This window comes from Flavobacterium sp. ZE23DGlu08, from assembly GCF_030505335.1.
Taxonomy (GTDB): Bacteria; Bacteroidota; Bacteroidia; order Flavobacteriales; family Flavobacteriaceae; genus Flavobacterium; species Flavobacterium algoritolerans.
In genome coordinates, this window is the sequence record NZ_CP130045.1 from 2,076,174 (window position 1) to 2,191,516 (window position 115,343).

103 protein-coding genes, 1 tRNA gene and 1 pseudogene (2 of these 105 cut by a window edge) are annotated in these 115,343 nt (G+C 35.1%); 57 read left to right on the forward strand and 48 right to left on the reverse strand.

Going from position 1 to position 115,343, the window contains the following annotated elements:
• The 4 genes in view from Q1W72_RS09010 to Q1W72_RS09025 are tightly spaced (at most 11 nt apart) and all read right to left on the reverse strand, a layout consistent with a single transcriptional unit that may run on beyond the window.
• Positions 1-518, reverse strand: partial view of a hypothetical protein gene (locus Q1W72_RS09010; protein ID WP_302134815.1) — the 5' portion only. 178 nt of this gene lie to the left of the window's left edge; only the first 518 of its 696 coding nucleotides appear in the window; it begins with the start codon at positions 516-518; its stop codon lies off the left edge, out of view.
• 11 nt (positions 519-529) lie between these two features.
• Entirely contained in the window at positions 530-1,393 is an 864-nt protein-coding gene (locus Q1W72_RS09015) for an alpha/beta fold hydrolase (protein ID WP_302134817.1), read from the reverse strand.
• 4 nt (positions 1,394-1,397) lie between these two features.
• Complete coding sequence (locus tag Q1W72_RS09020) at positions 1,398-2,504, reverse strand: hypothetical protein (RefSeq protein ID WP_302134818.1); 1,107 nt, start codon at positions 2,502-2,504, stop codon at positions 1,398-1,400.
• 9 nt (positions 2,505-2,513) lie between these two features.
• Complete coding sequence (locus Q1W72_RS09025; RefSeq protein ID WP_302134819.1) at positions 2,514-3,035, reverse strand: DinB family protein; 522 nt, start codon at positions 3,033-3,035, stop codon at positions 2,514-2,516.
• 99 nt (positions 3,036-3,134) lie between these two features.
• On the opposite strand from Q1W72_RS09025, the gene Q1W72_RS09030 reads away from it, so the two are divergent.
• Positions 3,135-3,479: a helix-turn-helix domain-containing protein gene (locus tag Q1W72_RS09030; RefSeq protein WP_302134821.1), complete on the forward strand. Its 345-nt coding sequence runs from the start codon at positions 3,135-3,137 to the stop codon at positions 3,477-3,479.
• 116 nt (positions 3,480-3,595) lie between these two features.
• Here Q1W72_RS09030 and Q1W72_RS09035 read toward each other — a convergent pair.
• Positions 3,596-3,669, reverse strand: a tRNA-Asn gene (locus Q1W72_RS09035).
• Between the two features lie 139 nt (positions 3,670-3,808).
• Complete coding sequence (gene rseP / locus Q1W72_RS09040) at positions 3,809-5,152, reverse strand: RIP metalloprotease RseP (RefSeq protein WP_302134823.1); 1,344 nt, start codon at positions 5,150-5,152, stop codon at positions 3,809-3,811.
• Positions 5,153-5,350: 198 nt separating this feature from the next.
• On the opposite strand from rseP, the gene Q1W72_RS09045 reads away from it, so the two are divergent.
• The 6 genes from Q1W72_RS09045 (at position 5,351) to Q1W72_RS09070 (ending at position 14,142) form a co-directional block, all read left to right on the forward strand.
• Complete coding sequence (locus Q1W72_RS09045; RefSeq protein WP_302134824.1) at positions 5,351-6,421, forward strand: NADH:flavin oxidoreductase/NADH oxidase; 1,071 nt, start codon at positions 5,351-5,353, stop codon at positions 6,419-6,421.
• A gap of 103 nt (positions 6,422-6,524) precedes the next feature.
• Positions 6,525-7,565, forward strand: coding sequence for a Gfo/Idh/MocA family oxidoreductase (locus Q1W72_RS09050; RefSeq protein WP_302134825.1), 1,041 nt, complete (start codon positions 6,525-6,527; stop codon positions 7,563-7,565).
• A 181-nt stretch (positions 7,566-7,746) separates the two neighbouring features.
• On the forward strand, positions 7,747-8,958 hold the full coding sequence (locus Q1W72_RS09055) for an MFS transporter (protein ID WP_099714034.1): 1,212 nt from the start codon (positions 7,747-7,749) through the stop codon (positions 8,956-8,958).
• A gap of 494 nt (positions 8,959-9,452) precedes the next feature.
• A complete protein-coding gene (locus Q1W72_RS09060; RefSeq protein WP_302137933.1) occupies positions 9,453-12,260 on the forward strand; it encodes a carboxypeptidase-like regulatory domain-containing protein in 2,808 nt (935 codons plus the stop codon).
• Positions 12,261-12,270: 10 nt separating this feature from the next.
• Positions 12,271-13,620 (forward strand): DUF5689 domain-containing protein, encoded by a 1,350-nt coding sequence (locus Q1W72_RS09065; RefSeq protein WP_302134828.1) that lies wholly within the window; start codon positions 12,271-12,273, stop codon positions 13,618-13,620.
• Between the two features lie 60 nt (positions 13,621-13,680).
• Entirely contained in the window at positions 13,681-14,142 is a 462-nt protein-coding gene (locus tag Q1W72_RS09070; protein WP_099714037.1) for an FKBP-type peptidyl-prolyl cis-trans isomerase, read from the forward strand.
• Positions 14,143-14,162: 20 nt separating this feature from the next.
• Here Q1W72_RS09070 and Q1W72_RS09075 read toward each other — a convergent pair whose 3' ends face one another.
• The 3 genes from Q1W72_RS09075 to Q1W72_RS09085 all read right to left on the reverse strand — a co-directional run bounded on the left by Q1W72_RS09075 (position 14,163) and on the right by Q1W72_RS09085 (position 20,365).
• On the reverse strand, positions 14,163-16,049 hold the full coding sequence (locus Q1W72_RS09075) for an IS1634 family transposase (protein ID WP_302134830.1): 1,887 nt from the start codon (positions 16,047-16,049) through the stop codon (positions 14,163-14,165).
• Positions 16,050-16,298: 249 nt separating this feature from the next.
• Entirely contained in the window at positions 16,299-18,416 is a 2,118-nt protein-coding gene (locus tag Q1W72_RS09080; protein ID WP_302134831.1) for a glycoside hydrolase family 97 protein, read from the reverse strand.
• Between the two features lie 314 nt (positions 18,417-18,730).
• Entirely contained in the window at positions 18,731-20,365 is a 1,635-nt protein-coding gene (locus Q1W72_RS09085; protein ID WP_302134832.1) for a DUF6377 domain-containing protein, read from the reverse strand.
• A gap of 325 nt (positions 20,366-20,690) precedes the next feature.
• On the opposite strand from Q1W72_RS09085, the gene hflX reads away from it, so the two are divergent.
• The gene (gene hflX, locus Q1W72_RS09090) at positions 20,691-21,941 is read left to right on the forward strand and encodes a GTPase HflX (protein ID WP_302134833.1); all 1,251 of its coding nucleotides are present in this window, start codon (positions 20,691-20,693) and stop codon (positions 21,939-21,941) included.
• Positions 21,942-22,331: 390 nt separating this feature from the next.
• Positions 22,332-23,273 (forward strand): NADP-dependent oxidoreductase, encoded by a 942-nt coding sequence (locus tag Q1W72_RS09095; RefSeq protein ID WP_121343077.1) that lies wholly within the window; start codon positions 22,332-22,334, stop codon positions 23,271-23,273.
• A 190-nt stretch (positions 23,274-23,463) separates the two neighbouring features.
• Here the strand turns inward: Q1W72_RS09095 and Q1W72_RS09100 are convergent, their stop codons facing one another.
• Entirely contained in the window at positions 23,464-24,465 is a 1,002-nt protein-coding gene (locus Q1W72_RS09100; protein WP_099714043.1) for a transposase, read from the reverse strand.
• Positions 24,466-24,796: 331 nt separating this feature from the next.
• On the opposite strand from Q1W72_RS09100, the gene Q1W72_RS09105 reads away from it, so the two are divergent.
• The 3 genes from Q1W72_RS09105 to Q1W72_RS09115 all read left to right on the forward strand — a co-directional run bounded on the left by Q1W72_RS09105 (position 24,797) and on the right by Q1W72_RS09115 (position 27,752).
• Entirely contained in the window at positions 24,797-25,696 is a 900-nt protein-coding gene (locus tag Q1W72_RS09105) for a S9 family peptidase (protein WP_302134837.1), read from the forward strand.
• 324 nt (positions 25,697-26,020) lie between these two features.
• Positions 26,021-26,644, forward strand: coding sequence for a hypothetical protein (locus Q1W72_RS09110; protein ID WP_302134838.1), 624 nt, complete (start codon positions 26,021-26,023; stop codon positions 26,642-26,644).
• Positions 26,645-26,732: 88 nt separating this feature from the next.
• Positions 26,733-27,752 carry a hypothetical protein gene (locus tag Q1W72_RS09115; protein WP_302134839.1) on the forward strand — a complete coding sequence of 340 codons (1,020 nt, stop codon included), beginning with the start codon at positions 26,733-26,735 and terminating at the stop codon, positions 27,750-27,752.
• A 149-nt stretch (positions 27,753-27,901) separates the two neighbouring features.
• On the opposite strand, the gene Q1W72_RS09120 is transcribed toward Q1W72_RS09115, so the two are convergent.
• The 8 genes from Q1W72_RS09120 to Q1W72_RS09155 all read right to left on the reverse strand — a co-directional run bounded on the left by Q1W72_RS09120 (position 27,902) and on the right by Q1W72_RS09155 (position 33,136).
• The gene (locus Q1W72_RS09120) at positions 27,902-28,447 is read right to left on the reverse strand and encodes a nuclear transport factor 2 family protein (RefSeq protein ID WP_302134840.1); all 546 of its coding nucleotides are present in this window, start codon (positions 28,445-28,447) and stop codon (positions 27,902-27,904) included.
• A 172-nt stretch (positions 28,448-28,619) separates the two neighbouring features.
• Positions 28,620-29,468: a DUF3078 domain-containing protein gene (locus tag Q1W72_RS09125; protein WP_099714047.1), complete on the reverse strand. Its 849-nt coding sequence runs from the start codon at positions 29,466-29,468 to the stop codon at positions 28,620-28,622.
• A gap of 50 nt (positions 29,469-29,518) precedes the next feature.
• Positions 29,519-30,031, reverse strand: a complete 513-nt coding sequence (locus Q1W72_RS09130; protein ID WP_099714048.1) for a DUF2480 family protein — start codon at positions 30,029-30,031, stop codon at positions 29,519-29,521.
• A gap of 67 nt (positions 30,032-30,098) precedes the next feature.
• On the reverse strand, positions 30,099-30,422 hold the full coding sequence (locus tag Q1W72_RS09135; RefSeq protein ID WP_099714049.1) for an SUF system Fe-S cluster assembly protein: 324 nt from the start codon (positions 30,420-30,422) through the stop codon (positions 30,099-30,101).
• A gap of 70 nt (positions 30,423-30,492) precedes the next feature.
• Positions 30,493-30,900, reverse strand: coding sequence for a GxxExxY protein (locus tag Q1W72_RS09140; RefSeq protein ID WP_099714050.1), 408 nt, complete (start codon positions 30,898-30,900; stop codon positions 30,493-30,495).
• A gap of 70 nt (positions 30,901-30,970) precedes the next feature.
• Entirely contained in the window at positions 30,971-31,390 is a 420-nt protein-coding gene (locus Q1W72_RS09145) for a SufE family protein (RefSeq protein WP_302134843.1), read from the reverse strand.
• Complete coding sequence (locus tag Q1W72_RS09150; protein ID WP_302134845.1) at positions 31,391-31,825, reverse strand: hypothetical protein; 435 nt, start codon at positions 31,823-31,825, stop codon at positions 31,391-31,393. It lies immediately after the preceding gene.
• 96 nt (positions 31,826-31,921) lie between these two features.
• Positions 31,922-33,136: an aminotransferase class V-fold PLP-dependent enzyme gene (locus Q1W72_RS09155; RefSeq protein WP_302134847.1), complete on the reverse strand. Its 1,215-nt coding sequence runs from the start codon at positions 33,134-33,136 to the stop codon at positions 31,922-31,924.
• A gap of 232 nt (positions 33,137-33,368) precedes the next feature.
• Here Q1W72_RS09155 and Q1W72_RS09160 point away from each other — a divergent pair, with 232 nt between their 5' ends.
• Positions 33,369-34,715: a serine hydrolase gene (locus Q1W72_RS09160; protein WP_302134850.1), complete on the forward strand. Its 1,347-nt coding sequence runs from the start codon at positions 33,369-33,371 to the stop codon at positions 34,713-34,715.
• A gap of 92 nt (positions 34,716-34,807) precedes the next feature.
• On the opposite strand, the gene sufD is transcribed toward Q1W72_RS09160, so the two are convergent.
• The 4 genes from sufD to Q1W72_RS09180 form a co-directional block, all read right to left on the reverse strand.
• Positions 34,808-36,124, reverse strand: a complete 1,317-nt coding sequence (gene sufD, locus Q1W72_RS09165; protein WP_121343065.1) for a Fe-S cluster assembly protein SufD — start codon at positions 36,122-36,124, stop codon at positions 34,808-34,810.
• An 81-nt stretch (positions 36,125-36,205) separates the two neighbouring features.
• Positions 36,206-36,958 carry a Fe-S cluster assembly ATPase SufC gene (gene sufC / locus Q1W72_RS09170; protein ID WP_099714056.1) on the reverse strand — a complete coding sequence of 251 codons (753 nt, stop codon included), beginning with the start codon at positions 36,956-36,958 and terminating at the stop codon, positions 36,206-36,208.
• Positions 36,959-36,990: 32 nt separating this feature from the next.
• Positions 36,991-38,439, reverse strand: a complete 1,449-nt coding sequence (sufB, locus tag Q1W72_RS09175) for a Fe-S cluster assembly protein SufB (RefSeq protein WP_099716236.1) — start codon at positions 38,437-38,439, stop codon at positions 36,991-36,993.
• Between the two features lie 79 nt (positions 38,440-38,518).
• On the reverse strand, positions 38,519-38,848 hold the full coding sequence (locus tag Q1W72_RS09180; protein WP_099714058.1) for an iron-sulfur cluster assembly accessory protein: 330 nt from the start codon (positions 38,846-38,848) through the stop codon (positions 38,519-38,521).
• Positions 38,849-39,016: 168 nt separating this feature from the next.
• Between Q1W72_RS09180 and Q1W72_RS09185 the strand changes: the two genes are divergently transcribed.
• From Q1W72_RS09185 to Q1W72_RS09195, 3 genes are all read left to right on the forward strand, one after another.
• Positions 39,017-39,877, forward strand: a complete 861-nt coding sequence (locus Q1W72_RS09185; protein ID WP_099714059.1) for an MBL fold metallo-hydrolase — start codon at positions 39,017-39,019, stop codon at positions 39,875-39,877.
• Between the two features lie 75 nt (positions 39,878-39,952).
• The gene (locus tag Q1W72_RS09190; RefSeq protein WP_302134859.1) at positions 39,953-41,581 is read left to right on the forward strand and encodes a S8 family peptidase; all 1,629 of its coding nucleotides are present in this window, start codon (positions 39,953-39,955) and stop codon (positions 41,579-41,581) included.
• 62 nt (positions 41,582-41,643) lie between these two features.
• Complete coding sequence (locus tag Q1W72_RS09195) at positions 41,644-43,518, forward strand: M1 family metallopeptidase (protein WP_302134861.1); 1,875 nt, start codon at positions 41,644-41,646, stop codon at positions 43,516-43,518.
• Between the two features lie 72 nt (positions 43,519-43,590).
• Here Q1W72_RS09195 and Q1W72_RS09200 read toward each other — a convergent pair whose 3' ends face one another.
• On the reverse strand, positions 43,591-44,529 hold the full coding sequence (locus Q1W72_RS09200; RefSeq protein WP_302134863.1) for an L-threonine 3-dehydrogenase: 939 nt from the start codon (positions 44,527-44,529) through the stop codon (positions 43,591-43,593).
• Positions 44,530-44,842: 313 nt separating this feature from the next.
• Here Q1W72_RS09200 and Q1W72_RS09205 point away from each other — a divergent pair, with 313 nt between their 5' ends.
• The 5 genes and pseudogenes from Q1W72_RS09205 (at position 44,843) to Q1W72_RS09225 (ending at position 51,140) form a co-directional block, all read left to right on the forward strand.
• Entirely contained in the window at positions 44,843-45,448 is a 606-nt protein-coding gene (locus tag Q1W72_RS09205) for a hypothetical protein (RefSeq protein ID WP_099714063.1), read from the forward strand.
• The gene (gene mfd / locus Q1W72_RS09210) at positions 45,441-48,806 is read left to right on the forward strand and encodes a transcription-repair coupling factor (protein ID WP_099714064.1); all 3,366 of its coding nucleotides are present in this window, start codon (positions 45,441-45,443) and stop codon (positions 48,804-48,806) included. The genes Q1W72_RS09205 and mfd overlap by 8 nt, the downstream gene beginning before the upstream one ends.
• Positions 48,807-48,896: 90 nt before the next feature.
• The gene (locus Q1W72_RS09215) at positions 48,897-49,256 is read left to right on the forward strand and encodes a VOC family protein (RefSeq protein WP_099716237.1); all 360 of its coding nucleotides are present in this window, start codon (positions 48,897-48,899) and stop codon (positions 49,254-49,256) included.
• 86 nt (positions 49,257-49,342) lie between these two features.
• On the forward strand, positions 49,343-50,272 hold the full coding sequence (locus Q1W72_RS09220) for an AraC family transcriptional regulator (RefSeq protein ID WP_099714065.1): 930 nt from the start codon (positions 49,343-49,345) through the stop codon (positions 50,270-50,272).
• Positions 50,273-50,373: 101 nt separating this feature from the next.
• Positions 50,374-51,140: pseudogene (locus Q1W72_RS09225) on the forward strand (SDR family NAD(P)-dependent oxidoreductase).
• A 102-nt stretch (positions 51,141-51,242) separates the two neighbouring features.
• Here Q1W72_RS09225 and Q1W72_RS09230 read toward each other — a convergent pair.
• The 3 genes from Q1W72_RS09230 to Q1W72_RS09240 form a co-directional block, all read right to left on the reverse strand.
• Positions 51,243-51,899 carry an aspartate kinase gene (locus Q1W72_RS09230; RefSeq protein ID WP_099714067.1) on the reverse strand — a complete coding sequence of 219 codons (657 nt, stop codon included), beginning with the start codon at positions 51,897-51,899 and terminating at the stop codon, positions 51,243-51,245.
• A gap of 116 nt (positions 51,900-52,015) precedes the next feature.
• Positions 52,016-52,375: a YraN family protein gene (locus Q1W72_RS09235; protein WP_099714068.1), complete on the reverse strand. Its 360-nt coding sequence runs from the start codon at positions 52,373-52,375 to the stop codon at positions 52,016-52,018.
• A gap of 69 nt (positions 52,376-52,444) precedes the next feature.
• Positions 52,445-53,341 carry an LD-carboxypeptidase gene (locus Q1W72_RS09240; RefSeq protein WP_199074826.1) on the reverse strand — a complete coding sequence of 299 codons (897 nt, stop codon included), beginning with the start codon at positions 53,339-53,341 and terminating at the stop codon, positions 52,445-52,447.
• 267 nt (positions 53,342-53,608) lie between these two features.
• Here Q1W72_RS09240 and Q1W72_RS09245 point away from each other — a divergent pair, with 267 nt between their 5' ends.
• The 3 genes from Q1W72_RS09245 to Q1W72_RS09255 all read left to right on the forward strand — a co-directional run bounded on the left by Q1W72_RS09245 (position 53,609) and on the right by Q1W72_RS09255 (position 57,075).
• Entirely contained in the window at positions 53,609-54,715 is a 1,107-nt protein-coding gene (locus Q1W72_RS09245; protein WP_302134869.1) for an endonuclease/exonuclease/phosphatase family protein, read from the forward strand.
• 40 nt (positions 54,716-54,755) lie between these two features.
• Positions 54,756-55,295, forward strand: a complete 540-nt coding sequence (locus Q1W72_RS09250) for a 3-hydroxyanthranilate 3,4-dioxygenase (RefSeq protein ID WP_099714070.1) — start codon at positions 54,756-54,758, stop codon at positions 55,293-55,295.
• 232 nt (positions 55,296-55,527) lie between these two features.
• A complete protein-coding gene (locus tag Q1W72_RS09255; protein WP_099714071.1) occupies positions 55,528-57,075 on the forward strand; it encodes an aldehyde dehydrogenase family protein in 1,548 nt (515 codons plus the stop codon).
• Between the two features lie 93 nt (positions 57,076-57,168).
• On the opposite strand, the gene Q1W72_RS09260 is transcribed toward Q1W72_RS09255, so the two are convergent.
• Both Q1W72_RS09260 and Q1W72_RS09265 read right to left on the reverse strand, forming a co-directional pair.
• Positions 57,169-57,666 carry a DUF6646 family protein gene (locus Q1W72_RS09260; protein ID WP_302134871.1) on the reverse strand — a complete coding sequence of 166 codons (498 nt, stop codon included), beginning with the start codon at positions 57,664-57,666 and terminating at the stop codon, positions 57,169-57,171.
• Between the two features lie 43 nt (positions 57,667-57,709).
• Positions 57,710-58,435, reverse strand: coding sequence for a metallophosphoesterase family protein (locus Q1W72_RS09265; protein ID WP_099716239.1), 726 nt, complete (start codon positions 58,433-58,435; stop codon positions 57,710-57,712).
• 418 nt (positions 58,436-58,853) lie between these two features.
• Between Q1W72_RS09265 and Q1W72_RS09270 the strand changes: the two genes are divergently transcribed.
• Positions 58,854-59,630 carry an alpha/beta hydrolase gene (locus Q1W72_RS09270; protein ID WP_099714073.1) on the forward strand — a complete coding sequence of 259 codons (777 nt, stop codon included), beginning with the start codon at positions 58,854-58,856 and terminating at the stop codon, positions 59,628-59,630.
• A gap of 20 nt (positions 59,631-59,650) precedes the next feature.
• On the opposite strand, the gene Q1W72_RS09275 is transcribed toward Q1W72_RS09270, so the two are convergent.
• The 3 genes from Q1W72_RS09275 to Q1W72_RS09285 all read right to left on the reverse strand — a co-directional run bounded on the left by Q1W72_RS09275 (position 59,651) and on the right by Q1W72_RS09285 (position 62,552).
• Positions 59,651-60,790, reverse strand: a complete 1,140-nt coding sequence (locus Q1W72_RS09275; RefSeq protein ID WP_099714074.1) for an ATP-binding protein — start codon at positions 60,788-60,790, stop codon at positions 59,651-59,653.
• A gap of 84 nt (positions 60,791-60,874) precedes the next feature.
• Entirely contained in the window at positions 60,875-61,630 is a 756-nt protein-coding gene (locus Q1W72_RS09280) for an SDR family NAD(P)-dependent oxidoreductase (protein ID WP_099714075.1), read from the reverse strand.
• A gap of 49 nt (positions 61,631-61,679) precedes the next feature.
• Entirely contained in the window at positions 61,680-62,552 is an 873-nt protein-coding gene (locus tag Q1W72_RS09285; protein WP_099714076.1) for an aldo/keto reductase family oxidoreductase, read from the reverse strand.
• A 212-nt stretch (positions 62,553-62,764) separates the two neighbouring features.
• Here Q1W72_RS09285 and Q1W72_RS09290 point away from each other — a divergent pair, with 212 nt between their 5' ends.
• The 9 genes from Q1W72_RS09290 to Q1W72_RS09330 all read left to right on the forward strand — a co-directional run bounded on the left by Q1W72_RS09290 (position 62,765) and on the right by Q1W72_RS09330 (position 72,452).
• A complete protein-coding gene (locus tag Q1W72_RS09290) occupies positions 62,765-63,769 on the forward strand; it encodes a MoxR family ATPase (protein WP_099714077.1) in 1,005 nt (334 codons plus the stop codon).
• An 80-nt stretch (positions 63,770-63,849) separates the two neighbouring features.
• A complete protein-coding gene (locus tag Q1W72_RS09295; RefSeq protein WP_099714078.1) occupies positions 63,850-64,713 on the forward strand; it encodes a DUF58 domain-containing protein in 864 nt (287 codons plus the stop codon).
• 96 nt (positions 64,714-64,809) lie between these two features.
• Complete coding sequence (locus tag Q1W72_RS09300) at positions 64,810-65,169, forward strand: four helix bundle protein (RefSeq protein ID WP_099714079.1); 360 nt, start codon at positions 64,810-64,812, stop codon at positions 65,167-65,169.
• Positions 65,170-65,272: 103 nt separating this feature from the next.
• Positions 65,273-66,904: a hypothetical protein gene (locus Q1W72_RS09305; protein ID WP_099714080.1), complete on the forward strand. Its 1,632-nt coding sequence runs from the start codon at positions 65,273-65,275 to the stop codon at positions 66,902-66,904.
• Complete coding sequence (locus Q1W72_RS09310; RefSeq protein ID WP_099714081.1) at positions 66,904-67,905, forward strand: VWA domain-containing protein; 1,002 nt, start codon at positions 66,904-66,906, stop codon at positions 67,903-67,905. Before Q1W72_RS09305 ends, Q1W72_RS09310 begins: the two co-directional genes overlap by 1 nt.
• Before the next feature lie 99 nt (positions 67,906-68,004).
• Positions 68,005-69,042, forward strand: coding sequence for a VWA domain-containing protein (locus tag Q1W72_RS09315; protein WP_302134883.1), 1,038 nt, complete (start codon positions 68,005-68,007; stop codon positions 69,040-69,042).
• 71 nt (positions 69,043-69,113) lie between these two features.
• On the forward strand, positions 69,114-69,854 hold the full coding sequence (locus Q1W72_RS09320) for a tetratricopeptide repeat protein (RefSeq protein WP_099714083.1): 741 nt from the start codon (positions 69,114-69,116) through the stop codon (positions 69,852-69,854).
• A gap of 20 nt (positions 69,855-69,874) precedes the next feature.
• Positions 69,875-71,629 (forward strand): BatD family protein, encoded by a 1,755-nt coding sequence (locus Q1W72_RS09325; protein WP_302134886.1) that lies wholly within the window; start codon positions 69,875-69,877, stop codon positions 71,627-71,629.
• 79 nt (positions 71,630-71,708) lie between these two features.
• Positions 71,709-72,452, forward strand: a complete 744-nt coding sequence (locus tag Q1W72_RS09330) for a tetratricopeptide repeat protein (RefSeq protein WP_099714085.1) — start codon at positions 71,709-71,711, stop codon at positions 72,450-72,452.
• 21 nt (positions 72,453-72,473) lie between these two features.
• Here the strand turns inward: Q1W72_RS09330 and Q1W72_RS09335 are convergent, their stop codons facing one another.
• Positions 72,474-72,977, reverse strand: coding sequence for a CvpA family protein (locus Q1W72_RS09335; protein WP_099714086.1), 504 nt, complete (start codon positions 72,975-72,977; stop codon positions 72,474-72,476).
• 143 nt (positions 72,978-73,120) lie between these two features.
• On the opposite strand from Q1W72_RS09335, the gene Q1W72_RS09340 reads away from it, so the two are divergent.
• From Q1W72_RS09340 to Q1W72_RS09350, 3 genes are all read left to right on the forward strand, one after another.
• On the forward strand, positions 73,121-73,477 hold the full coding sequence (locus tag Q1W72_RS09340; RefSeq protein WP_099714087.1) for a hypothetical protein: 357 nt from the start codon (positions 73,121-73,123) through the stop codon (positions 73,475-73,477).
• A gap of 160 nt (positions 73,478-73,637) precedes the next feature.
• Positions 73,638-74,657 carry a phenylalanine--tRNA ligase subunit alpha gene (gene pheS / locus Q1W72_RS09345; protein WP_302134889.1) on the forward strand — a complete coding sequence of 340 codons (1,020 nt, stop codon included), beginning with the start codon at positions 73,638-73,640 and terminating at the stop codon, positions 74,655-74,657.
• 108 nt (positions 74,658-74,765) lie between these two features.
• Positions 74,766-75,173: a hypothetical protein gene (locus tag Q1W72_RS09350; RefSeq protein ID WP_302134891.1), complete on the forward strand. Its 408-nt coding sequence runs from the start codon at positions 74,766-74,768 to the stop codon at positions 75,171-75,173.
• Here Q1W72_RS09350 and Q1W72_RS09355 read toward each other — a convergent pair.
• The 5 genes from Q1W72_RS09355 to Q1W72_RS09375 form a co-directional block, all read right to left on the reverse strand.
• Positions 75,144-75,392, reverse strand: a complete 249-nt coding sequence (locus Q1W72_RS09355; protein WP_099714089.1) for a hypothetical protein — start codon at positions 75,390-75,392, stop codon at positions 75,144-75,146. The two genes, Q1W72_RS09350 and Q1W72_RS09355, sit on opposite strands and share 30 nt — an antisense overlap.
• A gap of 4 nt (positions 75,393-75,396) precedes the next feature.
• A complete protein-coding gene (locus tag Q1W72_RS09360) occupies positions 75,397-75,615 on the reverse strand; it encodes a hypothetical protein (protein ID WP_121343036.1) in 219 nt (72 codons plus the stop codon).
• 36 nt (positions 75,616-75,651) lie between these two features.
• Positions 75,652-76,647, reverse strand: coding sequence for an NAD(P)H-dependent glycerol-3-phosphate dehydrogenase (locus Q1W72_RS09365; protein ID WP_099716241.1), 996 nt, complete (start codon positions 76,645-76,647; stop codon positions 75,652-75,654).
• A gap of 313 nt (positions 76,648-76,960) precedes the next feature.
• Positions 76,961-78,124: an iron-containing alcohol dehydrogenase gene (locus Q1W72_RS09370; protein ID WP_099714091.1), complete on the reverse strand. Its 1,164-nt coding sequence runs from the start codon at positions 78,122-78,124 to the stop codon at positions 76,961-76,963.
• 4 nt (positions 78,125-78,128) lie between these two features.
• Complete coding sequence (locus Q1W72_RS09375) at positions 78,129-78,893, reverse strand: type 1 glutamine amidotransferase domain-containing protein (protein WP_199074760.1); 765 nt, start codon at positions 78,891-78,893, stop codon at positions 78,129-78,131.
• An 86-nt stretch (positions 78,894-78,979) separates the two neighbouring features.
• Between Q1W72_RS09375 and Q1W72_RS09380 the strand changes: the two genes are divergently transcribed.
• Positions 78,980-79,876: a LysR family transcriptional regulator gene (locus tag Q1W72_RS09380; protein ID WP_099714092.1), complete on the forward strand. Its 897-nt coding sequence runs from the start codon at positions 78,980-78,982 to the stop codon at positions 79,874-79,876.
• Here Q1W72_RS09380 and nadD read toward each other — a convergent pair whose 3' ends face one another.
• The 6 genes from nadD to Q1W72_RS09410 all read right to left on the reverse strand — a co-directional run bounded on the left by nadD (position 79,877) and on the right by Q1W72_RS09410 (position 83,884).
• Positions 79,877-80,488 carry a nicotinate (nicotinamide) nucleotide adenylyltransferase gene (gene nadD, locus Q1W72_RS09385; RefSeq protein WP_099714093.1) on the reverse strand — a complete coding sequence of 204 codons (612 nt, stop codon included), beginning with the start codon at positions 80,486-80,488 and terminating at the stop codon, positions 79,877-79,879.
• 32 nt (positions 80,489-80,520) lie between these two features.
• A complete protein-coding gene (locus tag Q1W72_RS09390; protein WP_099714094.1) occupies positions 80,521-80,886 on the reverse strand; it encodes a four helix bundle protein in 366 nt (121 codons plus the stop codon).
• A gap of 35 nt (positions 80,887-80,921) precedes the next feature.
• The gene (gmk, locus tag Q1W72_RS09395; RefSeq protein WP_099714095.1) at positions 80,922-81,497 is read right to left on the reverse strand and encodes a guanylate kinase; all 576 of its coding nucleotides are present in this window, start codon (positions 81,495-81,497) and stop codon (positions 80,922-80,924) included.
• Positions 81,498-81,611: 114 nt separating this feature from the next.
• Complete coding sequence (locus Q1W72_RS09400) at positions 81,612-82,472, reverse strand: YicC/YloC family endoribonuclease (RefSeq protein ID WP_099714096.1); 861 nt, start codon at positions 82,470-82,472, stop codon at positions 81,612-81,614.
• A 175-nt stretch (positions 82,473-82,647) separates the two neighbouring features.
• On the reverse strand, positions 82,648-83,535 hold the full coding sequence (locus Q1W72_RS09405; protein ID WP_099714097.1) for a DMT family transporter: 888 nt from the start codon (positions 83,533-83,535) through the stop codon (positions 82,648-82,650).
• Positions 83,528-83,884: an arsenate reductase family protein gene (locus tag Q1W72_RS09410; protein ID WP_099714098.1), complete on the reverse strand. Its 357-nt coding sequence runs from the start codon at positions 83,882-83,884 to the stop codon at positions 83,528-83,530. The genes Q1W72_RS09405 and Q1W72_RS09410 overlap by 8 nt, the downstream gene beginning before the upstream one ends.
• Positions 83,885-83,961: 77 nt before the next feature.
• On the opposite strand from Q1W72_RS09410, the gene Q1W72_RS09415 reads away from it, so the two are divergent.
• Positions 83,962-84,417: a DinB family protein gene (locus Q1W72_RS09415; protein WP_233206857.1), complete on the forward strand. Its 456-nt coding sequence runs from the start codon at positions 83,962-83,964 to the stop codon at positions 84,415-84,417.
• Positions 84,418-84,529: 112 nt separating this feature from the next.
• Positions 84,530-85,072, forward strand: coding sequence for a hypothetical protein (locus Q1W72_RS09420; RefSeq protein ID WP_099714100.1), 543 nt, complete (start codon positions 84,530-84,532; stop codon positions 85,070-85,072).
• 50 nt (positions 85,073-85,122) lie between these two features.
• On the opposite strand, the gene Q1W72_RS09425 is transcribed toward Q1W72_RS09420, so the two are convergent.
• A complete protein-coding gene (locus Q1W72_RS09425; RefSeq protein WP_099714101.1) occupies positions 85,123-85,866 on the reverse strand; it encodes a DUF3298 and DUF4163 domain-containing protein in 744 nt (247 codons plus the stop codon).
• 103 nt (positions 85,867-85,969) lie between these two features.
• On the opposite strand from Q1W72_RS09425, the gene Q1W72_RS09430 reads away from it, so the two are divergent.
• Complete coding sequence (locus tag Q1W72_RS09430; protein WP_099714102.1) at positions 85,970-87,115, forward strand: cystathionine gamma-synthase; 1,146 nt, start codon at positions 85,970-85,972, stop codon at positions 87,113-87,115.
• An 89-nt stretch (positions 87,116-87,204) separates the two neighbouring features.
• Here the strand turns inward: Q1W72_RS09430 and Q1W72_RS09435 are convergent, their stop codons facing one another.
• On the reverse strand, positions 87,205-88,008 hold the full coding sequence (locus tag Q1W72_RS09435) for a glutamate dehydrogenase (RefSeq protein ID WP_099714103.1): 804 nt from the start codon (positions 88,006-88,008) through the stop codon (positions 87,205-87,207).
• 276 nt (positions 88,009-88,284) lie between these two features.
• Here Q1W72_RS09435 and gdhA point away from each other — a divergent pair, with 276 nt between their 5' ends.
• The 6 genes from gdhA to Q1W72_RS09465 all read left to right on the forward strand — a co-directional run bounded on the left by gdhA (position 88,285) and on the right by Q1W72_RS09465 (position 97,641).
• Positions 88,285-89,628: an NADP-specific glutamate dehydrogenase gene (gene gdhA / locus Q1W72_RS09440; RefSeq protein WP_099714104.1), complete on the forward strand. Its 1,344-nt coding sequence runs from the start codon at positions 88,285-88,287 to the stop codon at positions 89,626-89,628.
• 295 nt (positions 89,629-89,923) lie between these two features.
• A complete protein-coding gene (locus Q1W72_RS09445; protein ID WP_302134905.1) occupies positions 89,924-92,212 on the forward strand; it encodes a T9SS type A sorting domain-containing protein in 2,289 nt (762 codons plus the stop codon).
• 57 nt (positions 92,213-92,269) lie between these two features.
• The gene (recO, locus tag Q1W72_RS09450; protein ID WP_099714106.1) at positions 92,270-92,983 is read left to right on the forward strand and encodes a DNA repair protein RecO; all 714 of its coding nucleotides are present in this window, start codon (positions 92,270-92,272) and stop codon (positions 92,981-92,983) included.
• A gap of 129 nt (positions 92,984-93,112) precedes the next feature.
• Positions 93,113-96,571: an isoleucine--tRNA ligase gene (ileS, locus tag Q1W72_RS09455; RefSeq protein ID WP_302134908.1), complete on the forward strand. Its 3,459-nt coding sequence runs from the start codon at positions 93,113-93,115 to the stop codon at positions 96,569-96,571.
• Between the two features lie 7 nt (positions 96,572-96,578).
• Positions 96,579-96,959, forward strand: a complete 381-nt coding sequence (locus tag Q1W72_RS09460) for a TraR/DksA C4-type zinc finger protein (protein ID WP_099714108.1) — start codon at positions 96,579-96,581, stop codon at positions 96,957-96,959.
• Positions 96,960-97,044: 85 nt separating this feature from the next.
• Positions 97,045-97,641, forward strand: coding sequence for a lipoprotein signal peptidase (locus tag Q1W72_RS09465; RefSeq protein ID WP_099714109.1), 597 nt, complete (start codon positions 97,045-97,047; stop codon positions 97,639-97,641).
• A gap of 71 nt (positions 97,642-97,712) precedes the next feature.
• Here the strand turns inward: Q1W72_RS09465 and Q1W72_RS09470 are convergent, their stop codons facing one another.
• From Q1W72_RS09470 to Q1W72_RS09480, 3 genes are read right to left on the reverse strand one after another with little or no spacing between them, the layout of a single operon-like run.
• Complete coding sequence (locus tag Q1W72_RS09470; protein WP_302134911.1) at positions 97,713-97,907, reverse strand: hypothetical protein; 195 nt, start codon at positions 97,905-97,907, stop codon at positions 97,713-97,715.
• A 43-nt stretch (positions 97,908-97,950) separates the two neighbouring features.
• The gene (locus Q1W72_RS09475) at positions 97,951-98,517 is read right to left on the reverse strand and encodes a 5-formyltetrahydrofolate cyclo-ligase (protein WP_302134913.1); all 567 of its coding nucleotides are present in this window, start codon (positions 98,515-98,517) and stop codon (positions 97,951-97,953) included.
• The gene (locus Q1W72_RS09480) at positions 98,507-99,490 is read right to left on the reverse strand and encodes a succinylglutamate desuccinylase/aspartoacylase family protein (RefSeq protein WP_099714112.1); all 984 of its coding nucleotides are present in this window, start codon (positions 99,488-99,490) and stop codon (positions 98,507-98,509) included. Before Q1W72_RS09480 ends, Q1W72_RS09475 begins: the two co-directional genes overlap by 11 nt.
• A gap of 127 nt (positions 99,491-99,617) precedes the next feature.
• Between Q1W72_RS09480 and uvrC the strand changes: the two genes are divergently transcribed.
• The 10 genes from uvrC to Q1W72_RS09530 all read left to right on the forward strand — a co-directional run.
• Positions 99,618-101,417: an excinuclease ABC subunit UvrC gene (gene uvrC, locus Q1W72_RS09485; RefSeq protein ID WP_099714113.1), complete on the forward strand. Its 1,800-nt coding sequence runs from the start codon at positions 99,618-99,620 to the stop codon at positions 101,415-101,417.
• Between the two features lie 74 nt (positions 101,418-101,491).
• Positions 101,492-103,690 (forward strand): patatin-like phospholipase family protein, encoded by a 2,199-nt coding sequence (locus tag Q1W72_RS09490; protein ID WP_099714114.1) that lies wholly within the window; start codon positions 101,492-101,494, stop codon positions 103,688-103,690.
• 188 nt (positions 103,691-103,878) lie between these two features.
• Complete coding sequence (locus tag Q1W72_RS09495) at positions 103,879-105,036, forward strand: homogentisate 1,2-dioxygenase (protein ID WP_099714115.1); 1,158 nt, start codon at positions 103,879-103,881, stop codon at positions 105,034-105,036.
• 205 nt (positions 105,037-105,241) lie between these two features.
• On the forward strand, positions 105,242-106,402 hold the full coding sequence (gene hppD, locus Q1W72_RS09500; protein ID WP_302134917.1) for a 4-hydroxyphenylpyruvate dioxygenase: 1,161 nt from the start codon (positions 105,242-105,244) through the stop codon (positions 106,400-106,402).
• 295 nt (positions 106,403-106,697) lie between these two features.
• Positions 106,698-107,468 carry a DUF3108 domain-containing protein gene (locus Q1W72_RS09505; protein ID WP_302137935.1) on the forward strand — a complete coding sequence of 257 codons (771 nt, stop codon included), beginning with the start codon at positions 106,698-106,700 and terminating at the stop codon, positions 107,466-107,468.
• Positions 107,468-108,403: a tryptophan 2,3-dioxygenase family protein gene (locus Q1W72_RS09510; RefSeq protein WP_099714117.1), complete on the forward strand. Its 936-nt coding sequence runs from the start codon at positions 107,468-107,470 to the stop codon at positions 108,401-108,403. The genes Q1W72_RS09505 and Q1W72_RS09510 overlap by 1 nt, the downstream gene beginning before the upstream one ends.
• A 20-nt stretch (positions 108,404-108,423) precedes the next feature.
• A complete protein-coding gene (locus tag Q1W72_RS09515) occupies positions 108,424-109,644 on the forward strand; it encodes a peptidoglycan DD-metalloendopeptidase family protein (RefSeq protein WP_099714118.1) in 1,221 nt (406 codons plus the stop codon).
• A 187-nt stretch (positions 109,645-109,831) separates the two neighbouring features.
• Positions 109,832-111,481, forward strand: coding sequence for a glucose-6-phosphate isomerase (gene pgi / locus Q1W72_RS09520; protein WP_302134920.1), 1,650 nt, complete (start codon positions 109,832-109,834; stop codon positions 111,479-111,481).
• A gap of 378 nt (positions 111,482-111,859) precedes the next feature.
• Positions 111,860-115,156: a TonB-dependent receptor gene (locus Q1W72_RS09525; RefSeq protein ID WP_302134922.1), complete on the forward strand. Its 3,297-nt coding sequence runs from the start codon at positions 111,860-111,862 to the stop codon at positions 115,154-115,156.
• A gap of 93 nt (positions 115,157-115,249) precedes the next feature.
• Positions 115,250-115,343, forward strand: partial view of a hypothetical protein gene (locus tag Q1W72_RS09530; protein ID WP_302134924.1) — the 5' portion only. 341 nt of this gene lie beyond the right edge of the window; the window shows 94 of its 435 coding nt (coding positions 1-94); the start codon lies at positions 115,250-115,252; the stop codon falls past the right edge of the window.

Here is a 115,343-nt window from a genome sequence, read left to right on the forward strand (position 1 = left end):
CATTCGTTTAAACCAATATCAGCATAGGTTTCATATAAACCGTTCGCTTCTTTTCTCAAGCGGCTAAAGGTATTTTCTGGATAGGAAAAATACTGAACGGTGTGGTTGCGCCTCAATTGATCATCGGCTCTCCCATTACTTGGACGAAGATAAATGGCATCAAAATTTTTATTTTCTTGTTCAACACGGTAAGCCACGCCAATAAATCCTCGCGCAGCAGGAAAAGGGGAATTTTCCATGATTCGGCTTAACATTTTAACTTCAATCGTTCCGCTATCGATGTCAACATTCGTTAATTTAACGTAAGTAGGACCGTCAGTTGAGGCGTCAATGTTTTTTTCGTAAAAAGGGGAGGCAACTAAGTCGCGCTCTACTTTTAAGACTTGGACACCGTCCATATTCACGATTGCTACTTTGGTATTCACCGCTTCAAATTCCTTATTCTCCCAAGTAAATTTTTGAGCAAAAGCCATCGTCATATTTAAAAGAAGGACGCAGGATAAAATTACTTTTTTCATGTTCAACGGATTTAGTTTTCTTTTATAAACGGAGCGATACTTGCCCAAGTGGCGTTAAAATTAACAATAAAAGCAGGATGACCAGCATTTGGAATAATCGCTAACTGATGATTCGGAATTAGCAATACGGCATTGAGTACATTTTGAACCGAGTTACCCTCATCTCGGTCGCCCGCCATCACTAAAACGGGACATTGGATAGCGCCCAATAATTCGGTGCCTACGGTAAGTTGGCTATAACAAGTCGCAATTTGCTGAAACACCTCTTTCAATCGATTCGGTTCTGGCATTAAGGCACGTTGTTGTGCCCAAAATCCCGAATCCATTTCCATCGCTTGATTGAAGTTAAAACTAAAATCCCTTAATCCGGGATATAAAATCCCTGCACCTATCACAATCATTTTTTTAACTTTATCAGGATACATTGAGCCAAATTTATAAGCGGTAAATCCGCCATCACTAAATCCAAGAATCATTACTTTTTCTGTGGTTACTTTTCGGATTACTGCCAGTACATCATTCGCTCTTTGTTCTAATGTCAATGGTTCGGTTCCGATTTCCGATTTCCCATGGCCACGGGTAGAAACAGCGATTACCTGAAAATCAACTGAAAGACTATCTATGATTTTTGCCATTTCTACGGTTGACCCAAACAATCCACCATGTAATAGTACAATGGGTTGCCCTTTGCCGTATACTTCATAGTAAATTTTGGCATCTTTAGATTGTACATAATGCCCTGCCTGTTGATTATTACCATAGGGAATGGTATTAATTACATTTGATGGCTGCATAAAATGTCGTAACGGTTTTTGTGCAAACGCGCCACAACAAAAAACTACATTTACTAAAAATACCAGTATTAATTTTTTCATATATCTAATTTACTTTATAAAATAATCCTGCTCCATAAGAAGTTCCTACTGTTCCTGGCTTCAATTGCAAATAATAACGGCTGGTTTGATCTTCTTCAATAGCTAAACTCCCAGCTTTTTTAATCTTAAAATCTGAATTATACTTTAATTTTTTTGGATCGGCTGGGATTCCAAAATCTTGTGGACCACCGCCTTTATTCACTAATTCATTATATCCAACCAACATAGAATTTTCAATCGTGTATGAGTTTTTGGCTTCTTTTTCCAGAACCCAAAATACATTGGCACCACTGATTACATTGTTATAAAATTTAAAATCCTCCATTGTCGACCAAGTCCATACAACGGCTCCATAACTATTTAAAATTAAATTATGATGCATTGTACATTGATCTGCGGGTGTATTCCACATAACAACAGCATCTTTAACGCCATAAAAAACACAATGGTCAACCTCTAATTCTTTACCACTTGCTAAAACTCCTAAGTGATTTGGAAGAGCAAATTTATTTCCTAAAAACAAACATTGTGTTATTCTCAAATCGCTTAAATTCTTACCGTCCCAAACGATAGGATAATTTCGAACTAAAACCCCTTCAGAAGGTTTTTCATGTACGGGTTCGCCCAAAATTCGTAAGCCTTGAATGGTTACGTGGCTTGTTTCAATCAAAATACCATAGTTAGAACCACCTGTTACTTCCTTCTTGTCATTTGTTTCGATGTTAAAAGGCATCGTTGAAACAATTATAGGCATCTTACTTGGATTCCAAACCGTGGTATCAGGTAAAATTTCAGCACGAATAATCAAACGATCCTTTTTTGAAAATTTCCAATTAGTTGGATTAAAAGAAGCTGTTTCAGATAAGCCATACGTTCCCGCTGAAAGATACACTTCAATAGACCCTTCGCCAACCATTTTGTTGACCCGCTTCGCTGCTTCGGGTAATGATTTAATCGGCTTGTCCTTTGTACCATCGGAATCATCTTTCCCTAGATCTGGATTCACATATAAATGTATACCAATTTTTTTTTCACTAGTATTTTCTTGAGCAAATATATTTATGGAAGCCAGCAAAACAATTGCCAGCCAAATCCTTTTATTGATTTTCATATGTAGGTTTTAAAATAATTTTTCAGATGGAGGAGTAGCGCCTACCAATCGTAAATAAACAGTAGTTTGCGCTCTATGATGAGTTTGGTGTTCAAAACACTTGTTTACTACTTGTGCTCTGTTCATATCAAATTGTCCAAACAATTTAATAGGCTCTGAAAGTTTTGCATTAGGATATTTTTTAATGGCATTAATAGCAAAATCATAGGCAGCCATTACTTTGCTAGTAACACTTGCTTTGTTCTCATCACCTGATTTTTCTATATCTCCAAAACCTACTGGCGGCTTTTCATCGGTAGCAGTACCTATGAAACCATATATCGCATCGCTCAAGTGTAAAACCTGACCAGAGAAAGAACGCATTTCTTTTGTTGGTTTAAAGGAATAGCCACTTTCAGGCATGGCATCCAGATATTCTTTAGTATAGGCTTTGGCTCTTTCCCAATCTTTAAGGATATCAGTTGTTGCAGTTTGTGCATTCAAATTAGCCATAGATAATATGAATGTCAGAAGTAATACAATCTTTTTCATGTTTCTTGTTTTTCTTGTTTTTTACAAATTTACAACCATTAGTGTATATTTGTAACCAACAAATTAAATACCGGTAACCTGTAGGTTACTACAAATTATATGAGATATATAGAAAACCCTTATGATTGCCCTGTGACAAGAGCCATGTCCATTTTTGGAGGTAAATGGAAACCTATAATTTTAAATTGTATTGGCGAAAGTTCATTGCGGTTCGGGAAATTAAACCAATTAATGCCTGCTATTTCAAACAAGGTGCTCTCTAATGAATTAAAAGAATTAGAAACATTAGGATTAATCGAAAGAAAAGAATTTCAAGAAAGTCCTCAAAGGGTAGAATATACTTTGTCTAATTCAGGGAAAAGTTTGATGCCTGTTTTGCATGAAATTGCAAGCTGGGGTAATTCAAATGAAGCAAAAAAGATTGTTACGGAAATGATAAAGTAGAAAATCCCATCTATAATTGCGTTAAACAAATTCTTTAAGATTTCAATGCGGAAAAATCAGGAATCGCTAATTTTTAGACATAAAAAAAGCCCGACATTGCTGTCAGGCTTTTAAAGCTCCCTCTCTTGGGCTCGAACCAAGGACCCTCTGATTAACAGTCAGATGCTCTAACCAACTGAGCTAAGAAGGAAACTGTATATTTTTATTCTAATAATGAATGAACGTTTTTTTGTTACTTATTAGTGAGGTGTGTTTCACTTGTAAAGCGGTGCAAAGATAGGGCTTAATTTGATTTTCGCAAGCAAAAATTAAAAAAAAATTAATTTTTTTTACTTCCCTACAATTGACTTGTAAATGTCGTTTCCGTTAGCGAATAACAACAGTGTTATAAGTAATACGAAACCAACCATTTGCGCATTCTCTAGGAATTTATCACTTGGTTTTTTACCGCTGATGATTTCATATAATAAAAACATTACATGCCCACCATCAAGTGCAGGAATAGGCAATAAGTTCATTACACCAAGCATAATGGATAACAAAGCAGTGATGTTCCAAAAAACTTCCCAGCTCCATGTATTAGGAAAAATGTCAAATATCGCTTTAAAACCACCTACCTGTTTGTATGCTCCTGTACTTGGACTAAAAATCATTTTCAATTGTTTTCCGTAACCCAGTAATTGATCTTTTCCTTTCTCCAGTCCTACAGGGATTGATTCCATCAAACTAAATTCCTGTTTGCTGATTTTATAGTATCCTAGTTTTTCTAATGATTCCATTCCTAAGCTTCCGATACCAATTCCTAATTTTGCATCTTTAGAAACAATAACTTGCAACGGAACTTCTTTTTCATCTCTTAAAACAACAGCCGAAATAGTTTTGTTTTTATTCTTTTCTAAAACTGAAGTTACTTGATCATAATACTTGGTTGGTACTCCATTTAAAGACAAAATGATATCTTTTGGCTGTAAATTAGTATTCAAAGATCCTTCAGAGATTGAAGTTATGGCAAATGGTTTTCTAATCGAAACTAAAGATCCTTTTTCTAATTTAGACAATTGATCCACAAAATCAACCGGGATTTTTATAGTTTGCTCTATTCCATTTCTCTCAATCAAGACTTGTTTAGCCATGATGATTTTTATATTCATTTCATTGTCATACTTGATGATTTTTTCACCATCAATGGCAATGATTTTATCTCCAGTTTGAAAACCTGCTTTGTTCATCACGGGATTCTCAATCAAAAGTCCATCTTTCAAATCTTCATTCGCAATGTAAGTATCGCCATAAGCAAATGCCATTCCGATATAAATGATAAAAGCCAAAATAAAATTAACCGTAACACCACCCAACATAATAATCAAACGTTGCCAAGCCGGTTTAGAACGAAATTCCCATGGTTGCGGTGGCAAAGCCATTTGTTCCTTGTCCATACTTTCGTCAATCATTCCGGAAATTTTCACATAACCACCCAAAGGCAACCAACCGATACCGTATTCAGTTTCGCCAATTTTCTTTTTTATCAGGGAATATTTAACGTCAAAAAACAAGTAGAATTTTTCAACTCTGGTTTTAAACAGTTTAGCAGGAATAAAATGTCCTAATTCGTGAAGTATAATAAGTAATGATAAGCTCAATAAAAATTGAGAAAGCTTGATAATTATGTCCATTTTTTAATTTTAGTTCTTTTACAACTCACAAAAGTAAGGTTTTCTATTTGTATATTTTACAATAATTGTTCCATACCATTTTAAATGTTTGTTAATTAATAGAAATTCAATTCTTAGTTTCGTCGTTGTCGCTTAACTTTACTTTTCTAAAAAGGAAATTTCCTTTATCTTCACTTAAATTATATTAAAATTAAAGGTATGTCATCTCAATTGTTTTCACCACTCCAAATAAAGAGCATTACGCTCAAAAATAGAATTACAATTTCTCCCATGTGTCAATATTCTGCTCAAGATGGCTTTGCCAATGATTGGCATCTTGTACATCTGGGAAGTCGTGCTACCGGTGGAGCAGGATTAATTATTCAGGAAGCGACTGCAGTTTCTCCCGAAGGTCGAATTTCTCCCGGAGATTTAGGACTTTGGAAAGACGAACAAATCGAAAAAATGCAGCAGATTAATCAATTTATTATCAGTCAGAAATCCGTTCCCGGAATCCAATTGGCGCATGCCGGAAGAAAAGCAAGCGCAGCGGCTCCTTGGGAAGGCGGAAGAAAACTAGATGATTCACAAGGTGGTTGGAATACTGTTGCGCCAAGTGCTGTTGCTTATCATGATAACGAAAAAACACCTATAGCATTAGATAAAACGGGAATTGAAAAAGTAATTTCCGACTTTAAATCATCTACTAAAAGAGCGGTTCAAGCCGGTTTTCAAGTGCTGGAAATTCATGCAGCTCACGGCTATTTGTTGCATCAGTTTCTTTCGCCTTTGTCCAATTTTAGAACGGATACTTACGGTGGAAGTTTTGAAAACCGAATCCGTTTGACACTCGAAGTTGTGGATGCAGTTCAATCGGAATGGCCGGAGAACTTACCTTTATTTGTTAGAATTTCGGCAACAGACTGGGCAGAAGGCGGATGGAATGCTGAAGAATCAGTGCAACTTTCGAAAATATTAAAAGAAAAAGGAGTGGATTTAATCGATGTTTCTTCGGGAGGATTAGTCTCACACCAGCAAATTCCGTTGGGCCCAAACTACCAAGTTCCTTTTGCGGAAAGCATAAAAAAAGAAACTGCAATCCTTACTGGCGCAGTTGGTTTAATCACCGAAGCCGCTCAAGCCGAGGAAATTATTGCTTCAGGAAAAGCAGATTTGGTCTTGTTCGCCAGAGAATCCCTTAGAAACCCAAATTTAGGATTGAAATTTGCCGAGGAACTTCAGGCGGATATTCAATGGCCTAAACAATACGAAAGAGCTAAAATTAAATAACAAAACCCATCTCTTCAATGAAGTTATATTCCTTTTGTGGTTAAAATTTGAATATAAGTCTTAAGATTAAAAAGTATAAATTCGTATTTTATAAAATAATACCATGCAAAAAATAAAAACTGCTTTGCTTTCCTACGGAATGTCCGGAAAAGTATTTCATGCTCCTTTTTTAAATTTTCATCCCGGATTTGAACTACTTGGTTCTTGGGAGCGAAGTAAAAAATTAATTCATCAGGATTATCCTTCGGTGAAAAGTTACGCCACGATAGAAGAGTTATTGCAAGATGATGTCGATTTGGTGGTCGTAAATACGCCCGTAGATACACATTATGAATATGCCAAAAAAGTTTTACTTGCAGGAAAACATGCTTTAGTCGAAAAAGCATTTACCACAACTGTTGCCCAAGCGCAGGAATTAGCGGCTTTGGCCAAAGAAAAAGGATTGAAACTGTCCGTTTTCCAAAATAGAAGATGGGACAGCGATTTCAAAACGGTACAAAAAATCATTTCAGATAATGTCCTTGGCGAAATTGTGGAAGCCGAATTCCATTTTGATCGCTACAATCCGATTTTAAGTCCAAAACAACACAAAGAAACGGCGAATTCTGGTGCTGGAATTCTGAAGGATTTAGGACCACATTTAATTGATCAGGCGTTGTGTTTGTTTGGTTTGCCTCAATCGGTTTTTGCGGATATTCGCATCACACGGGAACATTCTTTGGTAGATGATTATATTGATATTTTATTGTATTATTCCCATTTCCGTGTCCGATTAAAAGCTGGTTTTTTTGTGCGTGAAGCCGTTCCGTCTTTTGTGGTTCATGGCAAGAAAGGTTCTTTTCTAAAAGCGCGTGGCGATGTACAGGAAGACGAATTAAAATTAGGAATGAAACCGAACTTGGATACTTGGGGAACGGAATCTTCAGATAAAAAAGGACTTTTACACACAGAAATAAATGGTGCAATTGTAAAAGAATATATCCCAACTCTTCAGGGGAATTATTATGACTTTTTTGACGGCGTTTACAATTCAATTACACAGGATGCTATGGAACCGGTAACGGCACAAGATGGCGTTCATGTGATGCAAATTATTGAAGCAGCCATTCAAAGCAGTGCCCAGAAAAAAGGGATTGATTTGTAAAATCAACTATCAATTACCAAGTATAAAAGGAATTCGCGAATTCGCGGCCATCACTTTTTATAGCAGTAATCTGTATTTTTATAAACAATAACGATGTATTTTTTTTCTTATGTGTTGTTTTGACACAACCAATGATTGGATTTTGTAATTTTGATAAATCAAATTTCAAAATCCAATTATCTTGATAGACTTAAATTTTATATCCCGATTTAGAACCAAAGCAAAATTTAAAAAAACATATAAAGACGCTAAGATTTCCTATTTGAAAAGAACGCGTTGGGCAGTTTCCATGTTTTATTTTGCAATGGGTTTGTGTTTTGCCACTTGGGCAAGCCGCATTCCGGATATTAAAACAGCATTGCAGTTAAGCGAAGGAGATTTAGGAAGTATTTTATTTGCATTACCATTAGGACAACTGGTTGCTATGCCTTTTTCCGGTAAATTGGTCACTCGTTTTGGGAGCCACCGTATTCTTATAGCATCCCTGCTTTTTTATGTTTTATGTTTGACTAATTTAGGCTTGGCTGCTCAGGCTTGGCAACTGTCATTGGGTTTGTTTTTATTTGGGATTTTTGGTAATTTATCGAATATCGCTGTCAATACACAAGGTGTTTATACCGAAGTCCTTTTCAAAAAAACCATCATGTCCTCTTTTCATGGAATGTGGAGTTTTGCCGGATTCACGGGAGCTTTAGTAGGTTTAGGAATGCTGGCTTTGGAACTTAATCCATACCAACATTTTTTAATCGTTGCGGGAATCGTGCTTTTGATGATTGCTTTCAATTATAAATTTTTAATAAAAGCGAAAGAAACCGTCAAAACCGAAAAGAAAAAACTCTTTTCAAAACCGGATAGTGCCTTAATTTGGCTTGGTATCATTGGTTTTTGTTGCATGGCAAGTGAAGGAGTTATGTTTGACTGGAGCGGTGTATATTTCAAAGATGTCATCAAAGCACCCGGACCATTAGTGATTTTGGGATACACTTCTTTTATGATTATGATGGCGGGCGGACGATTTTTAGGAGATGGTCTTATTCATAAATTTGGTAGAAAAACTGTCTTGCAAATCAGCGGAATCATGATTTCGGCAGGACTTTTTACAGCGGTATTTTTCCCGTTCGTCATCCCCGCAACCATTGCATTTATGTTTGTTGGTTTGGGAGTTTCCACGATTGTGCCTACCGTTTACAGCGTTGCCGGAAAAAATCCAAACGTTTCTCCCAGTGTAGCGTTAACGACAGTTTCAAGTGTCAGTTTCTTGGGTTTTCTTATGGGACCGCCTATTATCGGTTACATCGCTGAGTTGTCGAGTCTACGATTTTCATTTGCTTTTATTGGTATTTTTGGGATTCTCATCGCAATTATGGTATCGAGAATCAAAGCAATCGAATAAATAGAAGTATTAGGAGCACTATATTTCGGTTCCATAACAACACATCCTCCCGCTGTGCGCAGTATCTTTCCAGTCCTGAAAAAAGTTCAGGACTGGAAAGGATACTTGCTACCATCGGGGCTAAAGACTACTTTTATATTTTATAAGAAATTTTTTATTTAAAAATCAATTGTATATTATTTTTTTGTATATTTAACATTATAATTCTTTCAATAAGGAATTAATAAAACATACAAAATTTCAAATACCACTCTTTTATAAGTATTCCCATTGGGATTTATATCCCATTTTTCCAAAATTCATTTTTAATTATTTTCAAGTTGTTGTCCTAATTCGGATGACGTTTTCTATGCTTTTTGTTCAACCGTCGAAATTCCTGTCGACGGTTGAACTTTTTGCTAGGAATAAAAATTCTCTCAACCGCAATTTTTAGTGAATGTAAACCATCATCATAATTTGAATATATGAATAAATTTTACCTGGGTTTTTTCTTTATGTTTCAAATAGGATGCGTTATAGCACAAAATAATACGGGATTTTTCGGTAAAGTTATCGACTCAAAAACACAAAACCCGCTAGGGTTTGTAGTCGTCAGTATTCAAAATACTACTTTAATGCAACTCACCAAAGCCGATGGTAATTTTAGTTTTGATACGGTTCCTACAGGAAATATATTACTGCTTATTCACAGTCAAGGTTTCAAAGATGCCTTATATCCTATAGAAATTACGCAAGGAAAAATGTTGGATTTAGGAACCATAACTTTAGAAGAAGATCAATCCACAGAACAACAAAATAGCATCATCACACTTATCGAAAGCGATTTTGGCGAGGACAACAGCAGTTCCGAAAGTACTTCCGGACTCTTGCAATTGTCCCGAGATGCTTTCTTGCAAGCCGCCGCTTTCAACTGGGGGCAAGCCCGTTTTAGAGTTCGCGGATTTGACAGCGAACATTCCACTATGATGATTAATGGTGTTTCCATGAATAAAATCTATGATGGAAGACCGCAATGGGGAGAATGGGGCGGATTGAATGATGCGCTCCGCAATCAGGAATTCACACTCGGAACCACACCTTCGGATTATACTTTTGGCGGTATTTTAGGAACACAGGAAATTAACACACGAGCTTCTATTTACAGACCGGGTTCCCGAATTTCATTTTCATCAACCAATACTAATTACAGTTGGCGTACCATGGCAACGCATGCTTCCGGAATGAATTCCAGTGGTTGGGCTTTTGTAGTTTCGGCAGGAAAGCGCTGGGCACAGGAAGGCTATTTTGAAGGGACCAATTATGATGCGAATTCCTTTTTTATAAGTCTCGAAAAAAAATTAAGCGAGAAACATTCGTTAAATTTGACGGCACTGTATACCCCGAATTCCAGAGCCAAAAACTCTCCAAACACTGCCGAAGTTACACAATTGACAAACGTAAAATACAATTCCTATTGGGGTTTTCAAGATGGTGAAAAGAGAAATGCTCGTATAAAAACCATTGAAGAACCTACGATAATGCTGAATCATTATTTTAAAATCAATGATAAAACCAACTTGAATTCGAGTGTAATGTATCAATTTGGTAAAATTGCCAACAGCAACATCGATTATCAAAATGCCAATAGTCCAGACCCAACGTATTACAGAAAAATGCCTAGTTATTACAGCTCGCTTTATGCACCGGATAACGGAGAATTTTCGGGAGCATTTACTCCGGATTATGAAAATGCAGCCAAAAGCAAATCAGAATTTTTAGCGAATCCTCAAATTGATTGGACGGCTTTGTACCAAGCCAATCAAAATCCAGTTTTGGATTCCAACGGTACAATTTCAGGTTATGAACCCACAAAAAGCAAGTACGTTTTGTATGAAGATCAAGTGGAAGACCAAATGGCGGTTGCCACAACAAATTTGAGTGCGCAACTGTCAGAAAACATTTTTTTAAATGTTGGAGCGTCTTTCAAAAAACTAAAATCGCATAACTCACAAAAATTGTTGGACTTGCTTGGCGGTTCCTATTTTGAAGATATCGACGCTTTTTACAGCGGAAATCAATCCCAATCGGATTTGAATAATCCAGACCGCCAAGTCGTAGTTGGGGATACGTATGGGTACAATTATAATTATTTTGCCAATACTTTAGAGGCTTTCACGCAATTTAAATTCACGTACAATAAAGTAGATTTTTATCTGGCTCAAAATTTCTCCACTGTCAATTATCAGAGGGAAGGTTTGTACAAAAACGGAATCTACGAAACGAATTCCTTCGGGAAAAGTGAGAAAGTAGCGTTTGAAAACTTTGGCTTCAAAGCCGGATTCAATTTAAAAATTTCCGGAAAACAGTTGGTGACTTTCAATGCGGCACATTTGACCAAAGCACCTTCTCTGAGAAATACTTTTGCAAATTCCCGATTGAATAATTCAATTGTTGACGGACTCGAAAGTGAGAACATCAGCAGTTTGGATGCCAGTTATGTCTATCGCTCTCCAAAACTGAAAGCCCGACTAACGGCTTATTATTCCCTAATTAAAAATGCGACTCAAATTTCCTTTTTTTATGCCGAAGGGATTTTTGATGATGGCGCGGGTTATTTAAATACCGATGCTTTTGTGAGTCAGACGTTAACGCAATTGAACAAGAAGAATATGGGTGCAGAATTCAGTTTGGAATATCAATTAAGCCAAACGTTTAAAACTACTTTTTCGGCGGCTTTTGGGGAATATACATATGACAGTAATCCACATGTGACGTTGACAAACGATGCCGAAGCGTCATTGGAAAACACCAGTCCGGTTTTTGATTTTGGAACTGCCTCACTCAAAAATTACAAACAAGCAGGAATGCCACAGCGAGCGTATTCAATGGGAATTGAATATCGAGATCCAAAATATTGGTGGATTAGTGCCAATATGAATTACCTCACCAATAGTTACATTGATATTTCGCCTATTTCCAGAACTGAAATATTTTATAAAAATCCTGCAAGCGGTTTTAATTTCCCGGAGGCAACCGAGGAACGTGCAGCAACACTATTAAAACAAGAAGAATTTGACCCAACGATGTTGTTCAATCTCGTGGGTGGAAAATCATGGCGCATTTATGGAAAGAATGTTGGAATTTTTGCCAGCATCAATAATGTGCTGGATGTTACCTATAAAACAGGCGGTTATGAACAAGCCCGAAATGCTAATTTCAGACAAATCAATCAGGATGTTTCCAGTGGTACGCCTTCTTTTGGACCAAAATATTTCTACGGATACGGAAGAACGTATTTCGTGAATCTTTATATCAATCTTTAAATTAAAGCATATGAAATCAACATTCTGCAAATTATTTTTACTGTTGACAATTACTTTCAGCAGTTGCGTAACGGATGAGGTTGCCGCTCCAAAACTCATTTGTACGCAACCGGATTTAATTACTAATACAACGGTAAGCGAAGTTCATGCGGTTGCAAATGCGATTGTAGCCCAGTATAAATACGATGACATTATCGAGGCGTATGTGGTTTCCAGTGATGAATCGGGGAATTTTTTCAAGTCGATTTCCTTTCAGACTTTGGCAACAGCCACAACACCTGCCATAGGATTTAGTGTTCCCGTGGATGCTACAAATTTGTACATTGATTACCGACTGGGCAATAAAGTATACATAAAGTTGAAAGACCAATACACGGATATTTCGTTTGGAGGGATGCGCATAGGAAGTATTTTTGTGAATTCCTATAATGAAGGCGGAGTGGGGCGACTTTCTCAAAATGAGTATAAAAAAGTGCTGAATGCGTCTTGCACGAATGTAAAGGAAGAGGTTTTGGTTCGGTCTCTGACCATGTCAGAACTGCTGAATGATTCTAATTTGAATACGTTGGTTGAGTTGTCTGATGTTCAGTTTTCAGCTGCCGCAATAGGACGCCATTATTTTGAAGAAACGAATAATGTTGGCGGTGCGACGAATTGGAGTTTGATGGATAAACTAGGGAATCAAGTGTATTTTAGAACAAGCAGTTTTTCTGATTTTGCGACTAAATTAGTCCCTAATGGAAGTGGAAAAGTAAGAGGAATTTTAACGAAATACGGAAGTGATTACCAATTATTACCGCGTTCCGAAAAGGATGTGGTGATGTCCGGAAGCAGAGCGACTCCTTTTTTCTCCCAAGATTTTGAAACGGTTGAAAACAATGTTAAACTAAATCTTCCCGGCTGGGCTAATATTGTCCAAAAGGGAACGCTTTTCTGGAAAGGCACTGTTTATTCCGGAAACGGTTATGCCGAATTTAATATTACAGGAACCAAAGTCGTTTCGAATGTGGCTTGGTTGATTTCGCCAAAAATAGATATGGAGGTTCATACAAAAGAAGTCTTGACTTTTAGAACGGCTCAGCATCACTTAGATGTTGATTCCCAGTTAAATTCTTTGGAAGTTTATGTTTCCAGTAATTTTGACGGGTTGAATATTACTACCGCAACTTGGACTCCGTTAGTTGTTAATTTGCCTAAACAAGCTACGCCTTGGTATCAATTTGTAGGAAGCGGCGCTGTAGATTTATCTTCGTACAAAGGTAAAATCAACATTGCTTTTAAATATACGGGTTCCGGTAAAAACCTGGCTTTGGATGGTGCTTTTCAAGTAGATGATGTTCAGGTTTTTGGAGACAAATAATTTTTATTAAAGGCTTTACTTGAATTACTATATTTGCAGCCTTAACATTTAAATTAAATTATGAAATCTACTTTATTAGCCCTAATTTCTTTATTATTTGTTTCTTGTTTATCAGATAATGAAGCATCTAAACCTGTTGATTACACCGTTCAAAACGAAAAAGAAATCGTGGATTACGTTGCCAAAAATAAATTGACTGCCACAAAAACCGATTCAGGATTGTACTATGTGATTAATGAAGCTGGTGATGGAGAACAACCTACCGCAACCTCTAATGTGACAGTTGCTTACAAAGGGTATTTTACTAATGGAAATGTTTTTGATCAAAGTAATGCTTCAGGAATTTCATTTGGTTTGAACCAAGTGATAAAAGGATGGACGGAAGGAATCCCTTATTTTAAAGAAGGCGGAAGCGGAATCCTTTTGGTACCTTCTCATCTTGGTTATGGGAGTAATGATTACAGTAGTATTCCCGGAGGTTCTGTACTTATTTTTGAGGTAAAACTTATTTCAGTGAATTAGTTTAACCCAACTTGCAGACTTTAGCTTGTAAACCTTTGTTTAAAAAGGAAATCTTGTTTTAGGATTTCAGATTTGGGGACTACAAATTTTTTCCTGGTAAAGGGACATTTTTTATAGTTTAGGGCTAAGTAAATTTCCTTTAGTTTAGGGCTTGGCTCTGAACATTTCTTAATTTCGATTGTGTTTTCAAGTACATCTTTTATCTCTGTTGTAACTAACTTTTGAGTATTTGCAATTCTCATAATTTCTTGCCAATCGTGATTTATTTTTTTTACTTTTAGTTGATATCTAATCGTATTTACGATCCAATAGGCTAACAATCCAAGGTTTAAATGTGCCATAGTTGACTCATCGTTCTGATGATAAATAGGTCGTAAATCCAAGTCTGTTTTTAACGTTCTAAAAGTACTTTCAATTTCTCGTATGCAATTGTATATTCTCCAAATTGTTTGCTCATCCCTTTCTTTTAGAGACGTTTTTATAAAATAAACGCCATGTTCTTTTTTCTGATTTATTTGACTTTCTTTGACCTCCCATTTCATAGAAGTTACCTTGCTCGTTTTTTGGTCAACCAATAAATCAATTTGGTAATGCTTGGCTATTGAGGGATATTTTTGTTGCAATCGCCCTATTTTTTGATTTATAATTTCTTGCTTTTTTATCCCCGATTTTTTGGCTAATCCATTGGCAAGTTTGGTTAATGTGTCTTCATAAAGGGTTTTAAATTTGCGATTCATTGAACGTTCTTTCATTGCTTTCATGTCGCTTTTCACCTTGAAAACACACTGATTTTGTTCTTCACCTTCAATTTCATTCAGCTCTATTTTCTGATTTTTTTTGTCATAAACTATTGTAGGGATTTCATTTTTTAAGGCATATTTTTTGGGTTTAGTACGGCTTACACATAAATAATCATATCCTTTTTCTGTCACCAATTTCAAGTTTTCGTCAGTGGCAATACCAGCATCCATAATCACCAAAGCCTTTTTTGTGGACTCACTCGTAGCCTCACGAAGGCTATCAATCATATCGGACAAGGTCTTGCAATCGGCCATATTCCCTTGGTAGATATTGGAATATTTCAAAAAGCCTTCTACATTTACAACAGCTGCCAAAACAACTAGTTTGGCATCGGTTCGCTTTTCCTTGCTACGTCCGTACTGAGCTAAATCACTGTTCTTTTTCTGACCTTCAAAATAGGTATTGGTTAGGTCATACAAATAAAATTTATCTTCAATATCAAATAATTCATTGGTCTTTTGAGACAAATATTTTTCCATCTCATCTTTAACTTGATACAAATTTAAGGCAGATTGATATAATTTATCCTTTGTTATTTTTTTGATAGGATAAGCGGTTAATTCACAAATAGCCGAATTTTCTTTTATCCATTTACTGGTTCTGTTTTCGCTCGCGGGATAAACGGCTCTGCTTATAATTTGAGTGAGTGCCAATTGAACTTGTTCTTCCGGCCAATTTTTATCCAATAAAAACTGGTCTATTTTTAGTTGCTTCAATGTTTGCAAACTCATCCATTCACCTCCTAGTTCACGTGCTTCAGTGTGTTTTAGTGTGTTCAAATCTACACTGTGAATGTCTTTTTGGGAAGAATGAGAATTATCTATTTTGTTTGATTTTAGTATTTTGGAATACAATTCATCAATATACTCCCAAAGATGTTCTTGAAAATCATCTTCAAACAAGCTGTTTTTTCCATTGAGTTTTTCAGTCAATTTTTTCTGGATATAATTCAATTCCTCAGCCGTTAAATGGTCTATAAATCCAGCAGTTACAATAGTTCTGTTTCTAACAATATCGTTTTGATCACGAAAACTCTCTACCAATCGGTAGTAGGATTCCATTTTGCCTGTTTCAGGATTTCGACGAAAAGTAGATTTGAAATACATTTAGTAAAAATCGGAAATATCCCCATTAAAGACAAGATTTGCTGGGGACTACAAAACGGAATTTACCTAAAAAACACCTGTTTTGAATACAAAAAATACCAATTTTTAAATAAAAACTTACAGAAATGATTGTTAAAATGATGTAATTAACAATTAATTAACTTTTATCGTCATTCAACCCTGCAAGTTGGGTTAAGGCTATGATAAAATCAAGAAAGGCTGTCTATTTGGACAGCCTTTCTTAGTTATTTACTTTTTGATTTCAACTATGCTAATGGCATAACCTCCTCCCGGAACACTCAGCTGTGCCAGTTTGGATTTGTTAGTCACTGTCATTTTGCGAATTGTATAGGCTTGTGGATTGGTTTTATAATGTGCATCCTTGGCATCAGCATAAATCGTGGCTACATATTTTTTCCCTTTTTCCAAGAAATCAAATTTGATTGTTGAGGTACGAGAATTGTCTCCGTTTACATTACCGATAAACCAGTTATTCGTCACTTTTGCTTTACGCGCAACGGTAACATATTGACCAGGTTCTGCCTCAAGGTATTTGCTGTCAGACCAATCTACTGCTACATCTTTGATGAACTTAAAAGCATCCGGAAAGCGATCATAGTTCTCCGTTAAATCAGCTGCCATTTGTAACGGGCTGTACATCGTTACATACAATGCCAATTGATTTGCAATTGTACTGTTGACATGCGAATTATTATCCGGATTCAATTTACTTAAATCCATTTCAAAAATACCCGGCGTGTAATCCATCGGTCCACCTACTAAACGTGTAAAAGGCAATACCGTTACGTGATTTGGTTTAGAACCTCCAAAAGCTTGATATTCTGTTCCTCTTGCTGCTTCGTTACCAATTAAATTCGGATATGTTCTGGAAATTCCCGTTGGACGAACCGCCTCGTGCGCATTCAGCATAATTTTATAATCAGCTGCTTTTTCTAAAGCATATTGATAATGATTGACAATCCATTGGCTGTAGTGGTTTTCGCCTCTTGGCATAATATCTCCTACATAACCACTTTTCACGGCATCATAACCATTGTCTTTCATAAACTGATACGCTTTGTCCATGTGACGCTCGTAGTTACGCACAGAACCCGAAGTTTCATGGTGCATAATCATTTTTACGCCTTTTGATTTAGCATATTCATGCAATCCTTTGACATCAAAATCTGGATAAGGAGTCAGAAAATCAAAAACATAATCTTTGGAATGACCAAACCAGTCTTCCCAACCTTCATTCCATCCTTCGACCAAAACGGCATCAAAACCGTGTTTAGCTGCAAAATCAATGTATTTTTTCACATTAGTGTTGTTTGCACCATGTTTTCCATTAGGCTTCGCTTTTGCAAAATCAGTAACGCCAAGTTGTACCGTTGGAAATTCATCCGTGTACGCCCATGAGCTTTTTCCAGTAATCATTTCCCACCAAACACCTACATATTTAACGGGTTTTATCCATGAAGTATCTTGAATTTTACACGGATCATTCAAGTTTAAGGTCATTTTTGAAGCCAAAATTTCTCTTGCATCATCACTGACAATTATGGTACGCCAAGGCGAATGATTTGGAGCCTGCATATATCCTTTGTCTCCTTTGGCATCTGGTGTCAACCAAGATTCGAATACCATGGTTGCATCATCCAGATTCAAATGCATGCAGGAATAATTAATTAATGCCGCTTCATGCAAATTGATATACAATCCATCCGCTGTTTTTAGCATTAGCGAAGTCTGAACTCCTGTTGTAGAAAAAGACTTTTGAGAAACATTTGCAGTAGTTGCTTTCTCTGATAACCCTCTAATTTCTGATAATTTTGAGGTAGTATAATCGTATTCTTGGGTATCATAATCCCCCGGAATCCAAAACGCAGTGTGATCACCAGTCATTGCAAACTGGGTTCTTTCTTCTTTGATTACAAAATAAGTAAGGTTTTTTTGCGAAGGGAATTCATAGCGAAATCCTAAACCATCGTCAAACAAACGAAAGCGAATAAGAATTTTTCTGTCAGTTTCTTTCTGATTTAAGGTTACTGCGAGTTCGTTATAATGATTGCGGATTGAGGCTACTTCTCCCCAAACGGGTTGCCAGTTTTCATCAAAAGTTGTCGCTTTCGAGTCAACAACCGTAAAGTCATTTAACAGTGATTTTTTATCATTTTTTAACTCAAGACCCAATTTACTTGGTTTTACAACTGCTTTATTTTTGTAATTTAAACTGTAACTTGGAGTTCCGTCATCTTGTAATGTAAACTCCATTACAAATTTTCCATTTGGTGATTTTAACTGCTGCGATTTTGCAGGGCTAAAAAACGTTAGCCACATTAGGGCTGTGAAAAGAAATTGCTTCATTTTTTAAATAGAATTTGATAAATTAATTTTTCAGGTTTGGTAATAGATTGTGATAAACATGATTTTCACGAAATCGATTTATTGAAAAAACCAAAGTTTTTCAGATTTCGAGGAAGTAAAAGTAAACGCTTTACACACTACATATTTTTATCATTCTAAAAAAGTAGATTGTGTTTCTCTTTTTTACATGCAAGATACTGAATAACTGTGTATTGTGTAAATTTATCGTTTAAAAAAAGTGGTGAATTTATAATGAAAAAGAGGTGTTCGAGATTGTTTTAATCCCGAACACCTCCTTTAAAAACAGAATTTTTCTATTTTAAATGGGTTCCAATCCGCATTACTTTAGCTTCAAAATCTTCTCGTGGACCTGCTGCTTTATTTTTGAGTTGTGAGCGGTAATTGTAAATTGTGGATACCGAATACCGAAGAAAAGTCGAAATTTTTGCGCTGTCCTTGATGCCCAAACGGATGAGTGCAAAGATTCTTAGTTCCGTATTCAAGAGTTCGCCTTCCTTCAATTGTGTTGCTTCGTCATCAAGCAACAAAGCCCTGAATTCCGGTATGAAGTTAGGAAAGAGTTGCAAGAATGTTTTGTCGAAATTAGTATAGAATTCCTTAAGCTCATTTTCGACAAATTGTTTCGATTTTACGGCACTGATGAGGTCGTTCATTTTTCCTGTCGTTGCCATGACATTCAGTTTTCGGCGGTATTCGTCTAACTTGCCTAAATAATCGGAACACTGATCCATGTAACGACCAATGTATATTTCCTTCAGAAGATTGGCTTCGGTCAGCGTATAATTGGTCTCATTCAATTTTTCATTGAAAGTATTTAATTCGGTATTCAGTTCCGAAAGCTTGCCGTTAGCCAAACTTAAATCCTGCTTTGCTTTAGACAATTTTTTCATTTGCTTAAAAAGTAAAAAAAGCACCGTCAATAAGAACACGGATAATATACTGGCACTTATCAAAAACAGAATCAACTGAAATCGATTGGTTTCATTTTGTTTTTGATACGCTTCGTTGATAATGGGCAGCATCTTCGATATTTCATAGGTTCGTAAGCGCGCATTACAAAAAAGGGCGTCTTCCAGCGAGCGTTTTATGTAGGTATAAGCGCGGTTAATAGCTCCGCTTTCGTACATTAGAAAAGCCAACGAACGCAACGAAATATATTCTTTTTTGGCCAATTGCAAATCAGAAATAGCAGAAATAGTCAGCCATTTTTTCTCCTGTTCAAGGTCTTTTTTTTGGCGATATGCTTGCGAAATAATATAGGCAATCACCGCTCGATCATCACTGTTCTGAGCAATATTCGGAAAATAGTTCAGCAACAAAGCCAGTGTTTCATCGTGTTTTCCGGCATCAAGAAGCGTGCTGGACTTCGCCATAATATAAGCACTGGATTGCGGTTTGTAGCAGTTTAAGGAGGAATCACGGTACTTTTTGGTCAGTACAATATACTTTTCTTTTTCCTGAAGCGAAGCCGCATAATCTGACATATACCCATAAACGACACTGTTTACCGTAAAATAATAACCTTTTAGTTCGGGCGAAGTAGTGATGTTGATTTGATTAAGAATATCAGTTGCTTCCTTGTACATCCCTAATGTTCCCATGATGGAAGCCAAATTTAATCGGGCGTGATTTAGTTTTCGGACATCATTTAGTTTTTCGGCGATTTGAAAACTCTTTCGAGCGTAAATCAATGCTGAATCCGACTGGTACGATTTATATTCCGCATACAACTTTCCATAGATGTCGTATTTTTGAATATCGGCAGAAGTGTAGGAAAGCTGTTCCTTGAGTTTGTTTATTTCGCCTTCTTTTTTATTGGAATAAACAGCATAATCAGCTACCGCTTGATCCAATTCATCCAATAATTCCTCAGAATTATTTTGGGCAAAAAGAAAAACGGGAAGCAAGAATACAATAAGGAATGTCAAAAAGCGATTCATTCAAATGGGATTATATTGGTGTAAAAATAATTAAAAATCCAGTGGAACTCCTAAAGTCGTTCGTGCAAAAGCAACAGTTTTCAAAATAACCGCAAATTCGCTGATTTCTGTTGGATAAATTTTTTAGCCATGAATTACCCGAATTTTAACTAATTTTTTTAAAAAGTAAAGATTAACCCGTGGCAAAAGTTTTCTTTAGTCTTATTTCCGTCTCGACCCAAAAACTATCATTATTCACGGCTTCTAATTTTTTATAAACCCATAACTAGATAAGTCCCTGACAAATCATTAAATTTGTAGCTTATTCAAAGACATGTTAGAAAAAGAAGTAATAAATTTCGAAAAAACGGCTATTGTTGGTATTGTAACTCAAAACCAAAGTGAAGAGAAACTTAACGAATATCTTGACGAATTGGAGTTTTTGACTTTTACCGCAGGTGGAGAAGTGGTGAAACGTTTTTCGCAAAAAATGGAACGCCCAAATCCCAAGACTTTTGTTGGAACGGGAAAAATCGAAGAGATTCATCTTTTTGTAAAAGAGAATGATATCTCAACTTTGGTATTTGATGATGAATTATCGCCTTCACAGCAAAAAAATATATCTAAAATCATTACGGAATGTAAAATCCTGGACAGAACGCACCTTATCCTGGATATTTTTGCGCAACGCGCCGAAACTTCGTATGCAAGAACGCAAGTAGAATTAGCACAATGCCAATATTTACTACCAAGACTTTCCGGAATGTGGACACACTTGGAGCGTCAAAAAGGGGGAATTGGAATGCGTGGACCTGGGGAAACGGAGATTGAAACTGACAGACGTATTGTTCGTGACCGAATTGCCTTATTGAAGGAAAAAATAAAAACCATCGACAAGCAAATGGGCGTGCAACGCGGTAATCGTGGCGCAATGGTTCGTGTGGCTTTGGTGGGATATACAAATGTGGGGAAATCGACTTTGATGAATGCTGTTGGGAAAAGTGATGTTTTTGTAGAGAACAAACTTTTTGCAACTTTGGATACGACCGTTCGAAAAGTAGTGATTAAAAACCTGCCTTTCTTGCTTTCGGATACCGTAGGATTTATCAGGAAATTGCCAACGCAACTGGTTGATTCTTTCAAAAGTACGCTGGATGAGGTTCGCGAAGCTGATTTGTTATTGCACGTAGTCGATATTTCGCATCCTGAATTTGAAGATCATATTGCATCCGTAAACCAAACGTTATTGGACATCAAGGCTAATGACAAACCCGTTATTATGGTTTTCAATAAAATCGATGCGTATAAGCATTTGACTATTGATGAAGATGATTTAATGACCGAAAAAACGCCAAGACATTACACGCTGGAAGAATGGAAATCGACTTGGATGAGCCGAGTAGGAGAACAAAATGCCTTGTTTATTTCGGCTACCAACAAAGAAAATTTCGAGGAATTCAGAGAACGCGTTTACGAAGCCGTACGACACATTCACATCACCCGTTTTCCGTACAATAAGTTTTTATATCCGGATTATAAAGACGCGGTGGATAAAGAAGACAAAGACGACGAAGAAACCGAATAATTCTCTCTAAAACATAAAGTACACAATCCCTTTTGACATTCTCAAGAGGGATTTTTTTTGGGCATGTCCCAGCTTCCTCTGCGTTACAGCTGTGTCAGGACCTCGAGGCTTCGGGACGCTGCAATCTTTTATTTCGCTGCGCTGCATAAAAGGATTTTCACTGCTATCCTTCATGTGAGCTCTGGTGGTATTAATTCCTTTTCTGTTATTCATTATCGCTTTGTAAGAAAAATTAAATATATTTGAGAATAAATAAAGTATGCTTTTTGTCATACCTATCTACCTAAAATTGGGTGGCTTTGTATGATTTTGTCATACATATATATAAGTTATGCGTCATACTTACAATACCCCGTAAATAAAGTTCATTACCTAACTTAATAAATAAAAATGAAGGCAATTATAATAAATGAATTTGGAGATATAGACAAGCTATTAATGACGGAATTACCGTTACCAGAAGTTTTGGAAAATGAGGTATTAATTGAAGTTAAAGCAATCAGTATAAATCCGGTGGATGTAAGAACAAGAAGTGGTTCAGCCATGGCTGAGTACCTCAAAGACAATATGCCTTTAATATTAGGGTGGGATATTTCTGGAATAATTACGGATATAGGCACAAAAGTCACAAAATTTAAGAAGGGCGATGCTGTTTTTGGATTGATTAATTTTTTAGGACACGGGAAAGGATATGCAGAATATGTAGTAGCACCTGAAGATCAAATCGCCCATAAACCGATAAACATAAGCTACGAGGAAGCTGGTGGTGCAACACTATCTGCATTAACTGCCTGGCAATTGTTGGTTCATTATGCAAAAATAAAACGAGGAGATAGGGTTTTGATACAAGCTTCATCAGGAGGAGTTGGGCATTATGCAGTTCAAATAGCTAAATATTTTGGAGCTTATGTAATTGGTGTTTCCTCTGCAAAAAACAAAGATTTTGTATTGGAGTTAGGCGCTGATGAACATGTAGCGTATGACGAACAAAAATTTCAAGATGTTGTGAGCGAGGTAGATTATGTAATTGATGCGTTTGCAAAAGATAGTTTGTATCAATCGCTTAAAGTTGTTAAAAACGGTGGGACAATTTTGAGTCTTTTGCCAATGATTAGTGACGATTTATTGGAAAAAGCTAAGGAAAAAAATGTAACGGTATATTATTCTCTTGTGAAATCAGATGGTAAGGACATGAAAGCAATTGCAGAACTTTTAGAAAAAGGTATTATTAAATCTCATATCTCAAAATGCTTTTCACTTGATAAAATGGGTGATGCCCATATTGAAATGGAAACAGGCAAAACAGTTGGAAAAATTATAGTTAAACCATGAGGACTTTATGTATTGCGAAAAGAGAATTTACTAAATTATAAAATATGCCTAAAATAGTACGAACGCACAACAGCTACTACAACGGATTTGGGCAATTGGCTTAATGGAGAGCTGGTTTTGTATTTGAATGATTTGCTTCGCCTGTTCGCTATCGCATTCTATGATGAAAAACAAGTAAAAATTGTTAAAACTACGATGCAAATTTATACGTGTTTATATATGAAGTTTCTCTGTTAATGACAGCAAAAACCCTGCTTATAAGTTTGCATCTAATATTGTTTAAAACAAGCATAGAATTTTTTCCTTCAGCCTTTTTCTTATTGTAATATTCTTTTAATTGAGGATCATACTTCAATGTGGTCATAGCGCACATTTGCAGCAAGGATTTTATTTTTTTATCAGCCATATGATTTACTTTAGTCCTGCCTTTTATACTAGAGCCGGAGCTGCATTCAAATGGGGCAACTCCAGAATAACAGGCAAATTGTCTCCAATTTTTAAAAGCCGTAAATCCTTTTGTGGCAATGATTAAATATATGCTGGTTTGTTCCCCTATTCCAGGAATGGTTCTGATGAGTTGAGTCTGTTTGTTCAACTGAGCATTTGCTTTGATGATTTCTTTCATCTTGGTTTCTATTTTGCGGATAGCATTTCTAATGGTTTTGGTTAAACTTTGATTGATTGATGATACTTCCTTGAAAACTTCTTTACTTGCAAAACCCTTATTTTCCTTAGTTGTTTCTAAAAGCAATAATGATTTAAGCATTTTTTCTCTTTCGGTATACAGAATTTTTAGTTTTTGAATGTCTATAGCTGTCAAAGTAAAAAGTTTGAGTTTGTCAATATTTCTATAGCTGTAATAGGCAATATCTTTAGCGTCTGATTTATCGGTTTTTCCTCTTGAAATCCCCTTTGATCTTTTTATTTCAACGGCTGGGACAATCCATAAATCTAACTTTAAATCCATTGAAGCAGACGAAAGATGATTGGTATAAACCCCTGTGTTTTCACAACAAAAAAGAGTTTGATTTATGTCAATCTTCTTGCTTAGATTTTTGACAAACAGACTAATGCTTTTTATGTTGTTTTCAACAACAAAATGTTCCGATTTCAAAGAAGAAACATCAAGAATAGTGATATCTAATTTTAGTTTTGAAATATCAATACCCACATAAAATAAATAGTTTTTCATAACTTTGGATTTAGGATAAACAAAAATGTTGAACTTCTTTAGAGCCTTTATTAGACCTTGATGTCTATCATTCTATTTGAAGCAATTCAACGGGTTCAAGGAGAAGGCAGAGGACTAATGCGATAGTTAAGTCTTAAGCTTAGCTCGGGTGAAAGTTCACCTCTGCTTTCCTTTGAATAAATTTAATGTTTTTTACTCTAACACAAAGTAAAGGCTCGGGTGGCAAATCCGAAAATAGGGCTTAATTTAGTCCCAAAACTGCTGTATTACCAGAACGTTGTAGGCAATGCTAACGATGACCATTCAAAACAATTTTTTATATTATACTAATATGAATATTAACTTTTTTTCTAATTCACTTCTTTGGTTATTATTAATAATTTTACCAGAAATAGTATTTTCTCAATCGACCGACTTTACCATTCAAGAGGTAAAGTTTGAAAGTCAGGGCATCACTCTTGCAGGCTCAATTTTAACACCTAAAAAAACATTGGCAGCAGTTGTAATTGTTCATGGGTCTGATCCTGTAAAAAGAGAAATGGATTTCGCTAAACGTCTTGCCAAAGAAGGTATTGCTGTATTGACATATGATAAACGTGGAGTTGGAGAATCTGGTGGTGTATATGTAGGGCCATCTGTTGGCACCAATAATATTGACACTACTAATCTTAATTTATTATCTCATGATGCAAGTGCAGCAGTAAATACATTTCGAACCTATTTGAAAGATAAAAAAACACCTGTAGGATTAGTTGGCTTCAGTCAAGCAGGATGGATAATCCCAATTGCTGCAAGCAAAAATCCACAAATTGAATTTATGGTTTTATTTAGTTGCCCTACAATTACAACCCTAGAACAACTTCGATTTCAGTTTTATACTAATGGAAACAATAATTTTTGGGAAAATCATACAGAATCAGAAGCTCGTGAACATATCAAAAATGATTCTGACAGGTATCAATTTACAGCTACTGACCCAAAAATTTTCTTGAGTACTCTTTCAATTCCAGGACTTTGGCTTTTTGGTGAGAAAGATATACAGATTCCAGTAAAGTTATGCATGGAGCAATTAAATACATTGAAAGCTCAAGGTAAACCTTTCGAATATGCCTTGTTTTCAACATTAGGACACAATACTGTTTCTGACAATATTACAGCACCTGTTGATATTTCAATTCAATGGATAAAACAGAAAACTTTGAACATTAAGAAGTCTAAAGCATCAAAATAAAGCACTGCCTAGAAACAGCTACTACAACGGATTTGGGCAATTGGCTTAATGGAAAGTTGGTTTTGTATTTGGGATAATTTGCTTCGCCTGTTCGCTATCGCTCGGCTGGTAATATGGCGGGTTTGGTACTTTTATCAAACATTAGTGCTAGGTTCAACATCAGGAATTCTATTGAACTCTCTGGCTCTGGTGGTACTATTTCCTTTTATGTTATTCATTGTAATTTTGTAAGAAAAATTAAATATATTTGAAAATAAATATTGTAAGATTCTGTCAAATCTATAAACAAGTTAACTGCTATTTTTTAAAAACTTATCGTATAAAATGTCTGTAAAGAAAAGTATTTTAGAAGAAAAAAATAATAATGAATTATATTTTTATATTCAACCAGAGAGTAGATTTGTAGCTCAGGCTGTAAAATATTCATTTGATATTTTAAAAGAAAGAGGAGAAATTTTTTCTGATGAAGAAACCAATCGCGTATTAAAGTTGATTGAGGATAAAAAATTAAAAGAGAGCCAAGAAATAATTCAAGAAAATATTTGGGATAAAAACTCAGTAGAAGATAGCAATGCACTCGAATTATTTTCACAATTAAATATTTGGTGTTTTAGCATTGTTTTCGGAGTAATTTTCGGGAGTGTATTATTAGCATTGAATTTCAAAAAATTAAATAAAAACAAACTCTCAATAATAGTTATTGTCTTTGGTGTTTTTTATACAATTTTTCAAGTTTTTGCAATAAATTATCTTGATGAAATAAATTTTGAAATTAAAAATCTAACATTGGTCTTTTCTGGTATTGGAGCAGCAATTCTTCACTATCTGTTTTGGGAGAGCTATATTGGAAGAGAAATTAGTTACCAAAAAAAGTCTATACTAATTCCTTCTGTTATTTGTATTTTGATTTATATTCCAATTATATATTTAATGATAATAGGAGATTAACACACAGGTGCCCGTCTGCGACGAATTCCTACTTAAATTAAGATACAAATTATAGCGTTTGCTATGTGGATACAACTTAAAGCATTATATGAAAAATACGAGTACTATAGTTTTATTATTTTTAGTTCAAATAAGTTTTGGACAGAGTCTAAACATAATAAATAATCAAGCAATTCAATTTAGTCTAAAGCAAAAAAAAGATACAATTGATTTTATATTAATTGACACAAAATTAGATGAAATAAAACCGATTTTTTTATTTTGTCAAGGGTCTTTACCATTGCCACTATTTGTAAAACCAGAAAAAGAAAAAATGTGGATGATTGGCGGTGGAATTACAAATTTTGATCTTAAAGAGATTAAAAAAAATTATCATTTAATTGTAATTTCAATGCCAAAAACACCTGTTATTGTAAATGAAAAAAACTTAAATAAATCCTATTGCTATATTCCAAATCCAAAAGACCCGAATGAATTTGATAAGGATTATGTGAAGTCGGATTATTTAGAAAATTATGCAAATAGGGCGGAAATAGTTTTAAAATTCTTGCGAAAACAAAATTGGGTAGATAATTCCAAATTAATAGTTGCAGGACATTCACAAGGTTCAAAAGTTGCAACTTTAATAGCTTTAAAGAATAAACAAGTCACAAATTTGGGATTATTTGGTGCAAATCCGTTCGGTAGAATTGACCAAAATATTCGTGATTATAGAAAAAGTGCAGAAAGTAAACAAATAACTTGGGAAGAAGCGGATGAACGTATAGAGCTAACATATAAAATGTTTAAAGATTCTTACGATGAAAGAGCATTAATTGAGAATCCAAATTTATTAGCTTGGAAATCATTTTCAAGACCATTAATAAATGATTGGCTGAAAATCAAAATTCCAACCTACTTAGCTTACGGAACAAATGATATTGCTTCAGATTTATGTGATTTAGTTCCATTATTTTATATTCAAAATTCAAAAACAAATTTGACTTATAAAAGATATTTAAATTTAGAACATAATTTTTTTGAAGTAAAAGAAAATGGAAGGGCAAACTATGAAAAAGAACATTGGAAAGAAGTAATGGACGAATTTATTAAATGGACATTAAAATAAATTGAAACTAGCTCTCATTTGTCCACGTTTTCGGGCGTTAGTCTGCGACAGATATCTACTTAAAAGAAAACCATAAAAAACGGCACTCAAAAGAGCGCCGTTTTTTTATGAGATACATTCGGAGTTCTGCAAACTGGGACTTAAAAAATTTATTTCTTCGGAGGCATTGCTTCCATGATAGGCACTCGATCCAGGTATTGGTTGACCATATCAATTTTATCCTCTGAATTAAAATGATATGTAGAATGAATCCATTGTGTCATGCTCTTGCCGCCTTTGTATTTTGCGGTGGTTTTGTACCAGCTAAGAAGCCAGATACCATCCATCGGAATGTTGCCTTTCTCATTTACTTTGACCGGCAACCAAATTTCTTTTTCAAAAGTGATGGTTTCAATAACGTTACCTCTTCGGTCTCTCCAGTATTTTTCTATGGCTGGTTTTCCTACCAGACTGTCTCCGCTATTCCAGTAATACTTGGCATCCTCGGCAAAGCTGTCTGTCCAGGAATCCATGTCGTTTTTCGATAAATCTGCTAACATTTTTTTCCCGATATCGGAATATTTGCTATCGGCAAATTCTGTTGGAGGTGTTGGTGTATCAGGTGTTTCAGAAGTTGATACTGCTTTTGGTGTAGCTTCTTTTTTGCATGCTACAAAAAGTGTCGCACACAGGACAAATAAAAGTAATTTTTTCATAAGGTGAAGTTTTAAAATAATTAGTGTTAGTTTAAAATGCTTACCATTATGTCTTAGTAGGTTAAATAGGAGAATAAATGTACTAAAAAAGATAGTGCGTTTATGATTTTTGCTGATAAATATTTTTTACAAGTATCTGATTGTCAGTATAAAGTGATTGAAAATGTGTTTTCTAGAAACCGTAAGTAACGCCTAAACCAAATACTTCTCTCACCTGAACAGCTTTTACGGAATTGTCATCATAAATGGCTTGTACCGCTACATTTGCCGACAAGTATTTATTGATTTTCATGATTACATTCATTTGATAATCGACATCTATATTCTGTGGATTATCTAAATAATTAGAATATAAATTCAATCGGTTTTCTACAGATACATTTGTCATGATATTTAATTTGTAATATCCCTGAATACTGGCACCAAATTCAAATCTGGAAGTATCGCCTTGCAAGACTCCAAAAGAAGGGCCAAATTCAGTAAAATGATCGTCAACCAAAATTAATTTTGCTGTGGCCGGAGAAAAGTTAACGCTTAGGTTGTTGCTTTTTTTCCATAACATTCCGGGTCCAAATTGAAAATAGGAAGGTGAAAAGAAATGAGAAATTCTGACCCCATTTTTGTCAAAACCAGAATCCATTTGTGTTTTTAAATTAAAAAAAACAGAATAGTACCAATCGCCTTTGGCTTTCTTACCCCAAAGGGAATTCAATTCTAAACGGTCATCCGTCTTTGCCGTTTTTTCGTCTCCTTTTATTTTGCTTAAACCGTAGCCTAGAATGAATTTGTTATCCCAGACCACATCTCCTTTTTTATAATTGAAATCATAATTAAGGCTAAAATTCCCGGCGACGTTTGAAGTCCCTCCGCCCAGCCATTGTTTATTGTAAGCAGATTGACTAAAAAGTAAGGAGATATTTCCTTTTTTGGTCCAAAGTTTTGTAGTGTCTTTTGAAGTTTCTTGCGCATGTATAGAGATTATCGCAAAAAGTAATACGATAGAAAAAGCTATTTTTTTCATGACTTTATATTTTAAATTCCACCATTAAAGTATAAAATAAATGCAATATATTACTCCTTTTTAGGCGCTTTGTACAATGGAACGGCAGAGCATGCTTCGCCATACATAATACTTCGTGCAAAAGGTTGCAAGTAATGCGCAGCTAATACATAAGCCCGCATCGGAACCGGTTTTCTGGAGCACCCTTTTATGATAATGGGCTTATTTTTATAAACGGAATAATCAATTTTAGGCAATAATTCTTCGTAAAGCGAAGCGTCTAAATCTTCTAATGTTCCATTGATGATTTTCTTTGCAAATGGCGCTAATTGAATAGCAACCAGAATAGAAGCCCAAGCCGGAACAATAGCATCGGTGCTGCAATGAATAGCAACATACTGATCTTGGTATTGTGACCAATCCTGATTTTTCAGTTCTTCTCTAAAGTCTTTTTCTTTCAATAAAAAACCTTCCAAAAGCCATTGCGAAATATCGATTTGCGTACGAATTCCTTTTGGATAATAATCTTCGAGATCGAAAACTTCCAAAACACTATTCGCAACTTTATTTATTATTTCTTCCATTTGAACAAGTTTAAAAGATTTAAAGTTTAAAGTTGCTTAACCTTAAACTTTAAACCTGAAACAAATTTTACAACATTCCCAATTCTAATTTTGCTTCCTCGCTCATTAAATCTTTGCTCCAAGGCGGATCAAAAGTAATTTCTACTTCAGCATCTTTTACATTAGTAATCGATTTTACTTTTTCTTCCACTTCTCTTGGTAAACTTTCTGCAACGGGGCAGTTTGGAGAGGTAAGTGTCATCAAGATTTTTACTTCGTAATCTGTATTGACCATTACGTCATAAATCAATCCTAATTCGTAAATATCTACAGGAATCTCCGGATCGTAAATAGTCTTTAATATTTTTACGATTGATTCTCCTAATTCAGTGGTGTCTATTTCTTGTGTCATTTTTTAACAATTTATTTTTTATTATTTTTTTGAACCATATAAGGAATATAAGGTCATTTAAGTTATTCGTTTAATCTTCTAGATATCTATATCTTTCATTGACATAGGTTTTTTGTCCCTCTTTAAAAATATGAGTTACATTAAAATTTAGCATTAACCCTATCGGAACTTCCAATAGTTTCATATAGGTTAAAATTTGAGCTTCGTGAATGGGGAGAACTTTTTCTATTGCTTTCAGTTCAACAACTAAACTTTCTTCGACCAATAAGTCACATCTTAATCCTGTTTCAAGTTCTAAACCTTTATAATTAACAGGTATTTTAAGTTCAGTCTGGAATTCAAAACCTCTAATTGTTAATTCTTTTTTCAAACAAGTATGATAAACACTTTCTAAAAGACCAGGACCAAGATGCTTATGTACTTCTATTGCACAACCATTAACTTGATAAATTAAATCTTTTAGATATGTTTTTGTCATAAATTTTCGTTTTATTCTGGCTTATATGACCTTAAATGCCTTATATGGTTAAAAAAACTCGGTTTATAAATTAATTTTGTGCGTTGAACGCCAAAGCATACATTTTTATATTTTTTATCATCGATACTAATCCGTTGGCACGCGTTGGTGATAAATGTTCTTTCAGACCAATTTTATCAATAAAATCCATATCGGCATCCAAAATATCTTTGGCACTTTGATTGGAAAAAGTACGAATTAATATCGCAATAATTCCTTTGGTTAAAATGGCATCACTATCGGCAGTGAAAACAATTTTGTCATCCGTTTGTTCTCCCTGCAACCACACTTTTGATTGGCAGCCTTTGATCAGATTGTTTTCTGTTTTGAATTCTTCTTTAATCATAGGAAGTTTTTTTCCTAATTCGATGATGTATTCATAACGTTCCATCCAGTCGTCAAACATAGAAAACTCATCAACAATTTCTTCTTGTATATCCTTAATTTTCATTTATTTTTTTTTAGCAAATGAATTTATTTTATTTACGAATTTCTTAATCTCTTTTGGTGGAAAACCATGATCAAAACTAGTCGTTTCATAGGTTTTGTCTTTGAAGGTGATTTTCAAATTGGCAATAGCCGCACCGTCATGAAAACGTTTTTCGGTAGGTGCTTTTAATTTGGACAAACTATCCAATTCCATCGTTTCAAAACAGTCTACGAGTTCTTTCCAGTCGGCATCCGATATTTTTGTTGGTGTCGGTTTGTCATTTCCATCCCTATCCTTAGAAATAGTAACCATCTGATTCTTCACCGTTATTTTTTGATAAAAACCTCTGGTGTTGGCTTCATATTCAATTACAGCATTGCTGATTTCTTGCGCTTGAGCACTGTTACACCCTTTTCCAAGAAAAATGGTCAGAAACAATAAAGATAGTATTTTCATATGTAGATAATATTTGTTTTTTATAGGAACATGGTATCGCCATTCGATAGTACCATTTACGATTTTGAATCATGGCGATGTCATAATTTTAAATTTTTACGACAACATGAGTTGCGCTTTTTTAATGGCTTCAACCATAATATCAATTTCTTCTTTGGTATTATAAAAAGCAAACGATGCTCGTATTGTTCCCGGAATACAAAAGAAAGTCATGATAGGCTGGGTGCAATGGTGGCCGGTTCTTACGGCTATTCCTAATTTGTCAATTATCGTACCAATATCGTACGGATGAATGCCTTCAATATTAAACGAAACTACAGAAGTTTTTTCCTTGGCTGTGCCAAAAATTTTCAAACCCTCAATTTCTAATAAACGTGAAGTTGCATGCTCCAACAATTCTTTTTCCTGTTGTTGAATGTTTTCAAACCCAACTTCATTCATATAATCAACCGCAGTTCCCAGAACAATTCCTCCGGCAATATTTGGTGTTCCAGCTTCAAATTTATGAGGCAATTCAGCATAAGTAGTTTTCTCGAAAGTCACTTCCTTAATCATTTCGCCTCCACCTTGATAAGGCGGTAATTTATTCAACCACGCTTCTTTTCCGTATAAAATCCCAGTTCCTGTAGGACCACACATTTTATGTCCTGAAAAAACATAAAAATCACAATCTAGCTCTTGAACATCTGGTTTCAAATGCGGTACGGCTTGCGCTCCGTCAATCAAAATCGCCGCACCAACTTCATGCGCTTTGTCAATCATGTATTTAATTGGATTGACAGTCCCAAGAGCATTCGAAATATGATTTACGGTTACAATCTTCGTTTTATTCGAAAGCAATTTGTCATATTCTGACATGATCAATTCACCATCTTCATTCATAGGAATTACGCGCAAAGTCGCACCCGTTTTCTCGCATAACATTTGCCAAGGCACAATATTGCTGTGGTGTTCCAATGCCGAAACTAAAACTTCATCGCCTGGTTTCAAAATCGAAGCAAATCCATTGGCAACTAAATTAATTCCATGGGTTGTTCCCGAAGTAAAAAGTACTTCATGAGCAAATTTTGCATTGATGTGATTTTGAAGTTTACCGCGGGAAATTTCATACGCATCAGTTGCCAGTTGACTCAACGTGTGCACGCCACGATGAATATTAGCGTTAATTTCCTGATAATATTTTGAAATTGCATCAATCACCACTTGTGGTTTTTGCGAAGTAGCCCCGTTGTCGAAATAAACCAATGGTTTTCCGTTTACTTTCTGGGAAAGAATAGGGAAGTCGGCTCTAATTTTATTGATATCTAACATGTAATCTGCCTGTTTTTATTGTTTTTTTATTGGTTAGATAGAACGCCAATAAGTAACATTTTTTAGATAACCCAATTTGTTGTTTGGGCTTCATTATTTAGAATTTTTCTAAATACAAAAGTAATGAAATTGAAATTAATTTTCGGCAAACACTTGTTAATAATAATCAATGTGGTAACAGTTCAAAAAATGTATGCTTCTTTTTTATTAAATTGCTTCAAATTAATTCTCTATGAAAAAAGTTTTCAGATTATTTGGTTTCGTTTCTTTCATTGGTGTTTCTTATTTTGGTTTCACCACTTATCCAAAACTGGATTTAATTTCTGGCTTTTCAGCCAAAAGTATTGCTTCGGGACATTTTATTGATAATCGTTCGCAGGAAATGATTGAGAAAGGTGACAATGACATCGACATGATTGATTTGGCCAAAAACAAAATTGAAGACGCCGGAAAGTTTGCTGTTGCTTCGGTTTATGGTTTGAAGGAACGAAAAGCAATTTACCGAGAAGGTTTGGGAGCGACTTTAATCAACGATGATTTTGATGTGACAAAACCGTATTTGGTTCCAAAAAGAACAAAATTGAATAACAATTTACCTTTTCCGTATGGAAATAACGAACCTAGAGATAGCATTTTTGCTAATGTTGATTATACTAAATTGAATGCGGCTGTCGCCAATGCTTTTGATGCAAAAGGAGAATTGAAAAAGAGAACGCGCTCCCTTTTAGTAATTTATAAAGACAAAATCATTGCTGAAAAATACGATACTAGTTTCGATAAAAACAGTAAATTATTAGGTTGGTCTATGACTAAAAGTATCACTAGCGCCATGTTTGGAATTTTGGAGAAAGAAAGAAAATTTGACATTGATGATCCTGCGCCAATTCCAGAATGGGCAAATGACAACCGAAAATTGATTACAACAAGCGATTTGCTACACATGAATTCCGGTTTACAATGGGTGGAGGATTACGCGACTATTTCTGATGCTACCAAAATGCTTTTTCAGGCCGAAGATATGACCAGCGCGCAATTAGAAAAACCGGCAGAGCATAGACCGAACACGCGATGGAATTATTCATCTGGAACGACAAATTTACTTTCCGGAATTTTGCGGAAGCAGTTCAAAACGCATCAGGAATATTTAGATTTTTGGTATTCGGCTTTGATTGATAAAATAGGAATGAACTCGATGGTAATCGAAACGGATATGGCGGGAAATTATGTAGGTTCATCGTACGGTTGGGCTACAACACGCGATTGGTCAAAATTTGGGTTGTTGTATTTGCACAAAGGCAATTGGAACGGAGAACAAATTTTTAACGAAAGCTGGGCGAAATACACCGCAACCCCCACGAATACTTCCAATGGAAGATATGGCGGACACTTTTGGCTCAATGCCGGCGGACATTTCCCAGATGTTCCAAGAGATATGTATTATTGTAGCGGTTTTCAAGGACAAATGGTGGCGATTATTCCGTCACTTGATTTAGTGATTGTAAGAATGGGTTTAAAGGAAGAATCTAATTTTGATTTTAATGGAATGTTGAGAGGGATAATATCATCAATAAAAAAATAAATTTAAATACAAATAAAAAAAACAAAGGGCGCAAAGTTTAGTAAAAACCTTGCGCCCTTTGTGTAAATCTTTGCGAACCTAGTGTTTAAAAACTATAAATCAAATCCCAATTTCACACCTAATTTTGTGGCGATGATGGTGGTAATTCGTTTTTTAAGTTCCGGTATTTTGATGTTTTCGATAACGGCATTCGAGAATGCATACATCAATAATGCTTTGGCTTCTTTTTTAGGGATTCCGCGTTGTTGCATGTAGAACATTGCCGTTTCGTCTAATTGTCCAACAGTACAACCGTGAGAACATTTTACGTCATCGGCAAAAATTTCCAATTGCGGTTTAGCATTTATAGTCGCTTTGTCGCTCAATAAAATGTTATTGCTTTTTTGGAACGCATTTGTTTTTTGAGCGTCTTTTTCCACATACACTTTTCCGTTGAAAACTCCTGTAGAACGATCAGCATAGATTCCTTTATAATCTTGGAAACTTTCGCAATTTGGAGCTGAATGCTTCACTAAAGTATAATGATCTACGTGTTGCTTTTCGCCAATAATTGTGATTCCGTTTAAGGTGCTTGTCAATCGTTCGCCAAAGTGATAAAAATTCAAGTTGTTTCTCGTTAAGTTTCCTCCAAAAGAGAAGGTATGAACCGAAACGTGACTTTCTTTTTGCTGGGAAACATAAGTGTTATCAATTAGATTCGCTTCAAGCGTATCGTTTTGAATTTTGTAATAATCAACAATCGCGCGTTTTTGAGCAAAAATCTCGGTAACAGAATTCGTTAACACAGGATTTTCGTTTAAACTTTGATGACGCTCAATAATTTGAACATGTGAATTTTCACCCACAATCACTAAGTTTCTTGGTTGAACCAAAAGTGCCGCTTCATTTCCTGTTGAGAAATACATAATCTCAATTGGTTTATCCGCTACTTTACTTTTCGGAATGTTGATATACGCTCCTTCAATAGCAAAAGCCGTATTCAATGAAGTCAAACTTTCTTCTTTATTGGCAATTTGGTTAAAATAAGTATCAATAACCATTTTGTATTTTGGTTTGGTCAATGCCGAAGACATCAAGCAAACATCAATTCCTTCGTGTGTTGTTGACGACAAATGCGAACTGAAAACACCATCAATAAACACTACTTTATAGGTGTCTATTTCGTGTAAAAAGTATTTTTTTACGTGGTTGAATTCAACTGCATTTTCTTGTTTTGGAAAAACGGTAAAGTCATTTTTTAAGATGGCATTTAGCGAAGTGTATTTCCAAGCTTCGTCTTTTTTGGTTGGGAAACCTTTATCTTCAAAGTTTTTTATGGCGGCAGTTCTCACGTCATGAAGTTCAGAGTGAACATCTACACGCTCTTCGAAAGCCATAAAAGACGATAGTAATTTTTCTTTCAATTCCATTTTTTGATTGTTTAAAGTTTAAGGTTTAAATGTTTAAAGTTATCTCGAGGCAACTTTAAACTTTAAACTTCAAACAAATTTTTAAGCTTCTTGTTCTTGTTTAATCCAGTCGTATCCTTTTTCTTCCAGTTCGTGCGCTAGTTCTTTTCCACCGGATTTTACAATTTTTCCGTTGTATAATACGTGAACGAAATCAGGGACGATATAGTCTAATAATCTTTGGTAGTGCGTAATCACTACGATTGCATTTTTGTCACTTTTTAGTTTGTTAACACCATTTGCAACAATTCGTAAGGCATCAATATCAAGTCCAGAATCGGTTTCATCAAGAATAGCCAATTTTGGTTCCAACATCGCCATTTGGAAAATTTCGTTACGTTTTTTTTCTCCACCAGAAAAACCTTCGTTTAGAGAACGAGAAAGAAATTTACGGTCAATTTCTAATAATTCTGATTTCTCACGAATCACTTTTAGCATTTCGTTTGCAGGCATTTCTTCCTGACCGTTTGCTTTACGCGTTTCGTTGATGGCAGTTCTCATGAAGTTCGTTACTGAAACTCCTGGAATCTCCACTGGGTATTGGAACGAAAGAAAAACACCTTTGTGTGCTCTTTCTTCTGGTGCCAATTCAGAAAGGTCTTCTCCGTCTAAAGAGATTTCACCTTCGGTTACTTCGTAGTTTTCGTTTCCAGCAATGATAGAAGCAAGCGTACTTTTTCCCGCACCGTTTGGTCCCATTATCGCGTGAATTTCTCCCGCTTTTACTTCAAGGTTAATCCCTTTTAATATTTCTTTATCCCCAATTGAGGCGTGTAAATTTTTTATTGATAACATAAACGTCTTGTTTTTATAAAGTCTTAAAAAGGTTATCCTACTGAACCTTCTAACGAAATTTCTAATAATTTTTGTGCTTCTACGGCGAATTCCATTGGTAACTTATTCAATACATCTTTACTGAAACCGTTTACGATTAAAGCAATAGCTTTTTCGGTTGGAATTCCACGTTGGTTGCAATAGAAAACTTGGTCTTCGCCAATTTTACTTGTCGTAGCCTCATGTTCAATTTTTGCCGATGGATTTTTACTTTCGATATAAGGGAAAGTATGTGCTCCACAATTGTTCCCCATTAACAACGAGTCACATTGTGAAAAGTTTCTGGCGTTATCTGCATTTGGTGAAATTCGTACCAAACCTCTATAACTGTTTTGTGATCTTCCGGCAGAAATTCCTTTAGAAATAATAGTCGATTTAGTGTTTTTACCTAAATGGATCATTTTGGTTCCTGTATCGGCTTGTTGGAAATTATTGGTAACCGCAATCGAATAAAATTCTCCTGTTGAATTATCTCCTTTTAATATAACCGAAGGATATTTCCAAGTTATCGCTGAACCGGTTTCAACTTGTGTCCAAGAAATTTTTGCGTTTTTCTCGCAGATTCCTCTTTTGGTCACAAAATTATAAACCCCACCTTTTCCTTCTTTGTTTCCAGGATACCAGTTTTGTACGGTTGAATATTTGATTTCGGCATCGTCCAAAGCGATTAGTTCCACTACAGCAGCGTGCAATTGATTTTCATCACGACTTGGAGCGGTACAACCTTCAAGGTAAGAAACATAACTACCTTCGTCAGCAACTAATAATGTTCTTTCGAATTGTCCTGTTCCTGCCTGATTGATTCTAAAATATGTCGAAAGTTCCATTGGGCAACGAACACCTTTTGGAATATAACAGAAAGAACCATCAGAGAAAACTGCCGAATTCAGAGCAGCATAAAAATTATCTTTTTGTGGTACAACCGTTCCTAAATATTTACGAACTAATTCTGGATGCTCTTTGATGGCTTCAGAAATACTCATGAAGATAATTCCTTTTTCGCCTAATGTTTTCTTGAAAGTAGTGGCTACAGAAACCGAATCAACAACGATATCCATCGCTACATTATTCATCATCTTTTGCTCATCGACAGAGATACCTAACTTTTTATACATTTCTAAAAGTTCAGGATCTACATCGTCCAATGTTTTATTAGGATCTACCGCTTTTGGAGCTGAATAATAGGAAATAGCCTGAAAATCAGGTTTGGTGTAATGCACATTTGCCCATTCTGGCTCTGTCATTTGCTCCCAAGCACGAAAAGCCTCCAGACGCCAATCAGTCATCCATTGTGGTTCTCCTTTTTTATGGGATATGGCCCTAACGATATCTTCATTTAAACCAATAGGAAACGTTTCTGATTCTAATTCGGTGTAAAATCCGTATTCGTATTCTTTATTTTCGAGTTCGATTTTTAAGTCGTCTTCTGTGTATTTTGACATATTTTTTGTCTTAAAGTTTTAAAGTCTAAAGTTTTAAAGTCATTGCAAGTCTTTCGACTTTATGACTTTCGACATTCGACTATAATGAAAATGATTCTCCGCAACCACAAGTTCTGTTTGCGTTAGGGTTATTGAAAACAAATCCTTTTCCGTTTATTCCTCCTGAAAATTCTAAAATTGTTCCGGCTAGGTATAGAAAAGATTTTTTCTCAACAGCGATAGTGATATCGTTGTCTACAAAAATTTTATCGTCGTCGCTTTTTGTTTTATCAAATTTTAAATCATAAGACAATCCAGAACATCCGCCGCTTTTTACACCCACTCTTACGTAGTCAATTGCAGCGTCAAAACCATCATCTTTCATTAAATCGATGATTTTTTTTCTTGCTGTGTCAGAAACTTTTATCATAGCTTATATTGATTTTGTCTAAATTAAGCACAAAGATAGTGTATAAAAAGCTTTTTCCATAATTGATAACATTATTATAACTAATGCAAAAATAGAAAAAAGCTATTTGCGACCAGTAAAAGCGTTTGAATTTCTTAACTTTGGTTCCTCTCGAAAAAAATAAAAAAAATGAAACTATACCCTATAGAAACCGGAAATTTTAAACTTGATGGTGGCGCAATGTTTGGCGTAGTGCCAAAGACTATTTGGAATAAAACCAATCCAGCCGATGAAAATAACCTGATTGATATTGCGGCACGCTGTTTATTGATTGAAGATGGCAACCGATTGATTTTGATTGATACCGGAATGGGAAACAAACAATCAGAGAAGTTTTTTGGTTATTATTCGCTTTGGGGAACACATTCGATGGATAAATCGTTGGCTAAATATGGTTTTCACCGTGATGATATCACCGATGTTTTTATGACGCATTTGCATTTTGACCATTGCGGCGGAAGTGTTCAATGGAACGCTGATAAAACCGGTTATGAACCGGCGTTTAAAAATGCTAAATTCTGGTCTAATGAAAATCACTGGGAATGGGCAACAAAACCCAATGTCAGAGAAAAAGCATCTTTTCTATCCGAAAATATTTTGCCGATGCAGGAAAGTGGGCAGCTGCATTTTATCCAAAAACCGGAAGGAGATTTTTTGGCAACATCAGAACTTGGTTTTGGCATCTTCTTTGCAGATGGACATACCGAGAAGCAAATGATTCCGCACATTCAATATAAGGATAAGACCATCGTTTTTTGCGCTGATTTATTGGCAACAGCCGGACATATTCCAATTCCGTATGTGATGGGATATGACACACGACCTTTATTGACCATGCCAGAAAAAGAAAAATTCATGAATACGGCGGCTGATAATAATTATTATTTGTTCTTGGAGCACGACGCGCATAATGAAATAATAACCGTACAAAAAACAGAAAAAGGCGTTCGGTTGGCAGAAGTTTTTACTTGCGAACAAATCTTAACATAGTGTTAATCATAACTCCTTTTGTAACAAAAAAAATTATTTTAGACAAATATTTCAAAATTAACAAAAACATTTTCGATGAATACCATTAAACCTATTTACATTTCTGCTTTTGCTCTTTTAGCATTAGTAGGATGTGGCGCTTCAAAACAAGTTTCAAATACCACTAATTCTGATCTAGTTGCCATAAGCGCACCTTTAAACATTAAAAAAAAGGCACCAATTGCTGAAAATGACTTGAAAAGATGGAGTCATCTGGATATCGTAACTGATACTATTCCTGGAATGAGTGTTGACAAGGCTTATGCTGAATTATTGAAAGGCAAAAAAGGCGTTCCAGTTATTGTTGGAATTGTAGATTCTGGTGTAGATATCGAACACGAAGATTTGAAATCGGTACTTTGGACCAATACTAAAGAAATCGCCGGAAACGGAATTGACGATGACAAAAACGGATATATCGATGATATTCATGGATGGAATTTTCTTGGAGATAGTACCAAAGAGAATCTGGAATATGAAAGAATCATTAAAGATAAAACCTTAGTTGATGGCGCTACGTATCAAGAGGCTAAAGCATTGAATGATAAAAAAATTGCTGATGCAGTTGCAGGAAAAACACGCTCAGAGCAAATGTTAGAGACTATTGCTGCAAGTGATGCTGTTTTGGCAAAACATTTTGGTAAACCAGTTTACACAATTGAGGAGGTAAATGCAATTGTTTCGCAAGAACCGGCAACACAAAAGAGCAAAGCAGCTATGCAACAAATGCTTTCTTATGGATTGCCAATAGCGGAACTAAAAGTTGCTGTTCAAAAACAACTAGAGGATCAGGTTGCACTTATAAATGGAGACAATCTGAAAACAGATTACCGTAAAGTAGTAGGAGATAATCCAAATGATATCACTGATACAAAATACGGAAACAATAATGTGATGGGACCAGACAAGAACGAAATTCTTCATGGAACGCACGTTGCCGGAATTGTTGCTCAAACTAGAAACAACGTATTAGGTGGTGATGGTGTTGCTAATAATGTTCAGATTCTTACCGTTCGTGCAGTGCCAGACGGTGACGAGTATGATAAAGATATTGCACTTGGAATTCGTTATGCAGTAGATAATGGTGCCAAAGTAATCAACGGAAGTTTTGGAAAAAGCTTTTCTCCACACAGGCAATGGGTTTATGATGCGATAAAATATGCTGAGAAAAAAGATGTATTGATTGTTCATGCAGCAGGGAATGATGCAAAAGACATTGATTATGCAGAAAATTTCCCTAACGATTCTGAAGATAAAGTAACAGAGTTTGCAGATAATTTAATCACAATTGGTGCATTGAATTTTGAATACGGAAATAAAGTGGTGGCTCGTTTTTCTAATATTGGAAAAATTAATGTTGACGTTTTTGCTCCTGGAGTAAAAATCTACGCTACAACTCCAAACAATACCTATAAATATTTACAAGGAACATCAATGGCTGCGCCAAATGCTGCCGGAGTTGCCGCTTTAATTCGTTCGTACTATCCAAAATTATCTGCTCAACAAGTGAAGCATATTTTGATGGATTCAGGAGTTGCGATTACAACGGATGTTATTGTAGGAGGAAAAGCAAATGACACACGTTCTTTTACTGCTCTGTCTAAATCAGGAAAAATAGTAAATGCATACAACGCTTTACTGATGGCAGAAAAAATGTCTAAATAATATTTTAAGAATTCATTACTTTTGGAAGGGCAATTTGCCCTTCCATTTTTATTTTAACCTACATGAAAAAATTACTTTTAGTTTCTATTTTATCCTTAAGTTTTGGAAGTCTTTTGGCTCAAAACGGTACGTATTGGCAGCAGCATGTCGATTACAAAATGGATGTGTCCATGGATGTAAAAACATACCAATACAAAGGAAAACAGGAATTGGTTTACACCAATAATTCTCCTGATACTTTGAGAAAAGTATATTATCACCTATTTAATAATGCCTTTCAGCCCGGAAGCGAAATGGATGCCAGAATCCAAAGCATCAAAGATCCAGACGGCAGAATGGTCACCAAAGTAAAAGTTGGTGATAAAGAAGTCAAAGAAAGCCGCATTAAAAATTTGAAACCAAATGAAATTGGTTACTTGCGAATTTCTAATTTCAAGCAAGACGGAGCAGTTGCTAGTGCAAAAGAGATTGGAACTATCCTTGAAGTGACTTTGGCTAAGCCAATTCTACCAAATTCAAAAACTACATTCACATTAGATTTTGATGGTCAGGTTCCCATTCAGATTCGTCGTTCCGGAAGAAATAATGCCGAAGGCGTAGAATTATCAATGGCGCAATGGTATCCAAAACTGGCTGAATTTGATTTTGAAGGTTGGCATGCTGATCCTTATATAGCAAGAGAATTTCATGGCGTTTGGGGAAATTTTGACGTGAATATTACTATTGATAAAGATTATGTTTTAGGAGGTACCGGTTATTTGCAAAATAAAAACGAAATTGGTCACGGTTATCAAGACCAAGGTGTTGTTGTGTCTGTTCCAAAGAAAACAAAAACATTGACTTGGCATTTTAATGCGCCAAAGGTTCATGATTTTACTTGGGCTGCTGATAAGAATTACATTCATGATGTAGTAAAAGCACCTAATGGTGTCGATTTACATTTCTTGTATAAAAACAATCCAAAATACATTCAAAACTGGAAAAACCTACAGCCAAAAACGGTTCAGTTAATGGAAATTTACAACAAAACGGTTGGAGATTATCCGTACAAACAATATTCTGTGATTCAAGGTGGCGATGGTGGAATGGAGTATGCCATGTGTACGTTGATTTTGGGTCAAGGTACATTTGACGGATTGCTTGGTGTAACCGCACATGAAATGGCACATTCTTGGTTCCAGCATATTTTGGCTTCCAATGAATCAAAACACGGATGGATGGATGAAGGATTTACCTCATTCCTGGAAGATTTTGGACTCAATGAAATTGCCGATAAAAAAGTAGAAAACCCATTTGCAGCAGCATATAAAGGGTATTTTGCAATGGTAAATTCAGGAAAAGAATTGCCACAAGGAACTCATGCGGATCGTTTTGATGAAAACAGAGTCTACAGCGTTACTTCATACAGTAAAGGTGAAATTTTCTTAGCACAATTGATATATTTAATAGGTAAAGAAAATCTATTTAAAACGTTGAAAAAATATTACAGCGATTTCAAATTCAAACATCCTACGCCAAATGATATCAAAAGATCTGCCGAAAGAGTTTCTGGAGCAAATCTGGATTGGTATTTAGTGGATTGGACTGAAACCACCAATACTATTGATTATGGTATCAAAGAAGTAAAGGAAAATGTGGATAAAACAACCGTTACTCTAGAAAGAATTGGAAGAATGCCAATGCCGATAGATTTGACAGTGGAATATACAGACGGAACAACAGAAAGTTTCTACATCCCGTTGCGCATGATGAGTTTTGAAAAAGAAAATCCAAATCCTACAGTAAAAAGAACGGTTTTGAATGATTGGGCTTGGGCGTACCCAACTTTTGAATTCAATATTGCGAAATCAAAAGCTTCCATCAAGAAAATAACGATTGATCCAAGTGGGTTAATGGCCGATTTAAAAATGGAAAATAACACTTATGAGATAAAGTAAAATTTATCGAAACTCCATAAAAAAAGTCTAGTTCTTGAACTAGACTTTTTTTTGGTTTTATTTTTAAGGAAACTATTTCAAATGCTCCAGCATATCTGTAGTCATCGATGCTAAATCAAATTCATGTTTCCAGTTCCAGTCTTTTCTGGCTTCAGCGTCATCAATACTCGCTGGCCAACTGTCGGCTATTTTTTGACGGAAATCCGGTTTGTAAGTAACGGTAAATTCAGGAATGTGTTTCTTGATTTCGGCAGCAATCTCCGTTGGCGTAAAGCTCATTGCAGCTAGATTATACGAAGAATGAATTTTTATTTGCTCTACCGGCGCTTGCATAATTTGAATGGTCGCAGCAATGGCATCGTCCATATACATCATCGGCATTTTAGTTTCTGAGGATAAAAAGCATTCGTATGTTTTATCCGAAAGTGCTTTGTGAAAAATATCTACTGCATAATCCGTAGTTCCGCCACCAGGAGGCGATGACCAGCTGATTAAACCCGGATAACGGATGCTTCTTACATCTACACCAAAGATATTATGGTAGTATTCGCACCATCTTTCGCCCGCTTGTTTACTGATTCCGTACACCGTTGAAGGTTCCATAATGGTATATTGTGGCGTATTTTCTTTAGGAGTTGTTGGTCCAAAAACCGCAATACTCGAAGGCCAGAATATTTTTTTTATTTTTCCGGCTTTCGCCAAATTCAAAACGTGAAACAACGAATTCATATTTAAGTCCCAAGCAAATGCCGGGTTTTTCTCGGCTGTAGCCGATAATAATGCCGCCATCAAATACACTTCGTCAATTTGGTGTAATTCTACCAAATGTTCAATTTGATTGAAATCTAAAGCGTTCACCACTTCAAATGGACCAGAATTGACAACATCAATATTTAACTTTCGGATATCCGAAGCAATTACGTTTTCTGTTCCGTGTAGTTGCCGCAGCTTTTGGGTAAGCTCCGTTCCAATTTGTCCGCAAGCTCCAATAATCAATATTTTAGTACTCATTTTTGTCTGTTTTGAAAAACAAAGATAACGTTTTCGCAAATAACATAATTTTGATTAAAAACAATGTGAATTTCTTAAAATAGTATTTAAAAAGGAGTTTTATTTCTTAATTTATGACTTTTTAAACACAAAAACTGCTTCAAGAATATTAGATTGTTATTCCTATGCGGTAATTCGTAATTGTAAATTTACTTTGTAACTTTGTAGCTTAATTAATGGAAATTTTTAAAGGAGCATAACTCGTTCTAATTTATAAAATTAAGAGCGTATGTGAATTACATTCAGCCATTAAAAAAACGATAAATAGCCACACATGAAATATAAAATAGCAGTTTTCTTTTCTCTGGTTTTTCTTTTGTTGTCCTGTAAAAATGACAATCAAAAACGCATTGCCGAAAATAAAAAAGAGATGCAAAAAAGAGAAGTCATTTTCAAAAACATAGAGAAAGGTTGGGTTTTTTATGACACACCTGTAACGGAAGCTTCTGAAAAAAGCATCGCATCTTGGAATGAATGGCGCATTTTTTTGGCTGAACTAGCCTTGAAACCTAAAAAAACCATTGGCGCTTTTCAGCAAAAATCGAAAGCACTTTCTAAAAAAGTAATGGCTTTGAACACTAATATTCCGTATGAATACAATAAACCTCAAATAAAAAGTAGGATTTCGACTTTAATTACTAAAGTACGTTTGTTGGATTTATTCATTCATTTGGATAATATTCCGGATAAAAAAGTGACATTATTAGTATCAGAAATCAACTTGGAATTGGTTTCGTTACAAAGACAAATGGACAAAATTGTGGAGAAAAGTAGAATTCCGCTTGAAGAAGGGGAATCTGATTTATTGAAAATGATGGACACCACAAGAGCCATTCCTAATACACCAGTTATCGACCCAAATCTGCCACGCGTTGAGTAAAACAGCCTTATACAATACCTACGATAATTCGCCAAAAACCCAGCAAATTGTTGCTCGTTTATTGGAAAACAACCAAGTCAAAATGCAACTGTCGGGACTTTTGGGTTCTGCACTTTCGTTTGTAATTCGATCTGTTTTCAAGAAAGCCGAACTTCCTTTTTTGATTGTTTTAAACAATAAAGAAGAAGCGGCGTATTATTTGAATGATTTGGAACAAATGATTGGGGAGCAAGATGTACTTTTTTATCCCGGTTCATTTCGTCGCCCTTACGAAATTGAAGAAACTGATAATGCTAATGTTTTGCTTCGCGCCGAAGTGTTAAACCGAATCAATTCCCGTAAAAAACCAGCCGTTATTGTCACCTATCCCGAAGCCTTATTCGAGAAAGTGGTTACCCGAAAAGAATTGGATAAAAACACGTTGAAAGTTGCTGTTGGTGACAAGATTTCCATCGATTTTATCAACGAAGTTTTGTTCGAATATGAATTTAAAAGAGTTGATTTCATTACAGAACCCGGAGAATTTTCGGTTCGTGGAGGAATTGTCGATGTGTTTTCTTTTTCGAATGATAATCCGTACCGAATTGAGTTTTTTGGAGACGAGGTGGAGAGCATTCGTACCTTCGATGTAGCCACACAATTGTCCATTGAAACGCAAAAAAAGATTACTATAATTCCCAATGTGGAGAATAAAGTTTTTCAGGAAAACCGCGAAAGTTTCTTAGATTATATTTCGGAGAAAACGGTAATTTTTATTCAGAACACCGAAGATTTTTTAGCACAATTAGACAAACAATTTGGCAAAGCCGAAGAAGCTTTCGCAAAATTGTCGCAGGAAATAAAACGGTCATCTCCAGAAAAATTGTTCTTGAATCAAACCGAATTTATAAAAAGAGCGTTGGATTTTTCCATTGTGGAATTGAGTTCGAAACCTATTTTTAGAACTAACAAAAAATTCGAATTTCACATTCAGCCGCAACCGTCGTTCAACAAACAATTTGATTTGTTGTTGAATAATCTGAATGAAAATCATTTCAACGGCTACAAAAATTATTTGTTTTGTTCCAATGATGCACAAGCCAAACGATTTCATGATATTTTCGAAACCTTGGATGAGGCCAATTCGGAGAATATCAGAAAACAATATCATACCGTTGTTTTGCCTTTGTACCAAGGATTTATCGACGAGGAAAACCAAATAACCTGTTACACCGACCATCAAATTTTTGAACGCTACCATAAATTCAGCATCAAAAATGGCTATTCGAAAAAACAGAATATCACTTTAAAAGAACTCACAACTTTGTCTGTTGGTGATTATGTGACACACATCGATCACGGAATTGGACGTTTTGGAGGATTACAAAAAATACAAGTCGAAGGCAAAACACAGGAAGCAATTAAGTTGGTCTATGCCGATAATGATATTGTGTATGTGAGTATTCATTCGCTGCACAAAATTTCAAAATACAACGGAAAAGACGGAACGCCGCCCAAAATTTACAAATTGGGTTCGAATGCTTGGAAGATTTTAAAACAAAAAACCAAGGCGCGTGTCAAACATATTGCATTCAATTTGATTCAACTGTATGCCAAAAGAAGACTGGAGAAAGGATTTCAGTTTGCACCTGATAGTTATTTGCAAAACGAACTAGAAAGCTCGTTTATTTATGAAGATACGCCGGACCAAACCAAATCAACTGCAGAAGTAAAAGCCGATATGGAAAGCGACCGCCCGATGGATCGTTTGGTTTGTGGTGATGTAGGTTTCGGTAAAACGGAAGTTGCCATTCGCGCCGCTTTCAAGGCGGTAGACAACAGTAAGCAAGTGGCAATTTTGGTTCCTACGACGATTTTGGCGTACCAACATTACCGCACTTTCACGGAACGATTGAAAGATATGCCAGTTTCTATTGGGTATTTAAACCGTTTCAGAACGGCCAAACAAAAAGCAGAAACGCTAAAACAATTAGCCGAAGGAAAACTAGATATTGTGATTGGAACACATCAATTAGTCAACAAAAATGTAGTTTTCAAAGACCTTGGATTGCTGATTGTGGATGAGGAACAAAAATTTGGTGTCAACGTAAAAGACAAACTCAAAACCATTGCGGCGAATGTCGATACTTTGACATTGACAGCAACTCCAATTCCGAGAACGTTGCAGTTTTCGTTGATGGCAGCGCGCGATTTATCAGTAATTACAACGCCTCCGCCTAACAGATATCCTATTGAAACGAATGTAGTAGGTTTTAGTGAAGAGTTGATTCGGGATGCGATTTCGTATGAAATTCAGCGTAACGGACAGGTTTTCTTTATTAATAATCGAATTGAAAATATCAAGGAAGTTGCTGGAATGATTCAGCGTTTGGTCCCAAATGCCAGAGTTGGAATTGGTCACGGTCAAATGGACGGAAAAAAGCTCGAAGAATTAATGTTGGCTTTCATGAACGGAGAATTTGATGTTTTGGTGGCAACCACAATTATCGAAAGCGGTTTAGACGTTCCTAATGCAAATACGATTTTTATCAACAATGCGAATAATTTTGGATTGTCTGATTTACATCAAATGCGGGGTCGAGTAGGGCGTAGCAACAAGAAAGCGTTTTGCTATTTTATTTGTCCGCCGTATTCTGCCATGACCGATGATGCCAGAAAAAGAATTCAGGCTTTGGAACAGTTTAGTGAACTGGGAAGTGGATTCAATATTGCGATGAAAGATTTGGAGATTCGTGGTGCCGGAGATTTATTGGGAGGCGAACAAAGTGGTTTCATCAACGAAATTGGTTTTGATACGTACCAAAAAATCATGAACGAAGCCATCGACGAATTGAAAGAAAATGAATTCAAGGATTTATATCCGGAAGAAAATAATTTGGAAACCAAAGAATACGTAAAAGACCTGCAAATTGATACCGATTTTGAGTTGTTGTTTTCGGATGAATACATCAATAACGTTTCGGAACGATTGAGTTTGTACAATGAATTAGGTGCTGTAAAAAATGAAGAAGAACTCATCATTTTCCAAAATAAATTGATTGACCGCTTTGGTCCAATGCCACCACGAGCCAATGCTTTGATGAATAGCATTCGTATCAAATGGATTGCGACTCGCATTGGAATCGAGAAATTAGTGATGAAACAAGGCAAGATGATTGGTTATTTTGTATCTGATCAACAATCAGATTATTACCAGTCCAATCGTTTTTATCAGGTGCTACAATTTGTGCAAAAACACAGTTCTATTTGTAAAATGAAAGAAAAACAAACGCCAGCAGGGTTACGATTGCTATTGACTTTTGACAATGTAAAGAATACCAGAACTGCTTTGGAATTGATGGAGTTATTGGGAAAATAGAGGATAAATATTCAATTTGACAGTGACTGAAATTAAAAGAAGAGTTATTTTTAAATTTGACTTGCATTGAACAAATTAAATCCAAATGATATGCTTACAGATATTAATCCCAAACTGCCGATGCGTAATAAAGCGATTACGCGAGACTACTATTTGAACGAATTGGGTTTTGAGGAATATGGGAGTGCTGATTTTGACGGCTACCTTATGGTGCAAAAAGACAGTATTCAAATTCATTTTTTTGAATTTAAAGAACTTGATCCAAAAGAAAATTACGGACAAGTTTATATCAGAACGGACGATATTGACAAATTGTACCAATCATTATTGGACAAAAAAACAAGCATCCACCCAAATGGACCTTTAGAGATTAAACCTTGGGGACAAAAAGAATTTTCATTACTTGATCCAGACAATAATCTGCTGACTTTTGGGCAGAGTATATACTAAATTATTTTGGCGAAAGCGTTTAACCTTTTAAAGGATGAAGGTTTTGGTTTTAATTTGTATATTTGATTTTTACAAATTCATTCTCAATGAAATTAAAATCAATAGACGAGTTTTACCAGGAAATCTCTGGAGACTCGGGTACAGAACCAAATACATTATTACCTAAAGGCATCCAAAAAGAGATTGGTCATTTCAATGTTTTTAATATCAAAGAACTTTATGAAAGGCTAAAGGACAAGTCTTTTATGCCTTATGACCGGAGAGCGTATTATAAAATAAGCTTGATACGAGGGAAAAACAGAGCGGAATACGCAGATAAAGTAATTGACATTGAAAAGAATGCTCTTTTATTTGCTACGCCAAAAATTCCGTATCATTATGTACCGCAAGACACGCAGCAATCGGGAAATTTTTGTGTTTTTACGAGCGAGTTTTTAACAAAAGATAAAAGCGGAATTGTACTTGACGAACTTCCTATTTTTAAATCAGACGGCTATCCTGTTTTTGAGCTTTCTGATGAAGAGGCAATAGAAATTGATTTGATATTCAAAAAGATACATAAAGAAATCAATTCTGATTATGTTTATAAATACGATTTGATTCGGAATTATGTAGCGGAGTTAATACACTTTGGACAGAAACTACAACCGGTAACTGCTTTATATTCAAAACACAATTCGGCAGCCAGAGTCTCTTCCTTATTTGTGGAACTACTCGAAAGACAATTCCCGATAGAGTCGCCTCGACAACGGTTTGAATTGAAATCTGCCAAAGATTTTGCCACTCGATTGTCCATTCATGTCAACCATTTGAATAAAGTTTTAAAAGAGAACACAGGTAAAACGACTACTGAATTAATCAGTGACCGATTAATACATGAAGCCAAGATTCTTTTAAAAGAAACCGATTGGAATATTTCGGAAATTGCGTATTCACTCGGTTTTGAAGAGTTGGCACATTTTTCTAATTTTTTCAAAAAACAAACAACGTTGACACCTATCGCTTTTCGAGTATAAAGAGATTGATTTGAATTTCGCAAACTCTGGATTGATATTTACAATTGGTAAGCTTTACATCTGAATTAATTTTGTGGTATTAATTTAAAACAATAATAAACATGGAAATCAAGAACAATAAAATAGCATTAGTTACCGGAGGAAGCCGTGGATTAGGAAAAGATATGGCTTTGAATCTTGCCAAAAAAGGGCTTGATGTAATCCTAACGTACAACAGCAAAAAAACCGAAGCGGATGATGTTGTTGCTGAAATCGAAAAACTGGGGCAAAAAGCAGCAGCCATTCAATTGAATGTTGCTGATGTGAGTAGTTTTGATTTGTTTTTTCAAAATGTAGCGAGCGCTTTGAAAAGCACTTTTGGTGCCGAAAAAATTGATTTTTTAATCAACAATGCAGGTGTTGGACTTCACGAAAGTTTTGCGACAACAAGTACAGCTCAATTTGATGATATGGTTAATATTCAATTCAAAGGACCCTTTTTTCTGACTCAAAAAGCTTTGGAAGTACTGAATGATGGTGGTGGAATTGTAAATATTTCGTCAGGATTGACCCGTTTTTCATTTCCGGGATATTCAACTTATGCGAGTATGAAAGGAGCAATGGAAACATTGACCAAATACCAAGCGAAGGAATTGGGCAAAGAAAAATCAGAGTCAATATTGTGGCTCCGGGTGCAATAGAAACTGATTTTGGTGGAGGAGCCGTTCGTGATAACGAACAATTAAACCAATTGATAGCTTCATTAACAGCTTTAGGACGTGTAGGTTTGCCGGATGACATTGGAAGCGTTGTAGCATTTTTGTGTACAGACGATGCTAAATGGGTGAATGGACAACGCTTAGAAGTTTCGGGAGGAACGAATTTGTAATTTTAAACTGCTGTTTAGAAATACAATAACAGAATATTATTTTATAAAAAAGCTTCCAGTCCTAGTAGGATGGAAGCTTTAAAATTATAGAATATGAGATTTCTAATTCTTCAAATCCTTAATAACTTTGAAAGCTACATCCACTTGTTCTTCGCTCACTAAAATGGTGAACTCATTAGAAGTCGAAATTACTTCATTGATGATGATTCCTTCCCAAGCCAAACGTTGAAAAATAAAATAGTAAATCCCTGGAACGACAATATTTTCTTTAGGTAATTTTACCGTAATCGAAGCCAGATTGTCTAGTTTTTGAATCAATTTTTCATTGGCAAAATGCTTGTCAACTAAGTGATTGATGCTATTGCTTACCACGATATTAGTTTCATTCACACCTCTGGAGGAAGTGTAAAAAATATCCGGAAAAGCATTGATGTCAGTAATTAAGTCGGCTTGCTTGTTCAAAACGGTTTCTGATGCAGCATAAGTATAATCAGTCAAAGCAGAACGAACGGTGATTTCCCCAATATTCTTGATGACTTTGTTAATTTTATGGTTTAACCTGAAGTCTAATTCTTCCGTTAATCTTTTTAAAGCCATTACAACAGCGCCTTGTTTTACTTCTTTGCCAAATTCACTTTCTAATTCGGTCATTATATTTCGGGATAATGACGTTAAATTGATAATTCCAAGTGATAACGCATTCAACAAGAAAGGCTTTGTTTTGATGTAATTTTCTACAATAGAAGAAACAGTTTTCATAATTTCTAAGTTTTTTTAGTTAGTTAGATTTGTAAGTTTAGTTAGTTGTGTGTTAAAAACATGGCAAATGTAAATAAAAAAACAATTTGTTACAAATATAACATTCAAAAAATTACTTAAAAATGAAAAAAAGCATCTATAAGGTGCTCAATTACAAAAGATTTACCTTCTTTATGGATGGCAATTATGTCAAAACGGACTTCAACATCTAAATTTCTTTCGTTTACAAAAGCGTCTACGGCCTTTACAAGTAGCTGAATTTTTTTTGGTTTTACAAAATCCTGAGGCAAACCAAATTCCAAAGAGGAACGCGTTTTGACTTCGACAACGGCGAGTGTATTTTCTTTTTGGGCAAGAATGTCTATTTCGGCTTTTTGAAAGGTCCAATTGGTTTCTAAAATAGTATAGCCGTCTTTCCTAAGAAATTCAACTGCCATTTCTTCTCCAAGTTTTCCGAGCTCGTTGTGTTCCGCCATAAAAAAGTTTTCAGTGTTCAGTTGCAGTATTCAGTTTATAAACTTCTGCAATCAAAAATCAAATTGCCATTATTCAAAAACCAGCGTACTGCATTTTTCATTGACATTAATAGTGACATTATTCCCTAAAATTAAAGCTCTATTGTCTTGAATATGACCGGCTGGAAAATTATACAAGATAGGAATATTGTATTTTTTGGTAACATCCTCGATAATTTCAATGGCATTTTTCCCCCATGGAATATCATTATCCTTCATTTTTGTCATGGAACCCACAACAATTCCTTTGATGCTTTCGAGACAACCGTTTCGTTTTAAATTCATCATCATGCGGTCAATGTGATACAAATATTCGTCTAAATCTTCTATAAACAAGATTTTATCAGCGCAGTCAATCGCTGATGGTGAGCCAAACAAACTGTATAGAATCGATAAGTTTCCGCCTACTAATTCTCCGGTAGCTTTTCCGGGTCTGTTCATCAGGAAAGGATCTATTTCATACGACAATTTTTCACCAAATAACGCAATTCGTAAGGTTTCTATGGCTTGAGGAGTGGCTCTAGGAGCGGTTATTGGCATGATTCCGTGAATGGATTTGTAACCCATAGTATTCAAATGATTGTGTAAAACAGTGACATCGCTAAATCCAACAATCCATTTTGGATTTTTTTTGAACGCAGTAAAATCCAATAAATCAATCATTCGTACAGTTCCATATCCGCCTTTTACACACCAAATGGCTTTGATATTTGGGTTGTCCAGTTGTTGCTGAAAATCGGCAGCGCGTTGTTCGTCAGTTCCGGCTAATTGATCGTTGTCTAAACCTATGGTGCTGCCAATAACAACTTCCAGTCCCCAACTGTGCAACAAATCGATAGCGGGTTTCAGGTTGTCATCTATATTTTTTCTGGCTGTTGCCAAAATTGCTACGGTATCTCCTTTTTGTAAACTTGGTGGTGTAATCATTTTGTATTGGGCTTGACTGTTGAAAGATTGTAAAACAAAAATAAGGAATAGAAATTTATATAAAACAGAATGGTGTAGTGTAAAAGTAAATCGGTTTGCATTCATGTTTTATTGTTTTTCTAAAATATTTGGAATCATGGAGTCTTAAAAGACAAAAACAAAGATAGACAATTAGAAAATAATTTTAAGTTCACGACCAAATGACTATTTTTACAATAAACAGATTCAAAAAGGAATCTAATCAACGACTGGAAATAAATGATGCCTATGAGAATTACGTACTGGATTCCTGTTCTTTTTTTATTTTTTCCAATAGTAAAATCTACTGCACAACAGAAAAAATACGTCATTCATACCGTTGCATTTTATAATTTCGAGAACCTTTTTGACACTATAAATGACCCTGCCACTTTTGATGAAGAATGGACGCCAACCGGTTTGCAACGTTGGACATTTGATAAATACGAAAAGAAACTGGGGAATTTAGCCCGCGTTTTATCTGAAATAGGTTCTGCTGAAAATACTGATTTGCCCACTTTTATTGGCGGGTGCGAAATAGAAAACAGAAGCGTTTTGGAAGATTTAGTCAAGCAACCCAAATTAATAGAGAAAGACTACGGCATCATCCATTTTGATTCGCCCGACAAAAGAGGAATTGATGTGGCGCTGTTGTTTCAAAAAAAGAAATTTCAGCCCACGAGCTACAGCAATATTCCGTTGTATATTTATAAAGAAAGCGGAAATACAAGTGAAAGTAAAGCCAGTTTTGAAGAAAAAACAGATGATGAATTGCAAATAAGCACCAAAAATTATCGGGTTTATACACGAGATCAATTGTTGGTAACCGGATTCCTGGACGGCGAGGAAATCAATATTATTGTCAATCACTGGCCGTCCCGTTCTGGCGGAGAGAAAAAATCAAGTCCGTTTCGGGAAGCCGCCGGAGCATTAAACCGAAAAATAATCGATTCGTTGCAACGGATAAATCCAAATGCAAAAGTGATTACTTTGGGCGATTTAAATGACGGTCCGTATAATAAAAGTGTCAAAATTGGGCTTGGCGCCAAAGCAAAAAAGGCAGAAGTACTTCCTTTTGGGATTTATAATCCATTCGAAGAAATGGCCAAAAAAGGATTTGGAACTATCGCATTTCGGGATGCATGGGATGTTTTTGACCAAATAATGGTTTCCGAAACCTTACTGCAATCAGATTATTCGAGCTTTCGATATTGGAAAGCCGGAATTTATAATAAGTCATTTTTGATACAAACCAGCGGACAATATAAAGGGTATCCGTTGCGACATTCTAACACCGAAATAGGGTTTAGCGACCATTTTCCGGTGTATATTTATTTGATTAAGGAAAAAAAATAACGATTTATTATTTCATAACTTTACATTTAAAATAAAAATCATGGCAATTGCAAAACCTTTCAACCTCAATAAATGGATTAACGAAAACCGTCATCTCCTAAAACCACCCGTTGGTAATAGAAACTTGTACAGGGAATCCGGTGATTATATCGTTATGATTGTTGCGGGTCCAAACGCCCGAAAAGACTACCATTACAACGAAACCGAAGAACTATTTTACCAACTTGAAGGCACCATCAAAGTGATTATTCAAGAAGATGGTGTGCGCAAAGAAATGGAATTGCGTGCCGGTGATATGTACCTTAATCCTGCTAAAATTCCGCATTCTCCGGTACGTTCCGAAGGTTCTATAGGACTTGTCATCGAACGAAAAAGAGCTGGAAAAGGATATACGGATGGTTTATTGTGGTTTTGTGATACCTGCAATCACAAGCTACATGAGGTTTATTTTGAATTGCATAATATCGAGAATGATTTCTTGCCTCATTTTGAACATTTTTACAATTCAGAAAAGTTGAGAACCTGCGAAAAATGTGGCAGTGTAATGGAAACAGATCCAAGATTTGTTGCCAAGAAATAATTTAATGCTGAATTTATTTCAGTTTTAGGAGCTATTTACTTCGTTAGTTCGCTTCGCTCGTGCCCCGCTATTCGTTCTATCTTTTGTGGTCTTGTAAAAAAAATGAGACTACAAAAGGACGCAACTTTTATCGGGACTAAAAAGCGTAAAATAAAAGTAGCAATGTTTAGTTTTTCACCTTAAATCAATATATTTGTAAAAAAATATAACAATTTTTAATAAAAAAGTTACAATGATAACAATAGCAGATCAATTCGGAATCAAAGAAGCCCTTAAGCAATTAGGGATTGAGGAGATAAATGAAGGAACATCAACTGGAGCAGCTAATTTTGCCAACGGAAAAATCATCGAAAGTTATTCGCCAGCAGATGGGACTTTAATTGGAAAAGTAAAAACGTCTTCTAAAGAAGATTATGAAAAAGCAATGCAAAAAGCTTCGGAAGCGTTTTTAGAATGGCGTATGGTTCCAGCTCCTAAAAGAGGTGATATCGTTCGTCAGATGGGAGATGAATTAAGAAAATTCAAAGAGCCTCTTGGGAAACTGGTTTCTTATGAAATGGGAAAAAGTCTTCAGGAAGGATATGGTGAAGTACAAGAAATGATTGATATCTGTGATTTTGCGGTGGGATTATCCCGTCAATTGTACGGATTAACCATGCATTCTGAAAGACCTTTGCACAGAATGTATGAGCAATACCATCCAATAGGAACGGTTGGAATTATTTCGGCGTTTAACTTTCCGGTAGCAGTTTGGAGTTGGAACGCAATGATTGCTTGGGTTTGTGGTGATGTTGCGATTTGGAAACCAAGTTCAAAAGTACCTTTATGTGGAGTGGCTTGTCAAAATATTATCAAAACAGTTTTAAAAAGAAATAACGTTCCCGAAGGTGTTAGTTGTTTAGTAACAGGTAACGAATCAGGAGATTTAATCAATAATGACAAAAGAATTTCGTTGGTTTCTTTTACAGGATCAACCAGAATAGGACGTCACGTATCAAAAACCGTTGCAGAACGTTTTGGAAATACCATCCTTGAATTAGGAGGAAACAATGCGATTATTGTTTCGGAACATGCGGATATCAGTATGGTATTGGTTGGAGCCGTTTTTGGAGCGGTAGGAACAGCAGGACAACGTTGTACATCGACCAGACGTTTAATCATTCACGAAAGTGTGTATGACAAAACCATCAGCGTATTGAAAAACGCGTACGGTCAATTGCAAATAGGAAATCCATTAGATGAGAATAATCACGTTGGGCCACTTATCGATAAAGGAGCTGTTAAGGATTATTTGGATGCGATTGAAAGTGCCAAAAAAGAAGGCGGAAAAATCATCGTTGAAGGCGGATTGGTTGAAGGCGAAGGATATGAAAGTGGTTGTTATGTAAGACCATGTATCATTGAAGCTGAGAATCACTTTGACATCGTTCAAACAGAAACTTTTGCCCCTATTTTATATGTAATGAAATACAGCACAATTGAAGAAGCGATTGCATTGCAAAACGGAGTTCCACAAGGACTTTCTTCTTCTATTTTTACAAACAGCATGAGAGAAATGGAATTATTCCTTTCTCAATCGGGTTCTGATTGTGGAATTGCCAATGTAAATATTGGTACTTCAGGAGCAGAAATTGGTGGTGCTTTTGGTGGTGAAAAAGAAACCGGTGGCGGACGCGAATCTGGTTCTGATGCTTGGAAAGCCTACATGAGAAGACAAACTAATACGATCAATTACGGAACCCAATTGCCATTGGCACAAGGAATCAAATTTGATTTGTAGAAACAAAATAAAACAAACTAAAAAAGGCAATTTGAATAGTTCAAATTGCCTTTTTTTATTCAAATTGCTTCGTAAACGTTGCAAATAATCTTTTTACAGATTGAAAGAAGCGCCAATATTAAACGTAAACTGGTTGTTTAATTTATCAAAACCTACGGCATCCGTTTTATAAGTTGCGATTGGAATTCCAGCTTCGGAGAAAATACCAAAACCTTCGGTAAAGAAATAACGGAATCCTAAATGCGCACCAAAATTTCGTAGCCCTAAATCCAATCCCGGGTAAATATCCATCTTTGGATCAAATTGAAAAACATTCCCCAAGTTTGCATTGAATTGTCCTTTAATATCTACTCTGTCTCCAAAATCAGGTTTGTTTCCTAAATCATCATTAGAAACGGATAACAAATAAGAAGTAACGAATCCGAATGACATGTTTTCTCCAACTCCAAAATCAGAAGAAACACGAATTCCAGATCCTCCGTTTTGAAAGTTACCTCCAACATCAAATTTAACATCTCCTTTTCCTTTGAAAGCCTGTGCATTGATCAAACCAACTGTCAATAGCAATACTAATGTGGTAATCTTTTTCATACTTTTAATTTTTTAAGTGGGTGCAAAAGTAGCGCAATAAAACCTAATTTCTTCCTTTTTCGTCAAAATACAATTGATTCAAGGGTTCGCTTTGCCAAAATTCCTTAGTGTCAACATCCATAATGGTTAATGGACCTTTGAAGGCAGCGCCAGTATCCACATTCCAAATATTTGCCTTTTGAATTGGGGTTGTTTCGCCTATTCGCGTAACGGGCGTGTGACCAATATAAATTTCGTTGTATAGCGTAAGACGTTTTGGGTAGAAAATGTCATTCGTTTTCAGGGTTTTGTCTAATGCCAAAGCTGTTTCCCATAAGGTTCTGTCCCAATAAAAAAGCCCGGGAAAATATTCAAAATCGACACCGTTCATATTGGTAAAACCAGCATGAACAAACAAACGGCGTTGCTCGTCCAGATAAAAATTTTCTAATGATTTCAAGAATTCAATATGTTTTTGCTTTGTTTCTGCGCTAACGGATTCGTAGGCCAAAACAGTCGCTTCACCACCATGTTTGTACCACAACAGATTGTCTTTACTTTCGTCAAGCCATTCCAGCAATAAATCATCATGATTCCCTCTAATGCAAACGCAGTTTTGTTTGGTTTTTAAATCAATTATAAAATCGAGTACCTGAGGGGATTGGCTCCAGCCATCAACATAATCTCCCAGAAAAATCAGAGTGTCATTTTTAGTAACGTTGGCTCTTTCCATAATTTGGTGCAATGCTCGTAAACCACCGTGGATATCGCCTATAACAAGTGTTCTCATGTACTGAATGTTCTTTATTAGTGTAAAAACAGCCAAAAAATAACGCTGTTTCCAAGTCATAAAATTAAGTAAAAGAGTGATGAAGTATGCTACTTTAACTTATTTTTTTAAATAAATTAAAAGGAACGGTATTTTAAAGATTGTAATTTTTATGAAAAACAGAATAGGAATTTCTTCAGAATGCTGTTTTAATCAGGGAACAAAATATCACTGTTTTAGGTGATGTTTTTTTTATTTTTTAAGATTAACTTTACAAAAAATAAACCACTATAAAATGAGTGCACTTCTTGCGTTATCGTTACTTTTGGCTAAAATGATCTGTCAGGTTTTAAAAGAATTATTGGCTTTGATTTAGAATAATAAATCAATACTGTCATTTTAAAAACCATTTTCAATCAGATAAATGCTCCAAATTCATATGAAAATATACCTGCAAATACTGTTTTGTTTCTTTTTGTTAAGTTGTACATCCCATAAAAACACAACCAATGCTAAAGTCAATAACCAAGCATTTGAGGTCAAATCAGATAGTGCCAGTTGGTTGGACAGTTCCAGAAACAGGTTGATTCCGGTTGCGTTTTATTCCCCAATTGTAGAGGATAAAATTTCAAATCAACAATTGGTAATTGTGAGTCACGGTTATGGAGAAAATAAACCGGGCGCAAATAAATCGTATTCCTATCTGACGAAGAAGTTAGCGTCCAAAGGCTATTTTGTAGTGAGTATCCAGCATGAATTACCAACCGATGATTTGTTGCCTTTGACAGGAATTCCTCAAGTGGTACGACGATCAAATTGGGAAAGAGGAGCAGAGAATATCCTGTTTGTTCTTAATGAACTGAAAAGAATAAAACCAGAATTAGATTTCAATCATGTAAACCTAGTTGGACATTCCAATGGAGGTGATATGACGGTTTTATTTGCTCATAAATACCCGAATTTGGCCAATAAAATAATTTCATTAGATAACCGCAGAATGGAATTACCCAGAACTTTTCAGCCTAAAATCTACTCGCTTCGTTCCAGCGACCAGCCTGCTGACGAGGGAGTTTTACCTACTGTTGAAGAGCAGAAAAAGTTCGGAATTAAAATTATTAAACTCTCCAATACCATTCATAATGACATGAATGACAGAGGAAATAAAAGGCAGAAAAAAGAAATTAATGCTTATATATTGGATTTTCTTGCCGTGTAGAACCTATAAAATAAGTGTAGTTACTGTACATCATATTTCATCTTTCTCAAAATCCGTAATGCTTCTTTAAACGATAAATACACTTGGTTGAAAGGTTTTATCAGTGTTTTTGCATCTATCAGTTTTTGTTTGGCTTCTTCAAAACCGTTGAGGTAACAAATCATAAATGTTGAGGGCAAGTTTTCTAAATCTTTGTGTTCCCGCTCAGATAATGAAAGTCCTTTTTGGAGTTTGTTCAGCAAAGTAATATTGGCATTGTAAATATGAAATAACATTTTTTTGTTGAATTCCGGCGGCTGAAAAAGCATCTCTCTTTCTATTTTATAATAGCCATTATCATGAAAATGAATCGTTTGTTTTTCTAAAGGATAATAGCTTGTTTTGTCATTCAAACCCAAAGGAACATATTCAATAATAGTGAAAGTATCTTCATTATAAACAATTTCGACCACATCCTGAGCCGAATAAAACAGCTTGATTTGTTCATTGATCAGTTCGATATCCACACGTGATAAATAGGTTTTTTCCCGCGATTTTTTTGCAATTCCTGCCCAGCAAATCACAAATAATTCTTTGAATACTTTATACTTTGGCGCCATATCCTTGTGGCGAAAATTCATAAAATCAATCACGCCATCTAGTGTGTATTCGATGCTGTTTCGAGAGTTGTTTTCGATGCCAATTACGGTTTCCGTATTCTGGTAATTCTTTTCAATTTCGCCTTCAATAGGCATCGTGTTACTGCCTCGCCGTATGAAAATACTGTTGGCAGGAATCGTGTGAATTCCTTTTTTGAAATGGGAAGTTTTGCTTTTTGGCTTGACCGTTACCAACCCAATAACTTTATCTTTCGGCAAGTTTGGGAAAGGCACGTTTTCGTACTGAATTTTCGGAGGATTTTCCAGGTAGGCATTCACTAAATTCTGAATCCTACTATCGTCAAAAAAGTCATCGCCCACGATAGTGTTGTCTTGATCTTCAACACCCACAACGATATAGGAATTGTTCGTGGGATTTGAATTGGACAGCGCGCAAATGTGTTTTAAAAACTTTGCTTTTCCTTCCCGTGTATGCAAATTCAACTGGCGCTTTTTATCATAAAAACTACTCTCATCATTGTGAGCGAGCAGGTTTTTAATAAGAATGCGTTTGTTGATCATACAATTAGATTTTTAGATTTCTTAGACCGTTGGATTCTTAGACTCTCTAAATAATCTAAAAATCCAACAATCTAAAAATCAATTTTAAATATCTCTTTTTAAAATTGTAGCAGCGGCTTGTGCTGTTGGCAAGACCATCAAATCGGCAATATTTACATGATACGGTCTGGAAACTACAAAATGAATAATATCAGCGATATCTTCTGGATGTAATGGCTCAAAACCTTTATAAACATTGGCCGCTCTGTCTGTATCGCCTTTGAAACGCACTTCGCTAAATTCGGTTTCTACTGCGCCAGGATGAATTGCTCCCACCCGAATTCCATAAGGATTTAAGTCCATGCGCATGGCTTGGTTCAAGGCATCAACAGCATGTTTGGAGGCGCAATAAACGTTTCCGTTTGGGTATACTTCTTTTCCGGCGATGGAACCAATGTTGATAATATGACCTGATTTTCGTTCAATCATTTGTGGAATTATAGCTTTTGAAACATATAAAAGCCCTTTTACATTGATGTCAATCATGGCGTCCCAATCGTCTAAATCTCCGTTTTGAATAGGATCTAAACCATGGGCATTTCCGGCATTATTAATTAAAACATCAATTTTAGAAAAAGCTTCCGGAATGGAATTGATACTCTCAAAAACCGCTTTTTTATCCCGAACATCAAAGGTCAAAGTATGTACTTCAGTAAATGCTGAAAGTTCTTTTTCAAGAGTAATTAAACGATCTTCACGGCGTCCGCAAAGAATAATTTTATAATTATTTTTAGCTAATATTTGTGCTGTTGCTTTACCAATTCCGCTGGTTGCTCCAGTCACTAAGGCTGTTTTAGTCATGAGTTTTTTTCTATTTTAGATTCTAAAGTTGCTGAAATGAACACTAATTCTAGGCTACATCATTTCCCATGCTTGCTGCCCAAATAGCAAACCAATCTTCTTTGTCTAGTTCTAATTCGACCGCTTTCATCAGCGATTGAATTCGGGCCACATTTACTGTTCCGGCAATAGGAATCACATTAGCAGGGTGTTTTAAAATCCAGGAAAGCAAAATAGTATCGGAGCCAAAATGGTATTTTGAAACTAAGGTCGCCAGTAATTTTTTCAAACGTCTGGTTTGTGGAATGTCTTCTCTAAAAACGGATCCAAGCGGATTCCAAGACATCGGGCGAATGTTGTTTGCTTGCATATAATCAAAACTTCCATCCACCATAGGCTCAAAATTAGTGGCCGAAAACTGCACTTGATTGTACAAAATTTCTGTTTTTTGACGGATCAATTCGGTTTGTGAAGCCGTGAAATTAGAAAGACCAAAATCAATGATTTTACCATCTGATTTTAGTTTCAAAACTGCTTCGGCAATTTCATCCGCTTGCATTAACGGGCTGGGTCTATGGAGTAAAAGAACATCCAGATAATCAGTGTGTAGATTTTTTAATGAATTTTCAACGGACCAGATAATATAATCTTTGGAATATTCATAATGTTTTATAGTGTTGATGCGGTTTTCCGTCACCATTTGAATACCACATTTGGAGATTAATTGTATTTTTTCTCTGGCAATTTTACTAGATGCAAAGGCTTTTCCAAAATCAGATTCGGTGGTATAATCACCATATATATCGGCATGATCGAAAGTAGTAATTTTGTTTTCCAAACATACATTAATCATGTTTTCCATTTCTTTGGTATTGAGATTTTTATCCCATATTCCCCAATTCATGACACCCGCTACAATAGGTGATAATTTTGTTTTATTCATGGTTTTTATTTTTTATTGAAATTCATTAATCTGCTATTTCAAGGTATATTTTTCAAAGTTCTTAAAAATATAAAAATTGTATCATAATTCGTCCTTAAAATTAGGGCTTTTGTCGAAGTTTTAACCATTTTTTAACATCTTACTTCTAAAAAAAAATTCAATTTGCACCATCAAAACGAGGGCATTAAATTCAAGGTTTTAAAAATAATAAAATGGAAGAAAATACAGCGACTTTAGACATCAGAGCAATCAATGAAAAAATAGAAAGAGAGAGTGCTTTTATAGACCTTCTCACAATGGAAATGAACAAGGTTATCGTGGGTCAAAAGCATATGGTGGAGCGTTTGTTAATTGGACTTTTGGGTCAGGGGCACATTTTGCTGGAAGGAGTTCCCGGATTAGCAAAAACATTAGCGATAAACACTCTTTCACAAGCGGTACAAGGATCTTTCAGCAGAATACAGTTTACCCCGGATTTATTGCCAGCCGATGTTGTGGGGACTATGATTTATAATATTAAAGCCAATGAATTTTCGATAAAAAAAGGACCAATTTTCGCTAATTTCGTCCTTGCCGATGAGATTAACCGTGCGCCTGCCAAAGTACAATCGGCATTACTGGAAGCCATGCAGGAAAAGCAAGTGACTATTGGTGATACTACTTTCAAATTAGACCGACCATTCTTGGTTTTGGCGACTCAAAATCCAATTGAACAAGAAGGAACATACCAACTGCCTGAAGCTCAAGTCGATCGTTTCATGTTGAAAACAGTTATTGATTATCCAAAAATGGAAGACGAGCGTTTAGTGATTCGTCAAAACCTAAAAGGGAGTTACGAAAAAGTAAATCCTGTGGTTTCAGTAGAACAAATTTTACGTGCTCAAGAAGCGGTTCGTGAGGTTTATATGGATGAAAAAATAGAAAAATACATACTTGATATCATTTTCGCCACACGTTACCCAGAGAAATATAAATTGGCTGATTTGAAACCATTAATCAGTTTTGGAGCGTCGCCACGTGGAAGTATCAATTTGGCGAATGCCGCAAAATGCTACGCTTTTATCAAACGTCGTGGCTATGTAATTCCAGAAGATGTTCGTGCTGTAGTTCATGATGTGTTGCGTCACAGAATTGGAGTTACCTACGAAGCCGAAGCCGAAAATATTACTTCAGTAGACATCATAAACAAAATCGTAAACGAAGTAGAAGTACCCTAAAAGTGAATAGTAATAAGTGAATAGTAATTAGCCTTGGTTGGTTACTATTCACTATTCACTAATTACTAATTACTAAAGAAATGGATACAAAAGACCTCTTAAAAAAAGTACGGAAAATAGAAATCAAAACCCGAAGATTGAGCGATCACATCTTTTCGGGAGAGTATCATACGTCTTTCAAAGGACGTGGAATGACGTTCAGTGAAGTGCGTCAATACCAGTACGGAGATGATATTCGTGCGATTGATTGGAATGTAACCGCACGTTACAACGAAGCGCACGTAAAAGTTTTTGAGGAAGAACGTGAATTGACCATGATGTTAATGGTTGATATTTCAGGTTCAGAAAGTTTTGGTTCAAAAAATCAATTCAAGAAAGATATTGTTACGGAGATTGCTGCAACGATGGCTTTTTCGGCAACTCAAAACAATGATAAAATAGGTTTGATTTTGTTTTCGGATGAAATCGAATTATACATTCCGCCAAAAAAAGGAAGATCACACGTACTTCGAATCATTCGAGAATTGATAGAATTTCAGCCTAAAAGTCGTAAGACAGATATTGCCCAAGCCTTGAAATTTTTATCGGGAACTCAAAAAAAGAAAGCGATTGTGTTTGTAATTTCTGATTTCATGTCGGAAGATTACGAGCAAACATTAAAAATAGCCTCTAAAAAACATGATATAACAGGGATTCGCGTATACGACATTCGAGAAGAAAAAATGCCGGATTTAGGAATGGTTTCTATGCTTGACGCCGAAACCGGAGCAATCGAATTGATAAATACCGGTTCGAAAGCAGTGCGAATGAATTATGAAAAACAGTACCACGATAAAGTTAACTATTTTAAAGAAACATTCAGCAAATCAGGTTCAGGTGTTGTAAATACTAGAGTTGACGAAAGTTATGTGACGAAATTGCTGAGTTACTTTAAATCGAGATGATGATTTCAGATTTTTGATTAACGATTTTTGATTTCAGATTTTGTAGAAGTGGGAAATAGATTTTAAACGGGTAAAATAAAAATATAAACTTAATAAGTGAATAAGCAAGAATTAGAAAATAGATTGATAGATTTTGCAGCAACAATAATAATCGTTGCAAGCAAATTTGAAAAAAACTATGCTGGGAATCATCTTGCTGGGCAAATAATTAGATCTGGAACTTCTCCTGCTTTAAATTATGGAGAGGCACAAAGTGCAGAAAGCAGTAAAGATTTTATTCATAAAATGGGCATTTGTTTAAAAGAATTAAAAGAAAGCTTTGTTTGTTTAAAAATTATTGAAAAATCAAATTTAACGTCCGATTTAACAAATCTAACTATTGCAAAAACTGAGGCTAATGAGCTAATTTCTATTTTCGTATCAAGTATTAAAACAGCTAAAACAAATCTGAAATAAATTTAGATTTTTGATGAAAAGCGAATCGAAGTTTCGGGATCAAATCTGAAATCAAAAATCGTTAATCCTCAGTCAAAAATCGAAAGAGGTTCAATAATAAAAGATGAAAAAACAATTATACCTACTACTATTACTGCTTTCTACAGCTGTTTTTGCACAACAAAAACAAGTAGTTACGAGCATTGATACAACTAAAAATAAAATTGGTGCCGAGTTTAAACTGTCTATAAAAACAACGGTAGATACCGCTTCAAAAGTGATTTTTCCAAAACTAAAAAACTTTGGTGCTTTAGAGGTGATTCAGTCATATCCTATTGATACTGTGAAAATGGATGGCCGTTATGAATTAATCAAAAAATACGGTTTAACCCAATTTGATTCCGGTAGATATGTTGTTCCAAGTATAAAGATTTTTATCGACAGCAAACCGTTTATGACGGATTCGCTTTTGGTTGAAGTGGCAAATGTTCAAGTGGATACTTTGAAACAAAAAATGTTCGACATTAAGGACATTGCACCAGCAGATAATCCAATAGGCGACTGGTGGAAATACCTGTTAATTTTTGCTTTGATTATTGGTATTGGAGCGTTTATTTATTGGTTCATTAAAAAACGCCAAGAAAAGAAACTACAGGAAGAAATCTATAAAACGCCAATCGAGAAAGCGACTAGTTTGCTGGATACTTTAGAGAAAAAAGAACTTTGGCAAAAAGGGGAAGTCAAAGCATATTATAGTGAATTGACGGATATAGCCAGAAATTATATCGAAGAAGCGATAGAAATTCCAGCAATGGAAAGTACGACTTCAGAATTGATTCAAGGACTTAGAGCGGCTTCTGTCAAAAAGAAAATGACGCTTTCACAGGAAATCATCGAAAATCTGGAGCGTGTTTTGAAACAAGCCGATTTAGTAAAATTTGCCAAGTCAAAACCACTGGATTTTGAAATTACCGAGGATCGAAATAAGATTCAAAAAGCAATTCTGACATTAGACAATTCAATTCCTGTGGAAGTACCAGTTGAAGAAGATGTGTTGTTGAATGAAGCGCAAAGACAAAAGCAGATACAAATTCAATTGCGTAAACAAAGAAATAAACGTATTGTTACTGCCGTAGCATCTGTTGTATTTTTATTGGCAGCGACCACAACTTTTTTCATTGTAACCAAAGGATTTAGTTATGTAAAAGACAATATCATTGGTCATCCTACCAAAGAATTATTGGAAGGAGAGTGGGTAAAAAGTGATTATGGAAATCCAGGAGTTATTATAGAAACACCAAAAGTGCTTAAGAGAGTAGATTTGACAAAAACACTTCCTAAAGATGGAATGGCTTTGATCAAAGAAATGCAGTCTTTTGCGTATGGAAGTGCTTTGGATCCTTTTTATCTGATGGTTTCTACTTTAAAATTTAAACAGGAGACACAAATAGATTTGGCTAAATCTATGGATGGAATATTGCAATCAATGGAAGCTCAAGGCGCACAAAATATGATTGTGAAGCAAGAGGAATTTGAAACCAAAGAAGGGGTTAAAGGCATTAAAGCCTATGGTACTTTTTCGCAAATTAATGGAGATGATAAGTCAAGTGCAAAAATGTATTATGAAGCATTACTGTTTAGTCAGGAAGGTGGATTACAACAGATTTTACTTTTTCATGAAGAAGGAGATACCTATGCAAATGAAATATCAGAACGAGTTTTGAACTCTGTCGAATTAAAACAAGCAAGTAAATAATGACTAAAGTAACTTTTTTAAACCCAGAGTTTTTTTGGTTGTTTCTTCTGATTCCAGTAGCAATTGTATGGTTGTTACGGAAAAAGAACCATCAATCAGCCACATTAAAAATAAGTTCGTTACAAGGATTTAAAGGTTCCAAGTCGTATTTAACAAAGCTAAAGCCGATGTTGAATGTACTTAGAATTCTGGCTTTGTGCTCTTTGATTATTGCTATGGCAAGACCAAGAACAGTTGATGTAAGTAATAAAACAAAAACGACCAAAGGAATTGATATTGTTATGGCAATTGACGTTTCTGGAAGTATGCTTGCTAAAGATTTGAAACCGGATCGAATGCAAGCACTTAAAAAACTGGCGTCAGACTTTGTTGAAGAAAGACCAAACGATAGAATTGGGCTTGTGGTGTATGCTTCGGAAGCGTATACAAAAACACCGGTAACCAGCGATAAAGCGGTTATTCTGGATGCTATCAGAAGTATAAAATACGATAATGTTTTAGTGGACGGAACGGGAATAGGAATGGGATTGGCCACTGCCGTAAACCGATTAAAAGACAGTAAAGCAAAGAGTAAAGTGGTTATTTTGATGACTGACGGAGTAAATAATGCCGGATTTATTGAACCGGATACAGCTTCTGACATTGCAAAACAATACGGAATAAAAGTATATACAATAGGAATAGGAACAAACGGAATGGCGATGTTTCCCTATGCTATTGCGCCAAATGGAAAATTTCTTTTCCAAATGATGAAAGTGGAGATTGATGAGCAAATGATGAGAAAAATTGCTAATAATACGGGTGGAAAATATTTTAGAGCAACGAGCAACAGCAAATTAGCCGAAATTTATGCAACAATAAACAAGTTAGAAACCACTGAAATCGAAGAATTGAAATTTTATGATTATGATGAAAAATTTAGGCCATTTGTATGGTTAGCCGGTTTTTTATTATTGTTTGAATTAGGATTGCGAAATACAGTTTTTAAAAGCTTTATATAATATTTAAAAACACAAAAGACTAGAAGTCTTTAAGGGAATGAGTTTAGATAGTTAGTAAACTTTGCGCCTTCTTTGTGAACTTAGCGGTTAAAAAAAATTATGGAATTAGACGAAAAAAAATATTTATACCTCCTTTTTATACTACCACTTTTGGTGTTGGTTTTTTTGGCCAATTTATATTGGAAAAGAAAAAAACAGCGCGAATTTGGGGATTTAGAAATGGTGAAAAGACTGAGCCCGGAAAGTTCTGTTTTTAAACCGGTTTTGAAATTAGGAGTATTGCTTTTGGCATTGACCGGATTAATTCTTGGATTGGTAAATCCAAAAATTGGTACCAAAATGGAAACCGTAAAAAGGGAAGGAATCGACATTGTTTTTGCAGTGGATGTGTCCAAAAGTATGCTGGCCGAAGATGTAGCGCCAAACCGTTTGGATAAAAGCAAGCAAATCGTTTCGCAAATTATCAATCAATTGGGAAGCGACCGAATAGGAATTGTGGCGTATGCCGGAAGCGCTTTCCCGGTATTGCCAATTACTACGGATTATAGTGTTGCAAAAATGTTTTTGCAAAGCATGAATACGGATATGGTTTCTTCGGTAGGAACGTCATTCAACGAGGCCATCAAATTGTCATCAACGTATTTTGATGATAAAAAAACGAGCAAGCTCTTGATTATGATTTCTGATGGTGAAGACCATAATGAAGGTGCAGAAGAAGCAGCGGAAGAGGCCAATAAACTAGGAATTAAAATCATTACAATTGGTGTTGGAACTGAAAAAGGAGGCACGATTCCATTGAAAAGAAATGGAATTGTCGAAGGTTTTAAAAGAGATAATAACAATGAGGTTGTTATAACGAAACGAGTTCCAGAAAGCCTGACAGCGATTGCTAAAGCGACCAAAGGCGCTTATGTAAACGGAAACAACACTAAAGAAGTGCTTGAATATATTAAGAATGCATTGAATAATATTCAAAAAACAGAATTTGAAGCGACAGAAATGGCTGATTTTCAATCGCAATTTCAATGGTTTTTAGGTTTTGCTTTTGTTTTCTTATTTCTGGATATTTTCCTTTTGGAACGAAAAACAAGTTGGGTAAACAAATTGAATTTATTTAACGAGAATAAAAAAGTTTAAAGTATAAAGTTGCGCTCCATTATTGGAACAAAAACACTAAGTATACTTTGACACTTACATTTAAAAACACAATGAAAAACATAATTTTATATCTGTTATTGCTTTTTTCTTTTGTTGCAAACGCACAACAGAAAGATAGAATATTGCCTAAAGCGAACGAGGAATATGCTGAAAATAAATTTGTAGATGCCGAAGCTAATTATAGAATTTCGGATTCAAAATTTCCTAATAAAGCAACTGCACCTTTCAATCTTGGAAATACTATTTATAAACAAAAACAATCTTCGGAAGCAAAATTTGCATACGCTAAATCTTTAAAAAATTCAAAAACAAGACCACAAAAACATAGAGCCTTTCATAATCTAGGAAATGTTTTCATGAATGAAAAGGATTATACGCAAGCAGTTGAAGCCTATAAAAATGCCTTAAGGAACGATCCAACAGATGAGGAAACGCGTTATAATTATGCTTTGGCAAAAAAAATGCTGAAAGAAAATCCTCCAAAGGATGACAATAAAAAAGACGACAAAAAGAGCGATAAAGACAAGAAGGACGATAAGAAAGACGGAGAAAAAGATAAAAAAGACAATAAGGATAAAGAAAAGAAAGACGATAAGGGAGATAAAGACAAGCAAAATAAAGATCCTAAGCCAAATGAAAATGGAGAGCCAAAACCAGCTCCCGGAGGAATTTCTAAAGAACGTCTGGAAAACTTGTTGAATGCAGTGAATAAAGAAGAGAAGAAGGTACAGGATAAAGTAAACGCCAAAAAAGTACAAGGAAAACCAGTTAAGACGGAGAAAGATTGGTAGTTGAATTAGATAATTTGAAAATGAAAAAATTTATAGCAGTACTAGTTTTAATGGTGTGCAATTTACTTAGTGCTCAAGTACAATTTGAGGCTAGAGTGAGTAAAGCTACGCTAGGTATAAACGAGAGACTTCGTATTGATTTTATGATGAATGTAGATGGTGATAATTTTGTTCAACCGTCTTTTGAAGGATTTAGAATTATTGCCGGACCAAGCCAGCAAGTGAGTCAATCTTGGGTGAACGGAAGAAGTTCTTTTGAGAAAATATATTCTTATTTTCTTTTGCCAAATCAAAAAGGGACGTTGGTTATCAAGCAAGCCGCTATAGAATACAACGGGCAAATCTATAAAACATCGCCTATAAAAATAAATGTTACCGCAGCAACGGAACAGCCTAGAGATCCAAATGATACCAGTGTTTCTGCAGATGGAAATCTCTATTTAGTTGCTGATATTTCTAAAACAAATCCATATATAAACGAGCCCATTACGGTGGTTTATAAATTGTATTTTAACAATATCGGAATCACAAATTCTAACGAAGTTAGTAAGCCAAAATACAATGATTTCTGGAGTCAGAACATTGATATAAAACGATTTGTTGCTGAAGAAGGCATGTTTAAAGGGGAACAATACCGTTTTATTGTGCTTAAAAAAATAGTTTTGTATCCTCAAAAATCAGGAAAGTTGGTCATTGAACCATTGTCATTAGATATTGATGTTCAATTGCCGTCGAATCGCAGGGATATGTTTGGTCGAATGGTTGTCACCGAGGGTAGCAAGAGAGTTTCTGCAGGAGCTAAAACCATAAATGTAAAAGCTCTTCCCGAAGCTGGGAAACCGGAAGATTTCTCGGGTGCTGTTGGGAATTTTGATTTCAAAGTAACACCAACCAAAACCAATTTAAAAAACGGAGAAAGCCTGGACTTAGTAGTAAGTGTAACCGGAAAAGGAAATCTGAAATTATTCAGTTTACCAAAACCGATAGCTCCCAATGCGCTGGAAATGTATGAAGCTGTTCATAGCGAACAAGTAAACACGCCACTTTCAGGAATGACCGGAAAAATTTCGGACAGCTACACCATCGTTCCGCAATACAAAGGGAATTATCCGATAAAACCATTAAAATTTACGTATTTTGATTTGGGTTCCAAAACCTATAAAACGCTAAGTTCTCAAGAGATCATGATTAATGTTCTTGACGGTCCTTCGCCTACTGATGCAACAGTAGCTTCTGGCACGGATACAAATAAGAATAAAATAGACAAAGTAGAGCAATTCAAATTCATAAAGTTAAAAAGCAATCTTTTGACAATGAATAAGAAAGACTTCTTTGGGTCTAATTTATTTTACGGATTGTTCTTTTTTCCATTTTTAATGTTGCCTTTAATTGTATTATTCAAAAAGAAAAAAGAAGCTATTGATGGTGATATTACAGGAAACAGAATCCGAATGAATAATAGATTGGCAAAGAAATATTTATCGGAAGCCAAGAAACAAATCAATAACAAAGAACTGTTTTACATTGCGTTGGAGAAAGCGATGCATAATTTCTTGAAAGCCAAGTTGCATATTGAAACTTCAGAAATGAGTAAAGATAATATTCAAGAATTGTTATTGTCAAGAAATGCTAATCCTGAAGCGGTGACTGATTTTATTGCACTTACGGAAAACTGTGAAATCGCTCGATATGCACCATCATCAAGTGTTACGATACAAAAGGATTTTGATAAAGCGGTAGTGATTATTTCAGATTTAGAAAAACAAATTGCTTAACCAACGATGTCATTGCGAGGAACGAAGCAATCTCATGTAGATTTGCAAGAATGGTTAATCGACAACTTATAACATTAAAATGAAAAACATACTTTATATATTATTATTGACAACCCAAGTTTTCTTTGCCCAAAGTGGCTTTGAAAAAGGAAACGAGTATTATCAAAAAGGGAAATATAATGAAGCGGTTGCGGCTTATGAAAGTGTTTTGACAGAGAGCAAACACTCTTCTGAATTGTATTTTAATTTAGGGAATGCGTATTATAAATTGAATAAAGTAGCACCTTCTATTTATAATTATGAAAAAGCATTGGTTTTAAATCCAAATAATACCGATGCGATTAACAACTTGAAATTCGCTCAAAAACGAACTATCGATGAAATTAAAGTAATCCCAAAAGTAGGTTTTGCAAAGCTGATTCGTGATTTTACGGGAATCTATCATTACAATACGTGGGCATGGATTTCTGTTGGACTGGCAACGGCGTTCCTGTTGTTTTTTATTGGGTATTATTTTTCACAAATTACACTTTCTAAAAGGATTTTCTTTTTTGGAATGTTTGTGCTTTTTTTTCTAATTCTAATCAGTGTTTCGTCTACCATTTTTGAGAAAAGTCACTTTGATACTGAAAAACCAGCTATTGTTTTTGCCGAAATGGCCAATGTAAAGAGCGAACCCCGAAATGGCGGTCAGCCAATATTTGTGTTGCACGAAGGAACAAAAGTCTATGTGGGGGAAACCATTGGAAAATGGAAAAAAGTACAACTAACGGATGGAACCGAAGGCTGGATTGAAAGCAGTGCAATTAAAGAAGTGAAATAATAGTGTTCAATTGACCACTGATTACTTCTTCTTCAAATCATCATACCAATTTTCTATCGAAGGATACATGAATCCTGCTGTTTTTTGGATTGGATTATAAAAAAGAGACTTGTCTAAGGTTTCTTTTTTGGCTAAAAAATTATGGTAGTTTATTTTTTCGAAAACCTTGAAAACAATTCCTATTATCAAAATTGTTTTTAGCACCCGGAAGAATCCGCCACCAATCTTATTCAACCATCCTAAAAAGGCAAAATCAGCAATTCCGGTGAGGAATTTACCCAAAAGGGATATTCCAATTACTACCAGTATAAACGTGAGTATAAAAGCAATTACTTGGATTGTATTGGGATTCCATTTGACAAATCCGGCTAAGATTTCTTTGATAAATGACGAAAATTTTATGGCAAAATAAATTCCTGCCAATAGCGAAACCAAAGAAGCTAATTCCACAAAAAGACCATTTCTAATGCCTTTATATAAAGCAAAAGCAAGTAATACGCCCAAAACAATATCCAAAAATCCCATGATACTTAATTAAGAAAAATAAAAGTGCAAATATAAAAGAATTGTTCTTTACCATTGCCAATTTTCAAGTTCTTATCTTTGCTCAAAATAATTTCATAGATTATGGACTCATAGTTCATAATTTGTCACTCATAATTAAAGAAATGTCAAGAGACACACAACTTAAAGAACGCTGGGAACAGCTTGTAAATATACTTTCCAATCAATTTTCTCAAGGTGAGGATTTAGATCTTGACGCTATTATTTATCTAATTGGCGTACAAGAACTTGGAAAAGTACACAGTGAATACAAAAAAGACGAAAAATTAAACCTGATGCACATTGCGATTTGCAGGTTATTAGAACCTTATGGTTTCTATGAATTTGAGTTTTTTGACGAAGAAGGCTGGCCACATTACAAAGTAAAAGAGGAATTACCACCTTTAAAAGCTGGAGAACAGTCGGTTTTAATGAAAGAAGCCATTGTGAATTATTTCCTCGAAAGAGAACTTATTGAATAGTGTTCAGTAAAAATACTCGGCTTAAACGAACTTTTAGGATTTAAAAAGAAGCATAACAGCAGTAAAAAGGAATCTAACAATTTAGAATGGAAACTTTAAACTTTAAAGAGTATACTTGGAACAAATTTCCTAAATTTGCACTCTCAATTATTGGATGAAAATGATAGATAAGATAAAAGGATATATTGGTGAAGCACAAGCTTTCTCAACGCAAAATGCAGCAGAATTAGAAACATTCCGAATTAAATTTCTGGGAAGCAAAGGACTTTTAAAAGACCTTTTCGCTGAATTTAAAAACGTTCCTAACGACCAAAAAAAGGAATTTGGACAAGTAATCAATTTGCTTAAAACTTCTGCCGAAGACAAAGTAAAAACCATACAGGAAGCTTTAGAAAGTAAAGAAGAAATTAAAGGTTTTTATGGTGATTTGACGCGTTCGGCTGAACCAATAACTATTGGCTCTCGTCACCCTATTTCATTGGTAAAAAACCAAATTATTGACATCTTTTCAAACATTGGTTTCAACGTTTCTGAAGGTCCGGAAATCGAAGATGACTGGCATAATTTCACCGCATTAAACTTACCGGAATACCATCCGGCACGTGACATGCAAGACACGTTTTTCATTCAAACAAATCCTGATATTTTGTTGCGTACGCACACATCATCAGTGCAAGTACGTTACATGGAAAACAACAAACCGCCTATTCGTACCATTTCTCCGGGAAGAGTATTCCGTAACGAGGCTGTTTCGTCACGTTCACACTGTATTTTTCACCAAGTGGAAGGTTTGTATATTGACAAAGACGTTTCTTTTGCCGACTTAAAACAAACGCTTTTATATTTCACCAAAGAGATGTTCGGAAAATCAAAAATCCGTTTGCGTCCGTCCTATTTCCCATTTACTGAGCCAAGTGCTGAGGTTGATATTTATTGGGGTCTGAAAACAGAAACCGATTATAGAATTACCAAAGGAACTGGTTGGTTAGAAATTATGGGTTGCGGAATGGTAGATCCTAATGTTTTGAAAAACTGTGGCATCAATCCTGACGAATACAACGGTTTTGCATTCGGGATGGGAATCGAAAGAATTGCCATGTTGTTGTATCAAATCGGCGATATCCGTATGTTCTACGAAAATGACGTTCGTTTCTTAGAGCAATTCAAATCAAGCATATAAAATTTAAGATTAGCGATTTTTGACCCGAGCGAAAGCGAACTGGCGAAGCATTTTAGAAGTTTAAATCTGCAATCAAAAATCGTTAATCATCAATCAATAATCAAATAAATGAAAGCCGACATCATCATCCCCGAAGTAGAAAACGTATTTCTTGCTGTAGTTCAAGAATGGAGTGACGATTTCATGGAAAAAGTGTGGTATGCTTATTTAGTAAATGATAGCGATTACTTAATCGAAAGTGTTATGGTAGTTTCCAAAGCTTTTGGGACTATTGACGGCGAAATGAAGAAAACATCGCTTTTGCGCCATGCTTTTGTAGAAGTGCCAGCGGTTTCAGTGGTGAAAATTGAAATGATTGAAAAAAGTGTTTTGGCGCTGAACAATGAGTTCATGCTAACGTTTTTTATTGGAGACAAATTATACGATAAAAAGTTCATTTTCAAAGCACATTCCATCCATGAGGATTTCGTTGAAGAAGTGCCTATTCTATTTGTTGACGGGATTATCGTGAGATAATTCAACACTATTTTCTCTTTTTATTTTTTTCTTCCAATTCGAATATCCAACAATAAATATTCCCGCCAAAACAAAATAAAGTGTTCGGAATAGATTTTCTTTGGACAAAAAAGCATCTTTGAAAGACAGTTCAGATAGGTCAAATGCGGCCATGATAAAAGAAACGATAAATCCCCAAATCAGCCCATTTTTAAGTTGGAATTTCCATCTTTCACTCATAAAATTATTTAGCGGCTTGTTGTTTAACTTTGGATTTCCAGGTAAAATACCCTAAAACAAATATCCCTACAAGGATATAAGCAGCTGCGCGAATATAAAAATTAGGTGTAGCAACCTGTTCTGAAAAAGGAATTTCTTTAATGTCGAATAATACATTGAAGACCGTCATAAATAGACCCCAAATCCCACCAGTTTTAATCTGGTATTTCCATCTTTCGCTCATGAAGTGATTGTGTTTGGTTGTTAAATCTGTAGATAATTAATCCAGTTTATCAGTAAGTTTCTTAAACACGGACTTGGCATCCTGTCCTTCGTATAGAATACTGTAAACGGCATCTATAATTGGCGTTTTGGCACCATAAGCCTGGTTGAGTTTATACGCGCTTTTTGCAGCATAATATCCTTCGGCAACCATACTCATTTCCATCATTGCTGATTTAACGGTATAGCCTTTACCAATCATATTTCCAAACATTCTATTTCTGGAGAAAATAGAATAACCCGTAACCAATAAATCGCCTAAATAAGCTGAATCATTGATGTTGCGTTTCATTCTATGAACTTTCTTGATGAATTTTTTCATTTCTCGAATCCCATTACTCATCAATACCGACTGGAAATTATCACCATAGCCTAAACCATGGGCAATTCCCGCTGCAATAGCGTAAATGTTTTTAAGCATGGCTGCATATTCCGTTCCTATAATATCATCTGTAATTTTAGTCTTGATATAATTTCCGGATAAATTTTTAGCTACAGTTTTTGCTTTATCGGGATCGCCACACGCAATGGTAAGGTAAGAAAGACGCTCCATAGCTACTTCTTCTGCGTGACAAGGACCAGTGATCACACCGATGTTGTAATAAGGAATATCATATTTTACATGGAAATGTTCTCCTACAATTAAACTCGTTTCCGGAACAATTCCTTTAATCGCTGAAAAAATGATTTTATCTTTTAATGAAACCGTTAATTTTTCTAACTCACCATCCAAAAAAGCAGATGGAATTGCAAAAATGATGTAGTCTGCATACGCTACAGCTTCATTGATATCGCTGGTCAGTTTCAGTTTATTGATGTCGAATTCTACAGAACTCAAATAGTTTGGATTGTGTTTGTATGCTTTAATGTGTTCTATAGCAGCTTCATTGCGCATATACCATGAAATTTCGGTAAGATTTACGCATAACATTTTTGCTATCGCTGTCGCCCAACTTCCACCACCTATTACTGCGAATTTTATATTTTCAGCCATTTTTTTATTGAATTTAATCAAAAGTACTTAAAAAAGTACTGATTATACAAATAAAATTAGAACAAGAAGGTCGATTTTTAAACGTGTTGGAAATATTACAATTCTAACAAGTAAAAAATAATTTTAATTATTTTTGTTTTTTAACACAATATAAGTATCGCTATTTCGTTCTTGTTACTTATTGTTTAATAATTTAACAAAATAATGCGAATTGAGTTAGTTAGTTATAATTTAGAATTTTAAAAGGCGTTCCCAATAAAATGAGAACGCCTTTTATTTTATACTGACTCTATCAGTTATCGGGTGATTTGAATTAATAACTCATTTCAACAATAGATTTCACCTTTTCTAAAGTAATATTTTGTTTTTCTCCCAATCCTAACCAACCTCTTTCTTCAAAACGATTTACAATGAAATCAGCCGTTTTGTCAAACTCTTTAGTGTAATCGGATAATTTGGTTTCCATCCCCATCGTATGGAAAAATTCTACCGTTTTGTTGATAGCTTCATTTGCAATTTCGTCCTCAGTTCCAGTTAAATTGAAAATACGTTTTCCGTATTGTGCCAATTTTCCCTTTTTAGTTTCAAACATCACTCGGTATAAATTTGGACCCACAACTGCTAAAGTTCTGGCATGATCAATTCCGTACAAAGCCGTTAATTCGTGACCAATCATGTGCGTTGCCCAATCCGAAGGAACTCCTTTTTGGATTAATCCATTCAAAGCCATGGTACAACTCCACATAAAGTTAGACGCCAAAGCATAATCAGTAGGTTTTTCAACAACATCAGGACCTACTTGAATCAAGGTTTGTAGAATACTTTCGGCAATTCTATCTTGAAGATATCCTTCGTGCGGATACGTTAAATATTGTTCTAAAACGTGGGTGTAGGCATCTACAACTCCGTTTTGCAATTGTCTTTTTGGCAAAGATTCAATTACGGTTGGATCACAAATAGAAAATTTTGGAAACAAAGCGCTACCGCCAAATGATAATTTTTCTTGCGTAGATTCAATAGTAACAACTCCACCGGAATTCATTTCACTCCCAGTTGCCGGTAATGTCAGAACAGTTCCAAAAGGAATAATTTTAGAGACATCTTTGGTCAATACTCTTTTTTGAAGAATGTCAATTGGGTTTCCGTCAAAATGTACGGCAGCCGAAATGAATTTTACCCCATCAATTACGGAACCACCACCTACGGCAAGGATAAAATCTATTTTTTGTTCTTTGATAACCGCAACTGCTTTCATCAATGTTTCAAAATGTGGATTTGGTTCAATTCCACTAAATTCCACGATTTCAAAACCTTTTAAATTATTGATTACTTGTTCGTGAATTCCATTTTTAAAAATACTTCCACCACCATACGCGAGAAGAATTTTTGCTCCTTGTGGAACCAGTGTGGAAAGTTTTTCAATTTGTCCTTTTCCAAAAACTAAATTGGTAGGATTGTATAATTCGAAATTTAACATGTTTTTATTTTTTTGAATTCAATTGGTTTAATAATTTTTCGGCAACTAATTTGGACGAAGCCGGGTTTTGCCCTGTAATCAATAAACCATCCTCCACTGCGTACGGCTGCCAGTCTGCACCTTTTGAATAGGTTGCGCCATTTGCCTGTAAAGCATCTTCCAATAAAAATGGAACGACATCAGTTAAACCTACAGCGGCTTCTTCGGTATTAGAAAAACCAGTTACTTTTTTACCTTTCACTAGAAATTCTCCATTTGCTTTCACACTTTTAAGAACGGCAGGCGCATGACAAACAAAAGCAACGGGTTTTTTGTTTGTATAAAATGCTTCGATTAAAGCAATTGAAGTTGCATCAGTGGTCAAATCCCATAACGGACCGTGACCTCCAGGATAAAAAACCGCGTCATAATCAGACTCTTTTACATCCACTAATTTTTTTGTGTTTTTCAGTTTTGCCAATAACTCAGTATCGGCATCAAATCTTTTAGTATCCTCCGTTGCAGCTGATGGATCTTCACTTTTTGGGTCAATAGGCGGTTGTCCACCTAGCGGAGTAGCAACGTCAATAGTTACTCCTTTATCTAATAATTCGTAATAAGGTGCAGCAAATTCTTCTGTCCAAAATCCTGTTTTTTCTCCCGTGTTACCTAATTTATCGTGACTGGTAACAACAAATAATACCTTTTTCATGTTTTTTTTATTTTGTGCAGTTGCAGTAATGCAACTTGCGGTTAATGCTATAATGGCAAATAGTGCTGTTTTTTTCATTTCTAATTTTGTTTGTACAAATTTAGGGCGAATATGCTATTAGTAAAAATAATTTAAATTATGTTTGTGATAAATATATTTATATCATGGTCAATCTCGAATGGTACCGAACGTTTAAATCCGTTTATAAAAATGGTAATTTTTCTTTGGCTGCCAAAGAATTATTTATCAGTCAACCTGCTGTTAGTCAGCAAATATCCATGTTGGAAGCGCATGTAGGGTATAAGCTTTTCAATCGAAAGTCAAAAGGCGTGGAGCCAACGGAATACGCTAAGTTACTCAATAATTTAATCATTGAGGCTTTAGACCGATTGGAAAATGTGGAGAATGGTTTTCGTGCCAAGGCGTTCAATGCCAATCGATTAATTTCAATTGGAATCTCCAAACATTTGATGAGCAGTTTGGGAAGTGCCCTAGTTTCAAAATTTGAATTTATCGATTTTAGTTTTCATGAAAATGACACACTTTTTGAATTGGTGGATTCTAAAAAATTAGATTTTGCAGTTGTCACCAAGCAATATGATACGTTTGACACCATTCAGAAAAAGGTAGGAGAAATTAAACAAGTGATTGTTGGTTCAAACACTATTGATGCTTCTGAATTAAAATCCAATATCAAAATAAAAGATTTCCCAGCAATTGAGCATTGGTTGAACGACCAAAAATGGTTCAGCCACAATGCGCAAATTCCGCATATTAAATTGTTCTGGCTGCATGTTTTTAATAAAAAACGACCTTCGATGATTCCGAATTATATCATTCCATCTGAATATGAAATGCTCGAAATAATTTCGAAAAACACCGGAATCGCTGTCGTTTGGGATTGCAATGCGAAAAGTTTAATAGCAGAAAATAAAATTCAGTTGTTGTGGAATAGCAAGCAAATGCCAAGTACCGAAGTGTTTTTATTATCTGGTAAAAACGATAATTTGAATACTATTTTTGAGAATATTGAAGTAGAATTGAAAAGAATTTTGGCGTAATTACTTCTTATAAAAGTTATTGTGATCAATGTATTCCCAAACTTTTGCAGGCAATAACGGTTGCACATTTTTTCCTTTTTTTATATTGTCCCGAATAAATGTCGACGATATTTCTACAACTGGAGCGTCAATCATATGGATTTTTGGGTGATTATTGAAAGTTGTATTTTCTGTTTCCAAAGCAGTTGCTTCACCTGTTCGGCCTTTGGTCTCGAGTCGTGGATAGACATAAATTTCATGATGCGCCAGAATAGCTTCGTAGTTTTTCCATTTGTGCAACGACCTGAGATTGTCTTCGCCCATGATTAAGGAGAATTCGTAATTTGGATATTTTTCCTGTAAGTGAACTAAAGTATTCACGGTGTAATTGGGCTGCGACAATTTAAACTCAATATCCGAAGGTTTGATTTTTGGAAAATCTTCTGAGGCAAGATGTACCATTTGCAAGCGATGGTAATCATCGAGCAACGTGCTTTTTTTCTTTAAAGGATTGTGAGGCGTGACCACCATCCAAACTTGGTCTAAATCGGCATGCTCCGCCATATGATTGGCAATGATGAGATGCCCAACATGTATGGGATTAAACGTTCCGAAATACAGACCTATTTTCATTGACTTAGTGACTAGTGATTAGTAAAAAGTAATTAGTTTTTGAGGGTTTTAGAGAAAGCATTAATCATTTTGGATTCTTCCTCAATTTGACTTAAAATTTCTGTATACAAAGTCTTGCTTGTTATAAAGCCAAGTTCATTAGCAATTAATAACTGAGTTTCAATTTCGAATAATGAGCCTCTTGAAATATCTAAAAAATGACTGAATGATTTATCCGTATTTCTTCCATAGCCTTCAGCAATATTCGAAGGAATAGATACTGAAGCTCTTTTTAACTGACTTGATAGAGCATATAATTCTTCTTGAGGAAATGATTTTACTAATTGATAAACTAAACAGACTATTTTAATCCCTTTTTGCCAAATCAATAAATCTTTGTATGATTTTATCTCACCCATTTTTAAGCTAATTACTAGTAACTTTTTACTAATTACTATTTTTTCACATAATTCTTTACCAATTGATACGCTTCTTCCAAGGCAATATCTAAATCGTAGTTTTTTATAATCACATCAAATTGTGGTGCTGTTGCCAGTTCTACAGAAGCTTTTGCAATACGCATATTGATTTTGTCATCACTTTCGGTAGAGCGTTCCTTTAATCTTCTTTTTAGTTCATCCACGCTTGGTGGTTTCACGAAAACGGCTAAAGTTTCTTCAGGAAATTTATGTTTGATACGCAATCCGCCAGATACATCAATATCAAAAATCACATTTTTGCCTTTGGCCCAAATACGTTCCACTTCACTTTTCAGAGTTCCGTAAAAATTGTCGCGGTATACTTCTTCCCATTCCAAAAAGTCTTCGTTCTTAATGTGTTTTTTGAATTCTTCGGTAGACATGAAATAATAGTCTTTTCCGTTTACTTCCTCGCCTCTTGGTGCGCGGGAAGCTGCTGAAATTGAGAATTCAAGATTCAAATCTTCTTTGCTTAATAAATGTCTAACGATAGTAGTTTTCCCTGATCCTGATGGTGCCGAAAAAACGATTAATTTTCCTCCTGTGCTCATTTTATGCTGAATTTATTTCAGTATCTGTTTATGTTTTCCTGCAAGGTTCATAAACCTTTAGGTATATTGTAAAATTAATAAACCTGCAAAGTTAAAAACAGTGCAGGTTGATAATTACAATACGTTTAATACTTGTTCCTTGATTTTTTCCAATTCGTCTTTCATTTGAACGACTAATTTTTGCATTTGTGCGTGATTGGATTTAGAACCCATCGTGTTGATTTCACGTCCCATTTCTTGGGTAATAAAACCTAATTTTCTACCGTTAGCTTCGGTTCCGTTGATGGTTTCCAAGAAATAATCCAAGTGATTGGTTAAACGTACTTTTTCTTCGGTGATGTCTAATTTTTCTAAATAATAAATCAATTCCTGCTCAAAACGATTTTCATCTACATTCACTTTCAATTCTGAAATTGCAGTTTGCAAACGGTCTTTTATCGCTTGAACGCGTTCTGGATCAAGTGCCAAAGCTTCGGTCATGTATTGACGAATATTACCAATTCGCAATTGAAATTCTTTTTCAAGAGACATTCCTTCATCTTTTCTGAAGTTCAGGATGTTTTGCAACGCTTCCTCGATAATAGTTTGGATTTGTACCCAGTCGTTTTCATCGATTTCTTCTCGTTCTATTTTTAATGCGTCTGGCATTCTAATTGCCATTTTCATTAATTCGGTTTCGTATCCTTCGTTACAAATTTCTTTAAGTTGATTCATATACGCTTTCACAATCGGCACATTCACTTTCGTAGAAGTTTGTTCGGCAGTACTTTCGATAAAAATAGAAAAATCTACTTTTCCTCTTTCCAGTTTCAGTGCAATTTGGTTGCGTAAACCCAATTCCATTTCGCGGTACAGCGAAGGCATTCTCACATTTAAATCTAAACCTTTACTGTTTAAAGATTTTACTTCTACCGTGATTTTTTTGGTTGGTAATTGCAAAGTCGCTTTACCAAAACCTGTCATTGATTGTATCATATAATTTTCTAAAAGAGGTCAAAGATAATAAAAAAGTGGTCAGTGGTCCGTTTTTAGTATTCAGTGACTCGGTATAAGTAAATGTTTAGTAATCAGATTTTAATTTTTGCATTCCTAATAATAAGTTTAATGAATACTATAAGCTACGATTTGTGCGCTGAACACTACTAGTTGATTACCGAACACTCTTCTTCTGTGTCACCAAATAAACGCCGACAAATATCAAAACTGCCGAACCAATTTTCACCAAACTCAATTCGTCTTTTCCTAAGCTTATCGCAAAAATAGTGGCGAATAGCGGTTGTAAATAAATAAAAACGGCAACCGTGGTTGGTTTTAATTCTTTCATCGAAAGCAAATTCAGCAAATACGTCAGAAAGGTCGAAAAAACGACCACAAATCCTATTTTCCAGCAAATATCGATGGGAACCAAAGCCCATTCAACAGCTTGAAATTGGCTCCAGCCAAAAGGTAAAACCATAATAAAACCGAACAAATAAATCCATTTTACAAACGTAAACGCATTGTATTTGTCCATTAATTTCTTGACGATAATCAGGTAAAATCCATAGGAAATGGCGTTGACCAAAACCAGAAAATTTCCTAATCCGGCGTTTGTGGCGCTGCCAATGGATTTTCCATACAGAATGAGAAAAGCAGTCCCGATTAATCCAAGGATAATCCCAAAAACCATTCGTTTTTGCATGCGTTCCTTCATGATTAATGCCGAAAGTGTCAAAACAATCATTGGTGTTGAAACCATGATTACCGCAGCGCTAATGGGAGAAGTAAGGCTTAATCCTTTGAAAAACGTAAGCATATTAAACGCCACACCAAAGAAAGCTGCGGCAACAATTCGGGGGAAATCATTCAGCGCAATTTTTTCTTTCGGTGTAAACAACCAAACCAACCAAAACAAAATCATCGAACCGCCGGCGCGCAACAAGATAAAGCCATAGGCGTCAATGTACAATGGCATGACATCTTTGGCAATGGTAAACGTAACTCCGTAAATTATGGAGACAATTGTGGCGGCAATAAGTGCGAGATTCCTTCTAGACATTTGCAAAAGCAAGCATTACCTGATGCATGTTTTGTTGTGTGTTGCCAATGTAAATTTTGCCTTTAATAATAAAAACGGGACGACTTAAGAACGTGTAATGTTCCAAAATGTATTTTTTGTAATCGTCTTCGGTTAACGATTTATTCTTTAAATCCATCGATTTATACAACTGTGCTTTTTTGCTGAAAAGCGCTTCGTAACTTCCGGAAAGTTCACGCATTTGTTCCAGTTCTTCTACTGTAATTGGATCTTGTTTGATGTCGTGAAACTTCAAGTTATGATCTTTTGGTAATGATTTTATGATTTTTCTGCAGGTATCGCAAGAAGCGAGATAGTATATTTTGTCCATGTAAATAGCAATTTCTTTGTGCAAAGAAAATCCATTTGATACGGAAAATGATTATTTTTATCAAAAAAAATAAAAAAATGAATCAATTATTCGACGTTAGCACTACAAGCAGAAATATGGTTTCAAAATTTCTATCGGGATACAATCTTGACCAACTCAACACGATTCCGGAAGGATTTAGCAATAATTTGATTTGGAATATTGGACATATTGTTGTTGTTCAGCAAATGTTGGTTTACAAATTGTCAGGTTTGCCTATGATGATTTCAGATGAGATGGTCGAAAAATATAAAAGAGGGACCAAGCCGGAACAAGACGCAACGCAAGCTGATGTAGATGAAATTCAATCCTTTCTTTTTGAAACCATCAATCAAACCAAAGCGGATTTAGAGAAAAAAGTATTCAAAGATTTCCAGGAATTTACCACCATGACTGGTTTTACAATAAAAACTGCAGAAGATGCGATGGCTTTTAATGTCTATCACGAAGCGCTTCACGCCGGAATGATGATGAGTATCCGAAAATTTATTTAGAATCTCATTACATTCAATCTTAAGTAAATCTCAAATTATAAAGTTAGGGAATTATATGAAAAACATGACTTTGAATATAATAGCACTAACGACATTGATAATTTTATGTTCAATGAAAACTCAAAATTTAGATGTTTGTGAGATTTTAAAGTATGTAAACAAATCAGTTGGACATAATTACAATTCAGAGGTTAAATTTGGTTTCGAAACAAGTCAATCAATAGCTTTAGATAAAAATGCATTTAAGTTATTTTTTGAACGAGAAATGTCAGAAATAGATACTTGTTATTTAGTTGGGCAATTTAAAATATCAAATAATCGAGTTGGTATTATAAGCTACAATACTTCGTTTGAATGTGACCATCCAATAAATTATCTTTTACTACATGTTGTAGATAATTGTAAAATAATTGATACTAAAATGATTTATTATCAAGATTATGATGGATTTAACTATGAAATTTCAAGTAATCTGAGTAAAAAATTTGATATTTTGACAATTACAGAAAAAAAATTTAGTGAATATGCAATGGAACCAGATGCTAAAACTGACACAATTTTCACTAAAATTTATAAAATTAATTTAAAAAGCAGTTCTTTAGATACAATTTATAGGAAGTCAAAAGCAGAAATATTAAAAATGCCTCACAACTAATCATGTTCTAACAAAAGAGGTTTTTACAATCTTTATTCATCTAAATTAATTTATTTAACCGCCAAATATTCGTTCACTTCAGTATAAGGCAATAACAATTCTTTAGGTCCGTCAGCATACGATGCGGCTTCATAGGAATTGTAATAAAGCAGTAATCCTTTATCGGTATAGAAAATATTTTGAGGCAGATTGAATTTCTCATCTTCAAACATTAATCCGGTTGCATTGATCGATTTGTTTGCAGGGATTTTATATTTGGCTCTGAATTTTTTTTCGGCGAAAGCCTTGAAAGCTTCTTTATCATTGAATAATTCGGTATTCGGAATAGATTTTCCGGTAGTTGGGTCAAAAAGTAGTGAACGCAATCCTTGGTATCCGTGAGCGCCACCGGTATAGGTGTAATGGTTGATTTCTATATTCAAAACACTTTCGGACTGGTATTTTATGCTTCCTTTGATTTTCGCTTCCCAGCCAAAGGTGTCATTCGGAAATTCTTTTTGGAGTTTCTCGTAGGAATCAATAAAAGAGGTTAATAATCCATTATAATCTGTTGATGTATATGGTTTTTCGCCAAAATAAATAATCTCTTTCAATACTGAAAACACTTTTTTATTGATGCTGTCCGCTACAATAGGATCGTTTTTTGCAACAGGAATTTTTACGGTTATTTCAGGACAATTTTCTTTGCAGGGTAACGTTGTTTTTTTCTGAAAAGATTGGTCTTTAAAAGCCAATTCGTTTGAACAACCCGTTATTAAAAAAAGGAATGCTGCAAAAATTATAAAGTGTTTCATCTCAAAATTGTTAATTATATACAAAGGTATCAACTTGTGGCTTGGTTAAAATAAATTAAAGGGTAAATTTGTGAAGTTATTTAGCATTTAAAATTAAAAAGATATGAAATTCAATACGAAGGTTATTCACGGAGGTCAGCATCATGACCCAAGTACGGGAGCAGTTATGCCACCAGTATATCAAACGTCAACATTTGTACAAACCAGCCCGGGACAACCTATAAATCCAGATTATGAGTACAGTAGAGCTGCAAATCCTACCAGAAGCGCGCTTGAAAATGCATTAGCAAGTATTGAAAATGGAACGCGAGGATTGGCTTTTTCATCAGGATTAGCAGCTACAGATTGTGTTTTGCGTTCTTTTAAAGCGGGTGACGAGATCATTGCTATGGATGATTTGTATGGTGGAACGTATCGAATGTTTACCCGTATTTATAAAAATTCAGGAATAAAATTCCATTTTGTGGATATGAATGACATCGAGAAATTCAGGTCATTAATTAATGAAAACACGAAACTGGTTTGGGTAGAAACACCAACGAATCCTTTGATGAAATTGGCAGATATTCAAGAAATTGCCAAAATTACAAAGGAAAATAAAATCCTTTTTGCAGTTGATAATACTTTTGCAACGCCTTATTTACAAAAACCATTAGACTTAGGAGCTGATATTGTGATGCATTCGGCGACGAAATATTTGGGAGGTCATTCTGATGTTATTGCCGGTGCTTTGATTGTAAAAGATGAAGCGCTGGGAGAGCAATTGCATTTTCAACAATTTGCGACAGGAGCAACATTGGGACCAATGGACAGTTTCTTGGTGTTAAGAGGGATTAAAACCTTGCATCTTCGCGTGGAAAGACATTGTGAGAATGGAGGAAAAGTGGTGGAGTTTTTGAATAACCACCCAAAAGTTAAAACAGTATATTATCCGGGATTACCAAGCCATCCGTATCATGAAATTGCCAAAAAGCAAATGAGCGGTTTTGGAGGAATGGTTTCCTTTACTTTTGTTTCGGGCAAAAAAGAAGATGCAATTGATTTTCTGGAAAAACTAAAAGTTTTCACTTTGGCTGAATCTTTAGGCGGAGTGGAGTCATTAGCGAATCATCCGGCTTTGATGACACATGCATCTATTCCGGAAGACAAACGAAAAGAAGTTGGAATCACTGATGATTTGGTTCGATTAAGCGTAGGTATAGAAGATGCTGATGATTTGATTGAAGATTTGAAACAAGCATTAGCATAAATTAATATAAAAATAAAATCCCCAATTCTATCCCGAAGTGTCGGGATTAGAATTGGGGTTTTTTTATTTTCATAACGGTTGTTTAAATGCTATTGCAAGTAATAAATATAACCCACATTGAACCAAACCAACCAATCGTTTGCTTTGTTTTCTTTGTAAAGTTCCGGATTAGGATTTAAACCATCTACCCAATTGGAGAAAAAGTATTGAAATCTTAAATCAACCATTAAATCGCGTAATGGACTTAATTTATAGCGAGTTCCCACACTGGTTATTACAGACCAAACGGTTCCGCTTTCGGTAGAAAAACCATAAGGACGCCCGTCCGTAGGAGTTAAATATTTCGGGAAGGTAGTCAAAGGAGTTCCTAATGGACCTAGTGTTGATGAAGCTTCGGCATTGTAATAACTGAACTGTCCGCCTAGACTGACAAAGGGCCCAAGACTTCCTGTTCTTGCAGTGAAATCACGAATACTCCAAGGGAAAAATTCAAGTTGCATCCCGATATTAGTTACGGCTGTACTCCCCGTCATTGCTTTCAATTGCTCTTTTCCTAGCGAAGGTTTGCCTTCAGTCCATTGTCCAAAATGTTCTAATTCGGTTTTATTATAAGAGAGTTCCGATCTTAATTTAAAATGGTCGTTAAAATAAGTTTCAGGGGTGTAACAGTTACATTCTGCTTTGTAAGAAAAGTTGAGATAATGAATAATTCCAATTCCAATTCCCGTATTCCCTGAGTTTGTAGAAAGATCATGACGTTCCCCATAATCAGATTGAAAAGCAACAGGTCCCGCTATTACCCCTATTTCATGCGAAAACCCACCGAATTGCGCATTAGAATCAGGTGAAAATCCAAAACAGATTAATAAAAAGAGGATTGTTTGTTTGACCATTAGGGTTGTTTTTCTAATCTTGACAAATATATAAAAACATCATACACATATAAAAATAAAATGAAAATTAAAAATAATCAGACAAATTCTTATTTACTTACGAAAGTGGTAGCCATTTGGTTTAAATGAGGATATCATAAACACTATTGTCTAAAAATGCTTAATAAAAAGATAATTCTATTTAGAAATTAGAAAAAACAGAGTCCGAATATTTTTATAAAATGTATCTTTGTAAATTATAACGAAATCGTTTTCTTAATTAATTATTTATAATCTATGTTACTAAAAATAAATGATTTTATGGCTCAAGTTGAGGCCAAGAATCCAAATGAACCTGAATTTATTCAAGCTGTTAGGGAATTTGCAGAGACTGTAATTCCATTTATTGCAGAGCAAAAAAAATACGACGGAAAAAATTTGCTTCTTAGAATAGCCGAGCCGGAGCGTTCTATTATTTTTCGTGTTCCTTGGGTAGATGATAAAGGGGAAATTCAGGTAAATAGAGGTTTCAGAATTCAGATGAATTCAGCAATTGGACCTTACAAAGGTGGAATTCGTTTTCATCATACTGTAAACTTATCAGTACTTAAATTTTTAGCCTTTGAACAAGTATTCAAAAACAGTTTGACTACTTTGCCAATGGGTGGAGGAAAAGGAGGATCTGATTTTGATCCACAAGGAAAATCTGATGGGGAAGTGATGCGTTTTTGCCAGTCTTTCATGACTGAATTGTGCAGACACATCGGTCCACAATTAGACGTTCCTGCTGGAGATATTGGAGTTGGAGCCAGAGAAATTGGATATTTATTTGGTCAATACAAGAGAATAAGAAATGAATTTACCGGAGTTTTAACTGGAAAAGGATTGGCTTATGGTGGTTCTTTAATCAGACCGGAAGCAACAGGTTACGGAGTAGTTTATTTTGCAGAACAAATGCTGAATACTATTGGTCAAAACATCAAAGGAAAAAGAGTATCTATTTCTGGTTTTGGAAACGTTGCTTGGGGTGTAGCCTTGAAAGTAAATGATCTTGGAGGGAAAGTAGTTACTATTTCTGGTCCTGATGGTTATATTTATGATGAAGAAGGAATCTCAGGAGATAAAATTGACTTTATGCTTGAATTAAGAGCAAGAGGAGATAATAGAGCCGAAGCTTATTTAGAAAAATATCCAAACGCAGTTTTCCACAAAGGGAAAAGCGTATGGGAAGTAAAAGTTGATGTTGCAATACCTTGTGCTACTCAAAATGAGTTAAACGAGGAAGATGCTAAACATTTAATTGCTAATGGTGTTATTTGTGTAACTGAGGCGGCAAATATGCCATGTACTTTAGAAGCAATCAAATTATTCTTGAAAGCGAAAGTACTTTTTGCTCCTGGTAAAGCAGCAAATGCAGGTGGTGTTGCAGCTTCAGGATTAGAAATGACACAAAACTCTATTCGTTTAAACTGGACCAGTGAAGAAGTGGATTCCAGATTAAAAGAAATCATGGTTGGAATACACAATCAATGTAAAAGATACGGTACTGACGAAGAAGGTTATGTGAACTATGTAAAAGGTGCAAACATTGCCGGATTTGTAAAAGTAGCTGATGCTATGCTTGCTCAAGGAGTGGTATAATATTGTTTTGATTAAGGAATTTTGATACTTTATTTAAGATTTTTGATTAACGATTTTTGATTTCAGATTTGCAAAAAGATGAAATTATTTAAAAATTTAATTTTTATAATAAAATGGGTCGTTAATTTTAAAATAAATCTGAAATCAAAAATCGTTAATCATCACTCAAAAATCTCTTACTTAAAAGCCTTTCACCATTCCGAAGTTCGGGATTGGATGAAAGGCTTTTTTTTGCGTAACAAAATGCTAAGACTTTCGTTTGTTCTATATTTGTAAACCAATATTAATGCAAATAATGAAAAAGAGCGTTTTATATTTTTTGCTTTTACTTTTTATCCAAATGGGTTTTGCCCAAAGCAACTTGTCGTGGCAAGGTTATTTCTCTTACAATGAAATTAAAGATGTATCAGAATCTGGAACGGCTGTTTTTGCCGCTTCCGAAAATGCATTGTTTTCAAAAAATTTAGCGACAAACGTAATTAAAACAACGAATACTATTGACGGGCTTTCCGGACAAACAATTTCGGCGCTATACTATAGTACAACATTCAATAAAACAATTGTAGGATACGAAAACGGACTGATAATCGTGATTAACGAAGCCGATGGAAGCATCTTGAATGTAGTCGATATTATTAATAAACAACTTCCTCCTAATATAAAAAAAGTCAATGACTTCATGGAGTTTGAAGGTATTGCCTATGTCTCCTGTGATTTTGGGATTGTTCAATTTAATCTGGCTACCATGCAATTTGGGGACACTTATTTTATTGGGGACAATGGAGCCGAAATCAGAGTGAACCAAACAGCACTTTTTAACGGATTTATTTATGCCGCTACAAATAACGGGATAAGAAGAGCCGATATTTCTAATAAAAACCTAATCGATTACAATCAATGGGGAACAATTGCTACGGGAAACTGGTCAAGTGTAGTGACTTTTGGTACAGATTTGTATGCCATTAATGCTGCGGGATACATTCATAAATTTAATTCTGGGTCTAATTCCTTTACAGGATTTATCCAGCTTTCTCAGCCTTCATTGGATATGAGGGCAACAGCGGATTATGTAATTGTAACGACTTCAAGCAGCATTTATATTTACAACAATCAAATGGCATTGGTGCGCCAAATAAATACAAATCAAATCCCGGACAGTAACCCAAGTTTTACGTGTGCCACAATAATAGGGGATGCAATTTTTATTGGAACAAAAGAAAATGGATTGATTACTGCTTCGCTTTCTTCGACAGTAACTTTCGAAAACATAACGCCTATTGGTCCTTCGCGCAACAATATATTTGCGCTTCAAGCCACGACAAGTGTACTTTGGACAGTTTATGGGGATTATACAGCAGATTATAATCCATATCCGTTAGACAATTATGGTATCAGTAAATTTAGTGAAACAGGATGGCTGAATATTCCGTATGAAGAAGTTTTAGGAGCACAATCGATGACCAGAATTACGGTAAATCCAAGCAATGAAAACGAAGTATATGCGAGTTCTTTTTTTTCGGGTTTACTAAAAATTGAAAATGACATCCCTACAATTTTATACAATCAGACCAATAGTGGCTTAGAGTCTTTGACCTTTGTGGGTCCTACTTATATAGACATAAGGGTTAACGGAACGGCATTTGATAAATCAGGAAATCTTTGGGTTACCACCAGCCGAATAAAAAATGGACTGAAAGTGTTTAAATCCAATGGTCAATGGCAAAGTTATGCTATGGAAAATATACTGGATTCGGCTATTGATAATAATTTTGGAACAATTGCCATTGATAAAAATGGAACGAAATGGCTTTCTACAAGTGAAGATGGGGTTGTTGGTTTTAATGAAAGTACCAATGTATTCAAGAAAATAACAACTGGTTCTGATGCCGGGAATTTGCCTGTTTCAAATGTAAAAGTAGTTGCGGTGGATAATAGAAACCAGCTTTGGATAGGAACCACAAAAGGATTGCGTGTTTTGCCGAATGTAGGCAGTTTTCAAACAGAAGACCAAATGACAACGAATCCCATCATTATTTTAGAGGATAATCTGGCGCAAGAGCTCTTGTACGAACAATTTATTACTGATATTGCTGTTGATGGAGTAAACAATAAATGGATTGGTACTGCCGATTCAGGTTTGTTTTTGGTCTCGCCAAACGGTCAGGAAACCAAATATCATTTTACGATAAATAATTCGCCGTTGCCCAGCAATGTTATAAATGATATTGGTATTAATAGCGCTACGGGCGAAGTTTTTATAGCTACGGCCAAAGGTTTGGTTTCTTTCAAAGGAACTGCGACTGCGCCAAATGATGATTTAAGTAACGCGTATGTATATCCAAATCCAGTGCGGCCGGAATACCAAGGAACGGTTAAAATTGCCGGATTACTGGATAAAGCCAATATTAAAATTACCGATATCGAAGGAAATCTGGTATATGAAACCATTTCCGAAGGAGGAACAATAGAATGGGATACCACCGCTTTTGGGAAATATAAAGTCGCTTCGGGCGTGTATATGATTTTTATTTCGGCACAAGACGGAGTGGAAACCAAAGTTAAAAAAGTAATGATAATCAGATAGTGGTCAGTTCTCTGAAGTCTAATTATCTAAGAAGTCTAAAAATCTAAAAATCTAAACTTGTTAGTAAAAACAAAAGCCATTGTCCTTTCATCCTTAAAATTTCAGGAAAAAAGCTTGATTGTGAAATGCTTTACGCTTTCTCATGGTTTGAAATCGTATTTTGTTCGCGATGCTTTTTCGAGCCGAAAAGCCAATCAAAAAATCGCCTATTTTCAGCCGTTGACCATTCTCGAAATTGAAGCGGTTCACAAAAACAAAGGTACTTTAGAAAATTTCAAGGAAATAAAAATTGCCTCGGCTTTTCATTCGATACATTCGGATATTTATAAAAGTACAATTGTGATGTTCATTTCAGAAATGTTGCACCATTCCATCCATGAAGAGGAAGAAAACGAACCGCTTTTTACCTTTCTGGAAACCGCTTTGCATTGGTTGGACAATCACGATGAAATTGCTAATTTTCATTTGATTTTATTATTGGAAACCACAAAATATTTGGGTTTTTATCCTGATATTTCTGATATGGATATGCCTTTTTTTGAAATGACTGAAGGTATTTTTACACCCTTTCATGCCATCAGTTCACTAACGGAACATGAAAGTAATTTATTCAAAAAACTGATCGATTTGAAATTCGATAACAATCAAAAAATATTCTATGTCATTGAAAGACAAATTGTTTTAAGAATACTGATTGATTACTATAGTTTTCACTTGGACGGCTTTAAAAAACCAAAATCATTAGACGTTTTGAAAGAAGTTTTCTCTTAGAAAGCAATAAAAGGATATTTTGATTCCGTTTTATCGAATTATCTGCCCAATTTCGTCTATTTTTTCTCTTCTTTTCTTTCTTTTATTCAAAATTCCTTACTTTCGCACCTCGATTTAGAAAAGGATAAAATGAGCACAAAATTTACTGAATACAAAGGACTTGACTTACCAACTGTAGCGTCAGAAGTACTTGATTTTTGGAAGAAAGAAAATATATTTGAGAAAAGCGTAACCACTCGCGAAGGAAACCAACCATTCGTGTTTTTTGAAGGTCCGCCTTCGGCAAATGGATTGCCTGGAATTCACCACGTAATGGCGCGTGCGATTAAAGATATTTTTTGCAGATATAAAACTCAAAAAGGGTTTCAAGTAAAGCGTAAAGCGGGCTGGGACACTCATGGTTTGCCTGTGGAATTAGGTACCGAGAAAGAATTAGGAATTACCAAAGAAGATATTGGAAAATCAATTTCTATCGAAGAATATAACGAAGCGTGTAAAAAAACCGTAATGCGTTATACTGACGTATGGAATGATTTGACCGAAAAAATGGGGTATTGGGTAGATATGGAAGATCCGTATGTGACTTACAAATCCAAATATATGGAAACGGTTTGGTGGATTTTGAAACAAATCTACAACAAGGATTTGATGTACAAAGGCTACACGATTCAGCCGTATTCTCCAAAAGCAGGAACAGGATTATCGTCCCATGAAGTAAACCAACCGGGAAGTTATAGAGATGTAACGGACACGACGGTTGTGGCACAATTTAAAGTGATTGATGCGCACAAAGAATTGTTGTTCTCAAAGTTTTATGATTACATCAGTTCTAATAATTTACTGCATTATAAGTTAGAAGCTTTAGATTTAGACGAAGTTTTTATCTTGGCTTGGACAACAACACCTTGGACATTGCCAAGTAATACGGCTTTGACAGTAGGTCCAAAAATCGAATATGCTTTAGTAAGAACATTCAATCAATATACATTTCGTCCGGCAACATTGATTTTAGCTAAGAATTTAGTTGGAAAACAATTCGGGAAAGGATTCTTTGAAAGTACAGAACCTGCTGATTTTGAAAATTTCAAAGAAGGCGATAAAAAAATACCGTTTCAGGTTTTGGCTGAATGTAAAGGAGCTGATTTGGTTGACATTCGTTACGAACAATTAATGCCTTTAGTGCTTCCCTATCAAAATGCTGAAAATGCTTTTAGAGTAATTTCAGGAGATTTTGTAACTACGGAAGATGGAACTGGAATCGTGCATACTTCACCTACTTTTGGTGCTGATGATGCAAAAGTAGCTAAAGAAGCTACACCAGAAGTCCCGCCAATGTTAGTTCTTGATGAAAATGGAACTCCGGTTCCGTTAGTAGATTTGCAAGGAAAATTCACTTCGCATGTAGGGGAATATGCCGGTAAATATGTAAAAAACGAATATTATAACGAAGGTGAAGCACCCGAGCGTTCTGTAGATGTTGAAATCGCCATTCGATTAAAAGAAGAAAATAGAGCATTTAAAGTAGAGAAATATGTCCACAGTTATCCGCATTGCTGGAGAACAGACAAACCTATTTTATACTATCCTTTAGATTCGTGGTTTATAAAAATCTCAGAAGTTAAAGATAGAATGTTCGACTTGAACGAAACCATCAACTGGAAGCCAAAAGCGACTGGAGAAGGACGTTTTGGGAATTGGTTGAAAAATGCCAATGACTGGAATTTATCGCGTTCAAGATATTGGGGAATTCCATTGCCAATTTGGAGAACCGAAGAAGGAACTGAAGAGATTCTGATTGGTTCAGTAGAAGAATTATACAACGAAATTGAAAAATCAATCGCTGCAGGTTTCCAAAAAGAAAATCCTTTTAAAGGTTTTGAAATTGGAAATATGGCAGAATCCAATTATGATTTAGTTGATTTACATAAAAATGTAGTTGATGAAATCACCTTGGTTTCGGCTTCTGGAAAGCCAATGACACGTGAAGCGGACTTGATTGACGTTTGGTTTGATTCAGGTTCCATGCCGTATGCACAATGGCATTATCCTTTTGAAAACAAAGATAAAATTGACCAAAATAAAGATTTCCCTGCTGATTTCATCGCAGAAGGAGTAGATCAAACACGTGGTTGGTTTTATACCTTGCACGCTATTGGAACATTAGTTTTTGATAAAGTAGCCTATAAAAATGTAGTTTCTAATGGACTGGTTTTGGACAAAAACGGACAAAAAATGTCCAAACGTTTAGGGAATGCCGCAGATCCATTCGAAACATTAAAAGAATACGGTCCAGATGCGACGCGCTGGTATATGATTTCCAATGCGAATCCTTGGGACAACTTGAAATTTGATTTAGAAGGAATTGCTGAGGTTCGTCGTAAATTCTTTGGAACCTTATACAACACGTATTCGTTCTTTAGTTTGTATGCTAATATTGATGGTTTCAAATTTGAAGAAGCGGAGATTCCTTTAAATGAAAGACCGGAAATTGATCAATGGATCATGTCAGAACTGAACACTTTGATCAAAGAAGTGGACGGTTTCTATGCGGATTATGAACCAACGAAAGCAGCTCGTGCAATCTCTGAATTTGTACAGGAAAACTTAAGTAACTGGTACGTTCGTTTGTGCAGAAGACGCTTCTGGAAAGGGGAATATGCGCAGGACAAAATAGCGGCTTATCAAACCTTATATACCTGTTTGTTAACCATAAGTAAACTGGGTGCGCCAATCGCTCCGTTCTTTATGGACAAACTTTACAGAGACTTAACTTTAGCAACACAGTCGGAAAAATACGACAGTGTACATTTGGCGGAGTTTCCAATTTCGGTTGAAAACTATGTTAATAAAATGTTAGAGAGCAAAATGCAGAAAGCACAAACCATTTCATCATTGGTTTTATCACTCCGAAAAAAGGAAATGATAAAGGTACGCCAACCGTTGCAAAAGGTAATGATTCCAGTACTTGACGACAATCAAAGAGCTGAAATTGAGGCTATTTCTGACCTTATAAAAGCAGAGGTAAACGTGAAAGAAATCGTACTTTTGGACGATGCTTCCGGTGTTTTGGTGAAACAGATTAAGCCTAATTTTAAGACACTAGGGCCCCGTTTTGGAAAGGATATGGGCTTGATTTCTAAGGAAATACAAGGGTTTTCGAAAGAGCAAATCAGTCAGCTGGATAAGGAAGGAAGCCTGAATATTGTTATTGCAGGAAATAACGTAATTTTAACTTTAGAAGATGTAGAAATAACATCACAGGATATTGAAGGTTGGTTAGTAGCCAATTCAAACGGAATAACGGTTGCGCTTGACATTACAATTTCTGAAGAATTAAAACAAGAAGGAATTTCCAGAGAATTAGTAAACAGAATTCAGAATATCCGTAAAGATTCCGGATTTGAAGTTACTGATAAAATTAAAGTTCAATTGAAAAGAAATGGAATTCTAGAAGAGGCGATTCTTAAAAATGAAGCGTATATAAAATCAGAAACATTAACCAGCGATTTGGTTTTTGTAGATGAAATAGAAAACGGTACAGAAATTGAGTTTGACGATATAAAAACAATGATATTAATTTCAAAATAATACAAAGATGGTAGATGAAGCTACAAAATACTCTGAAGCTGATTTAGCAGAGTTCAAAGAGATAATCCTTAACAAAATTCAAAAAGCACAATTAGATTTAGATTTGATAAAAAGTGCATATATGAATGATTTAAATAACGGAACTGACGATACTTCGCCAACATTCAAAGCTTTTGAAGAAGGAAGCGAAACAATGTCTAAAGAAGCAAACTCACAACTGGCGATTCGTCAGGAGAAGTTTATCCGTGATTTGAAAAATGCACTCTTCCGTGTAGAAAATAAAACCTACGGAGTTTGTAAAGTTACAGGCAAATTAATTGGGAAAGAAAGATTAAAAATCGTTCCTCATGCAACAATGAGTATCGAAGCAAAGAACTTGCAACGATAAACCTCTTGTTAAACAAGATTTAACGCTCCATTGGGAGCGTTTTTTTTGATTAAATTGTTATTTTTGCGCCATTAAAATTTATAAAATGTCATTACGAAAAGCCTATCTCCTTATTTTTATCTTATTGCTTGTTGATCAAGTTTCTAAAATTTACATTAAAACTAACTTTATTTTAGGAGAAGAAGTTGAAGTATTCAAATGGTTCAAAATTCTGTTCATTGAAAATGAGGGAATGGCTTGGGGGGTTCAAATCCCGGGAGCTTATGGAAAGTTGTTTTTAACTCTTTTTAGAATCGCCGCTGTTGGTGGAATTGGATATTGGTTGTGGGATTCAGTGAAAAAGAAGAGTTCAGATTATTTAATTGTTGCTATTTCTTTAATTCTCGTAGGAGCTTTCGGGAACATCATCGATTCTGTTTTTTACGGAGTTATTTTTGATGACAGTCAACAACAATTAGCTACTTTGTTTTCGGATCAACCTTATGGGACTTGGTTTCACGGAAAAGTAGTTGATATGCTTTATTTCCCTTTTTGGCATGGAACTTTACCAAGTTGGTTGCCTATTTGGGGCGGAAAAGAATTTACTTTCTTCAACGCTATCTTCAATGTTGCCGATATGGCAATTTCAACAGGAGTTGGAATCTTAATTTTTTTCAACAAAAAAGCATTTCATCACAATTAGATTCAAAATTATTCACAATAAAAGAAAAAGACCTGTTCAAATTATGAACAGGTCTTTTTCTTTTATTGGATTTATTTGTTTTGTCCAGGAGCATAACGTTTAGCGCTTTTTCCGCCGTATATTTTTTTAGCTTGACCCGGAGGAAGTTTTTTAGCTTTATAGGTTGATCTGCTGGTTCCGGTTTGAATGCTACAGTTTGAAAATGAAACTGCAAATAGAATAACCATAACGCTTACGGCAAATCTTGAATTTTTAAATGTTCTCATAACTTGATTAGATTTTATCTGTTGCTAAAGTACGGATTAAAAATTAAAATGAGTGAACTTCATTAGGGGTCACACAATAATCCAGTTTTACATCACCTTCAAAAACATCTGTAATCAATTCTTCGGGGTCAAAAAAGGAAAGACCAATTTTGATTACATCCGGTTTACATTCTGATAAAAATTTATCGTAAAATCCTTTGCCGTACCCCACGCGATGTCCTTTTTTGTCGAAAGCCAAAAGTGGTACAAAAACCACATCAATTTTATGCGAAGGAACTTCAATACCATCTACGGGTTCTGGGATATTGTATGCATTTTTCTTGATTCGGGTGTTGTCAGTCAATAGAAAATGAATCATGTTTCGGGTTTCAAAATCAGCTTTGGAAACAATAATCTCTTTGTCTTTTCCGGATAATAAGTGAAGAATGAATTCGGTATTGACTTCTTTTTGTTCTATAATAGGTAAGAAAATATGAAAATAGGTTTTCTCCCAAATAGGCAGTGTCAGTATTTTATTGGCTACAGCCAAACTCATTTCCTCAATTTCATTTTCGGAAAGTGCATTTCGTAAGGTTTTGGATTTGAGTCGCAATTCTTTTTTATTCTTCATCCTCTTCATTAGTGTTTGACATGTGGTAAATAGCATCGCCTTCGTAGACAATAGGGGAATGATTGGCGTTGATTACATAACCATCATTTGGCGCTTTAACTTTTCGCTCAAACTTTCCGTACGGATCAGTTATGGTGGCTAGAATTGTTCCCTTTTTAACAAAATTACCAATAGTGTTATAATCGTGCAACAATCCGGAACATTTGGCTCTGATCCAGCCTGATTTTTCAATATAGATGGAAGGCGATTTTGGTTTGATTACAGTATGTTTTGGATCTAACATACCAAGGTGAGACAATAGGCGTTTTGCGCCATTAACCCCTTCATCGGCAACGGAATTATTAATGTCAAGTGATTTTCCGCCTTCAAAAAGTAACATTTTGACATCCATTCTTTCGCTTGAACTTCTAAATGACCCGATTATATTTCTGGAATATAAGGTAAATGGAGCATTAAATACATCTGCCAGTATTTTTAATTCGGCATTGCTATGAGCTATTCTAATTTGTGGTGCGTTGAAACGGCTTGCGCCACCGGCGTGAAAGTCAACGGCATATTCCACAATTGGCATGATTTCGGCTAAAATATGGAACGCAAATCGACTGGCCAATGAACCGGTTTTACTTCCTGGAAAAACTCGGTTTAAATCCCTTCCGTCTGGAAATTCTCTCGATTTGTTGACAAATCCGTACACGTTGATTATTGGGATACAAATGATTGTACCTTTTTTTGGTCGGTTTATTTTTTTGTGAATGAGTTGTCTTACGATCTCGACGCCGTTAATTTCATCTCCATGAATTCCTGCTGAGAAAAGTACCACGGGACCATCAATTTTAGACCGTCTAACAATAACGGGGATGTTCAGTTTTGTTGTGGTGTGTAGTCTGGCAATTTCGACATTGATAGTTTTGCTCTCTCCGGGAATAATGCTTTCGCCGAAAATTACGATTGGTGTGGTATTGGTTTTTATCATAGATTCTTGAAAAGATAAAAATAACGATAATAACGAATTAGAAACTAAAATTCTGATAAAAATTTAGCAAGAAAGATTTCAAGAATATTGATTTGTATTTCGGGATTTTAGAGATTAACTTTGTTACATGAATCCAACAACTTTAGCCTTACAAATCCAAACCTTGCCGGACGGTCCCGGCGTATATCAATATTACGATAAGGAAGGGAAGATTTTGTATGTGGGCAAAGCCAAAAACATAAAAAAAAGAGTTGCTTCGTATTTTAATAAAATTCATGATACGGCCAAAACCAATGTGCTCGTAAAGAAAATTGTCACCATAAAACACATTGTGGTTCCTACGGAGACCGATGCCCTTTTATTGGAAAACAACTTGATAAAAACCTTGCAGCCGCGTTATAACGTTTTGTTGCGAGATGATAAAAGCTACCCGTGGTTGTGTATCAAGAAAGAACCTTTTTCGCGCATTTTCGCAACCCGAAGAATGGTCAAAGACGGGTCGGAATATTTTGGACCGTATACCAGTTTCAAAACGGTAAGCACTATTTTGGAGCTGATAAAAGAATTGTATCCGCTGCGAACTTGTAACTATGATTTGAGTAAAAGCAATATCGAAAGCGGAAAATTCAAGGTTTGTCTCGAATACCATATTGGGAATTGCATGGGGCCTTGTGAAGGTCACGAAACCTTAGAAAATTACCAAAAGCAAGTTGATGCGATTCGCGAAATTTTGAAAGGAAATTTCAAAGAAAGCATGAAGGATTTCAAGCGCGTCATGACCAATCTGGCCGCCGATATGCATTTTGAGGAAGCCCAAAAAATAAAAGAGAAAATAGAAGTTCTTGAAAACTACCAATCGCGTTCTACAATAGTAAATCCAAAAATCACCAATATTGATGTCTTTTCGATAGTTTCGGATGAAAGTGCGGCGTATGTGAATTTCCTGCAAATTTCTCACGGTTCGATTATTCGTTCGCACACGATGGAAATCAAAAAGAAACTCGACGAAACCGACGAAGAATTATTAGAATTGGCTATTGTCGAATTGAGAGAACGTTTTCAATTGTTGTCACGAGAAGTGATTGTTCCGTTTCACGTTGACTTGGGTGAAAACATAAAAATTACCGTTCCACAATTGGGAGATAAAAAGCAAATTTTGGATTTGTCCATTCGAAATGCTAAATTTTACCGAATCGAACAGTTGAAACAACTGCAAATTGTAGATCCGGATCGACATACGAAAAGGATTATGGCGCAAATGCAAAAAGATTTGCGATTGCCGGTGGAGCCTAGACACATAGAATGTTTTGATAACTCAAATATTCAAGGAACAAATCCTGTTGCGGCCTGCGTAGTTTTTAAAGATGGAAAACCAAGCAAAAAAGATTACCGCCATTTTAATATAAAAACGGTCGAAGGACCGGATGATTTCGCTTCGATGACCGAAGTAGTTTACAGAAGATACAAACGATTGCTGGATGAAAACGAACCTTTGCCCAATTTGATAATTATTGACGGTGGGAAAGGGCAATTGTCATCGGCGTTGAAAAGTATTGATGAATTGGGATTACGAGGAAAGATTGCTATAATTGGAATTGCCAAAAGACTGGAGGAGCTGTTTTATCCAGGGGATTCTATTCCGTTGTATTTAGACAAAAAATCAGAAACCTTGAAAGTAATCCAGCAATTGCGAAACGAAGCACACCGTTTTGGGATTACACATCACAGAGATAAAAGGAGTAAAGCAGCACTGAATTCTTCGATAGAAAGCATTCCTGGCATTGGAGAAAAAACGATGCTGACTTTAATTCAGCATTTTAAAAGTGTTAAAAGATTGAAATTAGCGTCAGAAAAAGAAATTTCGGACGTTATAGGTATGTCTAAAGCCAAAAAAATTACCGAATTTTACAAGGCTACAAATGAATGATTAATTTAGATTATTGATATTTGGGCAAATGATATTTGATCTTGCTAAATTCTATTACCACCAAATTGCTATTTATGAAGAAAATCATGCTGTTACTGATTGTTTTTGCTAGTTTGACTGTGTTTTCGCAAGAGCAAAAGAAACCAAAAATTGGTTTAGTTTTAAGTGGCGGCGGAGCAAAAGGATTTGCTCATATTGGCGTTTTGAAAGTATTGGAAGAAGCGGGTGTCAAGATCGATTACATTGGTGGAACAAGTATGGGAGCAGTTATTGGCGGTCTTTACGCATCAGGTTATAATGCCAGCCAAATTGATTCTATTTTTCAAGCCACAAATTTTAATGAATTACTAAACGATTTCATTCCTAGATCTTCTAAAAATTTTTACGAAAAAAGAAATGACGAATTATACGCGCTCGTTTTGCCGTTTAACAAACTCAAAATAGGTATTCCGGAAGCATTGTCAAAAGGGATGTATAATTATAATTTATTGAGTAGAATTACCAGAAATGTCAGGCACATAAGGGATTTTAATAAACTTCCAATTCCGTTTTTATGCATTGGAACTAATATAGAAACTGGAGAACAGGTTTTACTGAATAAAGGAAATCTGGCGCAGGCTATGATTGCGAGTTCTGCATTTCCATCTTTGTTTTCTCCTGTAGAAATTGACGGGAAATTGCTTGTAGATGGAGGTGTCATTAATAATTATCCAATTGAGGAGGTTCGTAAATTAGGCGCAGAAATTATCATAGGAGTTGATGTTCAGGATGATTTATTAGACAGAAACCAGCTTAAAGATGCAACGAGAATTTTGGTTCAAATTACAAATCTTCAATCCATTGAAAGGATGAAGAAAAATGTAAAACAAACCGATGTCTATATAAAACCGGATATTAAAAATTATGGCGTAGTATCTTTTGATAAAGGAAAGGAAATCATCAGGAAAGGAGAAGAAGCTACGTTCTCTGTTTATGAAAAAATTAAATTATTGGTTGATGATTCCAATCCGTACAGGAAACCGAATCTAAAATTAGCATCAGACAGCTTGCAAATTGTGGATATCAATAGCAATGAATTAGATAATTATACCAAAGAATATGTGATTGGTAAATTAAGGTTTAAGCCAGGAGTAAAAACCTGTTACGATGATTTGCTGAAGGGAATAAATAATATAAACGCAACTCAAAACTTCAGTGCTATATCTTATTCATTAGATGAAAATAAAAATGGGGATGATTTAAATTTAACGTTAAAAGAAAACCCTTCAAAGACATATTTGAAATTTGGATTGCATTATGACAATTTATTCAAGAGTGCCGTTTTGATTAATCTAACCCATAAAAAAACGTTTTTTAAGAATGACAGAACTTCGCTGGATATCGTTTTGGGAGATAATATCAGGTATAATTTAGATTATTATATAGAGAATGGATTTAATTTGAGTTTTGGTTTCAAATCACAGTTCAATCAATTTAATAGAAATGTTGCCAAAGAAATTAGCAGTTTAGATTTAGGCGCTTTGGGTATAAATGCGATTAATGTAGATTTTCACGACTTGACAAATCAGGCTTATTTTCAATCGCTGTTTGTTCAGAAATTTTTAATTGGTGGAGGAATTGAATTGAAATATCTGAAAATAAAGTCCGAGACATTGGCCAATACGGATCCGGTAATTGACAACAGTAATTACTTAAGTCTTTTTGGTTATATGAAATTTGACTCTTTTGATAATAAATATTTTCCCAAAAAAGGATGGTATTTCTCAGGAGATATACAATCGTATTTGGTGTCTTCAAATTACACAGGAGATTTTCAACCTTTTTCTATTGCAAAAGCTGATTTTGGAGTAGCTGCGACACTTTTTAAAAATGCTACGGTAAAATTGAATACAGATGCTGGTTTCTCCTTTGGGAATGAAAGCGTTTCTTTTTTCAATTTTATTTTGGGAGGTTACGGATACAATCCTATAAATAATTTCAAATATTTTTATGGGTATGATTATTTGAGCATTGCGGCGAACAGCTACATAAAATCAACAGGAACTATTGATTATGAATTTTATAAGAACAATCATTTCAATTTTTCGGCAAACTTTGCTAATGTTGGAGACAGGATTTTCGAAACGGTAGATTGGATTTCAATCCCAAAATATTCAGGTTATGCAGTAGGTTATGGTCTGGAAACGGTAATTGGACCTATAGAAGTAAAACATTCCTGGTCTCCGGAAAATGCAAAAGGATATACTTGGTTTAGTATCGGGTTTATGTTTTAATTGTAATTTAATTCAATAATAATTCCGATATTTGTTATCATGAAAACAACTTGGAGCGGTTTATTAGGATATCTGCAATTTCTCATCAAGAGGAATCCTGAATAAATTGCATTTTTTTGATTTAATTAAATAAGTTTAGTTCAATACAACTTTAAACTTTTAAACTTTAACTTTTAAGCAAAAAAATCATGCCTTTATACCATAAATTGGGGAATTTCCCCCAAAAAAGACACACACAATTTGAAAAACCAAATGGCGGTTTATACTACGAACAGCTTTTTGGAACAGAAGGTTTTCACGGCCATTCCTCATTATTATATCATGTTCACAGACCAACACAGGTAAAGGAAATTCTAAAATCCTATTCGGTTGAGCCGAAAATTGCTATTGGAAAAAACATAAAATCATTGTTATTAAAAGGATTTGAGTTAAAACCCGAAGATGATTTTCTGGACAGTCGCAAACCGATGTTAGTCAATAAAGATTGTACGATAGGATTGGCAGCGCCAAGACAATCGTTGCGTAACTACTTCTATAAAAATGCCGATGCCGATGAAATGATTTTCATTCACAAAGGAAAAGGAAAATTGCGCACCATGATGGGAAATATTCCTTTCGAATATGGGGATTACTTGATTATTCCTCGCGGAATGATTTATCAAATTGATTTTGAAACAGCCGAAAATAGACTTTTCTATGTAGAATCATTTGCGCCATTTTATACGCCAAAACGTTATAAGAATGAATCAGGTCAACATTTAGAGCATTCACCATTTTGCGAGCGCGACTTTATTTTGCCAACAGAATTAGAAACGCACGATGAAAAAGGAGATTTTCTAATCAAAATCAAAAAAGAAGGAATGATTCATGAATTCGTTTACGCCACGCATCCCTTTGATGTAGTAGGTTGGGACGGATATAATTTTCCTTACGGATTCAGTATTCACAATTTTGAGCCTATAACAGGTCGCGTGCACCAGCCACCGCCGGTTCATCAAACATTTGAAACATCAACATTTGTGGTTTGTTCGTTCTGTCCACGATTATACGATTACCACCCAAAAGCAATTCCGGCGCCTTACAATCACAGTAATATTGATAGTGATGAGGTTTTGTATTACGTAGATGGCGATTTTATGAGCCGCAACAATATCGAGCAAGGACACATTACATTGCATCCAAAAGGGATTCCGCACGGACCCGCACCAGGAGCAATGGAGCGTAGTATTGGTCAAACCATAACCCATGAATTAGCCGTAATGGTGGATACATTTCGCCCATTAATGGTAACCGAAGAAGCTATGGGATTAGACGATGGTCAGTATTACAAATCTTGGGTAGAGTAATAAGGAGCTATTTCCTGCTGTACGCTTTATCTTTTTCTGGTCTCGTTAAAAAAACGAGACCAGAAAAAGGATGCCGCTTCCATCAGGGCTAGGACTTTAGAGTAAATAACAACATTTTTTTTAAATTAATAAATCCGTGTAAATCTAATGTAGTACCATCAACGGCGTTGCAGAATTAGAGTTACCGAGTCAAAAAATAAATACCATGTCAAAAGAAGTAAAATCAGTAGAATACGGACTAGAAAAAATATTTGAAGGAGCACAAGATTTCCTTCCGTTATTAGGAACCGATTATGTAGAATTCTACGTAGGAAACGCAAAACAATCGGCACATTATTATAAAACTGCTTTTGGTTACCAGTCATTGGCTTATGCCGGATTAGAAACCGGGGTAAGAGACAGAACATCTTATGTGCTAAAACAAGATAAGATTCGCATCGTATTAACCACGCCATTAACACAAGATTCTCCTATACACGATCATTTGAGAAAACATGGTGATGGAGTAAAAGTAGCGGCACTTTGGGTAGAAGATGCCACAAGTGCGTACGAAGAAACAATGAAACGTGGCGCCCGTTCTTTCATGGAACCTACAGTGGAGAAAGATGAATTTGGAGAAGTAATACGTTCGGGGATTTATACTTACGGAGAAACAGTTCACATTTTTGTAGAGCGCAAAAACTATACTGGTATTTTCTTGCCAGGGTATAAGGAGTGGAAATCTGATTACAATCCAGAACCAACAGGTTTAAAATACATAGACCACATGGTAGGAAATGTGGGTTGGAACGAAATGAATACTTGGGTTAAGTTCTATGAAGACGTCATGGGATTTGTAAATTTCCTTTCTTTTGATGACAAACAAATCAATACCGAATATTCGGCGTTGATGAGTAAAGTGATGTCTAATGGAAACGGAAGAATCAAATTTCCAATCAACGAACCTGCCGAAGGAAAGAAAAAATCACAAATAGAGGAATATTTGGACTTTTATGGCGGACCTGGAATTCAGCATATCGCTATTGCAACAGATGATATTATCAAAACCGTATCGCAATTGAAAGCAAGAGGAATCGAATTCTTATCTGCTCCTCCGCATACCTATTACGAAGCAATTCCGGAACGATTGGGAGACCACATGAAAATGATGAAAGAGGATTTGAACGAAATCGAAAAACTGGCCATTATGGTTGATGCCGATGAAGAAGGATATTTACTGCAAATATTTACAAAACCGGTGCAAGACAGACCAACCTTGTTTTTTGAAATTATACAAAGAATGGGAGCCAAAGGATTTGGTGCAGGTAACTTTAAAGCGCTATTTGAATCAATCGAGAGAGAACAGCAATTACGAGGAACGTTGTAAAAAAGCATTATTTTTACATATTGTGAAAAAATAACCGATGAACAGCGTGTTTTTTTGTAAATGTTGTGTTAAACTTTATTTTTCACTAAAATAACTGAATTTGTTAGCTACCTTTGCACTCGCAAAAAGGGAAGGGGTGGTTTCCTTCCTGATTTCATATAAATTTCATAGTTTATAGTTTTTTGGTTAGTTAATAGCATAAAAACTCAGTCATTATTTGACTGAGTTTTTTTGTTTTAATATATTTGGAACAAAATTTGCTATTAGAGTCAATAAATTGACGAATAAAGTAATGATGAAAAAAATAATACTATTCTTTGTAGTGATATTGACCGTAAGTTTTGATTCTCCAAAAGAGGATGCTTATGATGTGGGGGAGTGGTTTAAATTTCGAATTCATTATGGAATAGTAAATGCCGGCTATGCCACATTGGAAGTAAAAGACGCTACAGTAAATAACAGAAAGACGTTTCATGTCGTAGGTAGAGGATATACTACCGGAATGTCTCGATTTTTCTTTAAAGTAGATGACTTATACGAAAGCTATATTGATAAGGATACCAGAAATCCATACCAGTTTGTCCGAAAAATTAATGAAGGCGGGTATACTAAAAACCAAGAAGGCTTTTTTAATCAGTCTACAAATAAAGTCCTTGTCAAGGATTACAAGCATAAAACAGAGAAAACACTTTACGTTCCTAAAAACACACAAGACATTTTGTCTACTTTCTATTATCTAAGGAATTATCCTGGAATTGATAAGTTAAAAATAGGAGAGTCAGTTGCGATTGATATGTTTTTTGATGATGAAACTACTAAATTCAAGCTAAAGTTTATGGGTCGTGAAAATATTACCACTAAATTTGGGGCAGTGTCAACGATGGTTTTTAGACCTTTGGTACAATCGGGACGTGTTTTTAAAGAACAAGAAAGTCTTACCGTTTGGATTTCAGATGATGATAATAAATTACCAATCAGAATAAAAGCCAGCTTGGCAGTAGGTTCTATAAAAGCAGATATAGATGCATACAGAGGATTGAAGTATCCTTTTAAAACAAATAAATAATGAATAATATTGATAGTTCAGAAGCGATTTTAAAGGAAATTGAAATAAAATACCAAGCAATAAATCAAAAAACAGAGACGCAACTGGAAGGATTATTATGGTCAAAACCAATTACGTATTGGGATTATATACAAACAGATGCATTGTTAAATCTTCAAGTTCAAAGAACAACGCTTCCTGATGAAATGGTTTTTATTATGTACCATCAGGTGAATGAATTGATATTTAAGATGATACTTTGGGAAATGCGCCAAATTTCCTACTGTGAAAATATTCAAACTGATTTTTTCACTGAAAGATTAATGAGAATTAGCCGATATTTTGATATGCTAACGACTTCTTTCAGCATTATGGGAGACGGAATGGAAGTAGATCAATATATGAAATTTAGAAATACGCTAACTCCTGCCAGTGGTTTTCAAAGTGCGCAATACCGTTTAATAGAATTTTCTTCTACAGACCTAATAAATCTTATCGATCACCGTTATAGAGAGTCAATAGACAGGAATACGCCTTATGAATTTGCCTTAGAGCATTTGTATTGGCAAGCAGCCGGAAAAGATTATCATACGGGTAAAAAGTCTTTTCTACTGGAGGAATTCGAAAGAAAATATAAGAAGATGTTCCTGAATCATATGGAAGAATATAATACCATAAACATTTGGCAAAAATTCAAACAACTTCCAGATTTAGATCAAAAAAATCCAGAGTTAATTTTAGCGATGCGTCATTATGACCATACGGTAAATATTACTTGGGTAATGCAACATTTGAATACTGCAAAGAAATATATAGATCAGAGCGGTAAAGGTGATGGAGAAGCGACAGGAGGAAGTGACTGGAAAAAGTACATGCATCCAAAATACCAACGCAGGATATTTTTTCCGGAATTATGGTCGGCAGAAGAACTGGCGCATTGGGGAGAAGAAAAATAATTTGAATAAAAAAACATAGTTTGAAACAAGTATTATTAGCAATTATAGTATTATTTTCTTTGATTTCTTGTAATAAATCTGATGAGATTCTAGAAAAAGAAATTATTAAACCAGCAGTTAAAAAGATAGAGTTTGGGTTTAAATATTCTGATTTTAATGTTGTTCAGGATACTATAAAAAAGGGAGACACTTTTGGGACTTTACTAGAAGGACAAAATATTGGAGAGCGAGAAGTATATGATATTATCGCTAAAGTAAAAGATACTTTTGATGTGAGAACCATCAGAATAGATAAGCCTTTTACAATGCTTCGGTCAAAAAATAAGAAGAATGATTTACAGGTGTTTATCTATCAGCCGGATGCGTTAAACTATTATGTAGTTGATTTACGCGACACGGCTGTTGTTGCTTATAAAAAAACAAAACCCATTACGATTAAACGACGCACCATTGGTGGAGTTTTGAAAGAATCATTGTCAGAAACCTTAGGTAATGCTAAGATTGAAGGAGCTTTGGCAAGTAAAATTTCTAAAATTTACGCCTATTCCATCGATTTTATGAAACTCAAAAAAGGAGATCGTTTTGCGATAACTTTTACAGAGCGATTCATAAATGACACTGTTTATGACGGTGTGGAAGAACTGGAAGCTTCCTTTTTTGAATACAAGGGGAAAATTATTTATGCATTTCCTTTTGCCCAAAATCCAGACTCAGATAAAATAGAGTATTACGATGAAGATGGGAAAACGTTGAAAAATTTCTTTCTTAAGTCTCCAATAAAATTCAGCAGAATATCCTCTCGATTTTCAACCAGTAGATTTCATCCTGTTCAACACAGATGGAAAGCGCATAAAGGAACGGATTATGCAGCGCCACGCGGTACGCCAATTTCTGCAACGGCTGGCGGAGTTGTAGAGCAAAGTGGTTTTACTGCCGGAAACGGGAATTTTGTAAAAGTGAAACACAACGGAACCTATTCGACACAATACTTGCACATGTCTAAAATATTAGTGAGGCGCGGGCAACGTGTAAGTCAAGGACAGGTTATCGGTTTAGTGGGAAGCACAGGTTTGGCATCTGGCCCGCATGTATGTTATCGATTTTGGAAAAATGGTGTTCAGGTTGATGCTTTGCGATTAAAATTGCCTACCGGCGAACCCATGAGCGGAAGAAATAAAGAGCGATACATTAAAACGATAACTCCGTTAAAATTTCAATTGGATAGTGTTGCTAATTTATAATTCTGCAACTATAAATAAGTTGAAAAGACTTATTTGACAGCAAAATAGTAACACTTAGGTGATTGTGGGATGGTCACTATTTAGTGTTTTTCCTGCTAAATTGTTATATAATCGTAAACTCATTTAGCATTAAAACTAATTTCAGTATTTTTGCCAAATTCAAATAATACTACAAACTACCTAATAAATGGCTTTAAATACAATAAACCCAACAGAAACGAGCGCTTGGAAGAAACTTGAAATGCATTACAACGAAATGCAAAAAGCTTCAATGCAAGAATTATTTCAATTGGACGCAACCAGAACTGAAAAATTCAATTTGAAATGGAATGATTTTTTAATTGACTATTCAAAAAATATTATCACTCAAGAAACGCTTCAGTTATTATTAGAATTAGCGGATGAGGTGGGACTAAAAAGTGCTATTGCTGATTATTTTGATGGTGCAATAATCAATCAAACCGAAAATAGAGCGGTGCTTCATACCGCATTGCGAGCCAAAGAATCAGCAGTTATTAATGTTGATGGAGATAATGTGGTTTCTGAAGTTTATGAAGTAAAAAGTAAAATAAAAGCATTTACTAATGAAGTTACTTCGGGTGAAAGAACTGGTTACACGGGAAAACCGTTCACGGATGTTGTTAATATAGGTATTGGAGGTTCTGATTTAGGTCCTGCTATGGCTGTTGAGGCTTTACAATTTTATAAAAATCATCTTAACGTTCATTTTGTTTCAAATGTGGATGGCGATCATGTGAATGAGATTATAAAAAAATTAAATCCGGAAACGACTCTCTTTGTTATTGTTTCTAAAACATTTACAACACAAGAAACGCTTACTAATTCTGAAACTATCAGAAAATGGTTTTTAGAATCAGCTACTCAAGAAGATATTGCTAAACATTTTGTTGCGGTTTCAACCAATATCCAAAAAGTAACAGAGTTTGGGATAAATCCTGATAATGTATTCCCTATGTGGGATTGGGTTGGTGGAAGGTTCTCTTTGTGGAGTGCTGTTGGACTTACAATAAGCTTAGCTGTTGGATACGATAATTTTGATGAATTGTTGCAAGGAGCTAATGAAATGGATGAACATTTTAAAACAGCTGATTTCGACAAAAATATGCCGGTAACATTGGCTTTACTGAGCGTTTGGTATAATAATTTTTTTGGTGCCGAAAGTGAAGCTTTAATTCCTTACACACAATATTTGCAGAAATTAGCTCCTTATTTACAGCAAGGAACTATGGAAAGCAATGGTAAAAGTGTGGGTCGTGATGGAAAGCCGGTAAACTATCAAACAGGAACTATCATTTGGGGAGAACCTGGAACGAATGCTCAGCATGCATTTTTTCAGTTAATTCACCAAGGGACAAAATTAATTCCTGCAGATTTTATTGGGTTTATAACTCCTTTATATGGTGATAATGATCATCACGATAAACTAATGTCTAACTTTTTTGCACAAACGGAAGCGTTGATGCATGGAAAATCTGGAGAACAAGTTCAAGCTGAATTTGACAAACAAGGTATTTCAGAGGAGAAAGCCAAATTTCTTCTACCGTTTAAAGTTTTTACAGGTAATAAGCCTACGAATACTATTTTAATTCAGAAGTTAACCCCTAAAACTTTGGGTTCTTTGATTGCATTGTATGAGCATAAGATTTTTGTACAAGGAGTTATCTGGAATATCTTTAGTTTTGATCAATGGGGAGTTGAGTTGGGAAAACAATTGGCTAATTCTATTTTGGAGGAGATTAGTACAAAAACGGTTGATAATCATGACAGTTCCACAACTTTTTTACTGAATCATTTTTTGCTAAATAAGCAGTGTTGATTTTTGAAATTAATTCTTAAAAGTGTATGAATTTTTCCTAAGATTTCGGTTTCGCCCTTTTTTTTTAATAGTTTATAACTCTCAAAAGCTCTGATTTTATCTAAATCGGGGCTTTTTATGGATAAGTGACTCTGTTATAGTAGTTTTTAAAAATTATGTTATTTTTTTAATTTTGATTGTTGAAAATTATATGTGAATAATTCAATAAAAAACATTTATAGCTATTAAAAATTCAATTATTCGCTTGAAATTCAATTAAAAGTGTTTTAAGTGAAATGCTCAACTTAAAAATAATGCCATTCTTAACGTTGTGTTAACTTTTTAAAGTAAAAATGTTATATTTTTGCCAAATATTTTTAAACTAAACAAGAAACAAAAATGAAAAGAATTATTTTTATTTTGATTATTTTTTTATCAGCTGTAGGACATTCGCAGGTTACTAGTTCTGCTATGTCTGGTACTGTTAGATCAAATTCTGGAGAAACTCTTCCAGGTGCTTCAGTTGAGGTTAGACACAATCCAACTGGGACTAAATATTTTTCAACTACAGATTATAATGGAGGGTATGCTGTTCAAGGAATTAGACCAGGTGGTCCTTACACAGTAAAAGTAACTTATGTTGGCTATAAAACTACAGAAATTACAGAAATAAATGCGCCTCTTGGAAACAGCTTAACAGTAAATGTTGTTGTTGAAGAAGAATCTAATCTACTTAAAGAAGTAGTTGTAGTTTCAACAAAATCTAATGGAGCATTCAATAAAGGAAGAACAGGAGCTTCTCAACAGTTTTCTAATAGAGAGATTACTGCAGTTCCCGTAACAGGAGCTCGTTCAATAAATTCTATCACAAAATACAACGCTAATGCGGGTAGTAATGGTACTTTTGGAGGACAGGATTCAAGATTAAATAACTTTACTATTGATGGTTCTGTTTTTAACAATGGATTTGGTTTAGGAAGTGATTCACAAGCAGGAGGTAGAACAGGCTCAACAGCTATTTCTTTAGATGCTATCGAACAATTGCAAGTAAGTATTGCTCCTTATGATGTACGTCAATCAGGATTTTTAGGATCTGGAATAAATGCAGTTACTAAAAGTGGAACAAATGAAGTTGAGGGATCGGTTTATAATTCATTCAGAAGCAATAAAAAAGATTTTATTGGAACTAAAGCTGGAGATAATGTAATCGTTCCTGGGAAATTTGAAGAAAAAATTTGGGGAGCTAGAATAGGAGCGCCAATCATTAAAGACAAATTGTTTTTCTTTGGAAATTTTGAAACTTTAGAGAACATAAGCCCAGCAACTACTTGGACTTCTACAGGTTCGCCACAACCTAGTGCTCAGGTTTCTAGACCTACTTTTGAACAGATGCAAACTCTTTCTAATTTTTTACAAGACAAGTTTAACTATACAACTGGACCTTGGGAGAATTATGATTCTGAAAGGATTTCTAAAAAATTCTTAGGAAGAGTTGACTGGAATATTAATGATAATCATCAATTAACAGTTCGTTATGTACATCATGATTCTAATTCTGATGAATTGACTTCTAATTCTAATTCTTTAGGTTTTGGTAACAGAAGAACTAGTCCATTAGCAATGTCTTTCAAGAATAGTGGTTATGTGATACAAGACAACACTAGATCCGCTGTTTTAGAATTAAATAGTAAATTAAGTAATTCTTGGTATAATAACTTCATCGCAGGTTATGATAAACAAATAGAGGACAGAGCTTTACAAGGTGGTGGGTTGTTCCCAACTATTGATATATTAGATGGTGCTACAACAGCTATATCAGCTGGTTTAGATCCATTTACACAAGGGAATAAACTTTCTTATTCTACATTGCACTTTACAAATAATTTAACAAAAACAATAGGAAAACACTCTTTATTGTTTGGAGCTAATTTTGAGTATTTTAAATCAAGTAACTTGTTTTTCTCTGGATCTAATGGTGTTTATACTTTTAATTCATTGAATGATTTTTACGCTGCTGCTAATCAATCAGCTAACACAGGAGGTATTCCTTCAACAACTGCACTTCCGGCAAGATTACAATTTAGATATTCAGCTTTACCGGGTGCTCAAGAACCTTTGCAAATATTCAAGTCTAATAAACTTGATTTATATGTGCAAGATGAAATGAAATTAAGTGATAGATTTAAATTGACTGTAGGTCTTCGAGCAACATCAGTATGGTTTGCTGATACCGCTCTTGAAAACCCGGCAGTTACTGCATTAACGTTTGCTCAAGGAGAAAAATTCAATACAGGGGATATGCCTGATACACAATATTTATTTGAGCCTAGAGTTGGTTTTAACTTAGACTTAAATGGAGATTCATCTACGCTTCTTCGTGGAGGTAGTGGTGTATTTACAGGAAGAGCACCATCTGTTTACTTGTCTAATGCTATTGGAAACAATGGAGTTCTTACTGGCTTTGTTGATGTTAGTGGTACGGCTTTAGCTAATGGAGGATATGGATTTACTCCTAATCCTAATGATTATTTTATTCCTGAAACTCCAACTCTTCCTACAACTTTTGAATTGGCTTTCTCAGACAAAAAATTTAAGTTCCCGCAAGTATGGAAAACTAACATTGCAGTTGATCAAAAACTTCCTTTTGGTTTTGTAGCAACTGTTGAAGGTATTTTTCAAAGAAACATAAACGCTATCGATTATTATAATGCTAATTTTGATGCTCCAGTAGGAACTTTCAGTGGTCCAGATAAGAGACCAAGATATGCTCGTACAGACGCAGGTGTTCGTGTAAATGATAATGTTTCTAGTGCAGTTGTTTTAACTAATACTGATAAAGGAACTTTTTATTCTACAACTTTTAAATTAGAGTATCCTTACAAAAAAGGTCTTTGGGGATCTTTTGCATACACACACTCTAGCGCTAATGATTTATTATCTCCTGGCTCTATTGCATCTGGTTCTTGGACCGGTGCTAGATCTGTAAATGGAAATAATGACTTACCACTAGCATTGTCTAACAATAATACGCCACACAGATTAGTTGGTATTTTAGGATACAAAATCGAATACGGTAAAAATGTAGGAGCTGCAACTTCAATCAACTTAGGATATATTGGTGAGCAAGCTGGACCATTTTCTTACTCTTATGGAGGTGATATGAATGGAGACAGAGTAAACAATAATGATTTGATATATGTTCCTAATAGAGCAAGTGAAATTCGTTTTCAATCACTTTCTGTTACTAATGGAACTGTTGTGACTACATACACTGAAGCTCAACAACAAGCTGCTTACGATGCTTACATTAATCAAGATAAGTATCTTTCTACAAGAAGAGGACAATATGCTCAGAGAAACGGAGGAGTCTTACCTATGTTGCATAGACTAGATTTATCAGCAACTCAAGATTTTTATATTACTATTGCTGGTAAAAAGAATAATTTCCAGTTCAGAGCTGACATCTTAAACTTTACTAATTTTATTAATAAAGATTGGGGTATTTCCCAAAGAGTTACTAATGCAAACGTTTTAAATTATAGAACTACTACTGCAAATGTACCTTTTTATCAATTGGCAACTCAGGTAGAGCCTAATGGAAGCAGAGTCTTAATCAAAGACACTTTCCAGAAAAATGCATCAACTTTTGATGTTTGGCAAGCACAATTTACACTTAGATATATTTTCGGTAAATAGTCTAAAAAAATAAAAAAAATGAAAAACCACGCTTAAAAGCGTGGTTTTTTTATGTCTTTTTTTCTTATATTTGTTAAAACAAAAACAGTATTTATGTCCGATTTCATTCAAAAATTCCATTCAGGGTGGGCTTATTTAGCACTATTAGTATTAGTGATTGCAGTGATTAATTCCGTTATCGGGATGA

What these genes read in the sequence shown, in the direction of transcription:
- Q1W72_RS09325 (WP_302134886.1), top strand. Translation starts at nt 69,875, where the DNA reads ATGAAAAAATTTATAGCAGTACTAGTTTTAATGGTGTGCAATTTACTT.
- nadD (WP_099714093.1), bottom strand. Translation starts at nt 80,488, where the DNA reads ATGAAAATAGGTCTGTATTTCGGAACGTTTAATCCCATACATGTTGGG.
- Q1W72_RS09370 (WP_099714091.1), bottom strand. Translation starts at nt 78,124, where the DNA reads ATGTTAAATTTCGAATTATACAATCCTACCAATTTAGTTTTTGGAAAA.
- Q1W72_RS09305 (WP_099714080.1), top strand. Translation starts at nt 65,273, where the DNA reads ATGAAAAAACAATTATACCTACTACTATTACTGCTTTCTACAGCTGTT.
- Q1W72_RS09410 (WP_099714098.1), bottom strand. Translation starts at nt 83,884, where the DNA reads ATGGACAAAATATACTATCTCGCTTCTTGCGATACCTGCAGAAAAATC.
- Q1W72_RS09180 (WP_099714058.1), bottom strand. Translation starts at nt 38,848, where the DNA reads ATGATAAAAGTTTCTGACACAGCAAGAAAAAAAATCATCGATTTAATG.
- Q1W72_RS09285 (WP_099714076.1), bottom strand. Translation starts at nt 62,552, where the DNA reads ATGAATAAAACAAAATTATCACCTATTGTAGCGGGTGTCATGAATTGG.
- Q1W72_RS09125 (WP_099714047.1), bottom strand. Translation starts at nt 29,468, where the DNA reads ATGAAAAAAATAGCTTTTTCTATCGTATTACTTTTTGCGATAATCTCT.
- Q1W72_RS09155 (WP_302134847.1), bottom strand. Translation starts at nt 33,136, where the DNA reads ATGTTAGATATCAATAAAATTAGAGCCGACTTCCCTATTCTTTCCCAG.
- Q1W72_RS09220 (WP_099714065.1), top strand. Translation starts at nt 49,343, where the DNA reads ATGAAATTAAAATCAATAGACGAGTTTTACCAGGAAATCTCTGGAGAC.
- Q1W72_RS09260 (WP_302134871.1), bottom strand. Translation starts at nt 57,666, where the DNA reads ATGAAAAAGATTACCACATTAGTATTGCTATTGACAGTTGGTTTGATC.
- Q1W72_RS09190 (WP_302134859.1), top strand. Translation starts at nt 39,953, where the DNA reads ATGAATACCATTAAACCTATTTACATTTCTGCTTTTGCTCTTTTAGCA.
- Q1W72_RS09505 (WP_302137935.1), top strand. Translation starts at nt 106,698, where the DNA reads ATGAAAAAAATAATACTATTCTTTGTAGTGATATTGACCGTAAGTTTT.
- Q1W72_RS09380 (WP_099714092.1), top strand. Translation starts at nt 78,980, where the DNA reads ATGGTCAATCTCGAATGGTACCGAACGTTTAAATCCGTTTATAAAAAT.
- Q1W72_RS09050 (WP_302134825.1), top strand. Translation starts at nt 6,525, where the DNA reads ATGCAAAAAATAAAAACTGCTTTGCTTTCCTACGGAATGTCCGGAAAA.
- Q1W72_RS09120 (WP_302134840.1), bottom strand. Translation starts at nt 28,447, where the DNA reads ATGAAAAAATTACTTTTATTTGTCCTGTGTGCGACACTTTTTGTAGCA.
- hflX (WP_302134833.1), top strand. Translation starts at nt 20,691, where the DNA reads ATGTTAGAAAAAGAAGTAATAAATTTCGAAAAAACGGCTATTGTTGGT.
- Q1W72_RS09475 (WP_302134913.1), bottom strand. Translation starts at nt 98,517, where the DNA reads ATGAAGAATAAAAAAGAATTGCGACTCAAATCCAAAACCTTACGAAAT.
- Q1W72_RS09150 (WP_302134845.1), bottom strand. Translation starts at nt 31,825, where the DNA reads ATGAAAATACTATCTTTATTGTTTCTGACCATTTTTCTTGGAAAAGGG.
- Q1W72_RS09235 (WP_099714068.1), bottom strand. Translation starts at nt 52,375, where the DNA reads ATGGCGGAACACAACGAGCTCGGAAAACTTGGAGAAGAAATGGCAGTT.
- Q1W72_RS09215 (WP_099716237.1), top strand. Translation starts at nt 48,897, where the DNA reads ATGCTTACAGATATTAATCCCAAACTGCCGATGCGTAATAAAGCGATT.
- Q1W72_RS09460 (WP_099714108.1), top strand. Translation starts at nt 96,579, where the DNA reads ATGGTAGATGAAGCTACAAAATACTCTGAAGCTGATTTAGCAGAGTTC.
- Q1W72_RS09430 (WP_099714102.1), top strand. Translation starts at nt 85,970, where the DNA reads ATGAAATTCAATACGAAGGTTATTCACGGAGGTCAGCATCATGACCCA.
- Q1W72_RS09330 (WP_099714085.1), top strand. Translation starts at nt 71,709, where the DNA reads ATGAAAAACATACTTTATATATTATTATTGACAACCCAAGTTTTCTTT.
- Q1W72_RS09075 (WP_302134830.1), bottom strand. Translation starts at nt 16,049, where the DNA reads ATGTATTTCAAATCTACTTTTCGTCGAAATCCTGAAACAGGCAAAATG.
- Q1W72_RS09015 (WP_302134817.1), bottom strand. Translation starts at nt 1,393, where the DNA reads ATGAAAAAATTAATACTGGTATTTTTAGTAAATGTAGTTTTTTGTTGT.
- Q1W72_RS09130 (WP_099714048.1), bottom strand. Translation starts at nt 30,031, where the DNA reads ATGGAAGAAATAATAAATAAAGTTGCGAATAGTGTTTTGGAAGTTTTC.
- Q1W72_RS09025 (WP_302134819.1), bottom strand. Translation starts at nt 3,035, where the DNA reads ATGAAAAAGATTGTATTACTTCTGACATTCATATTATCTATGGCTAAT.
- Q1W72_RS09290 (WP_099714077.1), top strand. Translation starts at nt 62,765, where the DNA reads ATGGAAGAAAATACAGCGACTTTAGACATCAGAGCAATCAATGAAAAA.
- Q1W72_RS09060 (WP_302137933.1), top strand. Translation starts at nt 9,453, where the DNA reads ATGTTTCAAATAGGATGCGTTATAGCACAAAATAATACGGGATTTTTC.
- Q1W72_RS09195 (WP_302134861.1), top strand. Translation starts at nt 41,644, where the DNA reads ATGAAAAAATTACTTTTAGTTTCTATTTTATCCTTAAGTTTTGGAAGT.
- Q1W72_RS09435 (WP_099714103.1), bottom strand. Translation starts at nt 88,008, where the DNA reads ATGGTCAAACAAACAATCCTCTTTTTATTAATCTGTTTTGGATTTTCA.
- pgi (WP_302134920.1), top strand. Translation starts at nt 109,832, where the DNA reads ATGGCTTTAAATACAATAAACCCAACAGAAACGAGCGCTTGGAAGAAA.
- Q1W72_RS09295 (WP_099714078.1), top strand. Translation starts at nt 63,850, where the DNA reads ATGGATACAAAAGACCTCTTAAAAAAAGTACGGAAAATAGAAATCAAA.
- Q1W72_RS09105 (WP_302134837.1), top strand. Translation starts at nt 24,797, where the DNA reads ATGAATATTAACTTTTTTTCTAATTCACTTCTTTGGTTATTATTAATA.
- Q1W72_RS09160 (WP_302134850.1), top strand. Translation starts at nt 33,369, where the DNA reads ATGAAAAAAGTTTTCAGATTATTTGGTTTCGTTTCTTTCATTGGTGTT.
- Q1W72_RS09375 (WP_199074760.1), bottom strand. Translation starts at nt 78,893, where the DNA reads ATGAAAAAAACAGCACTATTTGCCATTATAGCATTAACCGCAAGTTGC.
- rseP (WP_302134823.1), bottom strand. Translation starts at nt 5,152, where the DNA reads ATGGACATAATTATCAAGCTTTCTCAATTTTTATTGAGCTTATCATTA.
- Q1W72_RS09030 (WP_302134821.1), top strand. Translation starts at nt 3,135, where the DNA reads ATGAGATATATAGAAAACCCTTATGATTGCCCTGTGACAAGAGCCATG.
- Q1W72_RS09360 (WP_121343036.1), bottom strand. Translation starts at nt 75,615, where the DNA reads ATGAGCGAAAGATGGAAATACCAGATTAAAACTGGTGGGATTTGGGGT.
- Q1W72_RS09045 (WP_302134824.1), top strand. Translation starts at nt 5,351, where the DNA reads ATGTCATCTCAATTGTTTTCACCACTCCAAATAAAGAGCATTACGCTC.
- gdhA (WP_099714104.1), top strand. Translation starts at nt 88,285, where the DNA reads ATGTTACTAAAAATAAATGATTTTATGGCTCAAGTTGAGGCCAAGAAT.
- Q1W72_RS09140 (WP_099714050.1), bottom strand. Translation starts at nt 30,900, where the DNA reads ATGACAAAAACATATCTAAAAGATTTAATTTATCAAGTTAATGGTTGT.
- hppD (WP_302134917.1), top strand. Translation starts at nt 105,242, where the DNA reads ATGTCAAAAGAAGTAAAATCAGTAGAATACGGACTAGAAAAAATATTT.
- Q1W72_RS09335 (WP_099714086.1), bottom strand. Translation starts at nt 72,977, where the DNA reads ATGGGATTTTTGGATATTGTTTTGGGCGTATTACTTGCTTTTGCTTTA.
- Q1W72_RS09320 (WP_099714083.1), top strand. Translation starts at nt 69,114, where the DNA reads ATGAAAAACATAATTTTATATCTGTTATTGCTTTTTTCTTTTGTTGCA.
- Q1W72_RS09315 (WP_302134883.1), top strand. Translation starts at nt 68,005, where the DNA reads ATGGAATTAGACGAAAAAAAATATTTATACCTCCTTTTTATACTACCA.
- Q1W72_RS09115 (WP_302134839.1), top strand. Translation starts at nt 26,733, where the DNA reads ATGAAAAATACGAGTACTATAGTTTTATTATTTTTAGTTCAAATAAGT.
- ileS (WP_302134908.1), top strand. Translation starts at nt 93,113, where the DNA reads ATGAGCACAAAATTTACTGAATACAAAGGACTTGACTTACCAACTGTA.
- Q1W72_RS09205 (WP_099714063.1), top strand. Translation starts at nt 44,843, where the DNA reads ATGAAATATAAAATAGCAGTTTTCTTTTCTCTGGTTTTTCTTTTGTTG.
- Q1W72_RS09145 (WP_302134843.1), bottom strand. Translation starts at nt 31,390, where the DNA reads ATGAAAATTAAGGATATACAAGAAGAAATTGTTGATGAGTTTTCTATG.
- Q1W72_RS09400 (WP_099714096.1), bottom strand. Translation starts at nt 82,472, where the DNA reads ATGATACAATCAATGACAGGTTTTGGTAAAGCGACTTTGCAATTACCA.
- Q1W72_RS09355 (WP_099714089.1), bottom strand. Translation starts at nt 75,392, where the DNA reads ATGAGTGAAAGATGGAAATTCCAACTTAAAAATGGGCTGATTTGGGGA.
- uvrC (WP_099714113.1), top strand. Translation starts at nt 99,618, where the DNA reads ATGAATCCAACAACTTTAGCCTTACAAATCCAAACCTTGCCGGACGGT.
- Q1W72_RS09415 (WP_233206857.1), top strand. Translation starts at nt 83,962, where the DNA reads ATGAATCAATTATTCGACGTTAGCACTACAAGCAGAAATATGGTTTCA.
- Q1W72_RS09020 (WP_302134818.1), bottom strand. Translation starts at nt 2,504, where the DNA reads ATGAAAATCAATAAAAGGATTTGGCTGGCAATTGTTTTGCTGGCTTCC.
- sufB (WP_099716236.1), bottom strand. Translation starts at nt 38,439, where the DNA reads ATGTCAAAATACACAGAAGACGACTTAAAAATCGAACTCGAAAATAAA.
- pheS (WP_302134889.1), top strand. Translation starts at nt 73,638, where the DNA reads ATGATAGATAAGATAAAAGGATATATTGGTGAAGCACAAGCTTTCTCA.
- Q1W72_RS09230 (WP_099714067.1), bottom strand. Translation starts at nt 51,899, where the DNA reads ATGAAAACTGTTTCTTCTATTGTAGAAAATTACATCAAAACAAAGCCT.
- Q1W72_RS09100 (WP_099714043.1), bottom strand. Translation starts at nt 24,465, where the DNA reads ATGAAAAACTATTTATTTTATGTGGGTATTGATATTTCAAAACTAAAA.
- Q1W72_RS09250 (WP_099714070.1), top strand. Translation starts at nt 54,756, where the DNA reads ATGGCAATTGCAAAACCTTTCAACCTCAATAAATGGATTAACGAAAAC.
- Q1W72_RS09390 (WP_099714094.1), bottom strand. Translation starts at nt 80,886, where the DNA reads ATGGGTGAGATAAAATCATACAAAGATTTATTGATTTGGCAAAAAGGG.
- Q1W72_RS09080 (WP_302134831.1), bottom strand. Translation starts at nt 18,416, where the DNA reads ATGAAGCAATTTCTTTTCACAGCCCTAATGTGGCTAACGTTTTTTAGC.
- Q1W72_RS09510 (WP_099714117.1), top strand. Translation starts at nt 107,468, where the DNA reads ATGAATAATATTGATAGTTCAGAAGCGATTTTAAAGGAAATTGAAATA.
- Q1W72_RS09240 (WP_199074826.1), bottom strand. Translation starts at nt 53,341, where the DNA reads ATGATTACACCACCAAGTTTACAAAAAGGAGATACCGTAGCAATTTTG.
- Q1W72_RS09265 (WP_099716239.1), bottom strand. Translation starts at nt 58,435, where the DNA reads ATGAGAACACTTGTTATAGGCGATATCCACGGTGGTTTACGAGCATTG.
- Q1W72_RS09270 (WP_099714073.1), top strand. Translation starts at nt 58,854, where the DNA reads ATGAAAATATACCTGCAAATACTGTTTTGTTTCTTTTTGTTAAGTTGT.
- Q1W72_RS09445 (WP_302134905.1), top strand. Translation starts at nt 89,924, where the DNA reads ATGAAAAAGAGCGTTTTATATTTTTTGCTTTTACTTTTTATCCAAATG.
- Q1W72_RS09350 (WP_302134891.1), top strand. Translation starts at nt 74,766, where the DNA reads ATGAAAGCCGACATCATCATCCCCGAAGTAGAAAACGTATTTCTTGCT.
- Q1W72_RS09135 (WP_099714049.1), bottom strand. Translation starts at nt 30,422, where the DNA reads ATGACACAAGAAATAGACACCACTGAATTAGGAGAATCAATCGTAAAA.
- Q1W72_RS09470 (WP_302134911.1), bottom strand. Translation starts at nt 97,907, where the DNA reads ATGAGAACATTTAAAAATTCAAGATTTGCCGTAAGCGTTATGGTTATT.
- Q1W72_RS09495 (WP_099714115.1), top strand. Translation starts at nt 103,879, where the DNA reads ATGCCTTTATACCATAAATTGGGGAATTTCCCCCAAAAAAGACACACA.
- Q1W72_RS09280 (WP_099714075.1), bottom strand. Translation starts at nt 61,630, where the DNA reads ATGACTAAAACAGCCTTAGTGACTGGAGCAACCAGCGGAATTGGTAAA.
- Q1W72_RS09525 (WP_302134922.1), top strand. Translation starts at nt 111,860, where the DNA reads ATGAAAAGAATTATTTTTATTTTGATTATTTTTTTATCAGCTGTAGGA.
- Q1W72_RS09245 (WP_302134869.1), top strand. Translation starts at nt 53,609, where the DNA reads ATGAGAATTACGTACTGGATTCCTGTTCTTTTTTTATTTTTTCCAATA.
- Q1W72_RS09425 (WP_099714101.1), bottom strand. Translation starts at nt 85,866, where the DNA reads ATGAAACACTTTATAATTTTTGCAGCATTCCTTTTTTTAATAACGGGT.
- gmk (WP_099714095.1), bottom strand. Translation starts at nt 81,497, where the DNA reads ATGAGCACAGGAGGAAAATTAATCGTTTTTTCGGCACCATCAGGATCA.
- Q1W72_RS09490 (WP_099714114.1), top strand. Translation starts at nt 101,492, where the DNA reads ATGAAGAAAATCATGCTGTTACTGATTGTTTTTGCTAGTTTGACTGTG.
- sufD (WP_121343065.1), bottom strand. Translation starts at nt 36,124, where the DNA reads ATGGAATTGAAAGAAAAATTACTATCGTCTTTTATGGCTTTCGAAGAG.
- Q1W72_RS09065 (WP_302134828.1), top strand. Translation starts at nt 12,271, where the DNA reads ATGAAATCAACATTCTGCAAATTATTTTTACTGTTGACAATTACTTTC.
- Q1W72_RS09340 (WP_099714087.1), top strand. Translation starts at nt 73,121, where the DNA reads ATGTCAAGAGACACACAACTTAAAGAACGCTGGGAACAGCTTGTAAAT.
- Q1W72_RS09480 (WP_099714112.1), bottom strand. Translation starts at nt 99,490, where the DNA reads ATGATAAAAACCAATACCACACCAATCGTAATTTTCGGCGAAAGCATT.
- sufC (WP_099714056.1), bottom strand. Translation starts at nt 36,958, where the DNA reads ATGTTATCAATAAAAAATTTACACGCCTCAATTGGGGATAAAGAAATA.
- Q1W72_RS09420 (WP_099714100.1), top strand. Translation starts at nt 84,530, where the DNA reads ATGAAAACTCAAAATTTAGATGTTTGTGAGATTTTAAAGTATGTAAAC.
- Q1W72_RS09255 (WP_099714071.1), top strand. Translation starts at nt 55,528, where the DNA reads ATGATAACAATAGCAGATCAATTCGGAATCAAAGAAGCCCTTAAGCAA.
- Q1W72_RS09110 (WP_302134838.1), top strand. Translation starts at nt 26,021, where the DNA reads ATGTCTGTAAAGAAAAGTATTTTAGAAGAAAAAAATAATAATGAATTA.
- Q1W72_RS09405 (WP_099714097.1), bottom strand. Translation starts at nt 83,535, where the DNA reads ATGTCTAGAAGGAATCTCGCACTTATTGCCGCCACAATTGTCTCCATA.
- Q1W72_RS09070 (WP_099714037.1), top strand. Translation starts at nt 13,681, where the DNA reads ATGAAATCTACTTTATTAGCCCTAATTTCTTTATTATTTGTTTCTTGT.
- Q1W72_RS09095 (WP_121343077.1), top strand. Translation starts at nt 22,332, where the DNA reads ATGAAGGCAATTATAATAAATGAATTTGGAGATATAGACAAGCTATTA.
- Q1W72_RS09310 (WP_099714081.1), top strand. Translation starts at nt 66,904, where the DNA reads ATGACTAAAGTAACTTTTTTAAACCCAGAGTTTTTTTGGTTGTTTCTT.
- Q1W72_RS09185 (WP_099714059.1), top strand. Translation starts at nt 39,017, where the DNA reads ATGAAACTATACCCTATAGAAACCGGAAATTTTAAACTTGATGGTGGC.
- Q1W72_RS09465 (WP_099714109.1), top strand. Translation starts at nt 97,045, where the DNA reads ATGTCATTACGAAAAGCCTATCTCCTTATTTTTATCTTATTGCTTGTT.
- Q1W72_RS09200 (WP_302134863.1), bottom strand. Translation starts at nt 44,529, where the DNA reads ATGAGTACTAAAATATTGATTATTGGAGCTTGCGGACAAATTGGAACG.
- Q1W72_RS09365 (WP_099716241.1), bottom strand. Translation starts at nt 76,647, where the DNA reads ATGGCTGAAAATATAAAATTCGCAGTAATAGGTGGTGGAAGTTGGGCG.
- Q1W72_RS09275 (WP_099714074.1), bottom strand. Translation starts at nt 60,790, where the DNA reads ATGATCAACAAACGCATTCTTATTAAAAACCTGCTCGCTCACAATGAT.